Origin of the sequence: Streptomyces sp. NPDC086777 (genome assembly GCF_040702065.1) — a bacterium.
Taxonomy (GTDB): domain Bacteria; phylum Actinomycetota; class Actinomycetes; order Streptomycetales; family Streptomycetaceae; genus Streptomyces.
This window is the reverse complement of record NZ_JBFBJI010000025.1, coordinates 1-115,343: the sequence shown is the minus strand read 5'-3', so window position 1 is coordinate 115,343 and position 115,343 is coordinate 1. Positions and strand designations below refer to the sequence as shown.

The 115,343-nt window shown below is 71.5% G+C and carries 92 protein-coding genes, 1 pseudogene and 1 riboswitch (1 of these 94 running past the window's edge); of the genes and pseudogenes, 67 read left to right on the top strand and 26 right to left on the bottom strand.

Going from position 1 to position 115,343, the window contains the following annotated elements:
- Both AB0472_RS30740 and AB0472_RS30735 read left to right on the top strand, forming a co-directional pair.
- Positions 1-1,999, top strand: partial view of an AAA family ATPase gene (locus AB0472_RS30740; RefSeq protein WP_366361152.1) — the 3' portion only. The gene continues 1,715 nt to the left of window position 1, outside the view; 1,999 of the gene's 3,714 nt are visible here — the last part of the coding sequence; its start codon lies beyond the left edge, outside the window; its stop codon occupies positions 1,997-1,999.
- A gap of 296 nt (positions 2,000-2,295) precedes the next feature.
- Positions 2,296-3,714: a sugar porter family MFS transporter gene (locus AB0472_RS30735; protein ID WP_366361150.1), complete on the top strand. Its 1,419-nt coding sequence runs from the start codon at positions 2,296-2,298 to the stop codon at positions 3,712-3,714.
- 436 nt (positions 3,715-4,150) lie between these two features.
- Here the strand turns inward: AB0472_RS30735 and AB0472_RS30730 are convergent, their stop codons facing one another.
- Positions 4,151-5,122 (bottom strand): LLM class flavin-dependent oxidoreductase, encoded by a 972-nt coding sequence (locus AB0472_RS30730; protein WP_366361148.1) that lies wholly within the window; start codon positions 5,120-5,122, stop codon positions 4,151-4,153.
- 61 nt (positions 5,123-5,183) lie between these two features.
- On the bottom strand, positions 5,184-6,656 hold the full coding sequence (locus tag AB0472_RS30725) for a cytosine permease (RefSeq protein ID WP_366361146.1): 1,473 nt from the start codon (positions 6,654-6,656) through the stop codon (positions 5,184-5,186).
- 128 nt (positions 6,657-6,784) lie between these two features.
- Here AB0472_RS30725 and ftsY point away from each other — a divergent pair, with 128 nt between their 5' ends.
- Complete coding sequence (gene ftsY / locus AB0472_RS30720; RefSeq protein ID WP_366361144.1) at positions 6,785-7,987, top strand: signal recognition particle-docking protein FtsY; 1,203 nt, start codon at positions 6,785-6,787, stop codon at positions 7,985-7,987.
- 97 nt (positions 7,988-8,084) lie between these two features.
- Here the strand turns inward: ftsY and AB0472_RS30715 are convergent, their stop codons facing one another.
- On the bottom strand, positions 8,085-8,741 hold the full coding sequence (locus tag AB0472_RS30715; RefSeq protein WP_366361142.1) for a bifunctional DNA primase/polymerase: 657 nt from the start codon (positions 8,739-8,741) through the stop codon (positions 8,085-8,087).
- A gap of 457 nt (positions 8,742-9,198) precedes the next feature.
- Here AB0472_RS30715 and AB0472_RS30710 point away from each other — a divergent pair, with 457 nt between their 5' ends.
- From AB0472_RS30710 to ftsH, 6 genes are all read left to right on the top strand, one after another.
- A complete protein-coding gene (locus AB0472_RS30710; RefSeq protein ID WP_366361140.1) occupies positions 9,199-10,683 on the top strand; it encodes a hypothetical protein in 1,485 nt (494 codons plus the stop codon).
- Positions 10,684-11,013: 330 nt separating this feature from the next.
- Positions 11,014-12,354, top strand: a complete 1,341-nt coding sequence (locus AB0472_RS30705; RefSeq protein WP_366361138.1) for an ammonium transporter — start codon at positions 11,014-11,016, stop codon at positions 12,352-12,354.
- Positions 12,351-12,689: a P-II family nitrogen regulator gene (locus tag AB0472_RS30700; RefSeq protein ID WP_031181810.1), complete on the top strand. Its 339-nt coding sequence runs from the start codon at positions 12,351-12,353 to the stop codon at positions 12,687-12,689. The genes AB0472_RS30705 and AB0472_RS30700 overlap by 4 nt, the downstream gene beginning before the upstream one ends.
- Positions 12,690-12,724: 35 nt before the next feature.
- Positions 12,725-15,181, top strand: a complete 2,457-nt coding sequence (locus tag AB0472_RS30695; protein ID WP_366361136.1) for a [protein-PII] uridylyltransferase — start codon at positions 12,725-12,727, stop codon at positions 15,179-15,181.
- Between the two features lie 93 nt (positions 15,182-15,274).
- Positions 15,275-16,822, top strand: a complete 1,548-nt coding sequence (gene ffh, locus AB0472_RS30690) for a signal recognition particle protein (RefSeq protein WP_366361134.1) — start codon at positions 15,275-15,277, stop codon at positions 16,820-16,822.
- 49 nt (positions 16,823-16,871) lie between these two features.
- The gene (ftsH, locus tag AB0472_RS30685) at positions 16,872-18,815 is read left to right on the top strand and encodes an ATP-dependent zinc metalloprotease FtsH (protein WP_366361132.1); all 1,944 of its coding nucleotides are present in this window, start codon (positions 16,872-16,874) and stop codon (positions 18,813-18,815) included.
- A gap of 148 nt (positions 18,816-18,963) precedes the next feature.
- Here ftsH and AB0472_RS30680 read toward each other — a convergent pair whose 3' ends face one another.
- Positions 18,964-19,824: a class I SAM-dependent methyltransferase gene (locus AB0472_RS30680; RefSeq protein ID WP_366361130.1), complete on the bottom strand. Its 861-nt coding sequence runs from the start codon at positions 19,822-19,824 to the stop codon at positions 18,964-18,966.
- A 584-nt stretch (positions 19,825-20,408) separates the two neighbouring features.
- Between AB0472_RS30680 and AB0472_RS30675 the strand changes: the two genes are divergently transcribed.
- The 17 genes from AB0472_RS30675 to AB0472_RS30595 all read left to right on the top strand — a co-directional run bounded on the left by AB0472_RS30675 (position 20,409) and on the right by AB0472_RS30595 (position 33,757).
- Positions 20,409-21,005, top strand: a complete 597-nt coding sequence (locus AB0472_RS30675) for a hypothetical protein (RefSeq protein WP_093498845.1) — start codon at positions 20,409-20,411, stop codon at positions 21,003-21,005.
- Positions 21,006-21,385: 380 nt separating this feature from the next.
- Positions 21,386-21,805, top strand: coding sequence for a 30S ribosomal protein S16 (gene rpsP / locus AB0472_RS30670; RefSeq protein ID WP_093498844.1), 420 nt, complete (start codon positions 21,386-21,388; stop codon positions 21,803-21,805).
- A 5-nt stretch (positions 21,806-21,810) separates the two neighbouring features.
- Positions 21,811-22,050, top strand: coding sequence for an RNA-binding protein (locus AB0472_RS30665; protein WP_005479813.1), 240 nt, complete (start codon positions 21,811-21,813; stop codon positions 22,048-22,050).
- Between the two features lie 136 nt (positions 22,051-22,186).
- Positions 22,187-22,732 carry a ribosome maturation factor RimM gene (gene rimM / locus AB0472_RS30660; protein ID WP_366361127.1) on the top strand — a complete coding sequence of 182 codons (546 nt, stop codon included), beginning with the start codon at positions 22,187-22,189 and terminating at the stop codon, positions 22,730-22,732.
- On the top strand, positions 22,729-23,562 hold the full coding sequence (gene trmD, locus AB0472_RS30655; RefSeq protein WP_366361125.1) for a tRNA (guanosine(37)-N1)-methyltransferase TrmD: 834 nt from the start codon (positions 22,729-22,731) through the stop codon (positions 23,560-23,562). Before rimM ends, trmD begins: the two co-directional genes overlap by 4 nt.
- A 136-nt stretch (positions 23,563-23,698) precedes the next feature.
- Positions 23,699-24,049 carry a 50S ribosomal protein L19 gene (gene rplS, locus AB0472_RS30650; RefSeq protein ID WP_093498841.1) on the top strand — a complete coding sequence of 117 codons (351 nt, stop codon included), beginning with the start codon at positions 23,699-23,701 and terminating at the stop codon, positions 24,047-24,049.
- An 83-nt stretch (positions 24,050-24,132) separates the two neighbouring features.
- Positions 24,133-24,840, top strand: a complete 708-nt coding sequence (gene lepB, locus AB0472_RS30645; RefSeq protein WP_366361122.1) for a signal peptidase I — start codon at positions 24,133-24,135, stop codon at positions 24,838-24,840.
- Positions 24,833-25,975 carry a signal peptidase I gene (gene lepB, locus AB0472_RS30640; protein ID WP_366361120.1) on the top strand — a complete coding sequence of 381 codons (1,143 nt, stop codon included), beginning with the start codon at positions 24,833-24,835 and terminating at the stop codon, positions 25,973-25,975. The genes lepB (AB0472_RS30645) and lepB (AB0472_RS30640) overlap by 8 nt, the downstream gene beginning before the upstream one ends.
- Positions 25,905-26,837, top strand: a complete 933-nt coding sequence (lepB, locus tag AB0472_RS30635) for a signal peptidase I (protein WP_366361118.1) — start codon at positions 25,905-25,907, stop codon at positions 26,835-26,837. Before lepB (AB0472_RS30640) ends, lepB (AB0472_RS30635) begins: the two co-directional genes overlap by 71 nt.
- 115 nt (positions 26,838-26,952) lie before the next feature.
- Positions 26,953-27,738, top strand: a complete 786-nt coding sequence (gene lepB, locus AB0472_RS30630; RefSeq protein WP_366361116.1) for a signal peptidase I — start codon at positions 26,953-26,955, stop codon at positions 27,736-27,738.
- Complete coding sequence (locus tag AB0472_RS30625; protein ID WP_366361114.1) at positions 27,728-28,243, top strand: NUDIX hydrolase; 516 nt, start codon at positions 27,728-27,730, stop codon at positions 28,241-28,243. The genes lepB (AB0472_RS30630) and AB0472_RS30625 overlap by 11 nt, the downstream gene beginning before the upstream one ends.
- A gap of 56 nt (positions 28,244-28,299) precedes the next feature.
- On the top strand, positions 28,300-28,608 hold the full coding sequence (locus AB0472_RS30620; RefSeq protein ID WP_008745401.1) for a DUF2469 domain-containing protein: 309 nt from the start codon (positions 28,300-28,302) through the stop codon (positions 28,606-28,608).
- 106 nt (positions 28,609-28,714) lie between these two features.
- Complete coding sequence (locus AB0472_RS30615; RefSeq protein ID WP_366361112.1) at positions 28,715-29,161, top strand: YraN family protein; 447 nt, start codon at positions 28,715-28,717, stop codon at positions 29,159-29,161.
- Position 29,162: 1 nt separating this feature from the next.
- The gene (locus AB0472_RS30610; RefSeq protein WP_366361110.1) at positions 29,163-30,773 is read left to right on the top strand and encodes a YifB family Mg chelatase-like AAA ATPase; all 1,611 of its coding nucleotides are present in this window, start codon (positions 29,163-29,165) and stop codon (positions 30,771-30,773) included.
- On the top strand, positions 30,770-31,915 hold the full coding sequence (gene dprA / locus AB0472_RS30605; RefSeq protein WP_366361108.1) for a DNA-processing protein DprA: 1,146 nt from the start codon (positions 30,770-30,772) through the stop codon (positions 31,913-31,915). Before AB0472_RS30610 ends, dprA begins: the two co-directional genes overlap by 4 nt.
- A gap of 323 nt (positions 31,916-32,238) precedes the next feature.
- Positions 32,239-33,081 carry an RNA polymerase sigma factor WhiG gene (gene whiG, locus AB0472_RS30600; protein WP_366361106.1) on the top strand — a complete coding sequence of 281 codons (843 nt, stop codon included), beginning with the start codon at positions 32,239-32,241 and terminating at the stop codon, positions 33,079-33,081.
- 118 nt (positions 33,082-33,199) lie between these two features.
- Positions 33,200-33,757, top strand: a complete 558-nt coding sequence (locus AB0472_RS30595) for a helix-turn-helix domain-containing protein (protein ID WP_366361189.1) — start codon at positions 33,200-33,202, stop codon at positions 33,755-33,757.
- A gap of 229 nt (positions 33,758-33,986) precedes the next feature.
- Here the strand turns inward: AB0472_RS30595 and AB0472_RS30590 are convergent, their stop codons facing one another.
- Entirely contained in the window at positions 33,987-34,571 is a 585-nt protein-coding gene (locus AB0472_RS30590) for a M23 family metallopeptidase (RefSeq protein WP_366361104.1), read from the bottom strand.
- Positions 34,572-34,842: 271 nt separating this feature from the next.
- Between AB0472_RS30590 and rpsB the strand changes: the two genes are divergently transcribed.
- The 11 genes from rpsB (at position 34,843) to AB0472_RS30535 (ending at position 47,221) form a co-directional block, all read left to right on the top strand.
- Positions 34,843-35,769 (top strand): 30S ribosomal protein S2, encoded by a 927-nt coding sequence (rpsB, locus tag AB0472_RS30585; protein WP_366361102.1) that lies wholly within the window; start codon positions 34,843-34,845, stop codon positions 35,767-35,769.
- Positions 35,770-35,902: 133 nt separating this feature from the next.
- On the top strand, positions 35,903-36,739 hold the full coding sequence (gene tsf, locus AB0472_RS30580; RefSeq protein ID WP_366361100.1) for a translation elongation factor Ts: 837 nt from the start codon (positions 35,903-35,905) through the stop codon (positions 36,737-36,739).
- 208 nt (positions 36,740-36,947) lie between these two features.
- On the top strand, positions 36,948-37,706 hold the full coding sequence (gene pyrH, locus AB0472_RS30575) for a UMP kinase (protein WP_093498830.1): 759 nt from the start codon (positions 36,948-36,950) through the stop codon (positions 37,704-37,706).
- Positions 37,707-37,853: 147 nt separating this feature from the next.
- Positions 37,854-38,411 carry a ribosome recycling factor gene (frr, locus tag AB0472_RS30570; RefSeq protein ID WP_089098486.1) on the top strand — a complete coding sequence of 186 codons (558 nt, stop codon included), beginning with the start codon at positions 37,854-37,856 and terminating at the stop codon, positions 38,409-38,411.
- A complete protein-coding gene (locus AB0472_RS30565; RefSeq protein ID WP_366361097.1) occupies positions 38,411-39,802 on the top strand; it encodes a phosphatidate cytidylyltransferase in 1,392 nt (463 codons plus the stop codon). Before frr ends, AB0472_RS30565 begins: the two co-directional genes overlap by 1 nt.
- Before the next feature lie 202 nt (positions 39,803-40,004).
- Positions 40,005-41,249 carry a cytochrome P450 gene (locus tag AB0472_RS30560; protein WP_366361095.1) on the top strand — a complete coding sequence of 415 codons (1,245 nt, stop codon included), beginning with the start codon at positions 40,005-40,007 and terminating at the stop codon, positions 41,247-41,249.
- A gap of 47 nt (positions 41,250-41,296) precedes the next feature.
- Complete coding sequence (locus AB0472_RS30555; RefSeq protein WP_366361093.1) at positions 41,297-42,085, top strand: VOC family protein; 789 nt, start codon at positions 41,297-41,299, stop codon at positions 42,083-42,085.
- Between the two features lie 86 nt (positions 42,086-42,171).
- The gene (gene rlmN, locus AB0472_RS30550) at positions 42,172-43,278 is read left to right on the top strand and encodes a 23S rRNA (adenine(2503)-C(2))-methyltransferase RlmN (RefSeq protein ID WP_366361091.1); all 1,107 of its coding nucleotides are present in this window, start codon (positions 42,172-42,174) and stop codon (positions 43,276-43,278) included.
- Positions 43,279-43,302: 24 nt separating this feature from the next.
- Positions 43,303-43,410, top strand: a riboswitch (TPP riboswitch).
- A gap of 72 nt (positions 43,411-43,482) precedes the next feature.
- Complete coding sequence (locus AB0472_RS30545; protein ID WP_366361090.1) at positions 43,483-44,553, top strand: thiamine ABC transporter substrate-binding protein; 1,071 nt, start codon at positions 43,483-43,485, stop codon at positions 44,551-44,553.
- A gap of 44 nt (positions 44,554-44,597) precedes the next feature.
- Positions 44,598-46,196: an iron ABC transporter permease gene (locus AB0472_RS30540; protein WP_366361187.1), complete on the top strand. Its 1,599-nt coding sequence runs from the start codon at positions 44,598-44,600 to the stop codon at positions 46,194-46,196.
- Positions 46,196-47,221, top strand: coding sequence for an ABC transporter ATP-binding protein (locus tag AB0472_RS30535; protein WP_366361088.1), 1,026 nt, complete (start codon positions 46,196-46,198; stop codon positions 47,219-47,221). Before AB0472_RS30540 ends, AB0472_RS30535 begins: the two co-directional genes overlap by 1 nt.
- 83 nt (positions 47,222-47,304) lie before the next feature.
- Here the strand turns inward: AB0472_RS30535 and AB0472_RS30530 are convergent, their stop codons facing one another.
- The 7 genes from AB0472_RS30530 to AB0472_RS30500 all read right to left on the bottom strand — a co-directional run bounded on the left by AB0472_RS30530 (position 47,305) and on the right by AB0472_RS30500 (position 54,120).
- Positions 47,305-48,036, bottom strand: coding sequence for an LAETG motif-containing sortase-dependent surface protein (locus AB0472_RS30530; RefSeq protein WP_366361086.1), 732 nt, complete (start codon positions 48,034-48,036; stop codon positions 47,305-47,307).
- Positions 48,037-48,174: 138 nt separating this feature from the next.
- Positions 48,175-49,311, bottom strand: a complete 1,137-nt coding sequence (locus AB0472_RS30525; RefSeq protein ID WP_366361084.1) for a Rossmann fold nucleotide-binding protein — start codon at positions 49,309-49,311, stop codon at positions 48,175-48,177.
- Positions 49,312-49,327: 16 nt separating this feature from the next.
- Positions 49,328-49,735, bottom strand: coding sequence for a VOC family protein (locus tag AB0472_RS30520; protein WP_366361082.1), 408 nt, complete (start codon positions 49,733-49,735; stop codon positions 49,328-49,330).
- Between the two features lie 95 nt (positions 49,736-49,830).
- Positions 49,831-51,321 (bottom strand): hypothetical protein, encoded by a 1,491-nt coding sequence (locus AB0472_RS30515; RefSeq protein ID WP_366361080.1) that lies wholly within the window; start codon positions 51,319-51,321, stop codon positions 49,831-49,833.
- On the bottom strand, positions 51,303-52,043 hold the full coding sequence (locus AB0472_RS30510; protein WP_366361078.1) for an ATP-binding cassette domain-containing protein: 741 nt from the start codon (positions 52,041-52,043) through the stop codon (positions 51,303-51,305). Before AB0472_RS30510 ends, AB0472_RS30515 begins: the two co-directional genes overlap by 19 nt.
- A 191-nt stretch (positions 52,044-52,234) precedes the next feature.
- A complete protein-coding gene (locus AB0472_RS30505) occupies positions 52,235-53,617 on the bottom strand; it encodes an aspartate aminotransferase family protein (RefSeq protein WP_294008897.1) in 1,383 nt (460 codons plus the stop codon).
- Positions 53,602-54,120 (bottom strand): Lrp/AsnC family transcriptional regulator, encoded by a 519-nt coding sequence (locus AB0472_RS30500; protein ID WP_093498818.1) that lies wholly within the window; start codon positions 54,118-54,120, stop codon positions 53,602-53,604. Before AB0472_RS30500 ends, AB0472_RS30505 begins: the two co-directional genes overlap by 16 nt.
- Positions 54,121-54,284: 164 nt before the next feature.
- Here AB0472_RS30500 and AB0472_RS30495 point away from each other — a divergent pair, with 164 nt between their 5' ends.
- Together AB0472_RS30495 and AB0472_RS30490 are read left to right on the top strand one after the other, a co-directional pair.
- Complete coding sequence (locus AB0472_RS30495) at positions 54,285-55,724, top strand: gamma-aminobutyraldehyde dehydrogenase (protein ID WP_366361076.1); 1,440 nt, start codon at positions 54,285-54,287, stop codon at positions 55,722-55,724.
- Positions 55,725-56,006: 282 nt separating this feature from the next.
- Positions 56,007-57,200 (top strand): extracellular solute-binding protein, encoded by a 1,194-nt coding sequence (locus AB0472_RS30490; protein ID WP_366361074.1) that lies wholly within the window; start codon positions 56,007-56,009, stop codon positions 57,198-57,200.
- 74 nt (positions 57,201-57,274) lie between these two features.
- Here the strand turns inward: AB0472_RS30490 and AB0472_RS30485 are convergent, their stop codons facing one another.
- Entirely contained in the window at positions 57,275-58,162 is an 888-nt protein-coding gene (locus AB0472_RS30485; RefSeq protein WP_366361073.1) for a sugar phosphate isomerase/epimerase, read from the bottom strand.
- A 514-nt stretch (positions 58,163-58,676) separates the two neighbouring features.
- On the opposite strand from AB0472_RS30485, the gene AB0472_RS30480 reads away from it, so the two are divergent.
- Complete coding sequence (locus AB0472_RS30480; protein WP_366361071.1) at positions 58,677-59,375, top strand: transcriptional regulator; 699 nt, start codon at positions 58,677-58,679, stop codon at positions 59,373-59,375.
- A gap of 47 nt (positions 59,376-59,422) precedes the next feature.
- Positions 59,423-59,941, top strand: coding sequence for a DUF3291 domain-containing protein (locus tag AB0472_RS30475; protein ID WP_366361069.1), 519 nt, complete (start codon positions 59,423-59,425; stop codon positions 59,939-59,941).
- Between the two features lie 40 nt (positions 59,942-59,981).
- Here the strand turns inward: AB0472_RS30475 and AB0472_RS30470 are convergent, their stop codons facing one another.
- From AB0472_RS30470 to AB0472_RS30455, 4 genes and pseudogenes are all read right to left on the bottom strand, one after another.
- Positions 59,982-61,685 carry an NAD-dependent malic enzyme gene (locus AB0472_RS30470; RefSeq protein ID WP_366361067.1) on the bottom strand — a complete coding sequence of 568 codons (1,704 nt, stop codon included), beginning with the start codon at positions 61,683-61,685 and terminating at the stop codon, positions 59,982-59,984.
- A 290-nt stretch (positions 61,686-61,975) separates the two neighbouring features.
- Positions 61,976-62,704: a response regulator transcription factor gene (locus AB0472_RS30465; protein WP_366361065.1), complete on the bottom strand. Its 729-nt coding sequence runs from the start codon at positions 62,702-62,704 to the stop codon at positions 61,976-61,978.
- A 233-nt stretch (positions 62,705-62,937) separates the two neighbouring features.
- A complete protein-coding gene (locus AB0472_RS30460; RefSeq protein ID WP_366361063.1) occupies positions 62,938-63,615 on the bottom strand; it encodes a glycerophosphodiester phosphodiesterase in 678 nt (225 codons plus the stop codon).
- 22 nt (positions 63,616-63,637) lie between these two features.
- A pseudogene (locus tag AB0472_RS30455) lies at positions 63,638-64,880 on the bottom strand (adenosine deaminase).
- A 19-nt stretch (positions 64,881-64,899) separates the two neighbouring features.
- Between AB0472_RS30455 and AB0472_RS30450 the strand changes: the two are divergent.
- Positions 64,900-65,637, top strand: coding sequence for a DUF4190 domain-containing protein (locus tag AB0472_RS30450; protein ID WP_366361061.1), 738 nt, complete (start codon positions 64,900-64,902; stop codon positions 65,635-65,637).
- Positions 65,638-65,892: 255 nt separating this feature from the next.
- On the opposite strand, the gene AB0472_RS30445 is transcribed toward AB0472_RS30450, so the two are convergent.
- Positions 65,893-66,465, bottom strand: a complete 573-nt coding sequence (locus AB0472_RS30445; protein WP_366361059.1) for an NADAR family protein — start codon at positions 66,463-66,465, stop codon at positions 65,893-65,895.
- A 209-nt stretch (positions 66,466-66,674) separates the two neighbouring features.
- Between AB0472_RS30445 and AB0472_RS30440 the strand changes: the two genes are divergently transcribed.
- From AB0472_RS30440 to AB0472_RS30405, 8 genes are all read left to right on the top strand, one after another.
- Complete coding sequence (locus AB0472_RS30440) at positions 66,675-68,210, top strand: gamma-aminobutyraldehyde dehydrogenase (RefSeq protein WP_366361057.1); 1,536 nt, start codon at positions 66,675-66,677, stop codon at positions 68,208-68,210.
- Between the two features lie 52 nt (positions 68,211-68,262).
- Positions 68,263-69,498, top strand: coding sequence for a spermidine/putrescine ABC transporter substrate-binding protein (locus tag AB0472_RS30435; protein WP_366361056.1), 1,236 nt, complete (start codon positions 68,263-68,265; stop codon positions 69,496-69,498).
- 7 nt (positions 69,499-69,505) lie between these two features.
- Entirely contained in the window at positions 69,506-70,651 is a 1,146-nt protein-coding gene (locus tag AB0472_RS30430) for an ABC transporter ATP-binding protein (protein ID WP_093498800.1), read from the top strand.
- Entirely contained in the window at positions 70,651-71,583 is a 933-nt protein-coding gene (locus AB0472_RS30425; RefSeq protein WP_366361053.1) for an ABC transporter permease, read from the top strand. Before AB0472_RS30430 ends, AB0472_RS30425 begins: the two co-directional genes overlap by 1 nt.
- Complete coding sequence (locus AB0472_RS30420; RefSeq protein WP_366361052.1) at positions 71,584-72,384, top strand: ABC transporter permease; 801 nt, start codon at positions 71,584-71,586, stop codon at positions 72,382-72,384.
- Positions 72,385-72,416: 32 nt separating this feature from the next.
- Entirely contained in the window at positions 72,417-73,844 is a 1,428-nt protein-coding gene (locus tag AB0472_RS30415) for an FAD-dependent oxidoreductase (protein ID WP_366361050.1), read from the top strand.
- Between the two features lie 127 nt (positions 73,845-73,971).
- The gene (locus tag AB0472_RS30410; protein ID WP_366361048.1) at positions 73,972-74,418 is read left to right on the top strand and encodes a hypothetical protein; all 447 of its coding nucleotides are present in this window, start codon (positions 73,972-73,974) and stop codon (positions 74,416-74,418) included.
- A gap of 217 nt (positions 74,419-74,635) precedes the next feature.
- Entirely contained in the window at positions 74,636-76,411 is a 1,776-nt protein-coding gene (locus AB0472_RS30405; RefSeq protein ID WP_366361046.1) for a glycoside hydrolase family 18 protein, read from the top strand.
- Here AB0472_RS30405 and AB0472_RS30400 read toward each other — a convergent pair.
- Entirely contained in the window at positions 76,350-77,237 is an 888-nt protein-coding gene (locus tag AB0472_RS30400) for a phosphatase PAP2 family protein (protein ID WP_366361044.1), read from the bottom strand. The genes AB0472_RS30405 and AB0472_RS30400 overlap by 62 nt on opposite strands.
- 192 nt (positions 77,238-77,429) lie before the next feature.
- Entirely contained in the window at positions 77,430-78,764 is a 1,335-nt protein-coding gene (gene gabT / locus AB0472_RS30395) for a 4-aminobutyrate--2-oxoglutarate transaminase (protein WP_366361042.1), read from the bottom strand.
- Between the two features lie 305 nt (positions 78,765-79,069).
- On the opposite strand from gabT, the gene AB0472_RS30390 reads away from it, so the two are divergent.
- From AB0472_RS30390 to AB0472_RS30380, 3 genes are all read left to right on the top strand, one after another.
- Entirely contained in the window at positions 79,070-81,247 is a 2,178-nt protein-coding gene (locus AB0472_RS30390) for an ATP-binding protein (RefSeq protein WP_366361040.1), read from the top strand.
- Positions 81,248-81,387: 140 nt separating this feature from the next.
- A complete protein-coding gene (locus AB0472_RS30385) occupies positions 81,388-82,959 on the top strand; it encodes a PucR family transcriptional regulator (protein WP_366361038.1) in 1,572 nt (523 codons plus the stop codon).
- A gap of 589 nt (positions 82,960-83,548) precedes the next feature.
- Positions 83,549-84,997 carry an aldehyde dehydrogenase family protein gene (locus AB0472_RS30380; RefSeq protein ID WP_366361037.1) on the top strand — a complete coding sequence of 483 codons (1,449 nt, stop codon included), beginning with the start codon at positions 83,549-83,551 and terminating at the stop codon, positions 84,995-84,997.
- Between the two features lie 286 nt (positions 84,998-85,283).
- On the opposite strand, the gene AB0472_RS30375 is transcribed toward AB0472_RS30380, so the two are convergent.
- Positions 85,284-88,127 carry a glycoside hydrolase family 3 C-terminal domain-containing protein gene (locus tag AB0472_RS30375; RefSeq protein WP_366361036.1) on the bottom strand — a complete coding sequence of 948 codons (2,844 nt, stop codon included), beginning with the start codon at positions 88,125-88,127 and terminating at the stop codon, positions 85,284-85,286.
- Between the two features lie 407 nt (positions 88,128-88,534).
- On the opposite strand from AB0472_RS30375, the gene AB0472_RS30370 reads away from it, so the two are divergent.
- The 6 genes from AB0472_RS30370 to AB0472_RS30345 all read left to right on the top strand — a co-directional run bounded on the left by AB0472_RS30370 (position 88,535) and on the right by AB0472_RS30345 (position 97,542).
- On the top strand, positions 88,535-90,226 hold the full coding sequence (locus tag AB0472_RS30370; protein WP_366361034.1) for an extracellular solute-binding protein: 1,692 nt from the start codon (positions 88,535-88,537) through the stop codon (positions 90,224-90,226).
- Between the two features lie 27 nt (positions 90,227-90,253).
- The gene (locus AB0472_RS30365; protein WP_366361032.1) at positions 90,254-91,294 is read left to right on the top strand and encodes an ABC transporter permease subunit; all 1,041 of its coding nucleotides are present in this window, start codon (positions 90,254-90,256) and stop codon (positions 91,292-91,294) included.
- Positions 91,291-92,235, top strand: coding sequence for a carbohydrate ABC transporter permease (locus AB0472_RS30360; RefSeq protein WP_366361030.1), 945 nt, complete (start codon positions 91,291-91,293; stop codon positions 92,233-92,235). Before AB0472_RS30365 ends, AB0472_RS30360 begins: the two co-directional genes overlap by 4 nt.
- 353 nt (positions 92,236-92,588) lie before the next feature.
- Positions 92,589-94,574 carry a beta-galactosidase gene (locus AB0472_RS30355; protein ID WP_366361028.1) on the top strand — a complete coding sequence of 662 codons (1,986 nt, stop codon included), beginning with the start codon at positions 92,589-92,591 and terminating at the stop codon, positions 94,572-94,574.
- Positions 94,571-96,793: a glycoside hydrolase N-terminal domain-containing protein gene (locus AB0472_RS30350; protein ID WP_366361026.1), complete on the top strand. Its 2,223-nt coding sequence runs from the start codon at positions 94,571-94,573 to the stop codon at positions 96,791-96,793. Before AB0472_RS30355 ends, AB0472_RS30350 begins: the two co-directional genes overlap by 4 nt.
- Before the next feature lie 35 nt (positions 96,794-96,828).
- Entirely contained in the window at positions 96,829-97,542 is a 714-nt protein-coding gene (locus AB0472_RS30345) for a hypothetical protein (RefSeq protein ID WP_366361024.1), read from the top strand.
- Positions 97,543-97,588: 46 nt separating this feature from the next.
- Here the strand turns inward: AB0472_RS30345 and AB0472_RS30340 are convergent, their stop codons facing one another.
- The 3 genes from AB0472_RS30340 to AB0472_RS30330 form a co-directional block, all read right to left on the bottom strand.
- Positions 97,589-98,776: a sulfotransferase gene (locus AB0472_RS30340; protein ID WP_366361022.1), complete on the bottom strand. Its 1,188-nt coding sequence runs from the start codon at positions 98,774-98,776 to the stop codon at positions 97,589-97,591.
- 126 nt (positions 98,777-98,902) lie between these two features.
- A complete protein-coding gene (locus AB0472_RS30335; RefSeq protein WP_366361020.1) occupies positions 98,903-100,957 on the bottom strand; it encodes a TIM-barrel domain-containing protein in 2,055 nt (684 codons plus the stop codon).
- Positions 100,958-101,026: 69 nt separating this feature from the next.
- Entirely contained in the window at positions 101,027-102,040 is a 1,014-nt protein-coding gene (locus AB0472_RS30330; protein ID WP_366361018.1) for a LacI family DNA-binding transcriptional regulator, read from the bottom strand.
- Between the two features lie 417 nt (positions 102,041-102,457).
- On the opposite strand from AB0472_RS30330, the gene AB0472_RS30325 reads away from it, so the two are divergent.
- Entirely contained in the window at positions 102,458-104,392 is a 1,935-nt protein-coding gene (locus AB0472_RS30325) for an acyl-CoA dehydrogenase family protein (protein WP_366361016.1), read from the top strand.
- 47 nt (positions 104,393-104,439) lie between these two features.
- Here the strand turns inward: AB0472_RS30325 and AB0472_RS30320 are convergent, their stop codons facing one another.
- Positions 104,440-104,898 carry a lamin tail domain-containing protein gene (locus tag AB0472_RS30320; RefSeq protein ID WP_366361014.1) on the bottom strand — a complete coding sequence of 153 codons (459 nt, stop codon included), beginning with the start codon at positions 104,896-104,898 and terminating at the stop codon, positions 104,440-104,442.
- Positions 104,899-105,088: 190 nt separating this feature from the next.
- Here AB0472_RS30320 and dxr point away from each other — a divergent pair, with 190 nt between their 5' ends.
- A complete protein-coding gene (gene dxr / locus AB0472_RS30315; RefSeq protein WP_366361012.1) occupies positions 105,089-106,360 on the top strand; it encodes a 1-deoxy-D-xylulose-5-phosphate reductoisomerase in 1,272 nt (423 codons plus the stop codon).
- An 8-nt stretch (positions 106,361-106,368) separates the two neighbouring features.
- On the top strand, positions 106,369-107,661 hold the full coding sequence (locus AB0472_RS30310) for a site-2 protease family protein (protein WP_366361186.1): 1,293 nt from the start codon (positions 106,369-106,371) through the stop codon (positions 107,659-107,661).
- A 256-nt stretch (positions 107,662-107,917) separates the two neighbouring features.
- On the opposite strand, the gene AB0472_RS30305 is transcribed toward AB0472_RS30310, so the two are convergent.
- A complete protein-coding gene (locus AB0472_RS30305; RefSeq protein WP_366361011.1) occupies positions 107,918-108,874 on the bottom strand; it encodes a DUF2690 domain-containing protein in 957 nt (318 codons plus the stop codon).
- A gap of 421 nt (positions 108,875-109,295) precedes the next feature.
- Between AB0472_RS30305 and AB0472_RS30300 the strand changes: the two genes are divergently transcribed.
- The 5 genes from AB0472_RS30300 (at position 109,296) to AB0472_RS30280 (ending at position 115,275) form a co-directional block, all read left to right on the top strand.
- Positions 109,296-109,838 (top strand): DUF2690 domain-containing protein, encoded by a 543-nt coding sequence (locus AB0472_RS30300; protein WP_366361009.1) that lies wholly within the window; start codon positions 109,296-109,298, stop codon positions 109,836-109,838.
- A 381-nt stretch (positions 109,839-110,219) separates the two neighbouring features.
- Complete coding sequence (gene ispG, locus AB0472_RS30295) at positions 110,220-111,377, top strand: flavodoxin-dependent (E)-4-hydroxy-3-methylbut-2-enyl-diphosphate synthase (RefSeq protein WP_351492431.1); 1,158 nt, start codon at positions 110,220-110,222, stop codon at positions 111,375-111,377.
- 628 nt (positions 111,378-112,005) lie between these two features.
- Positions 112,006-112,854, top strand: a complete 849-nt coding sequence (locus AB0472_RS30290) for a GNAT family N-acetyltransferase (protein ID WP_366361007.1) — start codon at positions 112,006-112,008, stop codon at positions 112,852-112,854.
- A gap of 86 nt (positions 112,855-112,940) precedes the next feature.
- The gene (locus AB0472_RS30285; RefSeq protein ID WP_366361005.1) at positions 112,941-113,471 is read left to right on the top strand and encodes a GNAT family N-acetyltransferase; all 531 of its coding nucleotides are present in this window, start codon (positions 112,941-112,943) and stop codon (positions 113,469-113,471) included.
- A 97-nt stretch (positions 113,472-113,568) separates the two neighbouring features.
- A complete protein-coding gene (locus tag AB0472_RS30280) occupies positions 113,569-115,275 on the top strand; it encodes a proline--tRNA ligase (RefSeq protein ID WP_366361003.1) in 1,707 nt (568 codons plus the stop codon).
- Positions 115,276-115,343 lie beyond the last annotated feature (68 nt).

Below are 115,343 nucleotides of genomic sequence, written 5' to 3'. Positions count from 1 at the left end.
AACTCCCGAGACCCCCCCGTCTGCATCGCCCCACACGGCAGCGCCCCAAAGGGGCGCGGGGAACGGCGCGAGCAGCCACGACGCACCCGCAGCCGAGGACGCTGCTGCTGGGGCGCCGCCCTATGGGGGCGCGGGGAACGGCGCGAGCACCCCCGACGGCGCCGCACCCGACCACCGACCCCCCACGGCACCCCCGTCAGGGCATGTCGCGGCCGACCTGGTGCGGGGTCCGTCCGACCTGATGCCCGCCGTACGACGCCTTCTCAAGGACATCGTCGTCGTCGAGGACCTCGAAACCGCCGAGGACCTGGTCTACCGCCACCCGCACCTCACCGCCGTCACCACCGAAGGCGACCTCCTCGGCGCCCACTTCGCCCACGGCGGCTCCGCCGGCGCCCCCAGCCTGCTGGAGGTACAGGCCTCCGTGGACGAGGCCGCCGCCGAGCTGGAAGAACTCGCCGTCCGCTGCGAGGAGCTGTCCGACGCCCAGCAGTCGGCCCAGGCGCACCGCAAGGAGTGCGCGGCACTCGTCGACGAGCTGGGCGAGCGGCGCCGCGCCGCCGACCGCGAGAAGTCGGCCGTGGCCCAGCAGCTCGGCCGCCTCGCCGGACAGGCGCGCGGCGCGGCGGGCGAGGCGGAACGGTCCACGGCCGCCGCCGCCCGCGCCCAGGACTCCCTCGACAGGGCACTCGAGGAGGTCGAGATCCTCGCCGAGCGGCTCGCCGTGGCCGAGGAGATGCCCGTCGAGGAGGAGCCCGACACCTCGGCCCGCGACCGCCTCGCCGCCGACGGCGCCAACGCCCGCCAGACCGAGATGGAGGCCCGCCTCCAGGTCCGCACCCACGAGGAGCGGGTCAAGGGGCTCGCCGGCCGCGCCGACTCCCTCGACCGCGCCGCCCGCGCCGAACGCGAGGCACGCGCGCGTGCCGAACAGCGCCGGGCCCGGCTGCGCCACGAGGCCGCGGTCGCCGAGGCCGTCGCCGCCGGTGCGCGGCAGCTGCTCGCGCACGTCGAGGTCTCCGTCGGCCGGGCGGAGCGGGAACGTGCCGCGGCCGAGGCCGCGAAGGCCCGCCGCGAGCAGGAGCTGGCCGCCGCCCGCACCGCCGGCCGCGACCTCAAGGCGGAGCTCGACAAACTCACGGATTCAGTTCACCGGGGCGAGGTACTCGGCGCCGAGAAGCGGCTGCGGATCGAGCAGCTGGAGACCAAGGCGCTGGAGGAGCTCGGTGTCGAACCGGCGGGGCTCGTCGACGAGTACGGTCCGCATCAGCTCGTGCCCCCCTCGCCCCCCGCCGAGGGCGAGGTGCTGCCGGACGACCCCGAGCACCCGCGCAACCAGCCGAAGTCCTTCCACCGGGCCGAGCAGGAGCGCCGCCTCAAGGCGGCCGAGCGGGCCTACCAGCAGCTCGGCAAGGTCAACCCGCTGGCCCTGGAGGAGTTCGCGGCACTCGAGGAACGGCACAAGTTCCTCAGCGAGCAGCTGGAGGACCTGAAGAAGACCCGCGCCGACCTGCTCCAGGTCGTCAAGGAGGTCGACGAGCGCGTCGAGCAGGTCTTCACCGAGGCGTACCGGGACACGGCGAGGGAGTTCGAGGGCGTCTTCAGCCGGCTGTTCCCTGGCGGCGAGGGGCGGCTGATCCTCACCGACCCCGACAACATGCTCACCACGGGCGTGGACGTCGAGGCCCGGCCGCCGGGCAAGAAGGTCAAGCGGCTCTCCCTGCTGTCCGGTGGCGAACGCTCGCTGACCGCGGTCGCGATGCTGGTGTCGATCTTCAAGGCGCGCCCCAGCCCGTTCTACGTCATGGACGAGGTCGAGGCGGCCCTGGACGACACCAACCTGCAGCGGCTGATCCGCATCATGCAGGAGCTCCAGGAGTCGTCCCAGCTCATCGTGATCACGCACCAGAAGCGGACGATGGAGGTCGCCGACGCGCTGTACGGCGTCTCCATGCAGGGTGACGGTGTGTCGAAGGTCATCAGCCAGCGGCTGCGCTGAGGCCGGGGCCTCGCCGCCGGATCCGGGTGCGGCGCCGTTGTGGCTGGTCGCGCACTTCCCCGCGCCTCTTGGGGCGCTATACCTTCGTCTCTTCTTCAAGAGGTGAACACAACTTCGTTGCGTGGTATCTGCAACTTCACACGTCACCCGGTATTGACTTCGAAACTTGAAGGCATAGTCTCTGCAACGTTGCTTTTACCTTCAGGTGTGAGCGGTGTGGAGATGTGTGCCACTTAGACCTGAGAGGGCTCACCCCCACCCCCGGCGGCGTTGCCGGGTGGCCCGAGGAGTTTCTTGTGACCAGCACTGCGCAGGCACCCCAGTCAGGAGCCGGGACGGCTCACCCCGATCACCTCGGGCATGTCATCTTCATCGCGGCGGCGGCCGCGATGGGTGGTTTCCTCTTCGGCTACGACAGTTCCGTCATCAACGGCGCCGTCGAGGCCATCCGCAGCCGTTACGACGTCGGGTCCGCGGCCCTCGCCCAGGTCATCGCCATCGCCCTGATCGGCTGCGCCATCGGTGCCGCGACCGCCGGCCGCATAGCCGACCGGATCGGCCGCATCCGGTGCATGCAGATCGCGGCCGTGCTGTTCACCATCAGCGCCGTCGGTTCCGCGCTGCCGTTCGCGCTGTGGGACCTCGCCTTCTGGCGGATCATCGGCGGCTTCGCCATCGGCATGGCCTCCGTCATCGGCCCCGCCTACATCGCCGAGGTCGCCCCGCCCGCCTACCGCGGCCGTCTCGGCTCCTTCCAGCAGGCCGCGATCGTCGTCGGCATCGCCATCTCGCAGCTGGTCAACTGGGGTCTGCTGAACGCCGCCGGCGGCAACCAGCGCGGCAAGCTGATGGGCCTGGAGGCCTGGCAGGTCATGCTCGGCGTCATGGTGATCCCGGCCGTCCTGTACGGCCTGCTCTCCTTCGCGATCCCCGAGTCCCCGCGCTTCCTGCTCTCCGTCGGCAAGCGTGAGCGTGCCCGCGCGATCCTCGAAGAGGTCGAGGGCGAGAGCGTCGACCTGGACGCCCGGGTCGCCGAGATCGAGCACGCGATGAAGAGCGAGCACAGGTCCACGTTCAAGGACCTGCTCGGCGGCTCCTTCTACTTCAAGCCGATCGTCTGGGTCGGTATCGGCCTGTCGGTCTTCCAGCAGTTCGTCGGCATCAACGTGGCGTTCTACTACTCCTCCACGCTGTGGCAGTCGGTCGGCGTGGACCCGACGGACTCGTTCTTCTACTCCTTCACGACGTCGATCATCAACATCATCGGCACCGTGATCGCGATGATCTTCGTCGACCGCATCGGCCGCAAGCCGCTGGCCCTCATCGGCTCGGTCGGCATGGTCGTCGGTCTGGCGCTGGAGGCCTGGGCGTTCTCGTACCACCTCGTGGACGGCAAGCTGCCGTCCACGCAGGGCTGGACCGCCCTGGTCGCCGCCCACATCTTCGTCCTCTTCTTCGCCCTGTCCTGGGGTGTCGTCGTCTGGGTCTTCCTCGGCGAGATGTTCCCGAACCGGATCCGCGCCGCCGCCCTGGGCGTGGCCGCCGCCGCGCAGTGGATCGCCAACTGGGCCATCACCGCGAGCTTCCCGTCGCTGGCCGACTGGAACCTCTCCGGCACCTACGTGATCTACACGGTCTTCGCGGCCCTCTCCATCCCGTTCGTCCTCAAGTTCGTCAAGGAGACGAAGGGCAAGTCCCTGGAGGAGATGGGCTGAGCCAGCCCCCCGGCTCGGGGAGAAGGGCCAAGTCCCCGCTGCCCCTCTCCTCGTATCCTCCGCCGCCCCGCCCGGTCACTGCCCGGGCGGGGCGGCGGTCCGTCGCGCCGACCGGGAGTTCCGCGGCCGGCCGAGAAGCATCGAGAAACACGGAGCCGCACGGGGCTCCCCGTTTCCAGACCGGCCGCACCGCTTCTCTCCGCCGCGCCGCTTCTCTCCGCCGCGACGGCGGCCAGCCCCGGCGGTGCTGGCCGGCGGTGCCGTTCACGGTGGCAGCGGCGTGTCGTGCGGACAGCTCCGCCGCACCACCTCTCTCGGCCGCACCGCTTCTCTCGGCCGCACCGCTTCTCTCCGCCGCGACGGCGGCCAGCCCCGGCGGTGCTGGCCGGCGGTGTCGGACCCTTCCGCACCCACCCGTCGGCGCGCCTGGCCCCCGCTACGCCGGCAGCGCCGGAAGCACGGCCTCCGCGAACAACCGCAGGCTCCGCCATCCCTCCGCCACCGGCATCCCGCCCGCAAGCGGATGCAGCACCAGGTTGTCCAGTCCCGCCTTCACGCACTCCTGCGGGGTGAGGATCCGGTAGACGCCCTCCGCGCGGAGCTCCGCCACCGTCGTGGCCGCCGACCGCACCGCCGAGTGGATGTCGCCGGACTGCCAGGACGCGTACGTCCTCGCCTCGTGCAGGAAGTGCTCGCCGTAGTCCGCCCACGCCCGGTCCGGGTCCTCGGCGATGTGCAGCAGCGGGGTCTCGGCCGTGGGCATCATCGTCCAGCCCTCCGTGCCGTACTCGGTGAGCCGCTCCTTGTAGTAGGCCTCCAGCTCCGGCAGGTGCGCGCTGGGGAAGAACGGCAGGCCGAGCCGGGCGGCCCTGCGGGCGGCGGCCTTGGAGGAGCCGCCGACCAGGAGCAGGGGGTGGGGGTCGGTGAGCGGGCGGGGCGTGACCCGTACCGTGCGGCCCCGGTACTCGAACTCCTCCCCGGTCCACGCCTTCAGCAGGGTCTCCAGCAGCTCGTCCTGCAGCCGCCCCCGTCGCTTCCAGTCCACGTCGAACAGCGCGTACTCCTCGGGCCGGTAGCCGATCCCGGCCACCGTCACCAGCCGGCCCCCGCTGAGCAGGTCGAGGACCGCGATGTCCTCCGCCAGCCGCAGCGGGTCGTGCAGCGGGCCGATCACCGCCGACACGGTCACCGCGATGGTCCGGGTCGCCCCGAACACCGCGCCCGCGAAGACGAACGGCGACGGCAGCCAGTTGTTGTCGACGCCGTGGTGCTCCTCGGTCTGCACGGTGGTGACCCCGTGCTCGTCGGCGTACGCGGCCATGTCGAGGGCCGCTCGGTACCGGGCGCCCAGCGCGGCCGGGGAGGCGCCGGGCTCGACGAGGTTGAAGCGGACGACCGAGACGGGCATGGGAGTTCCCCTTCACCTTGGCTGGCCGGGCGGGTGTGCGGGGACAGTAGCTGACGGTGCGTCAGACAGCCAGAGGTGTGGGCTCACCGGCCGCCGCCGGTACCACCGCCGGCTTCGGCAGCACCGCGTACAGCAGCCCTGAGACGGCGATCGTCGCGATCCAGCCGAGGCCGTAGCGGCCGACGGGGTTGTTCGCGGCGAGCGGGCCGGTGAACCAGTCGCACGCGGTGAGGAGCAGGCCGGTCGCCAGGCCGAGCGCCCAGGCCGTGACGGCGGCGGGGGAGAAGCCCGCCCGGTACCAGTAGGCGCTGGTGCGCGTGGTGTCGAGGAGGGCCGTGGCGTCGTACTCCCGGCGGCGGAGCATGTCGGCCCCGAAGACCCCCACCCACGCCGCGAACGCCACCGCCAGCAGTGACAGGAAGGCGATGAAGGAGGCCGTGAACGAGGTCGCCGCCAGCATCAGGACGGCCCCGAGGGCCAGCGAGATGACCGCGTTGACGGAGACCGCCCAGTGCCGGGGGATCCGGAGACCCAGCGTCTGCGCGGTGAAGCCCGCCGAGTACATCGACATCGCGTTGATCAGCAGCATCCCGGCCAGCGCGACCAGGAGATAGGGCACCGCCAGCCAGCGGGGCAGGATCTCGCCGAGGAAGGAGACCGGGTCGGCCGTCGTGGCGAGGCCCGGGGAGGCGGAGGCCGTCACCGCGCCCATCAGGACCAGGGGGAGTACGACGATCCCGGCACCGCCGACGGTGTTGCGCACGATCGCCGCCGAGGACGCCGTACCCGGCAGGTACCGCGTGAAGTCCGGCGCGGTCGGCGCCCAGCTCATCCCGCCCGCCGCGATCAGCCCGGCCCCGGTGACCATCGCGGCCGCGGAGCCGGCCGGCTGCCCAAACACCCTGCCCCAGTCCGTCGTCGCGATCAGCCGTCCGAGGACCAGCAGCGAGAAGGCGCCGAACAGCCAGGTCGCCCACCGGTTGCAGTACCGCACCGCCCTGATGCCCATGCCCGAGATCGCGAACGTGGCGATCACGAAGAGGACCAGCGTGACGACGACCAGGACGGTGTTCCGCCTGATCCCGAACAGCACGTCGAGGACGGTCAGCAGGGCGTAGGCGCCGGTCACCGCGTTGATCGTCTCCCAGCCCCAGCGCGCCACCCAGATCACCGCGCCCGGGAGCAGGTTGCCGCGCTGCCCGAAGACCGCCCGGGAGAGCGCCATCCCCGGTGCCCCGCCGCGCCTGCCCGCGATGCCGACGACCCCGACGAGGCCGTACGACACGACCGGCGCCACGATGCCGACCACCAGGGACTGCCAGAAGTTCAGCCCGAACGACACCGCCAGGCTCGCGCCCACGGTCACCAGCAGGACGGTGATGTTGGCGGCGATCCAGGTGGGGAGCAGACCACGGGGTGTGCCGGTGCGCTCGGAGTCCGGCACCGGCTCGATGCCCCGGGTTTCGAGGCCGTGGTGCTCCAGCGACTCTTCGAGATGTTCGAGCGCGCCAGCGTGGTGGGCGGTGGTGCTCATAGGCAGTCATCGTACGTTAGACCGACTAATACCCTCAAAAGGGATATCCGGCTTCGGAGGATCGTCCGGAAACTCCCGCGCGAGGGAGCAAAGTCGGCCGCGGGGGAGGGATGGATACTGGTCGGGTTATGGAAACCGTCATCCTTGCTGTAGTCATCGCCGTAGTCGTGCTCGGCGCGCTCGGCGGGCTCGTCGTCGGCAGCCGGCGCAAGAAGTCGCTGCCCCCGCCGCCCCCCGCCGCGCCCGACATCACCGCACCCCCGGCCGAGCCGCACGTCGGCGACGAGGCCGAGACGCCGCGCGACGAACCGCGCCGGACGATAGAGGAGGTCGACCTCCCCGACGGCTCGGCTCCCGTCGCCGTCGAAGAGCCCCCCGCGGTCGAAGCGCCCGAGATCGAGATCCCCGAGCCCACCGCCGGCCGGCTGGTCCGGCTGCGCGCCAGGCTCTCCCGGTCGCAGACCGCGCTCGGCAAGGGGCTGCTCGCGCTGCTCTCGCGCGAGCACCTCGACGACGAGACGTGGGAGGAGATCGAGGACACCCTGCTCACCGCCGACGTCGGCGTGCAGCCCACCACCGAGCTGGTCGACCGGCTGCGCGAGCGCGTGAAGGTGCTCGGCACCCGCACCCCCCAGGAGCTTCGCGGCCTGCTTCGCGAGGAGCTGCTCAGGCTGGTCGGCACCGACCTCGACCGTGAGGTGAAGACCGAGCCCGCCGACCGCAAGCCGGGCATCGTGATGGTCGTCGGCGTCAATGGCACCGGCAAGACCACCACCACCGGCAAGCTCGCCCGCGTCCTCGTCGCCGACGGCCGTACGGTCGTGCTCGGTGCCGCCGACACCTTCCGGGCCGCCGCCGCGGACCAGCTCCAGACCTGGGGCGAGCGCGTCGGTGCCCACACCGTACGCGGCCCCGAGGCCGGTGACCCCGCCTCCGTCGCCTTCGACGCGGTGAAGGAGGGCAAGGAGATGGGGGTGGACGTCGTGCTGATCGACACCGCCGGGCGCCTCCACACCAAGACCGGCCTCATGGACGAGCTGGGCAAGGTCAAGCGGGTCGTGGAGAAGCACGCGCCGCTGGACGAGGTGCTGCTCGTCCTCGACGCCACCACCGGGCAGAACGGCCTCGTCCAGGCCCGGGTCTTCGCCGAGGTCGTCGACATCACCGGCATCGTCCTCACCAAGCTGGACGGCACCGCCAAGGGCGGCATCGTGATCGCGGTCCAGCGCGAGCTGGGCGTCCCCGTGAAGCTCATCGGCCTGGGCGAGGGCGCGGACGACCTGGCGCCGTTCGAGCCGGAGGCGTTCGTTGACGCCCTTATCGGGGAGTGACCCGGGTCAATTCACCCACCCGAGAGCGCGGAGAAGCGCCCGATCCCCGAGACACGGCCGGGGGCGGGCGCTTCGGCGTACCGGCTGACCTCCGCGGTTATGCCCGCGACCGGTGCGCCACGTAGGCCAGGGTGCCCAGCAGCAGCCGCGCCGCCGGGAGCCTGGTCGCCGAGTCCAGCGCCGGCGGGCACAGCCAGCGCACCGGGCCCAGGCCGCCCCGGTCGGAGGGCGGGGCGGTGACGTACGTGCCCGTGCCGAGGCCGCGCAGGTCCAGGGATGTCGGGTCGTCCCAGCCCATGCGGTACAGCAGCGCGGGGAGTTCGGCGGCGGCGCCGGGGGCGACCAGGAAGTGGGCGCGGCCGTCCGGGGTGGCGGTGACCGGGCCGAGCGGCAGGCCCATGCGCTCCAGGCGGACCAGGGCGCGGCGTCCGGCCGGTTCGGCCACCTCGATCACGTCGAACGCGCGGCCGACCGGGAGCATCACCGCGGCGCCCGGGAACTCGCCCCAGGCCTTGGTGACCTCGTCGAGCGTGGCGCCCGCGGGCACCTGGGGTGCGAAGTCCAGTGGATGCGCTCCCGGCGCGGGACAGCCGGCCCGGCCGCAGGAGCATGCCCCGGCCGCGGCCCGGGCGCCGGGCACCACGTCCCAGCCCCACAGTCCGGTGAACTCGGCGACGGCGGTGCAGTCCGATGAACGACCTCGCCGGCGTGTGCCGGAGCGGATCTCGCGAATGCCGCCGATCGTGAAGCCCATGCCCCCTCCAACGGGTCCGGCGCGCCGGTGGTTACGACACGGAACGGGACGGAAACGGAACGTGACGCTACGGCTCCGCTTTCCCTGCGGCTCGCAAGGTCATGGCAGCGCTTTGAAGCTCCCCGGGTGGTGCACCTGGGGACATGCGCCCCCGCGTGCACCGCTCCGCCTACTCCCGGCCGTCCTATGTCAAGTGAATCGCGCCAAGGGCATCGTGAGTTCATTCGAAGGGGTGGCGAATGGTGGCGTTTCCGGGATCGCCGTGGCTGGAGCAGTGATCGTAGGATTACTTTGAGTGCACGAGGCCTGGGGGCACTTGCACTCGTGGGTATGCCGGAGGCAACTCGGGATCCCGTTCGAAGGGTGAGAACTACCGGACGGGCAGCCGTATTTACCGGCATTCTGATAGGGCTTGGCGCATCCGGCATCAAGTGGTCTCAGGGATGGGGGCGTTCCAGTGGGCGGCAACGGCGGAAGCGGGGCGACCGCGACCAGCACCGACAAGCGCCCCAACGAGCTGCTCAACTCGTGGTTCGTGCGCAGCGGCTGGTCGAAGGGCGAGCTGGCGCGGCAGGTGAACCGCAGAGCACGTCAGTTGGGCGCCAACCACATCTCCACGGACACGTCCAGGGTGCGCCGCTGGCTGGACGGGGAGAACCCGCGCGAGCCGATCCCCCGGATCCTCTCCGAGCTGTTCTCCGAGCGGTTCGGCTGCGTCGTCTCGGTCGAGGACCTCGGGCTGCGGGCCGCCCGTCAGTCACCCTCCGCGACCGGCGTCGACCTGCCCTGGACGGGCCCGCAGACGGTGGCCCTGCTCAGCGAGTTCTCGCGCAGCGACCTGATGCTGGCGCGGCGCGGCTTCCTCGGAACCTCGCTGGTGCTGTCTGCGGGCCCGTCCCTCATCGAGCCCATGCAGCGCTGGCTGGTCCCCTCGCCGGGCGGCCCGCAGCAGACCTCCGAGCCGTCCGCCGACCCCCGACGCCCCGGCCGCATCTCCCGGCCCGAGCTGGCCCTCCTGGAGTCCACCACGGAGATGTTCCGTCAGTGGGACGCCCAGTGCGGCGGCGGCCTGCGCCGCAAGGCGGTCGTCGGCCAGCTGCACGAGGTCACCGACCTCCTCCAGGAGCCCCAGCCCGAGGCCACCGCCCGCAAGCTCTTCAAGGTCGCGGCCGAACTCGCCGAGCTGGCCGGCTGGATGTCGTACGACGTGGGTCTCCAGCCCACCGCCCAGAAGTACTTCGTACTCGCCCTGCACGCGGCCAAGGAGGCCGGTGACAAGCCGCTCGGCTCGTACGTCCTGTCCAGCATGAGCCGCCAGATGATCCACCTCGGCCGGCCCGACGACGCCCTGGAGCTGATCCACCTCGCCCAGTACGGCAGCCGCGACTGCGCGAGCCCGCGCACCCAGGCGATGCTGTATGCGATGGAGGCCCGCGCCTACGCCAACATGGGCCAGCCGGGCAAGTGCAAGCGCGCGGTCCGGATGGCCGAGGACACCTTCGCCGAGGCCGGCGAGTGGGACGAGCCGGACCCCGACTGGATCCGCTTCTTCTCCGAGGCCGAGCTCTACGGCGAGAACAGCCACTCCTTCCGCGACCTGGCCTACGTCGCCGGCCGCAGCCCCACCTATGCCTCGCTGGCCGAGCCGCTGATGCGCAAGGCCGTCGAACTGTTCGCCAAGGACGCCGAGCACCAGCGCTCGTACGCGCTCAACCTCATCGGCATGGCCACCGTGCACCTGCTGCGCGGCGAGCCCGAGCAGAGCACGGTTCTGGCCTCCCAGGCGATGGGCATCGCCAAGAAGGTGCGCTCCGAGCGCGTCAACACTCGTATTCGAAAGACGGTCGACACGGCTGTCCGCGACTACGGCGGCCTCGCGGCCGTCGTCGACCTCACCGAACAGCTCGCCGCCAACCTCCCGGAGACCGCCGAGGCGGTCTGAACCCCGGCACTTCCCAGACCCCGGCCGCGGCCGGCCCTCCCGAACTGCCCGACTCGGCTCCCCCATGCCAGGTCATCGGACGGCCGACCGCGGCCGGTTCTTTCCTCTGCGAGAAGGTTGCGCCACGATAACGATCCCGCAGCGGGACATCTTGCAATTCATCCACCCGTAACACGCCAGGCGCCTTCGTCACTCCGGCGAAACAACGAGGGGCAACGACGGAAACCGCGCTGCGTCAATCTCATGGCGCATAACCGGCCCACCCCCCGCTTGACCGGACCGCTCACGCTCCGACCCGCACGGGGCCGTACAACCGACGAGGAGACGCCGATGGCACCAGCCGCCATCACGCTTGCCGCGGAGGCACCCAAGCTGTCCTCCGCGAACACAGGCTTCATGCTCATCTGCTCCGCCCTGGTGCTCCTCATGACGCCGGGTCTCGCCTTCTTCTACGGCGGCATGGTCCGCGTGAAGAGCACCCTGAACATGCTGATGATGAGTTTCGTCAGCATCGGGATCGTCACGATCCTGTGGGTGCTCTACGGCTTCTCCCTGGCCTTCGGCTCCAGCAACGGCTTCATCGGCTTCAACTCCGACTGGCTGGGCATGAGCAACGTCGGCCTGACGGAGCTCTGGGACGGCTACACGATCCCGATCTTCGTCTTCATGGTCTTCCAGATGATGTTCGCGGTCATCACCCCGGCCCTGATAAGCGGTGCCATCGCCGACCGCGTCAAGTTCTCGGCCTGGGCGCTCTTCGTCGCCCTGTGGCTGACGATCGTCTACGTCCCGGTCGCCCACTGGGTCTGGGGCGCCGACGGCTGGGCCTACAAGCTCGGCGTGATCGACTTCGCCGGTGGTACCGCGGTCCACATCAACGCCGGTGCCGGCGCCCTCGGCGTCATCCTGGTCATCGGCAAGCGCGTCGGCTTCAAGAAGGACCCGATGCGCCCGCACAGCCTCCCGCTGGTCATGCTCGGCGCCGGTCTGCTGTGGTTCGGCTGGTTCGGCTTCAACGCCGGCTCCTGGCTCGGCAACGACGACGGCGTCGGCGCGCTGATGTTCGTCAACACGCAGGTCGCCACCGCCGCCGCCATGCTCGCCTGGCTCGCCTACGAGAAGATCCGGCACGGCGCGTTCACCACCCTGGGCGCCGCCTCCGGTGCGGTCGCCGGTCTGGTCGCGATCACCCCGTCCGGCGGTGCGGTCTCCCCGCTCGGCGCGATCGCCGTCGGCGCCATCGCCGGTGTCGCCTGCGCCGCGGCCGTCGGCCTGAAGTTCAAGTTCGGCTACGACGACTCCCTCGACGTGGTCGGCGTCCACATGGTCGGCGGCATCATCGGCTCCCTGCTCATCGGCTTCTTCGCCACCGGCAAGGGCCAGTCCACCGCGACCGGCGTCTTCTACGGCGACCACTCCTTCACCCAGCTGTGGAAGCAGTTCGCCGGTGTCGGCGCGGTCCTCGGCTACTCCCTGGTCGCCTCCGCGGTCCTCGCCTTCCTCCTCGACAAGACCCTCGGCATGCGGGTCACCGAGGACGAGGAGGTCTCCGGCATCGACCAGGCCGAACACGCCGAGACTGCATACGACTTCAGCGGCACGGGCGGCGGTGTCATCGGCTCCGTCTCCGCCGCGGCCCTGGCCGGGACGAGCAAGAAGGTGGACGCATGAGGCTCATCACCGCCGTCGTGAAGCCGCACCGGCTCGACGAGATCAAGGAGGCCCTGCAGGCCTTCGGCGTCCACGGCCTCACGGTCACCGAGGCCAGCGGCTACGGTCGGCAGCGCGGCCACACCGAGGTCTACCGTGGTGCCGAGTACACGGTCGACCTGGTGCCCAAGATCCGCATCGAGGTGCTGGCCGAGGACGAGGACGCCGAGCAGCTGATCGACGTCATCGTCAAGGCCGCCCGCACCGGCAAGATCGGTGACGGCAAGGTCTGGTCGCTCCCGGTCGAGACCGCCGTACGGGTCCGCACCGGCGAGCGCGGACCGGACGCACTGTAGAACAGGACCATCTGAATACAGGCAGGAGTCGCTGGGTGACGGGTACGGAAGTTCGGAACGACGCGGAGAACACGGGACCCAGCGGCTACGCGGCGGCCCGGCTGCGCCTCCTCACCGAGGGGGCGCGGTCCGGGCCGCCGCGCCGTACCGCCCTCGCCGAGCTGACCGACGAATGGCTGACCGGGCTGTTCGCGGCGGCGGCCGAGGGCATCAGGGGCGGCGTCTCGCTGGTCGCCGTCGGCGGCTACGGCCGCGCCGAACTCTCCCCGCGCAGCGACCTCGACCTCCTGCTGCTGCACGACGGCACCGACACCGGAGCGGTGGCCGCCGTCGCCGACCGGCTCTGGTACCCGGTCTGGGACCTCGGCCTGGCCCTCGACCACTCCGTACGCACCCCCGCCGAGGCCCGCAGGACCGCCGGCGAGGACCTCAAGGTCCAGCTCGGCCTCCTCGACGCCCGCCACATCGCCGGCGACCTCGGCCTGACCTCCGCCCTGCGCACCGCGATCCTCGCGGACTGGCGCAACCAGGCGCCCAAGCGACTCCCCGAGCTCCAGGAACTCTGCATCGAGCGCGCCGAACGCCAGGGCGAACTCCAGTACCTCCTGGAACCCGACCTGAAGGAGGCCCGCGGCGGCCTCCGGGACGCCACCGCCCTGCGCGCCGTCGCCGCCTCATGGCTGGCCGACGCCCCCCGCGAGGGCCTCGCCGACGCCCGCAGGCGCCTCCTGGACGTCCGCGACGCCCTGCATCTGACCACGGGCCGCGCCACCGACCGCCTCGCGCTCCAGGAGCAGGACCAGGTCGCCGCCGAACTGGACCTCCTCGACGCCGACACCCTGCTGCGCCAGGTCTACGAGTCCGCGCGCGTCATTTCGTACGCCAGTGACGTCACCTGGCGCGAGGTGGGGCGGGTGCTGCGCTCACGTGCCGTCCGGCCCCGGCTGCGCGCCATGCTGGGCGGCGGCAAGCCCGTCGCCGAACGCTCCCCGCTCGCCGAGGGCGTGGTGGAGCAGGACGGCGAGGTGGTGCTCGCCCGCGCCGCCCGCCCCGAACGCGACCCCGTGCTCCCGCTGCGCGCCGCGGCCGCCGCCGCCCAGGCCGGCCTCCCGCTCTCCCTGCACGCCGTACGGCGCATGGCCGCCACCGCCCGCCCCCTGCCCACGCCCTGGCCCGCCGAGGCCCGCGAGCAGTTGGTCACCCTGCTCGGCTCCGGCCGCCCCACCGTCGAGGTCTGGGAGGCGCTGGAGGCCGAGGGCCTGATCACCCGCCTGCTGCCCGACTGGGAGCGGGTCCGGTGCCGCCCGCAGCGCAACGCCGTGCACGTCTGGACCGTCGACCGGCACCTCATCGAGACCGCCGTCCGCGCCTCCGAGTTCACCCGCCGCGTCCACCGCCCCGACCTCCTGCTGGTCGCTGCCCTGCTGCACGACATCGGCAAGGGCTGGCCCGGCGACCACTCGGTGGCCGGTGAGATCATCGTCAAGGACGTGGCGGCCAGGATCGGCTTCGACCGCGCCGACGTGGCGGTCCTGTCCACGCTCGTCCGCCACCACCTGCTGCTCATCGAGACCGCCACCCGGCGCGACCTGGACGACCCGGCCACGGTCCGCCTGGTCGCCGACGCGGTCGGCACCCAGGGCACCCTGGAGCTGCTGCACGCCCTCACCGAGGCCGATGCGCTCGCCACCGGCCCGGCGGCCTGGTCCTCCTGGCGCGGCTCCCTCGTCGCCGACCTGGTGAAGCGGGTCTCGGCGGTCCTCGCCGGGGACCTCGCCGACGAGCCCGAGCCCGGCGCGCCCACCGCCGAACAGGAGCGGCTGGCCATCGAGGCCTTCCGCACCGGGGCCCCGGTCCTCGCCCTGCGCGCCCAGACCGAGCCGGCCGCCACCGACGAGGAGCCCGCCGGCGACCCCGAACCGCTCGGCGTCGAGCTGCTCATCGCCGTACCCGACCAGCCGGGCGTGCTCCCGGCCGTCTCCGGCGTGCTGGCCGTGCACCGCCTCACGGTCCGCACCGCCGAGCTGCGCGCCGTCCGGCTCCCCGACGACGTCGACGACGGCACGGTCCTGCTGCTCGACTGGCGGGTCGCGGCCGAGTACGGCTCCCTGCCGCAGGCCGCCCGCCTGCGGGCCGACCTCGTCCGGGCGCTGGACGGCTCCCTGGACATCGCGGGCCGCCTCGCGGAGCGGGACGCCGCCTACCCGAGGCGCCGGGGCTGGGTGGCCCCGCCGCCGCGCGTGACGGTGGCCTCGGCGGCCTCCCGGCACGCCACCGTGTTCGAGGTGCGTGCCCAGGACGCCCCAGGCCTGCTGTTCCGGATCGGGCGGGCCCTGGAGGACGCCGAGGTGCGGGTGCGCAGCGCACACGTCAGCACGCTCGGCTCGAACGCCGTCGACGCCTTCTACGTCACCGGCACCGACCACGCGCCGCTGCCGGCGGAGGAGGCGGCCTCCGTGGCGCGCAAACTGGAGGAGACCCTGAGGGGCTGATCGCACGGGCGTGCACGGCGGGGACCACTTCCTTGCGCGGCCGGATACCCTGGAAGACGCTCACCGACCCCGACTCCGAGGACCGACGCCGCCGTGTTCGACACTCTCTCCGACCGCCTTTCAGCGACCTTCAAGAACCTGCGCGGCAAAGGGCGTCTGAGCGAAGCCGACATCGACGCCGTGGCGCGGGAGATCCGCATCGCGCTGCTCGAAGCCGATGTGGCCCTCCCGGTCGTCCGTGCCTTCATCAAGAACGTCAAGGAGCGGGCGCTCGGCGCCGAGGTCTCGCGTTCGATGAACCCGGCCCAGCAGGTCCTGCTGATCGTGAAGGACGAGCTGGTCACGATCCTCGGCGGCGAGACCCGTCGCCTGCGGTTCGCCAAGCAGCCGCCCACCGTGATCATGCTCGCGGGTCTCCAGGGTGCCGGTAAGACCACCCTGGCGGGCAAGCTCGGCCGCTGGCTGAAGGAACAGGGCCATTCGCCCGTCCTCGTCGCCGCCGACCTCCAGCGCCCCAACGCCGTCAACCAGCTGAGCGTGGTCGCCGAGCGCGCCGGTGTCGCCGTCTACGCGCCCGAGCCGGGCAACGGCGTCGGCGACCCGGTCAAGGTCGCCAAGGACTCCGTCGAGTTCGCGAAGTCCAAGGTCCACGACATCGTGATCGTGGACACCGCCGGCCGGCTCGGCATCGACCAGGAGCTGATGCAGCAGGCGGCCGACATCCGGGACGCCGTCTCGCCCGACGAGATCCTCTTCGTCGTCGACGCCATGATCGGCCAGGACGCCGTCACCACCGCCGAGGCCTTCCGCGACGGCGTCGGCTTCGACGGTGTCGTCCTGTCCAAGCTCGACGGTGACGCCCGTGGCGGTGCCGCGCTGTCGATCCGCCAGGTCACCGGCAAGCCGATCATGTTCGCGTCGAGCGGTGAGAAGCTCGACGACTTCGACGCCTTCCACCCGGACCGGATGGCCTCCCGCATCCTCGACCAGGGTGACCTGCTCACCCTGCTCGAGCAGGCCGGGAAGGTGTTCGACCAGGAAGAGGCCGAGAAGATGGCCTCCAAGCTGGCGTCCAAGAAGGGCCAGGACTTCACCCTGGACGACTTCCTGGCCCAGATGGAACAGGTCAGGAAGATGGGCAGCATCAGCAAGCTGCTCGGGATGCTGCCCGGCATGGGCCAGATCAAGGACCAGATCAGCAACCTCGACGAGCGGGACGTCGACCGCACCGCCGCGATCATCAAGTCGATGACCCCGGCCGAGCGCCAGGAACCGACGATCATCAACGGCTCGCGCCGCGCCCGTATCGCCAAGGGTTCCGGTGTCGAGGTCAGCGCCGTGAAGAACCTGGTCGAGCGGTTCTTCGAGGCCCGCAAGATGATGTCCCGCATGGCCCAGGGCGGCGGCATGCCGGGCATGCCGGGGATCCCGGGCATGGGCGGCGGCCCCGGCCGGCAGAAGAAGCAGCCGAAGCAGGCCAAGGGCAAGCAGCGTTCCGGCAACCCGATGAAGCGCAAGCAGCAGGAGCTCGAGGAGGCCGCGCGCCGCGAGGCCGCCGCACAGGGCGGCGCCCTCGGACTCCCGCAGCAGGGCGCCCAGGACTTCGAGCTGCCGGACGAGTTCAAGAAGTTCATGGGCTGAGTTCACCTGTGCGGGTGCCAGGGGTTGGTCCGTGTCGTACGGTCCGCATATGACCAACCCCGCGCCGCCGCGCAAGTCACCCGACCAGCCCTGGCGTACGGAGGGCGCTCCCGAGGAGCCGCCCAAGCCGCCGAACGGCGGGCGGAAGATGCACGGCGGCTGGTGGCGGCTGATCGTCACCGCCCTGGTGGTGTACCTGCTGGCCAACCTGGTGCTGTCCTACTTCGACCAGGAGAACGAGCCGACGATTTCGTACACCGAGTTCAGCAAGCAGGTCAACGACGGCAACGTCGAGAAGATCTACGCCAAGGGCGACTCGATCCAGGGGCAGCTCAAGAAGGAGCAGAAGAACCCCGAGGCCGGCGGGAACTACACCAAGTTCAACACCGAGCGGCCCTCCTTCGCCGGTGACGACCTCTGGACCAGCCTGACCAAGCACAACGTGACGGTCACCGCGGAACCGGTCGTCCAGCACCGCAGCTTTCTCGCCAATCTGCTGATCTCGCTGGCACCGATCATCATCCTCGTCGCGGTGTGGGTCTTCATCGCCCGCCGGATGAGCGCGGGCCTCGGCGGCGCGGGCGGCATGCTGGGCCGCAAGGCGCCGCCCAAGCCGGTCGAACTGGAGCCCGGACAGCAGCGCACCACCTTCGAGGACGTGGCCGGCATCGACGAGGTCGAGGGCGAGCTCAACGACGTCGTCGACTTCCTGAAGAACCCCGACGCCTACCGCAGGATGGGCGCCAAGATGCCGCGGGGCGTGCTCCTCGCCGGCCCGCCCGGCACCGGCAAGACCCTGCTCGCGCGGGCCGTCGCCGGCGAGGCGGGGGTGCCGTTCTTCTCGGCGTCCGCCTCCGAGTTCATCGAGATGATCGTCGGCGTCGGCGCCTCCCGCGTGCGCGAACTGTTCGCCGAGGCCCGCAAGGTCGCCCCGTCCATCATCTTCATCGACGAGATCGACACCATCGGCCGGGCCCGCGGCGGCGGCGCCTCCATGGGCGGCCACGACGAGCGCGAGCAGACCCTCAACCAGATCCTCACCGAGATGGACGGCTTCTCCGGCTCCGAGGGCGTCATCGTCATCGCCGCCACCAACCGCGCCGACATCCTCGACCCCGCCCTCACCCGGCCCGGCCGCTTCGACCGGGTCGTCCAGGTCTCGCCCCCCGACCGCACCGGCCGCGAGGCCATCCTGCAGATCCACACCCGCCGGATCCCGCTCGCCGAGGGCGTCGACCTCGCCCAGGTCGCCCGTACGACCCCGGGCATGACCGGCGCCGAACTGGCCAACCTCGCCAACGAGGCCGCCCTCCTCGCCGTCAAGCGCAAACAGGACAAGGTCACCCAGTCCGACCTCTCCGAGGCCCTGGAGAAGGTCCAGCTCGGCGCCGAACGCCCGCTGGTGATGCCCGAGGAGGAGCGGCGCAGGACCGCCTACCACGAGAGCGGCCACGCCCTGCTCGGCATGCTCCAGCCCGGCGCCGACCCGGTCCGCAAGATCACCATCGTGCCGCGCGGCCGCGCCCTCGGCGTCACGCTCTCCACGCCGGACGCCGACAAGTACGCGTACACCGAGGAGTACCTGCGCGGCCGCATCATCGGCGCCCTCGGCGGCATGGCGGCCGAGCAGGTCGTCTACGGCGTGATCACCACCGGCTCGGAGAGCGACCTGGAACAGGTCACGAGCATCGCGCGCGGGATGGTCTCCCGCTGGGGCATGAGCGAGGAGGTCGGGCGCCTCTCCGCCCTCCCCGGCGACGCCCAGCAGGCCTACGGCCTCGCCGCGGCGCCCCAGACCCTCGACGTGATCGACACCGAGATGCGCCGCATCGTCGACGAGTGCTACGACGAGGCCCGCCGCAAGCTCCGGGACCACCGGGGTCAGCTCGACGCCCTGGCCCAGGCCCTCCTGGAGAACGAGACCCTGGAGGAGGCAGACGCGTACCGCATCGCGGGGATCACCAGACTGACCAAGGACGCGGACGAGGCCTGATCGCCCCAGCGACCGTCTCGCATGTGAGTGCCCCAGCGCCGAGCGCCCCGAAGGGGAGCTGGGGGTACCCCCGGCCGAAGGCTGGGGGAGGAACCGCGCGACCAGCCCCCACGGCGCTGCAGCCGAAGACGGCGGCCGAGACCCAGCGTCAGCGAACCCGCGCGATCAGGTACCGGAACACATTAGGCATCCACACCGTGCCGTCCGCACGCTGGTGCGGATGAAGCGCCTCGGCCAGCTCCTTGCCGACCCGCTCCTCGTCGGCCGCCGCGATCCCCGCGTCGAACAGCCCGGTCGACAACAGCCCCCGCACCGCGCTGTCCGCGTCGGCGTACCCGAACGGGCAGGAGACCCGCCCGGACCCGTCGATGCGCAGGCCCGCCCGCTGGGCGACCTCCTCCAGATCGTCCCGGCTCGCCGGCCGCCAGCTTCCCGCGCGCCGCAAAGGATCGGCCAACTTCGCCGCCACCCGCAGCACGGACGAGGTCGCGCAGCGCTCCGGCGGACCCCAGCCGCTCAGCACCACGGCCGCGCCGTGCTCCGCCAGGGGGGTCGCCTCGGCCAGCAGCTCACCGAGCCGTTCGGCGTCGCCGGCCAGGCAGCCGATCGGGTCGAACGCGGTGATCAGGTTGTACCCCGGTGCCTGCGCGGCCGCCGCCCTCCGGGGCGTGCCCTCGACGATCCGGGCGGCACGGCCACGCGCGCGTGCGCCCGGGACCGGGTCGGGCAGCAGACGTTCACGGGCGAGGGCGAGCCGCTCGGGGGAGGAGTCGACTCCGGTGACCGCGGCCCCTCTGCTCGCCGCCATCAGCAGGGCGAGACCGGAACCGCAGCGCAGGCCGAGCAGCCGGGTGGCCGGGCCCACTTCGAGTCGCTCGTGGACGGTCTCGTAGAGCGGCACCAGCATCCGCTCCTGGATCTCGGACCAGTCACGCGCGCGTGCGCCCAGGTCCACACGGGGTGGTGAGTCCACGTGGGACAGGTGGTGCCGCACGAGCGTAGGTGTCATAGGTAAGCGCCCCAATCCGCCGAGAGTTACGCACTGACCGATTCCGTGGCCCCCGTGCCGTGCGCTCGCACTTCCCACCTATGCCACATAACTCCGGGCTCGCGATGGCGTCCAGAGGTCGCGGGTCCCCGCTTGTACGTGGGCTGTGACTGTGGCGAGATTTCACATCCCGGCAACGTGGGGCTCTACCATCGGACCCACGACACGGCGGTTCCGGCCATGGTCGGCGGGCACGGCGGCGGTACGTGTCAGGGCGCCGGAGCCGGGGCGGTGCCGGATGACGACGGGCTGTGAGTAACGTCAGGGCCGCCGCGGACGCTGACCTGGATGAGACCAGGCCACGAGAGCGACCGAAACGCCTCTTGCGCATCCACCGGACTTCGCCGTGCGGGTGTCCGGACCAGGGGTACGTGGCGGGTCGTACGTCAGACTACGCACCGGCTTGGTATGAGCTGTGAGGCTTCTCCGCAGATCAGCGCACCCGTGCTCGTCTCCACGCATCAGCGGCAACTGACGGGTACGTGCAAATTATTTGGGATGCCCCGGAATAGGAACACAGGGGCCCTCCCGCTCGTTCTCATTACGTGAGCACGACACAGACACCACCTGTTCTCGCCGCAGAGCTGGCAGAGGCGTGGGCCGACATTCAGCGGTACCACCCCGAGCTGCCGGACCTTGCCGCGCCAGAGTCCCTGATCGGGGAGTCGTCGTCCGCGTGCGGTCACGAGCTCTCCTTCGAACGGCTGCTCCATGAGGCAGTCCACGGCATCGCCGCCTCCAGGGGAGTCCGCGACACCTCCCGGGCCGGCCGCTACCACAACCGCCGATTCCTCGCGATCGCCGAGGAGCTGGGCCTGGACCACCCCGACGAGCCGCATCCCAGCAGCGGCTTCTCGCTGGTCACGCTCAACCCCGAGGCGAAGCGACGCTACCGTCCCACCATCGAGAGACTGCAGCGCGCTCTGAAGGCGCACACGGTGGCCACGTCCGCCGACACCTCCCGTACCTTCCGCGGCCCGGCCGCCCGCCACGGCTCGTCCGGCGGCGGCGTCCGTGTCAAGGCGGTGTGCGACTGCGGCCGCAACGTCCGGGTGGTTCCGTCGGTCCTGGCGCAGGCGCCCATCGTCTGCGGCGGCTGCGGCAAGCCGTTCCGCATCCCGGAGGTCGTCGGCGCGGCATAAGGGACGGCTGCTCGTGGCAGCCGTAGCCATTGCTCCGCCACCGGCCCACGGACCGCAGGCATCCCGTCCCCCCGCGGGCAGTCGTGCTGCTGGGGCGGCACGGATGGGCGCGGACGGCAACAACCTCACAGCGCCGGTCATCGCACCCGACGTGACCTCACCTCCACGCCGGGTGCGCCTCCGGCATGCCCAGGAGCCCCTGCCACGACCGTCGGCCCAAAGCGACCCGCGGGGTATGGCACAATGGCTAGCTGTACTCGACAGCCGCACAGGACCCCTCTCTCCTCCGGCTGACGCGTCCATCGGGCACTCGGGTACCGCAACCCCACGCGGCAGTCTCGCCGTGCCCAACCACGTCAAATCCAGGAGAACCCACTCCCGTGGCAGTCAAGATCAAGCTGAAGCGTCTGGGCAAGATCCGTTCGCCTCACTACCGCATCGTCGTCGCCGACTCCCGCACCCGCCGTGACGGCCGTGCGATCGAGGAGATCGGCAAGTACCACCCGACCTACAACCCGTCGGTCATCGAGGTGGACGCCGACCGCGTGGCGTACTGGCTCGGCGTCGGCGCCCAGCCGACCGAGCCCGTGCTCGCCATCCTGAAGAAGACCGGCGACTGGCAGAAGTTCAAGGGCGAGCCCGCCCCGGCGCCGCTGCTCGTGGCCGCTCCGAAGGCCACGCGTCCGTCGTTCGAGGCGCTCGGCGGTGACGACGAGGGCAAGGGTGAGGCGATCACCCAGAAGAAGAAGGCTGAGAAGAAGGACGAGGCCGCGGCTGAGTCCGAGTCGACCGAGGCCTGAGCAGCATGCTCGAAGAGGCGCTTGAGCACCTCGTGAAGGGCATCGTCGACAACCCTGACGATGTGCAGGTCGCCTCGCGCGACCTGCGCCGCGGGCGCGTGCTGGAGGTCCGGGTGCACCCCGACGACCTCGGCAAGGTGATCGGCCGCAACGGCCGCACCGCGCGTGCCCTGCGTACCGTCGTGGGCGCCATCGGCGGTCGCGGAGTCCGCGTCGACCTCGTCGACGTGGACCACGTCCGCTGACGCTTCATCGCAACCGGCTCGGGCCGGGGAGGGCCACTGGCCGTCCCCGGCCCGAGCCGTATGAGCGCTTCGGGCAGATCGAGCAGATCAAGCAGATCGAGCAGATCGAGCAGGAGATGACAGGAGAACAGGCACAGTGCAGCTCGTAGTCGCACGGATCGGCCGCGCCCACGGCATCAAGGGCGAGGTCACCGTCGAGGTACGCACCGACGAGCCGGAGCTCAGGCTCGGGCCGGGCGCCGTACTCGCCACCGATCCCGCCGGCGTGGGACCCCTCACCATCGAGACGGGCCGCGTGCACAGCGGCCGCCTGCTCCTGCGCTTCGCGGGCGTCAGCGACCGCACCGGCGCCGAGGCCCTGCGCAACACCCTCCTGATCGCCGAGATCGACCCGGAGGAACTGCCCGAGGACGAGGACGAGTACTACGACCACCAGCTCCTCGACCTGGACGTGGTCACCGAGGACGGCGTCGAGGTCGGCCGGATCACCGAGATCTCGCACCTGCCCTCCCAGGACCTGTTCATCGTCGAGCGGCCCGACGGCAGCGAGGTGATGATCCCGTTCGTGTCGGAGATCGTCACCGAGATCGACCTGGAGGAGCAGCGGGCCGTCATCGCGCCGCCGCCCGGCCTGATCGACGACCGCGCGGAGACCGCCTCGTCCCGGGACGACGACGCATGAGGCTCGACGTCGTCACGATCTTTCCCGAGTACCTGGAACCCCTGAACGTCTCGCTGGTCGGCAAGGCACGCGCGCGTGGACAGCTCGGCGTCCACGTGCACGACCTGCGCGCCTGGACGTACGACCGGCACAACACGGTCGACGACACGCCCTACGGCGGCGGGCCCGGCATGGTCATGAAGACCGAGCCCTGGGGCGACGCCCTCGACAGCGCCCTCGCCGACGGCTACGAGACCGGGGCGCACGCCCCCGCCCTGATCGTCCCCACCCCCAGCGGCCGGCCCTTCACCCAGGACCTCGCCGTCGAGCTCTCCGAGCGCCCCTGGCTGATCTTCACGCCGGCCCGCTACGAGGGCATCGACCGGCGGGTCGTGGAGGAGTACGCCACCCGGATGCCGGTCTACGAGGTGTCCATCGGCGACTACGTCCTCGCCGGCGGCGAAGCGGCCGTGCTGGTGATCACGGAGGCCGTGGCCCGGCTGCTGCCCGGTGTCCTCGGGAACGCCGAGTCGCACCGCGACGACTCCTTCGCGCCCGGCGCCATGGCGAACCTCCTGGAGGGCCCCGTCTACACCAAGCCGCCCGTCTGGCGCGGCCGGGACATCCCCGACGTGCTGCTCAGCGGCCACCACGGCAAGATCGCGCGCTGGCGCCGGGACGAGGCCCTGAAGCGGACCACCGCCCACCGGCCCGACCTGATCGAGCGCTGCGACCCCAAGGCCTTCGACAAGAAGGACCGGGAGATGCTCTCCATCCTGGGCTGGGCCCCGGACCCGGAGGGCGGACCCCACGGCCGATTTTGGCGCAGGCCACAGGGCGTGGAAGAATAGGCCGCTGTTGTGCGTCCGTCCGGCGTGCGCCCCTGCCACAGGGGGACACGACGCCCGCCCCGATCCGCACGGCAAACCCCATGGAACACCTAGTTTCCGTTGATGACCTGTGGCATCAGCGAGGAAAGCAGACGAAATGTCTCACCTGCTCGACACCGTCGACTCCGCGTCGCTGCGCAGCGACGTCCCGGCCTTCCGCCCGGGTGACACCGTCAACGTCCACGTCCGCGTCATCGAGGGCAACCGCTCCCGTGTGCAGCAGTTCAAGGGCGTTGTGATCCGCCGTCAGGGCAGCGGTGTCCGCGAGACCTTCACGGTCCGCAAGGTCTCCTTCTCCGTCGGCGTCGAGCGCACCTTCCCGGTGCACACCCCGATCGTCGAGAAGATCGAGCTCGTCACCCGCGGTGACGTGCGTCGCGCCAAGCTGTACTACCTGCGCGACCTGCGCGGCAAGGCCGCGAAGATCAAGGAGAAGCGCGAGAACTGATCTCGCGTGCCGGCCCCCGGAAGCCGCAGGCGGACGAGCCGGTAAGAAGGAGTCTCATCGACGCCGGATAACATCTGGCCCCGATGGACACCGAAGCACAGCACACGGAGCGCGACCGCTCCTCCAGCCCCGAACCAGAGGCCGCGGAGGACCGGTCGCGTTTCGCGTTGGTGGCACGCGCCGCCGAGCGGGTCAGCGACTGGCTGCCGGGCGGCTGGATCACCCTCACCCTCTTCACCTGCCTGGCGTTTTTGCTCGTCCTCAACACTTTCGTGGCGCAACCATTCCAGATTCCCAGCGGATCCATGGAACAGGGATTGAGGATCGGGGACCGCGTTCTCGTAAATAAGTTGGCGTACCGTTTCGGTGCCGGGCCGCGCCGGGGAGATGTCGTTGTGTTCGACGGTTCCGGGTACTTCGGGGACGCCGACTACATCAAACGCGTCGTCGGCGTGGGAGGAGACCAGGTGGTCTGCTGCGACAAGAAGGGGAGGATCGAAGTGAACGGCCGGCCGGTCGACGAGACCTCGTTCCTCTATCCGGGGGACACCCCCTCCACCGTGCCCTTCGACGTCGAGGTCCCCGACGGCACGCTCTTCGTCCTCGGGGACCACCGCAGCGACTCCAGCGACTCCCGCGACCACCTCGGCTCGCCCGGTGGCGGCATGATCCCCGTCGCGGACGTCATCGGCCGGGCCGACTGGATCGTCTGGCCGTACGCCCACTGGACCCGACTCACCCGTCCCGCCGCCTACGCGCGCGTTCCGGCCGCCGGAGCCTCCCATGGGTAACCGGGGCAGACCGCGCGGCATGCCGACCGACGCGGCCGCCAACCTGCTGCCCACCGGCGCCCGGCGCACCTCCGGCCCGTCCGGCGGCCGGTCCCGCGCGGAGCGGCGCAAGCTGCAGCGCAAGGTCAAGCGCAAGCGACGGCGCAGTGCGGTGCGGGAGATACCGCTGCTGGTCGGCGTCGCCGTCCTGATAGCCCTCGTCCTGAAGACGTTCCTCGTCCAGGCCTTCGTGATCCCGTCCGGCTCCATGGAACAGACGATCCGGATCGGCGACCGCGTCCTGGTGGACAAGTTCACCCCCTGGTTCGGGTGGCAGCCGCACCGCGGCGACGTCGTCGTCTTCCACGACCCGGGCGGCTGGCTGAAGGACGAGCAGACCACCAAGGCGAACGACCCGGTCGGGGTCAAGCAGGTCAAGGAGGGGCTCACCTTCATCGGCCTGCTGCCCTCCGCCAACGAGAAGGACCTCATCAAGCGGGTCATCGGCGTCGGCGGCGATCACGTCAAGTGCTGTGACGCGCAGGGCCGGGTGACCGTCAACGGCGTACCGCTGACCGAGGGTGACTACCTGTATCCGGGAAACGTCCCCTCCGCCCAGGCGTTCGACATCACCGTGCCGAAGGGGCGGTTGTGGGTGATGGGCGACCACCGCGGCAACTCCGCCGACTCGCGCGCCCACCAGGACACCGACTACGGCGGCACGGTGGCCGTGACCTCGGTGGTGGGCCGCGCCATGATGATCGGCTGGCCCGTCGGCCACTGGACCAAGCTCGACGAACCTAAAACCTTCGCAAGCGTTTCTGACTCCGGGTCGGGGTCGACCGCGGCCCCCCGGCTGTCGCATAGGGTTGCCTCCGACGATCCGAACGGATACATCCAACTCCCGACCCCTGCGGAACTCCCGCTCGTTATGGGAGTGGTGGGCCTGCGCCGGGGATGGCGCAGGCGGCGGCACGGAGTAAGGAGTTGGCGTGGGGGATGTGGCGGTTGGCGCACGGTCGGGACACGACGGCGAGGAGCACAGCGGGCGCCCCGTGGAGAATGTCCCCCCCGCAGACGGCGCCTTGACCTCCGGGAACGGCACCGGGCCCGGCGGAGACGGCACCCCGGCAGAGGGTCCGTACTCCGGCGGTGACGGCTCGGGCACGGACGGGGACCCGGGCGGTTCGGCGGCGCCCGCACCGAAGAGACCACGCTCCTTCTGGAAGGAGCTGCCGATCCTGGTCGTCATCGCGCTGGTGCTGGCGCTGCTGATCAAGACGTTCCTGGTGCAGGCGTTCTCGATCCCGTCGGACTCGATGCAGAACACCCTCCAGCAGGGTGACCGGGTCCTGGTCGACAAGCTCACCCCGTGGTTCGGCTCCAAGCCGGATCGCGGCGAGGTCGTCGTCTTCCACGACCCGGACGACTGGCTGGCGGGCGAGCCCACCGCCCAGCCGAACGCGATCCAGACCTTCCTCAGCTGGATCGGCCTGATGCCGTCCGCCGAGGAGCGGGACCTGATCAAGCGTGTCATCGGCGTCGGCGGCGACACGGTCTCCTGCAAGGGCAGCGGCCCGCTCATGGTCAACGGCCATGCGCTGAACGAGCCTTACGTGTACCCGGGCAACACCCCGTGCAGCGTCGACGACCAGGGCGGCCAGTTCACGGTGCACGTGCCCAAGGGCTACATCTGGGTGATGGGCGACCACCGCCAGAACTCCCGGGACTCGCGCTACAACCAGTCCGACAAGCACCACGGCATGGTCCCGGTGAAGGACGTCGTCGGCCGTGCCATCGTCAAGGCCTGGCCGATCAACCGGTGGGGCACGCTGCCGATCCCGGACACCTTCGACCAGAGCGGAATCAACACGCAGTCGTCCGCCGCGGCCTCCCTCACGGTGGCGCCGCAGGGCGCGGCCGTCGCCGCCGTCCTCCCGGTCGCGGTGTGGCGCCGCCGCCGGGGCGACCGCATCGAGCGGAAGTTCGACCAGCGGGTCGCCGCGGGCAAGCGCTGACCGGCTGCCGCATGCCGGTGCCGACCGTCCCATGTGAAGCCCTTGGGGAGCTTGTGGCCAGGGGCGCCGAAGAAGGGCTGCCCCTGCCCGGTACCGCCGGGTAGGGTGCGGCCTCATGGGCGACAGCACGATACGTACGGCTCCGCGCGACGGCGCAGGCACCAGCACGAGCGCGGCACAGGCCGGCAGCAGGCTCGGACAGCGGCTGTCCGGGATCGCCGTCGCCCTGGGCATCGTGCTGTTCCTCGGAGGATTCGGCTGGGCGGCGGTCGTCTACCGGCCGTACACCGTGCCCACCACGTCGATGACGCCGACGATCGACGCCGGGGACCGGGTCCTCGGCCAGCGCATCGACGGCACCGAGGTGCGCCGCGGCGACGTCGTCGTCTTCAAGGACAAGAGCTGGGTCACCAACGCGGACGTCGTCAAGCGGGTGGTCGCGGTCGGCGGGGACACCGTGGCCTGCTGCACGAACGGCAGGCTGACGGTCAACGGCAAGCAGATCCAGGAGCCGTACCTGCCGGCGGGCAGCCAGGCCGAGCTCCAGGGCTTCCCCACCGTGACCGTCCCGAAGGGCCGTCTCTTCCTCCTCGGTGACGAGCGCCAGGGCTCGCTGGACTCCACCGCCCACCTCACCGACGCCGCGAAGGGCACGGTCGCCCGCGGCGCCGTGACCGCCCGGGTGGACGCCGTGATCTGGCCGATGAAGGGCCTGCTCAAGCGCCCGACCGGCTTCGAGACCCTGGGCGCGCTCTCCGAGCCTGGCCCGCTGCGCGTCATCGAGTTCATGATCGTCGCCGGTGGTGTGCTGGTCCTCGCGGGCGGCGCCTACGGCCCGGTCGCGAACCTGCTGGGCCGCTCCCGCGCCCGGACCCGGACGGAGCCCGCCGGTGCCCGCTGAGGCGCTGCCGGAGGCGCCCGAGGGCGGCCTGCGGCAGGTGGCCCGGGTGGTCCTGCTCGACCCCGAGGACCGCATCCTGCTTCTGCACGGCCACGAGCCCGACGACCCGGCCGACGACTGGTGGTTCACGCCCGGTGGCGGTCTGGAGGGCGACGAGACCCGTGAGCAGGCGGCTTTGCGGGAACTCGCAGAGGAGACCGGCATCACCGACGTGGACCTCGGTCCGGTGCTGTGGCGCCGGACGTGCTCCTTCCCGTTCGCGGGCCGCCGCTGGGACCAGGACGAGTGGTATTTCCTGGCCCGTACGACGCAGACGGTCACCGAGCCCACGGCCCTCACCGAACTGGAGCGGCGCAGTGTGGCCGGAGCACGTTGGTGGACGTGCCAGGAACTGACCCGGGCACATGAGACGGTGTATCCGACCAGACTCGCCGAGTTGTTCCGTAGGCTGCTCGACGAAGGTCCCCCCGCCGGGCCCGTCACCCTCGACACGGAAATCGTCTAGGGGCGTGCGGGACTGGCGCACAATGGTGGGATCGCACGGCTGAAGGGGAACATGCCATGAGCGCCGAGGACCTCGAAAAGTACGAGACCGAGATGGAGCTGAAGCTCTACCGGGAGTACCGCGATGTCGTCGGTCTGTTCAAATACGTGATCGAGACCGAGCGGCGCTTCTACCTCACCAACGACTACGAGATGCAGGTGCACTCGGTCCAGGGCGAGGTGTTCTTCGAGGTGTCCATGGCGGACGCCTGGGTCTGGGACATGTACCGGCCGGCTCGTTTCGTGAAACAGGTCCGCGTCCTCACGTTCAAGGACGTGAACATCGAGGAGCTGAACAAGACCGACCTGGAGCTTCCGGGCGGCTGAGGTGGCCCGTACGGGTGACGGAGTTGTCCACAATCGCTGAGTCACCCACCAAGATCAACTTCTTGGCGGGGGATGCCTGACCGTTGGCGCCGGAGGTGGTGCCGGCATGGAAACGAATCAGGCACGCACGACTCAGGCACGCACGACTCAGGCACGCACGACTCAGGCACGCACGAACCGGGCACGCACGAACCGGGCACGCAGCGCGCTCGGGAAGTACGGCGAGACACTGGCCGCACGGCGGCTCGCCGAGGCCGGCCTGACGGTCCTGGAGCGCAACTGGCGCTGCGGCAGGACGGGCGAGATCGACATCGTGGCACGGGACGGCGACGTCCTGGTCATCTGCGAGGTCAAGACCCGGCGGGCGGGCGTCTTCGAGCACCCCATGGCCGCGGTCTCCCCGGAGAAGGCGCAGCGCCTGCGCGGCCTCGCCGAGCACTGGATCCACGCGCACGGCGGGGCACCACCGGGCGGCGTCCGCATCGACGTGGTCGGCGTGCTGCTGCCGCGGCGCGGGGCGCCCGTGGTCGAGCACGTCCGGGGGGTGCGGTGAGATGGGGTTCGCGCGGACCTGCTCGGTGGCGCTGGTGGGCGTCGAGGGCGTGGTGGTGGAGGTCCAGGCCGACCTGGAACCCGGGGTGGCGGCGTTCACCCTGGTGGGGCTGCCGGACAAGAGCCTGACGGAGAGCCGGGACCGGGTCCGGGCGGCGGTGGTGAACTCGGGCGCCGCCTGGCCGTCGAAGAAGCTCACCGTCGGGCTGAGCCCGGCATCCGTGCCGAAGAGCGGCAGCGGCTTCGACCTCGCGGTGGCCGCGGCCGTGCTCGGGGCGGCCGAGCGGATCGATCCCCGGGTGCTCGCCGAGATCGTGATGATCGGGGAGCTGGGCCTGGACGGCCGGGTCCGGCCGGTGCGGGGCATCCTGCCCGCCGTGCTGGCCGCGGCCGACGCCGGGTACGAGCAGGTGGTCGTCCCGGAGAACGCGGTGCCGGAGGCCTCGCTGGTGCCCGGGGTGTCCGTGCTGGGCGTCCGCAGCCTGCGCCAGCTGATCGCGGTCCTCACCGACGAACCGGTGCCCGACGAGGAGCCCGCCCCCGGCGAGATCCGCCCCGACCCGTTCCTCGCCGGGCTCGCCCTGCCCGGCATGGGACTCGGCACCGGCATGGCCGCCGGCGACCACACACCCGACCTCGCGGACGTCGCCGGCCAGCACGTGGCCCGGGCCGCCCTGGAGGTGGCGGCGGCCGGGCGCCACCACGTCTTCTTCAAGGGCCCGCCCGGTGCCGGCAAGACCATGCTGGCCGAGCGGCTGCCGGGGCTGCTGCCCGAGCTGGGCCGCCAGGAGTCCCTGGAGGTCACCGCCGTCCACTCGGTGGCCGGCATGCTGCCGCCGGGCCACCCCCTGGTCGACAGGCCGCCCTACTGTGCCCCGCACCACTCGGCCACCATGGCCTCCCTGGTCGGCGGCGGAACGGGCCTGCCACGCCCCGGAGCGGTCTCCCTGGCCCACCACGGCGTGCTGTTCCTGGACGAGGCCGCCGAGTTCCACAGCAGCGTCCTGGACGCCCTGCGCCAGCCCCTGGAGTCCGGCCACGTCGTCATCGCCAGGGCCGCCGGGATACTGCGGATGCCCGCGAGGTTCCTCATGGTCCTGGCCGCCAACCCCTGCCCCTGCGGCCGCCACGGCACCCCCGGCGACGTCTGCGAGTGCCGGCCGTCCTCGATCAAGCGGTACCGGGCCCGGCTCTCCGGCCCCCTGATGGACCGCGTCGACCTCAGGGTGAGCGTCGAGCCGGTCGCCCGGGAGGAGCTGCTGCGGCTCCACACCGGCGCCGAGCCCTCCGCCGCCGTGGCCGACCGGGTGCGCACGGCACGCGAGCGGGCCGTCCGCCGCTACGAAGGGCTGCCCTGGCGCACCAACAGCGAGGTCCCCGGCCACGAACTCCGTACCCGCTGGCACGTCCAGCCGGGCGCGCTGCTCAAGGCCGAGCTGGACCTCGACCGGGGCCTGCTCACCGCCCGCGGCCTGGACCGGGTGCTCCGGGTCGCCTGGACCCTCGCCGACCTGGCGGGCCGCGACCGCCCCTCGGCCAACGACGTCAACCTGGCCCTGGAGCTGCGCACCGGCGTCCGGCGCGGGGCGCTCCTGGAAGGGATCGCCCCATGAGCGACACCGGACCGCTCGACCGGGTCTTCCTGGCCCGGGTCGTCGAGCCCGGCGACGAGACCGCCGGGCGGTGGGTGCGGGAACGGGGCGTGCACGCGGTGGCGGCGCGGCTGCGCGAGAACGGGCAGCCGCTGCCCGGTGTCGGCGCCAGGCGGTGGGCGGGGCTGCTGGCCCGCGCGGCGCGCGCCGACCCCCGCGCGGACCTCGCCGCCGCGCGGGAGGCGGGCGCGCGGTTCGTGTGTCCCGGCGACGCCGAGTGGCCCAGCCAGCTCGACGACCTGGGTGACGCCCGCCCCCTCGGCCTGTGGGTGCGCGGCCTGCCCAGCCTGCGGATGTGGGCGCTGCGGGCCGTCGCCGTCGTCGGGGCGCGGGCCTGCACCGAGTACGGCGCCCACATGGCGGCCGTCCTCGCCGCGGGACTCGCCGAGCGCGGCTGGGTGGTGGTGTCCGGCGGCGCCTACGGGGTCGACGGCGCCGCCCACCGCGGAGCCCTCGGCGCCGGCGGGGCCACCGTCGCGGTGCTGGCCTGCGGGGTCGACCGGCCCTACCCCAGCGGCCACGCCGAGCTGATCCACAGGATCGCCGAACAGGGTCTGGTGGTGGGGGAGTTGCCGCCCGGGGAGCACCCGACGCCGAGCCGGTTCGTGCTCCGCAACCGGGTCATCGCGGCGCTCACCAGAGGCACCGTCGTCGTGGAGGCGGCCCACCGCAGCGGCTCGCTGGTCACCGCGCGGGCGGCGCAGCGGCTCGGCCGGTTCACCATGGGCGTCCCCGGTCCGGCCACCAGCGGCCTCTCGGCCGGGGTGCACGAACTGCTCCGGGGGGAGGCCGACCTGGTCACCGACGCCGCGGAGGTCGTCGAGCTCGTGGGCGACATGGGCGAGCTGGCCCCGGTCAGACGCGGCCCCGTCCTCCCGCGTGACCTGCTGGAACCCGCGGCCCGGCAGGTCCTGGCCGCCCTGCCCGGCAACCGGCCCGCCTCACCCGAAGAGGTGGCACGTGGCGCGCAGACGTCCGAGGACGAGGCCGTCGCGAGACTGTACGAACTCCGAGCACTTGGTTACGTCGAACGACACGGCGACGGCTGGAAGTTGACACGCCAGGCGATGATCTCGGTCCGGGCCGGTCGGAGCCGGTGCTGACCGAGCGTGTTCGGCCGTCCGGGGGAACCCCCGACGCCCTTGGGAATTCCCGGAGTTGACACTTCAAGCCAATCACGCAGAGCGACACGCCGAGCGTGGCGGAGCGCGCCGCACGGAGGGTTCGCGCAGGGGTGGAGCCGCACTGTTCGCGCACCGCGACTCCTCAGTCACGCTACGCTCACGAAAGGCCTGACGCAGACCGCGCCGACCGACACGAGAACGACACCTCGCCCGACCATCGCTCTTCACTTCCCGCTCACTTCGCGCCACGGCACGACACGGCACTTCCTGGCACTTCACGGCAGAACGGCACAAGGCGACGAATGCCCCAGCACACCTCCGGGTCCGACCGGGCGGCGATCCCCCCAGCCGCCCGCGACGGTGGCAGCGTGCGGCCGCCCGCTCCCTCGACGCTCGACGAGCTGTGGCGGTCGTACAAGGCGACGGGGGACGACCGGCTGCGGGAACAGCTGATCCTGCACTACTCGCCGCTGGTCAAGTACGTGGCCGGGCGGGTGAGCGTGGGCCTGCCGCCCAACGTGGAGCAGGCCGACTTCGTCTCCTCCGGGGTGTTCGGGCTGATCGACGCGATCGAGAAGTTCGACGTCGACCGGGAGATCAAGTTCGAGACGTACGCGATCACCCGGATCCGGGGCGCGATGATCGACGAGCTCCGGGCGCTGGACTGGATCCCGCGCTCGGTCCGGCAGAAGGCGCGGAACGTGGAGCGGGCCTACGCCACCCTGGAGGCACGGCTGCGGCGCACGCCCTCGGAGGGCGAGGTGGCCGCCGAGCTGGGCATCGAGGTCGACGAGCTGCACGCCGTCTTCAGCCAGCTGTCGCTGGCCAACGTGGTGGCGCTGGAGGAGCTGCTGCACGTCGGCGGCGAGGGCGGCGACGGCCTGAGCGTCATGGACACGCTGGAGGACACCGCGGCGGACAACCCCGTCGAGGTGGCCGAGGACCGCGAGCTGCGGCGGTTCCTGGCGCGGGCGATCAACACGCTGCCCGAGCGGGAGAAGACCGTCGTGACCCTCTACTACTACGAGGGGCTGACCCTCGCCGAGATCGGGAACGTGCTCGGGGTCACCGAGAGCCGGGTGAGTCAGATCCACACCAAGTCGGTGCTGCAGCTGCGGGCGAAGCTGGCGGCTTTCGGCCGCTGAGCGGCGGTTTTCGGCACCCCGTGGCGGCCGGGCGCCCGGACTTGCCGTACGTGCCGCCTCCCGTCCGGCCCGGCGCGTCCGTAGAGTGGTCGACGTGCCAAGGATTCGAGCGGCCTCCGTGGCCGAGCACCGGTCGATGCAGCGAGCCGCCCTGCTGGACGCGGCGCGGTCCCTCCTGTCCGAGGGCGGGACGGAGGCGCTGACCTTCCCCGCGCTCGCCGAGCGCACGGGGCTGGCCCGGTCGTCCGTCTACGAGTACTTCCGTTCCCGGGCCGCCGTGGTCGAGGAGCTGTGCGAGGCCGACTTCCCCGTGTGGGCGGCGGAGGTCGAGGCGGCGATGGAGCGGGCGGGTTCCGCCGAGGGCAAGGTCGAGGCCTATGTGCGGCAGCAGCTCGCCCTGGTCGGGGACCGGCGGCACCGGGCGGTGGTCGCGATCTCGGCGAGCGAGCTGGACGCGGGGGCACGCGAGAAGATCCGGGCCGCGCACGGCGGGTTGGTCGCGATGATCGTGGAGGCGCTCGGGGAGCTCGGGCATGAGCAGCCACGGCTCGCGGCCATGCTGGTACAGGGTGTCGTGGACGCCGCGGTACGGCGGATCGAGCTGGGGGCGGCGGAGGACCCGGTAGTGATCACCGAGGCGGCCGTCGCCATGGCTTTGCGGGGTGTGCAGGGCTGAGGTCGGGGGTGGGGACGCTCACCGGCGCTTGCAGAGTGCCTCCCCCAGCCTTCGGCGGGAGGGACCCCCGGCCGCCCACCCGAGCGGCCCTGCGGCACGCCTGCCCGCAGCTCTGGAGCCGACGTGACTGCGGCGCCCCGTAAGGGGCGCGGGGAACTGCGCGAGCAACCCCCACGCATCCGCAGTCGTGCGACCGACCCCGCCACCCCTCCGGCGGCGAACCCCCGGCTCATCCTTCCGGCAGCGGAACCCCCAACACCGGCAGCAACCTCGACGGCCCCGCGTTCAACAACCACGGCGGCAACAGCAGCAACGGATCCAGATACGCGTCCCCCCTGAGCAGCCCCCAGTGCAGACACGAGCGAGTACCACAGTGCGCGCCCCCCGGCTCCGCCGTCCCCACCACTTCCCCCGCCGCCACCTCCTGCCCCTTCTCCACCGACGCCGACACCGGCTCGTAGGTCGTGCGCAGGTCGGTCCCCGTCAGGGCCACCGACACCACGCCCCGCCCCGCCACCCGCCCCGCGTAGGAGACCCGTCCCGCCGCCACCGCCCGTACCGGCGCGCCCGCGGCCGCGCCCAGATCGACCCCCCGGTGCCCGGGGCCGTACACCGTCGCCGGAGGTTCCCAGCCGCGCAGGACCGGTGGCCGTACCCCCACCGGCCAGGCGCGGGCGACCGCCGGCACGGGCGGCCCGGCCGGGGGCGGCGGACCGTCCGCCCCGACCCGGGCCCGGGCCGCGGTCGCTCCCAGGGCCAGCGGCAACGCCGTCGCCGCCCACATCCATCGCATCGCGCGTCGCATGACCACCATGGCCACACGGTCCCCCGCCCACGCCGATCATGGCCGGTACCTGTGGATTACTCCCGAGTTGTGGACAGCGGCGTCACCCGGCGCCCTCCCGGTCCCGTACACTTCCCTTGGCGATCCGGGTCACCGGGTCGACTTCGCACGCCCCGACATCCGGCCTTCACCAGCCGGTGTCAGCGCTTCTCGGTCCTTCGTGGCACAGCGCGCACGGGCGTCAGGCGCGGGAGCCGTCCGGCACCCGCGGCACAACCGAGAAATTCAAGGAGATACGGCCATGGCCGTCGTCACGATGCGGGAGCTGCTGGAGAGCGGCGTCCACTTCGGTCACCAGACCCGTCGCTGGAACCCGAAGATGAAGCGCTTCATCTTCACCGAGCGCAACGGCATCTACATCATCGACCTGCTCCAGTCGCTGTCGTACATCGACCGCGCCTACGAGTTCGTCAAGGAGACCGTCGCCCACGGCGGCACGGTCATGTTCGTCGGCACGAAGAAGCAGGCGCAGGAGGCCATCGCCGAGCAGGCCACCCGCGTCGGCATGCCCTACGTCAACCAGCGCTGGCTGGGCGGCATGCTCACCAACTTCTCGACCGTCTACAAGCGTCTGCAGCGCCTCAAGGAGCTCGAGCAGATCGACTTCGAGGACGTCGCCGCGTCCGGTCTGACCAAGAAGGAGCTTCTCGTGCTCTCGCGCGAGAAGGCCAAGCTGGAGAAGACCCTCGGTGGTATCCGCGAGATGCAGAAGGTGCCCAGCGCCGTCTGGATCGTGGACACCAAGAAGGAGCACATCGCGGTCGGTGAGGCCCGGAAGCTCAACATCCCGGTCGTCGCGATCCTCGACACCAACTGCGACCCCGACGAGGTCGACTACAAGATCCCGGGCAACGACGACGCGATCCGCTCCGTCACCCTGCTCACCCGCGTGATCGCCGACGCCGTCGCCGAGGGCCTCATCAGCCGCTCGCGCGTCGCCACCGGCGACAAGGGCGAGAAGGCCGCCGGCGAGCCGCTCGCCGAGTGGGAGCGCGACCTGCTCGAGGGCGAGAAGAAGGCGGACGACGCCGAGGTCCAGACCTCCGCCGAGACCGAGAAGGTCGCCGACGCCGAGCAGGCCGAGGCCCCCGCCGCCGAGGCCGCTGCCGAGGCCCCCGCCGCCGAGGCCGCTGCCGAGGCGCCGGCCGCGGACGCCGAGCAGGCCTGACCCGTCAGCGTTGACGGCGGGGGCGGCGACACCCCGTACGCCCCCGCCGTTCACCCATAGATTCGCGCTCCACATCTACGTGTGGTTCGTGGATCGGGCAGATCTCCCGACTTCGAGAAAGACTTAACGACTCATGGCGAACTACACCGCCGCTGACGTCAAGAAGCTCCGCGAGCTCACCGGCGCCGGCATGATGGACTGCAAGAAGGCCCTGGACGAGGCCGCGGGCGACGTCGACAAGGCTGTCGAGGCGCTCCGGATCAAGGGCCAGAAGGGCGTCGCCAAGCGTGAGGGCCGCTCTGCCGAGAACGGCGCCGTGGTCTCGATCATCGCCGACGACAACTCCTCCGGCGTCCTCGTCGAGCTGAAGTGCGAGACGGACTTCGTCGCCAAGGGTGACAGGTTCCAGGCCGTCGCCAACACCATCGCCGAGCACGTCGCCAAGACCGCCCCGGCGGACCTGGAGGCCCTGCTCGCCTCCGAGATCGAGCCCGGCAAGACCGTCCAGGCGTACGTCGACGAGGCCAACGCGAACCTCGGCGAGAAGATCGTCCTGGACCGCTTCGCGCAGTACGCCGACGGCTACGTGACCGCGTACATGCACCGCACGATGCCCGACCTGCCCCCGCAGATCGGTGTCCTCGTCGAGCTCGACAAGCCGAACGCCGAGATCGCCAAGGGCGTCGCCCAGCACATCGCCGCCTTCGCGCCGAAGTACCTCGCCAAGGAGGACGTGCCGGCCGAGGTCGTCGAGACCGAGCGCCGCGTCGCCGAGGAGACCACCCGCGCCGAGGGCAAGCCGGAGGCCGCCCTGCCGAAGATCGTCGAGGGTCGCCTCAACGGCTTCTTCAAGGACGCCACGCTGCTCGGCCAGCCGTACGCGCTGGACAACAAGAAGTCGGTCCAGAAGGTCCTGGACGAGGCCGGTGTCACCCTGAAGCGCTTCACGCGCATCAAGGTCGGCATCTGAGTCCGTACCGCGATCGACGCGCGACCCGCGGGGAAATCCCGATAGGGTCGGTCGACAGCAGTCGTCCGTACACACCGCCACACCCAGGGACGTGACGGACGGCGGCAGATCTGACGAGGAGGCCATTGCCGCGCATGGGCAGCGAAAAGCGACCCCACCGGCAATGGTCTTCTTTGTATGTGCACCACGTGAAAGAGGCGGGATCTCCATGACCACCAAGGCCCAGAAGAGCGACGACGGCAAAGTGCGCGGCCGGTTTCTGCTGAAGCTGTCCGGAGAGGCCTTCTCCGGTGGCGGCGGCCTGGGCGTGGACCCCGACGTGGTGCACAAGATCGCCCGTGAGATCGCGGCCGTCGTCCGCGACGGCGCCGAGGTCGCCGTCGTCATCGGCGGCGGCAACTTCTTCCGCGGCGCCGAGCTCCAGCAGCGCGGCATGGACCGGGCCCGCTCCGACTACATGGGCATGCTCGGCACCGTCATGAACTGCCTCGCCCTCCAGGACTTCCTGGAGAAGGAGGGCATCGACAGCCGGGTGCAGACCGCGATCACCATGGGGCAGGTCGCCGAGCCGTACATCCCGCTGCGCGCCGTGCGCCACCTGGAGAAGGGCCGCGTGGTCATCTTCGGCGCCGGTATGGGCATGCCGTACTTCTCCACCGACACCACCGCCGCCCAGCGCGCCCTGGAGATCGACGCCGAGGCGCTGCTCATGGGCAAGAACGGCGTGGACGGGGTCTACGACTCCGACCCCAAGACCAACCCCGACGCCGTCAAGTTCGACTCCCTCGGCTACGGCGAGGTCATCACCCGCGAGCTCAAGGTCGCCGACGCCACCGCGATCACGCTCTGCCGCGACAACAAGCTGCCGATCCTGGTGTTCGAGCTGCTGGCGGAGGGCAATATCGCGCGCGCCGTCAAGGGTGAGAAGATCGGCACGCTGGTGGGTGACCAGGGCAGCCGGGACTGACCGGCACCGCCTGACGGACCCTGACCGGGGGATGGACAATGTCCTGCCGGTCGGGAACCGTCGGGGAATGAAGACGCGACGCAGCCGGCCGCCGCCCCGCAGACGGAACCGCAGCCGGGCCTTACTCAAGACACGCAGGAGCAAGTGGTGATCGAAGAGACCCTCCTCGAAGCCGAGGAGAAGATGGAGAAGGCCGTCGTGGTCGCCAAGGAGGACTTCGCCGCGATCCGCACCGGCCGTGCGCACCCGGCGATGTTCAACAAGATCGTGGCCGACTACTACGGCGCGCCGACGCCGATCAACCAGCTGGCCTCGTTCTCCGTGCCGGAACCGCGCATGGCGGTCGTGACCCCGTTCGACAAGACGGCCCTGCGCAACATCGAGCAGGCCATCCGCGACTCGGACCTGGGCGTCAACCCGAGCAACGACGGCAACATCATCCGGGTGGTGTTCCCCGAGCTCACCGAGGAGCGCCGCCGCGACTACATCAAGGTCGCCAAGGGCAAGGCGGAGGACTCCAAGGTCTCCATCCGCTCCGTCCGCCGCAAGGCCAAGGACGCCATCGACAAGCTGATCAAGGACGGCGAGGTCGGCGAGGACGAGGGCCGCCGCGCCGAGAAGGAGCTCGACGACACCACCGCGAAGTACGTCGCACAGGTGGACGAGCTCCTCAAGCACAAGGAAGCGGAGCTTCTCGAAGTCTGATGAACGACTCATCCTGGGGAGCCCCGCCGCACGCCGGGCCGCAGCCCGGGCAGGCCGGACCACCGGCCGGGTACTGGGAACCGGCCGATCAGGGCACCGGCCAGGGGTACGACCACGGCTCCGGCCAGGGGTACGACCACGGCTCCGGTCAGGGATACGGCCCCGGCCCGGCCCACGGCTCCGGCCCGGGGTACGGCCCCGGCCCGGCCCACGGCTCCGGCCCGGGGTACGGCACGGGCGCCGGCCCTGCGCAGGGTCCCGGCCAGGGGTACGGCACGGGCCACGTCCACGGCTATGACCAGGGGCATGTCCAGGGAGTCGCCCCGGCGGGTCCCGCGTACGATGCGCAGAACGCGCAGCAGACTCGCCCCATGCCCATCGTGCCCGACGACGTACCCGCGTACGGCTCGGACCAGGACGGTGACAGGGGGGCCGCCCGGCCGGGCGGCCCCTTGTTCCGAGACGAGACGTTCCGCCACGACACACCGTCGGCGCAGCCCCTGCCTCACGCGGCGGCGCCGCAGAATCCGGAGCCCATGCCCGACGCCCCACAGCCGGCCCCCGCGCCGCAGAAGAAGAGCGCGGGACGCGACCTGGGCGCGGCCATAGGAGTCGGCGTCGGACTGGGCGTCGTGATCGTGGCGTCCCTGTTCGTCGTCAAGGCCGTCTTCGTCGGTGTCGTGGCGGTCGCCGTCGTGGTGGGCCTGTGGGAACTGACCAGTCGGCTCCAGGAGCGCAAGGGCATCAAGGCACCCCTGGTCCCGCTGGCGCTGGGCGGCGCCGCGATGGTGGTCGCCGGCTACGCCCGGGGCGCGGAGGGCGCGTGGGTCGCTCTCGCACTCACCGGTCTCGCGGTCCTGGTCTGGCGGATGACGGAACCGCCGGAGGGCTATCTCAGGGACGTCACGGCGGGACTCTTCGCGGCCTTCTACGTCCCGTTCCTGGCGACCTTCGTCGCGATGATGCTCACCGCGAAGGACGGCCCCTTCCGGGTGCTGACCTTCCTGCTCCTCACGGTGGTCAGCGACACCGGCGCCTACGCGGTCGGCTGGCGCTTCGGCACCCACAAGCTCGCGCCGCGCATCAGCCCCGGCAAGACCCGCGAGGGCCTGGTCGGCGCGGTGCTGTTCGCGATGGTCGCGGGCGCGCTGTGCATGCAGTTCCTGATCGACGACGGCACCTGGTGGCAGGGCCTGCTGCTGGGCCTCGCGGTCGCGGCCAGCGCCACGCTCGGCGACCTCGGCGAGTCCATGATCAAGCGGGACCTGGGCATCAAGGACATGGGCACGCTGCTGCCGGGCCACGGCGGCATCATGGACCGGCTGGACTCCCTGCTGCCCACGGCTCCGGTGGTGTGGCTGCTGATGGTGCTGTTCGTCGGCAGCGGCTGACCGGGCCCGACGCCCGCCGATCCACAGAACCGTCGGCAGCGTGCGGCGTACCACTGTCGTAGCCGGGCCCCCGTCCTTCGCAGGGCGGGGGCCCGGTGGCATGTCGGCCCCGGATGACGCAGCAGAAATCGCAGGGCCGTTCCGGCGGGAGGCAGACTTCCCGTGAGGACGCCGACTCCTCCGACGCGCAGGGAGTGTGCCCATGCCCCTCGACCCGGCCCCGCCCGCCGCCCCGTCGCCAATCCCGCCTCCGCCGCCGGTGCGGTTCTGGCCGGTCGGCGATCTGCCCGCGCTCGACCCGGACCCGTTCCTGGACGAGGTGATGCGCGAGGAGCCGGTCACCCGGATCAGACTCGCGTACGGCGAGGGCGAGGCCTGGCTGGTCACCCGGTACGAGGACGTCCGCTTCGTCACCTCCGACCCGCGCTTCTCGCGGGAGGCGGTCGTCGGCCGTGACATCACCAGCATGCGCCCGGCGCCCGTGGCCTCCCAGACGTCCGGCCTGCAGTACATCGACCCGCCCGGGCACAACCGGCTGCGCCGGGTCGTCGCCCGTGCCTTCACCGGGCGGGCCATGCAGCGGCTGCGGCCGATGGCGGAGCGCAGGGCCGCCGAACTCCTCGACACCATGGCGGCCGCGGGCCCGCCCGCCGACCTCATGGAGCATCTGCACGGCCCCTTCCCGATCGCGGTGATCCGTGACTTCCTCGGCGTCGACGAGAAGGACTGGCACCGCTGGGCGGCGACCGGCGAGGCGCTGCTCTCCGCCGGGGCCGACGCCGAGGAGCGCGCCCGGGAGGCCGCCCGGACCACCCGGGCCCGGATCGCCGAACTGCTGCGGAGCCGGCGCGGGGAGCCCCGCGAGGACCTCGCCGGGGTGCTGGCCCGGGCGACCGCGGACGGCGAGATCAGCGACGACGAGGCGATCTCCCTGGCCACCGCCATCCAGGTCAGCGGCGGCCACGCGGTCCGCAACAACAGCGGCTCGATGATGTACGCGCTGCTCACCCACCCCGAGCAGCTGGCCCGGCTGCGCCGCGAGCCGGAGCTGCTCCCCAGGGCGGTGGACGAGCTGTTCCGCTACGTCCCGCACCGCAACGGCGTCGGCATCCCGCGGGTCGCCGTCGAGGACGTCGAGGTCGGCGGCCGGCTGATCCGGGCCGGTGACGTCGTCTACAACGCCTACGTCGCCGCCAACCGCGACCCCGCGGTCTTCGACGACCCCGACGCCCTGGACTTCGACCGCGCGGGCGGCCCCCACCTGGCCTTCGGTCACGGACCCCACCACTGCATGGCCGCGATCATGGCCCGTATGGAGGCCGAGACCATGATCGGATCGGTCCTCGCCCGTTTTCCCGGCATCCGGCTGGCCGTTCCGCCGGAGGAGGTCGAGTTCCAGCGCCAGGGCCTGATCCGCGGACCGCGTACGCTGCCTGTGACCTGGTGACCGGCGCGGGCCGGCAAGGACGGTCGAGGCCCGAGGAGGACCCCGCCATGCTGACGACCACCTACGCCCCCGGCGCCCCGAACTGGCTGGACCTGGGCACCCCGGACACCGACGCGAGCGCCGCCTTCTACTCGGCCGTCCTCGGCTGGCAGCACCGGTCCGCCGGCCCCGAGGCGGGCGGCTACGGCTTCTTCGAGCAGGACGGCGGGACGGTGGCCGGGCTCGCCCCGCTCACCGGGGAGGGCGCCGGCGCGTCCTGGCGGGTGTACTTCCACACCCCGGACGCCGAGGCCACCGCCAAGGCCGTGGAGCAGGCGGGCGGCAGCGTCCGGATCGCCCCGGCGGACGTCTTCGCCTTCGGGCGGGCGGCCGCCTTCGTCGATCCCGCCGGCGCGGACTTCGCCGTCTGGCAGCCGGGCGGGACCCAGGGCCTGGACCGCGTCGCGGTGCCCGGCAGCCTGGCGAGGACGGAGCTCTACACCACCGACGCGAACGCGGCGAAGGCGTTCTACGGGTCGGTCTTCTCCTGGCAGACCCGGGACGTGCCGATGGGCCCGGGACTCACCTACACGATCCTCACCCCGGCCGGCGGCGGCCCGGCGGCGGCCCACGGCGGCCTGATGCAGCTGCCCCAGGCCAACCTCGACGCCGGATCGACCCCGGAATGGCATCCGTACTTCGAGGTGACCGACTGCGACGCCACGTTCGCCGGCGCCACCGAGTCCGGCGCCACCGTCCTCATCCCGGTCACCGAGGCCCCCGGCATCGGCCGCTTCGCCATGTTCCTCGACCCCCTGGGCGCCCTCTTCGCCATCATCACGACGGCAGGACGCTGAGCCCCCGGGCCCCTCGCCCCCTCCTGACCCCCGCCGGATTCCTCGGTCGCAGGCCACCTCAGTTGATCTGCGACACTGATAGGGCCATGCCTAAACCCGGAGAACTCACTTTCGTCGCGCCGCGCGGTGCCAAGAAGCCGCCGCGGCATCTCGCCGATCTCTCGCCCGCCGAGCGCAAGGACGCGGTGGCCGAGGTCGGGGAGAAGCCGTTCCGTGCCAAGCAGCTCTCGCAGCACTACTTCGCGCGGTACGCGCACGACCCCGAGCAGTGGACCGACATCCCGGCGGGGTCGCGGGACAAGCTGCGGGAGGCGCTGTTCCCCGAGCTGATGACGGTCGTACGGCATCTGTCGACCGACGAGGGGACCACGCGCAAGACGCTGTGGCGGCTGTTCGACGGCACGCTCGTCGAGTCGGTGCTGATGCGGTACCCGGACCGCGTGACCATGTGTATCAGCTCGCAGGCGGGGTGCGGGATGAACTGCCCGTTCTGCGCGACCGGGCAGGCGGGTCTGGACCGGAACCTGTCGACCGCCGAGATCGTCCACCAGATCGTGGACGGGATGCGGGCGCTCCGCGACGGGGAGGTCCCCGGCGGACCCGCGCGGCTGTCCAACATCGTCTTCATGGGGATGGGCGAGCCGCTCGCCAACTACAAGCGGGTGGTCGGCGCGATCAGGGCGCTCACCGACCCCGCCCCGGACGGGCTCGGCCTCTCGCAGCGCGGGATCACCGTCTCGACCGTCGGACTGGTCCCGGCCATCCACCGGTTCGCCGACGAGGGCTTCAAGTGCCGGCTGGCGATCTCGCTGCACGCCCCCGACGACGAACTGCGCGACACCCTCGTCCCCGTGAACACGCGGTGGAAGGTACGCGAGGTCCTCGACGCCGGGTTCGAGTACGTCGAGAAGAGCGGCCGGCGCCTCAGCATCGAGTACGCCCTCATCCGTGACATCAACGACCAGGCCTGGCGGGGGGACCGGCTGGGCCGCCTGCTCAAGGGCAAGCCCGTGCACGTCAACCTCATCCCGCTGAACCCGACGCCGGGTTCGAAGTGGACCGCGTCGCGGCCGGAGGACGAGAAGGCGTTCGTCGAGGCGATCGAGGCGCACGGTGTGCCGGTGACCGTCCGGGACACCCGTGGGCAGGAGATCGACGGAGCCTGTGGTCAGCTCGCGGCCACCGAGCGGTAATCTGAGGTCCGTAGGTACATCTTCATATTCCGACAGGGGAGCGCCACAGCGCTGAGAGTGCGGCAACCGGGCCGCAGACCCTCTGAACCTCGCCCAGGTCATTCTGGGTAGGAAGTTCGGTCATCACTCAAGCTGTTGCGCCCTGCCCGCACACCGCGGGCAGGGCCGCGTCTCTTCCTGGTCCACCCCAGGAGGAAAGAACCAGTGCACACCAGGACCTTCTTGGCCGCGGCCGTCGGGCTCGGCCTCGTCACGCTGTCCGCGTGTTCGTCGTCGTCGGGTTCCGAGGCCGACTCCAGGACCGTCACCCTCGTCAGCCACGACTCGTGGGCCGTCTCCAAGAACGTGCTCCAGGACTTCGAGAAGGAGTCCGGCTACCAGGTCAGGGTCCTCAAGGACGGAGACGCCGGGCAGGCCGTCAACAAGGCGATCCTGACCAAGGACAACCCGCAGGGCGACGTCTTCTTCGGCGTCGACAACACCCTGCTCTCCCGGGCCCTCGACAACGGCCTCTTCCAGCCGTACGCGGCGAAGGGCCTCGGCACGGTCGGCACGGCCTACCAGCTCGACGCGGACAAGCACCGGGTCACGCCCATTGACTACGGCGACATCTGCGTCAACTACGACAAGGCGTACTTCAGCAGGCACAAGCTGACCCCGCCGTCGTCCTACGCCGACCTCGTCAAGCCGCAGTACAAGAACCTCCTCGTCACCGAGAACGCGGCCACCTCCTCGCCGGGGCTCGGGTTCCTGCTCGGGTCCGCCGCCCGGTACGGGGACAGCGGGTGGCAGGACTACTGGAAGAAGCTGAAGGCCAACGGCGTCAAGGTCGTCGACGGCTGGGAGCAGGCCTACAACGAGGAGTTCTCCGGCTCGGCCGGCGGGAAGAAGGCGAAGGGCGACCGGCCGCTCGTGGTGTCGTACGCCTCCTCGCCGCCCGCCGAGGTCATCTACGCCGACCCGAAGCCGAGCACCGCGCCCACCGGGGTGGCGACCGGCACCTGCTTCCGGCAGATCGAGTTCGCCGGTCTGCTGAGCAACGCGGGGAACACCAAGGGCGGCAAGGCGCTCATCGACTTCCTGGTCTCCAGGAAGTTCCAGGAGGACATGCCGCTGAACATGTTCGTGTACCCGGTGGTCAAGGGCGCGAGCGTGCCCGCCGAGTTCACGAAGTACGGGCCCGCCGCCCAGAACCCCGAGACCATGGCGCCCGACAAGATCGCCGCCAACCGTGACCAGTGGGTCAAGACGTGGACGTCACTCGTACTGAAGTAGCCCCGCACAAGGGCCGTTCGGGGAGCGCGGCGCGGCTCGGGCTGATGCTCGTGCCGGTCGCGTTCTTCGCCGTCTTCTTCGCCTGGCCGGTCGCGGCGATCGTCACGCGCGGGCTGAGGGTCGACGGGGTGTGGCGGTTCGGGCGGATCGCTGACGTCGTCGGCCAGTCCGACATCCGGCACGTGCTCTGGTTCACCACCTGGCAGGCGCTCGCCTCCACCGCGCTCACCCTGCTGGCCGCACTGCCCGCCGCCTACGTCTTCGCCCGCCTCGACTTCCCGGGCAGGCACGTGCTGCGGGCCGTGGTGACGGTCCCCTTCGTGCTGCCGACGGTGGTGGTGGGGACCGCGTTCCTCGCGCTCGTCGGGCGGGGCGGCCTGCTGGACGAGCTGTGGGGCGTACGGCTCGACACCACCGTCTGGGCCATCCTGCTGGCGCACGTCTTCTTCAACTACGCGGTCGTCGTACGGACCGTGGGCGGGCTGTGGGCCCAGCTGGACCCGCGGCAGGAGGAAGCCGCCCGGATGCTCGGCGGCTCACCGTCGGCCGCCTGGCGGAGGGTCACGCTGCCCGCGCTCGCGCCCGCCGTGGCCGCCGCCGCGCTGATGGTCTTCCTGTTCACCTTCACCTCCTTCGGTGTGGTGCAGATCCTCGGCGGGCCGACGTTCTCCACCCTCGAGGTGGAGATCTACCGGCAGACCTCCGAGATCTTCGACCTCTCCACGGCCGCCGTCCTCACCCTCGTGCAGTTCGCCGCGGTCGGCGCGATCCTCGCGGTGCACGCGTGGACGGTACGGCGGCGGGAGAGCGCGCTGCGGCTGGTGGACCCGGCGGTGACGGCACGCCGGCCGCGCGGGGCCGGGCAGTGGGCGCTGCTCGGCGGGGTGCTCGCCACCATCGCCGTGCTCCTCGTGCTGCCGCTGGCCGTGCTGGTACAGCGGTCACTGGACGGCGGGTTCGGGTACTACCGGGCGCTGGGCGACGCCGACGGCGGGACCTTCCTGGTCGCGCCGATCGAGTCGGTCGTCAACTCGCTGCAGTACGCGGTCGCAGCCACCGCGATCGCCCTGGTGATCGGCGCTCTCGCCGCCGCCGCGCTGGCCCGGCGGGACGCGGGGCGCCTGGTACGGGGGTTCGACGCGCTGCTGATGCTGCCGCTCGGGGTGTCCGCGGTGACCGTCGGCTTCGGGTTCCTGATCGCGCTCGACAAGCCGCCGCTGGACCTGCGCCAGTCCTGGATCCTCGTCCCGCTCGCGCAGGCGCTGGTGGGCGTGCCCTTCGTCGTCCGGACCATGCTGCCCGTGCTGCGGGCGGTGGACGAGCGGCTGCGGGAGGCGGCGGCCGTGCTCGGGGCCTCGCCCTGGCGGGTGTGGCGGGAGGTCGACCTGCCCCTGGTGCGGCGGGCGCTGGCGATCGCGGCGGGCTTCGCGTTCGCGGTGTCGCTGGGGGAGTTCGGGGCGACGGTGTTCATCGCGCGGCCGGACAACCCGACCCTGCCGGTCGCCGTGGCCCGGCTGCTTTCCCGCCCCGGTGATCTCAACTACGGCCAGGCGATGGCCCTTTCCACGATTCTGATGGTGGTGTGCGCGGTGGCCCTGCTGGTCCTGGAGCGGCTGCGGACCGACCGGACGGGGGAGTTCTGATGCCGCTTCTCGAACTGGAGCAGGCCACCGTGCGGTTCGGCGGGCGGGCCGTGCTCGACGCCGTCGGCCTGGAGGTCGCCGAGCACGAGGTGGTGTGCGTGCTGGGGCCGAGCGGGAGCGGCAAGTCCACGCTGCTGCGGGCGGTGGCGGGGCTGCAGCCGCTCGGCTCGGGGCGGGTGCTGCTCGACGGCCACGACCAGGCGCGGGTGCCGGCGCACCGGCGGGGCGTCGGGCTGATGTTCCAGGACCACCAGCTGTTCCCGCAGCGGGACGTGGGCGGGAACGTGGCCTTCGGGCTGCGGATGCGCGGCGCCGGCCGAGCGCAACAGGCCGAGCGGGTCACCGAGTTGCTGGAACTGGTGGGGCTGCCGGGGGCGGCCGGGCGGGCCGTCGCCGGGCTCTCCGGCGGTGAGCAGCAGCGGGTGGCGCTGGCGCGGGCTCTTGCGCCCCGGCCCCGGCTGCTGATGCTGGACGAACCGCTGGGCCAGCTCGACCGCTCGCTGCGGGAGCGGCTGGTCGTCGAACTGCGGGAGCTGTTCGGCCGGTTGGGGACGACCGTGCTCGCGGTGACGCACGACCAGGGCGAGGCGTTCGCGCTGGCCGACCGGGTGGTGGTGATGCGGGACGGGCGGATCGCCCAGTCCGGCACGCCTCTCGACGTCTGGCAGCGGCCCGCGGACGAGTTCGTGGCCCGCTTCCTCGGCTTCGGCAACGTGGTCCCGGCGACCGTCGAGGCAACGGTCGCGGTGACACCGTGGGGAAAGGTGCCGGTGCCCGAGGGCTCGGCGCAGGGCCCGCGGACGCTGCTGGTGCGGCCGGCGGGGGTACGGCTCGTCGCCGCCGACGCGGGCCTGCCCTGCACGGTGGCCGCCCGCACCTTCCAGGGCACCCATGTCACCGTCCACCTTCAGCCCCAGGACGGCGGCCCCCGGCTGGAGGCGGCCTGCGCGCTGCGGGAGGCGCCGGCGGCCGGGGACGCGGTGGGCGTCGAGTTCGACGCGGCGGAGACCGTCGTACTGGACTGAGGGCTGCGCCGGTACGGCCGAGGCCCGTCCCCCGGGGATACGGGGACGGGCCTCGACGGTGTACGGGTGTGGAGAGGGGAGCGTCAGCTGCCGCTGTGCGCCCCACGGCGGCGCATGCCGAACCAGACGGCCCCACCGCCGACCACCACGAGCGCGGCGGCGATACCGGCGATCAGGCCGGTGTTGGAGTTGGCACCGGTCTCGGCGAGGTTCGACTCACCGACGGCCGGGGAGGGGGCGTTGTCCGACGTGGTCGCCGGGGCGGTGCTGCTGCTCTCCGTGGCCGACGGGGTCGGGGAGTCCGACTCGGCCGGGGTGGTCTCGGACGCCGAGGGCGACGGGGTGGCCGAGTCCGACGGGGAGGGGCTGGCGCTCTCCTCGGACTTGCACGCCGTCGACGGGGTCGTCAGGTTCGGCGTGATGTCCCTGTCGATCTTGATGCCCTTGGTGTCGACCACGACGTGGACCCGGTACTCCGCGTTCGGCTTCCAGTCCTCCGAGAAGGAGACCGTGGTGCCGCCCTTGGAGCCCTTGACGGTCTTGGCCTCGCCGACCTGCTTCGCGTCGGCGCCGTTGTTCTCGAGGAAGACGGTGATGGTGGCCGAAGTACCGGAGGCGTCGATGTCCTTGACGTTGATGACACCGTTGCTGCCGTCGCAAGTGGCTTCGGCGGAGAAGTCGGAGATGTTGCACGCGAGGGCGGAGCCGGAAGCGCTGAGCGCCAGCGCGGCCGACGCGGCGGCAACTCCCAGGACGCGCACGGAACGACGTGCACTGCGGCGGGATATGGACACGTTTGTCCTTACTGAGTGCATAACTGAGGGGGGCTTAGGGGGCGTTGATGCGGCAATACGGTGAGGCATCAGGATCCCCAAGAGTCCCTCAGGTCTATAAGTGCGCCGTAAGTAGTGTCAACGCATATGCGGTCCACAGATGTTGACTTTACCTTCTGTTTAATTGGTGAGACGTTTCAGCGCTTGTGAAGCTTGCTCGATCCGGTCAACGAGGGCGATACGGGACGCCATCGGCCGGTCCCCCGCGAGGGAGGTCAGCAACTGCCAGGCCGGCAGCCGCTCGCTCCAGTGCGCCTCGTTCACGAGCACCATCGGGGTGGGCTCACCGCGCGACTCGTAGTAGTTGGGCGTCGCGTTGTCGAAGATCTCCTGTACGGTGCCGGCCGCGCCCGGCAGGAACACCACACCGGCGTTGGAGCGGGCCAGCAGGCCGTCCTCGCGGGTGGCGTTGGCGAAGTACTTGGCGATGTGCGCGGCGAAGGCGTTCGGCGGCTCGTGGCCGTAGAACCAGGTGGGGATGCCGACCGAGGGGCCGCCGTCCGGCCAGCGCTCGCGGACCTCGAAGGCGGCGCGGGCCCAGTCGGTGACGGACGGCCGGAACGACGGTGCCTTGGCGAGCAGTTCCAGTGCCTCGTCGAGCATCCCGTCGCCGAAGGGCGCCGCGTACGCGCCGAGGTTCGCCGCCTCCATCGCGCCGGGGCCGCCGCCGGTCGCCACCGTGAAGCCGGCCCGCGCCAGTTCCCGGCCGAGCCGGGCGGCACCGGCGTACTCCGCCGTGCCGCGGGCCATCGCGTGGCCGCCCATCACGCCCACCACCCGGGCGCCGACGAGGAGTTCGTCCAGCGCGTCGGAGACCGCGTCGTCGTGGATCGAGCGCAGCATCGACCCGAATATGTCGCCGTCCGCCTTGGTCTGCTGGAACCAGGCGTACGAACGGGCGTCCGTCGTCGCCTCGTAGCCCGCGTCGAGCGAGTCGAACAGCTCGCCGGGCGTGTAGACGAAGGCGCGGTAGGGGTCGAAGGGGAGGTCCGGGACGGGCGGGAACACCAGGGCGCCGGACGCGCCGGCCCGGGCGGCCGCCTCGGCGGACATCGGGCAGCCGAGGAAGACGGCGCCGGTGGTGTCGGTGGTCAGCAGGACGTCCGTACGGTCCGTCAGGTCGACGGCCTGGATCCGGTACTGGGCGAGCGTGCCGTGCGCGGCGACGACCTCGTCGAACTCGGCGAGGGACTCGATCTCACGGTCGCGGGCGGCCCGGTGCTGCGGCGGGTTCGGCTGGGCGGGTGTCGGATGCACCCGCCCACTCTAGGTGTCAGCCCTGCACCGCCGCCGGGTCCATCCACACGACCTCCCAGCTGTGGCCGTCGAGGTCCTCGAAGGAACGGCCGTACATGAAGCCCTGGTCCTGGACGTCGTCGTTGGCCGTGCCGCCGGCCGCGACCGCCTTCTCGACCAGCTCGTCGACCTTCTCGCGGCTCTCCGCGCTCAGGCAGATCAGCACCTCGCTGGTCTTCGTCGAGTCGGCGATCTCCTTCTTCGTGAAGTCGGCGTAGCGCTGCTTGCTCAGCAGCATCGCGATGATCGTGTCGCTGATCACGACACAGGAGCAGTCGTCGTTGCTGAACTGCGGGTTGATCGTGTAGCCGAGCTCCGTGAAGAACTTCCGCGACGCGGCGACGTCGGCGGTGGCCAGGTTCACGAAGATCATCTGCTGGTACATGGGGTCTCTCCCTCGGGTGTCGTGCCGTTCGGGGGGTCAGACCGGGGGCCGCGCCGAAAGTCATCGCCGGATCCGGATTTTCTCCGTACGGCTGTTCAGCGGGCGAGCGGGAGTGCCGCGAGCTCCGCGATCAGCAGGGTGAGGGGGCCGAAGAGGGCCAGCAGGGCGGCGGTCCGCAGGACCGCGGCGCTGCGCAGCACGGCCGCCGGGGCGCCGAGGCGGAGCAGGGCCGCGGTGGTGTCGGCGCGGGACCGGCGGGCCTCGACGGCGGCGGTGAGGAGGGTGGCGACCGTGCAGCCGGCCACCACGAGGCCGCCGAGCGCGGTGAGGGGGCCGAAGGCGGGGGCGCTGCCGTCGTCGCCGTGGAGGGCGGAGGTCGCGAAGGCGGCCGACGCCACCGCGCAGACGACGCCGAGGGGGCGGCCGATGCGGGTGGCCTCCGCCATCAGGACGCGGCCGGCGAGGAGGCGGCGGGCGCCGGGGCGGACGGACTGGAGGAGGCGTCCGCAGAGGTGGGTGAGGCCGGGGGCGGCGAGGATCAGGCCGAGCGCGGTGAGGGCCCAGCCGGCGAGCACACCGGCGGGGCCGCCGGCCAGTCCGCCGGGGAGGGTGGTGTGCGGGGTGGTCTCGGTGGCGCCCGCGTAGGACTCCACGGCGAGGCCGGCGGCGAGGACGGCGACGCCCCAGGGGAGGCCGGCGGGTGGGGCGGTGGGGAGGTCCGTGACGCCGGGGAGGTCGGGGAGGGGGGCCGGGGGTGCGTCGTTGCGGTCGGCAGGGGCCGGGGGGTGGGTTTCGCTCACCGGCGCCTGCAGGGTGCCTCCCCCGGAGGGGGGACCCCCAGCGCCCACCCGTGCCGCCACAGCGGTACGACTGCCCGCGGGGTGCGAGGGCGGTGGGGTGTCGTGCGCGGGGTCGAGCTGGGGGTGCGGGGTGTCTGTGGGCTGGGTGCCGGGGGTCGGGCCGCGGAGGAAGCGGGCGCCGAAGCGGCCGTAGGTGCCGAAGGACTCGGGTTCGGCCGTTCGGCCGTAGGCGCCGAAGCGGCCGTGGACGCGGGTGCGGGTGCCGGGGCGGGGCAGGTCGCGGGGGCGCAGGGTCAGGGCGACCGTTGCGGAGGCGAGGACCGGGAGGGTGGCCAGGAGGGTCAGGGCCGCGGGGACGGGCAGGGACCGGCCGGCTGCCAGGAAGTCCTTCGCCGCGCCGTCGAAGGGCATGCCCGTGAGGTCGCCGCGCAGGTGCAGGAAGACCAGGAGGGCCAGCAGGGCGCCGAGGGTGCAGGCGAGGGCCGTGTTGAGGGCGGCGATCGCCATCAGACGGGCCGGGCCCAGGCCGAAGGCGGAGAGACCGGAGCGCGGCCTGGTGCCGGGGTCGGTGCGGGCCACCGCGACCGCGAGGTACACCGTGCTGGCGGCGGGGATCGCGCACCAGGACAGGCGCAGCAGGGCGGCCGTCGAGTGGTTCGGGTGGGCCAGCGCGTAGCCGAGGGCGGACAGCAGCAGGAAGCTCGTGCCGGCGGCCGCCGCGGCCACCAGGAGGCGGCGCAGCTGGACGGTCGGCCGGGCGGCGCGGGTCAGACGGAGACTGAGCACTCGGCCCGGCCTTCCGCTTCGGGGACCGGCGGCAGGTGGACGGTGTTCACCCGGCGACCGTCCAGCAGGTCGACCTTGCGGTCGGCGAGGGCCGCCGTCTCCGCGTCGTGCGTCGCGAGGACGACCGTGATGCCGTGCGAGCGGGCCGCCGTGGTGAGGGTACGCAGCACGTGGGCGCGGTCGGCGCGGTGCAGCGGGGCCGTCGGCTCGTCGGCGAAGAGGACCGTGGGCGCGGGGGCGAGGGCGCGGGCGATGGCGACGCGCTGGCGTTCGGACTGCTGGAGCTCGGCCGGGTGCTTGCGGGCCTTGTCGCCGACGTCGAGGCGCTCCAGCCACTCCAGCGCGGCCACCTTGGCCCGGCGGCGGCCGGTGCCGCGCAGCATCAGGGGCAGGGCGGTGTTCTCCCAGACGTTCAGTTCGGGGACGAGGGTGGGGACCGGGTCGATCCAGCCGAAGCGGTCACGGCGCAGCCGCTCGCGGGCGAACGGGCCCATCCGGTGCACCGCCTTGCTGTTGAACCAGACCTCGCCGTCCTGCGCCGGGACCAGACCGGCCAGGCACCTCAGGAGCGTCGTCTTGCCGCTGCCGCGCGGGCCGCTGACGGCGAGGATCTCGCCCTCCCGCACGCCCAGCGAGATGCCGGCGACACCCGGTGAGCCGTCCTGGTGGCTGAAGTGCAGGGCGCGTGCCCAGAGCACGTCGTTGTCCGGCGGGGCCTCCATGGGCGTACACCTCGGTTCTGATCCGTTTTGCCGTGCCTTCCCACGTCCGGGGGAACGAAGGCTGGGCCGATCGGTCACGTGCACGCTAGGCACGCCGGGCGGCGGAGCCCGGACAGCACACGGCCCCGGGCCGCCGTTCTCACTCGAACGGACGGCGCCGGGGCCGGATGATCAGACCGCTGATCCGACGATCAGAGCTTGGTCCACGCCTCCGTGAGGGTGGCGCGCAGGATCTGCTCGATCTCGTCGAAGGTCTCCTGGTTGGAGATCAGCGGCGGGGCGAGCTGGACGACCGGGTCGCCGCGGTCGTCGGCACGGCAGTACAGGCCGTTCTCGAACAGGGCCTTCGAGAGGAAGCCGTACAGGACGCGCTCGGTCTCCTCGTCGTTGAAGGACTCCTTGGTGGCCTTGTCCTTGACGAGCTCGATGCCGTAGAAGAAGCCGTTGCCGCGGACGTCGCCGACGATCGGCAGGTCGTGCAGCTTCTGCAGGGTGGAGAGGAAGGCGCCCTCGTTGTCCAGGACGTGCTGGTTGAGGTTCTCGCGCTCGAACAGGTCGAGGTTGGCGAGGCCGACCGCCGCGGAGACCGGGTGGCCGCCGAAGGTGTAGCCGTGCAGGAAGGTGTTGTCGCCCTTGTAGAAGGGCTCGGCGACGCGGTCGGAGACGATGCACGCGCCGATCGGGGAGTAGCCCGAGGTCATGCCCTTGGCGCAGGTGATCATGTCCGGGACGTAGCCGAACTTGTCGCAGGCGAACATCGTGCCCAGCCGGCCGAAGGCGCAGATGACCTCGTCGGAGACGAGCAGCACGTCGTACTGGTCGCAGATCTCGCGCACGCGCTGGAAGTAGCCGGGCGGGGGCGGGAAGCAGCCGCCCGCGTTCTGGACCGGCTCCAGGAAGACCGCGGCGACGGTGTCGGGGCCCTCGAAGAGGATCTGCTGCTCGATCTGGTCGGCGGCCCAGCGGCCGAAGGCCTCCGGGTCGTCGCCGTGGATCGGGGCGCGGTAGATGTTGGTGTTCGGGACCTTGTGGGCACCGGGGACGAGGGGCTCGAAGGGGGCCTTCAGCGCCGGCAGGCCGGTGATGGACAGGGCGCCCTGCGGGGTGCCGTGGTAGGCGACCGCACGCGAGATGACCTTGTACTTGGTCGGCTTGCCCTGCAGTTTGAAGTACTGCTTGGCGAGCTTCCAGGCGGTCTCGACGGCCTCGCCGCCGCCGGTGGTGAAGAAGACCTTGTTCAGGTCGCCCGGGGCGTGGTCGGCCAGCCGCTCCGCCAGCTCGACGGCCTTCGGATGGGCGTACGACCACACCGGGAAGAACGCCAGCTCCTGGGCCTGCTTGAAGGCGGTCTCGGCGAGTTCGGTGCGGCCGTGACCGGCCTGGACCACGAACAGACCGGCGAGACCGTCGAGGTAGCGCTTGCCCTTGTCGTCGTAGATGTAGGTGCCCTCGCCCCGGACGATGGTCGGGACGGGCGAGTTCTCGTACGAGGACATGCGGGTGAAGTGCATCCACAGGTGGTCGTACGCGGTGCGGCTGAGGTCCTTCTGGGTCACGGTTATCGGGTTCCCCACATGTAGGTCTGCTTCTTCAGCTTCAGGTAGACGAAGCTTTCGGTGGAGCGCACGCCGGGCAGGGCCCGGATGCGTTTGTTGATGACGTCCAGCAGGTGGTCGTCGTCCTCGCAGACGATCTCCGCGAGGATGTCGAACGAGCCCGCGGTCATCACCACGTACTCGACTTCCGACATGGCCGTCAGCGCGTCCGCGATCGACTCGACGTCGCCCTCGACGTTGATGCCGACCATCGCCTGCCGGCGGAAGCCCACGGTGAGCGGGTCCGTGACGGCGACGATCTGCATGACGCCCTGGTCCAGCAGCTTCTGGACGCGCTGGCGCACGGCCGCCTCGGACAGGCCGACGGCCTTGCCGATCGCGGCGTACGGACGGCGGCCGTCCTCCTGGAGCTGCTGGATGATGGCGAGGGAAACGGCGTCCAACTGCGGGGTGCCGTTCCTGGACTCGCGGGACGAGTCCCTCTGGTCTGCGCTTCGACTGGCCACGACCTCACTGTGCACGACGTCTCGACGGTTCCGCAAGGCCGTATCGATGAAATTCGTTGTTTGAGGTGTCTCTGATTGCGGATTTCGCAGACGCGGCGGCTTTGGGGGTGTTGAAAACGTGGGATCTCGGATTACTGTGGGTGTCTCAGTGAATGGACACCGAACTTGGAGGGCCGGCAGTGAGCACCGAGCTGCGTCGTCTGCGCAATTACATCGACGGTGAGTTCCGGGACGCCGCCGACGGACGGACCACCGAGGTGGTCAACCCGGCGACCGGCGAGGCGTACGCCACGGCCCCGCTGTCCGGCGAGGCCGACGTCGACGCGGCGATGGCAGCCGCGGCCGCGGCCTTCCCGGGCTGGCGCGACACCACCCCCGCCGAGCGGCAGAAGGCCCTGCTGAAGATCGCGGACGCCTTCGAGGAGCGCGCCGAGGAACTCATCGCGGCCGAGGTGGAGAACACGGGCAAGCCGACCGGGCTCACCCGCTCCGAGGAGATCCCGCCGATGGTCGACCAGATCCGGTTCTTCGCGGGCGCGGCCCGGATGCTGGAGGGCCGGTCGGCCGGTGAGTACATGGAGGGGATGACCTCGATCGTCCGCCGCGAGCCGGTCGGCGTCTGCGCGCAGGTCGCGCCGTGGAACTACCCGATGATGATGGCCGTGTGGAAGTTCGCCCCGGCGATCGCCGCGGGCAACACCGTGGTCCTGAAGCCGTCGGACACCACCCCGGCGTCGACCGTCCTGATGGCCGAGATCATCGGCGGGATCCTGCCGAAGGGCGTCTTCAACGTCGTCACCGGCGACCGTGACACCGGCCGCGCGATGGTGGAGCACCCGGTCCCGGCGATGGCCTCCATCACCGGCTCCGTGCGGGCCGGTATGCAGGTCGCCGAGTCGGCGTCCAAGGACCTCAAGCGGGTCCACCTGGAGCTGGGCGGCAAGGCCCCGGTCGTCGTCTTCGAGGACACCGACATCGCCAAGGCCGTCGAGGACATCTCGGTGGCGGGCTTCTTCAACGCCGGCCAGGACTGCACGGCGGCGACCCGGGTCCTCGTCCAGGAGTCCATCCACGACGAGTTCGTCGCGGCGCTCGCGAAGGCCGCCGCCGAGACCAGGACGGGCCAGCCGGACGACGAGGACGTGCTCTTCGGACCGCTGAACAACCCGAACCAGCTCAAGCAGGTCTCCGGCTTCATCGAGCGGCTCCCGGCGCACGCGAAGGTCGAGGCCGGCGGCCAGCGGGTCGGCGACAAGGGCTACTTCTTCGCGCCGACCGTGGTCTCCGGGCTCAAGCAGGACGACGAGATCATCCAGAACGAGGTCTTCGGGCCGGTCATCACCGTCCAGTCCTTCACCGACGAGGACCAGGCCCTGGAGTGGGCCAACGGCGTCGAGTACGCGCTCGCGTCGTCCGTGTGGACGAAGGACCACGGGCGGGCGATGCGGATGTCCAAGAAGCTGGACTTCGGCTGCGTGTGGATCAACACGCACATCCCGCTGGTCGCGGAGATGCCGCACGGCGGCTTCAAGAAGTCGGGCTACGGCAAGGACCTGTCGGGGTACGGGTTCGAGGACTACACGCGGATCAAGCACGTGATGACGTCGCTGGACGCGTAGGTCGTAGGTCGTAGGTCGCAGGCCGTGGGCCGTACGTCGTAGGTGCGGGTGCGGGTGCGGATGCGTGGGGCTGGTCGCGCCCACGCGGCGGTAGCCGCATTCGGACAGGTGCCCCGCGCCCCTGCAGGCGGGTTGCGCTGCCCAGGGGCCGGGAGGCCCCTGGGCAGCGCTTTCCCGTAACGCCGTGTTGATCCGCGGCATCGACAAGGTGTCCGGTACCCGTCAGGTGGCTCGACGCAGCGTCGATTGCCCGGCGACGGGCGGGCGGGACATGCTTCAGGTGTGCCCCAGACCTCTTCCCGGACGCCCGCGCTCTCCCGTCGCTCCCTGCTGCGCGCGCTCGGCGGCACCGCCGCGCTCGGCGCGCTCGCGGGCTGCGGGGTGCCCGCCGCCTACGTCAAGGCAGGCGACCGCGCCGTGACCGACGTGTCCGCCGCGGACCACAGGCTGGTCTTCGCGAACTGGCCGCTGTACATCGACGTCGACGACGACAACCCGAACAAGCGGCCGACGCTCGACGCCTTCGAGAAGAGCACCGGGATCTCCGTCGACTACATCGAGGAGATCAACGACAACGACGAGTTCTTCGGCAAGATCAGCCCCGCGCTGATGAACCACCAGTCCACCGGCCGCGACCTGATCGTCATCAGCGACTGGATGTGCGCGCGGTTCGTCCGCCTGGGCTGGGTCCAGAGGATGGACCGCGCCCAGCAGCCGAACGTGGCGAAGTACCTGGACCCGCTGCTCCGCTCGCCCGCCTTCGACCCGGGCCGCCTCCACACCGTGCCGTGGCAGTCCGGCATCACCGGCATCGCGTACAACCGCGGGAAGCTGGGCCGCGAGATCCGGCACGTCAAGGACCTGTGGGCGAGCGACCTCAAGGGCCGGGTGACCCTGCTCTCCGGCCTCGACGAGGCGTTCGCGCTGCTCATGCAGGGCAACGGCGTGGACATCACCCAGTGGACGGCCGACGACTTCTACGCCGTCTGCGACGAGGTGCAGCGGCAGGTGGACCGCGGCCAGATCCGCCGCTTCACCGGCAACGACTACACCAAGGACCTGGTCAGCGGGGACGTCCTGGCCTGTCAGGCGTACTCGGGCGACGTCATCCAGCTCCAGGCCGACAACCCCGACATCCGGTTCGTCGTCCCCGAGGAGGGGGCGGAGCTCTGGTCCGACTCCCTGATGATCCCGGACCGCGCCGACCACAAGGCCAACGCGGAGCGTCTCGTCGACTACTACTACCGGCCGGAGGTCGCCGCCGAGCTGGCCGCCTGGGTCAACTACGTCTGCCCGGTCCCGGCGGCCCAGCAGGTCCTCGCCGACTCCAAGGACAAGGACACCGCGGCCCTCGCCGACAACGCCCTGATCTTCCCCAACACGGCGATGCGCGAGCGGCTCGCGATCGCCCGCGACATCACGTCGACGGAACGCGTGGAGTTCGCCAGGCGGTGGAACAAGATCGTGGGGTTGTAGGCGCCTGCCGGACACCGCCGGACACCGCCGGACACCGCCGGCCACCGGCGCCCGCCGCGCGGCCGGGTTGTGCGCTACGCGACGGTCCGCAGCACCGAGCGCAGGTGTTCGGCGCTGGCCCACACGTCCTCGACCGGGCCCTTCTCCCTGGGTTCCGCGGTGAGGATGGTGTCCTGTTCGAGGACGTACCAGCCGTCGTAGCCGCGGCCCGTGAGGTGGCCGACGATGGCCTCGACGTCGACGTCGCCGGAGCCCAGCGGGCGGTACATGCCCTCGCGCACGGCGTCGGTGTAGCTGAGGCGGCCGGACTGCACCTTGGCAGCGAGGGCGGCGTCCACGTCCTTCATGTGGGTGTGGGCGATGCGCTCGGGGGCCTGCCGGGTGAGCTCGGCGGGGTCGGTGCCGCCGATGAGGAGGTGGCCGGTGTCCAGGCAGAGGGAGATCGAGGAGTCCTCCAGGACGCGACGGACCTCGTCGCCGTTCTCGATCATCGTGCCGACGTGCGGGTGCAGGACCGCGCGCACCCCGCGCTCGGCGGCCAGGGCGGTGAGCCGGTCGAGGTTGGAGAGGAGCAGCTTCCAGCCGTCGGCGTCGAGTTCGGGGCGGGAGTCGTAGCCGTCCTGGCCGGTGATCGCGGACAGGACGAGGACCTCGGCGTCGGAGGCGGCGTAGTTCGCGAGGAGCTGCTCCGCCTCGGGCACCGGGTCGTGGCCCGGTACGTGCAGCAGCAGCGGGGTGAAGCCGCCGACGGCGTGCAGGTCGTGGTCGGCCAGGACGCGGGCCATCGCCTCCGGGGCGGCGGGCAGGAAGCCGTCCGGGCCGAACTCGGTGGCGGCCAGGCCGACCTCGCGCATCTCCTGCAGCACCCGCTCGGGTGTCAGCTGGTAGCCCCAGCCGGGCACTTCGCACACGCCCCAGGAGATGGGCGCACCGGCGATCCGGTTCAGCTGTGGGGTGGTCATGCCGTGGCCTTTCGGTGGTTCCGGTGGGGACAGCCGACGACGCCGCGGTTACCGGACGGATCGGCGCGTCGGGCACGGCCGTGCCCGAGGCCAGACCGTTCTGGTGGTCGCAACGCTAGGGTCGCGAAGGGGATTGGTGAAGCCCTCGAATCCCTCAATTGGCCATCATCGGGACCGTCAATTGCCCGTCATTGCGTGCGTCGTCCGTGCGTGGGCCGTCCGTGTGTGAGCCGTCGTTCTCGTGGGCCGTCCGTGCGTGGGTCGTCCGTGCGTGAGCTGTCGTCTCGTGGGTCGTCCGTGCGTGAGCTGTCGTCTCGTGGGTCGTCCGTGCGTGAGCCGTCGTCGCGTGGGTCGTCCGTGCGTGAGCCGTCGTCGCGTGGGGCGGCATCGCCCGGCCTCGTCCTCGCCCGGGCTTTCCCCGCGCCGCCGTTCCTCGCCCCGCCCGTTCTCCCTCGGCGGCACCGCCGCTCCCGCCCGCTCTATCTCCAATCCCCGTTGTTCCTAGAATGGGGGAGTGAACGACATCGACGCGATCGCGGCGTTGCAGGATCCGGTGCGGCGCCGACTGTACGAGTACGTGGCCGCGCAGGGCCGCGAGGTCGGCCGCAACGAGGCCGCCGAGGCGACCGGGGTGGCGCGCACGCTCGCCGCGCACCACCTGGACAGGCTGGCCGAGGCAGGCCTGCTCGACACCGGCAGCCGGCGGCTGACCGGCCGCTCGGGACCGGGCGCGGGCCGGCCGGCCAAGGTGTACACGCGGGCCCGGGAGGAGCGGGCGGTGTCGCTGCCCGCCCGCGACTACCGCACCGCCGCCGAACTGCTCGCCGAAGCCGCCGAGGAGGCCGGGCTGGACGCCGGGCTCTGTGCGGCCGCACGCCGCCGCGGCGAGGCCCTGCGCGGCTCGGCGGCCCCCTGTGCCGGCCTCGAAGAAGCCGTCGAGACGCTCGCGGCCCGAGGTTACGAACCGCACCTGGAGGCCGCCGAAGGTGCGGGCGGCACGGCGGACGCGGGAGAAGCGGCCGTGGTCCGGATGCGCAACTGCCCCTTCCACGCCGTCGCCGAACGCTTCCCGCCGCTCGTCTGCGGGATGAACCTCGCGCTGCTGGAGGGGCTGCTCGGCACCGACGGCCCCGTCCGGGCCCGCATGGCCGCGCGCCCGGGCGAGTGCTGCGTGGTGGTGGAGCTTGCCGGGTCCGCCGACGGGGATTTCTAAAAACAACGACGATTGACATAGAAGTGGGTGCGTGCTGGTATGAGGCCATGACCGCATCCGCGCACGCAGCCCACCTCGCCCAGCTGAATGTCGCCACGCTCCGATACCCCCTGGACGACCCGCGCATGGCGCCGTTCGTCGACCTGCTCGACACGGTCAACGCCGCTGCCGACGACGCGCCCGGCTTCGTGTGGCGGCTCGTGGAGGACGGGGCGGCCGACGCCACCGCGCTGCGCCCGGCGGGTGAGGACGTCATCGTCAACCTGACGGTGTGGGAGACCCAGGAGGCGCTGTGGGCCTTCACCTACCGCAGTGAGCACCTGGACGTCATGCGGCGCCGGCGCGAGTGGTTCCAGCGGCACGCCGAGGCGCATCTGGTGCTCTGGTGGGTCCCCGCAGGTCACCTCCCGACAACCGGCGAGGCCCTGGAACGGCTCGCCGACCTGCGCGCGCACGGACCCTCGGCGCGCGCCTTCACCTTCGCCTCCGCCCACTCCGCGGCGGAGGCCGCCCTCGCACCGCGCCCGGCCACGGACGTCCGTACCGCCCCTGCCGGACTCGGCTGAGGGGCGGGGCCGGTCGGACGGCCTTGACGGGCGGGGTCGGTCAGACGGCCTTGACGGGCGGGTACGTCGGCTGCCACACGGCCGCCCTGACCCGCTGTTCGACGGAGTCGTCGACGGTCGCGCCGGCCACCCCGTCGGCGGCCGCGGCGCGGGCCACCGCCACGGCGACCGCCACCGAGGTCTCGCGCAGCCGGTCGGTGAGGGGCAGGATCGGCGCGCCGGGGCCGTCCACGTCCGTCTGCCCGGCCACGGCGTGCGCGGCGGCGACCAGCATGCCGTCGGTGACCCGGGTGGCCCGGGCGATGATCGCGCCGAGCCCGAGGCCCGGGAAGACCAGCGCGTTGTTGGCCTGCCCGATCAGGTAGCGGACCCCGTCCCGCTCGACCGGGCGGAACGGGCTGCCGGTGGCGATCAGGGCGCGGCCGTCGGTCCAGGCCAGCAGGTCCGCGGGGACCGCCTCGGCGAGGTCGGTCGGGTTCGACATCGGCAGGATGATCGGCCGCTCGGCGTGGGCGGCCATCGCGCGGACGATCTCCTCGGTGAAGGAGCCGCCCTGCCCGGAGGTGCCGATCAGGACCGTCGGCCGGACCCGCGCCACGACCTCGGCCAGCGCGATGCCGCCCACCTTCTCGTCCCGCCGCCACTCCGCGACCTCGGCGGCCGGACGGGCGTAGCCGACCTGGAAGTCGCGCAGGTCCTGCTGGTCCTCGGTGAGCAGGCCGTACCGGTCGACGCCGAAGATGCGGGCCGTGGCCTCCTCGGCGGTCAGGCCGTCGGCGACCATGGCGTCCCGCAGCTGGTCGGCGATGCCGATGCCGGCGGTGCCCGCGCCGAAGACCACGACCCGGTGGTCGCGCAGCGGGATGCCGCTGGCCTTCACACCGGAGAGCACGGCGGCGAGGTTGACGGCACCGGTGCCCTGCATGTCGTCGTTGAAGGTGAACTGGGTCGGGCGGTACCGCTCCAGGATGCGGCGGGCGTTGGCGGGGCCGAAGTCCTCCCAGTGCAGCAGGGCGTGCGGGAAGAGCCGGCGGGCGGTGGTGACGTAGGCGTCGATGAAGGCGTCGTACGTCTCGCGGTCCACGCGCGGGTGCCGGTTGCCGAGGTAGAGCGGGTTGTCGAGGAGCTCCTGGCGGTTGGTGCCGACGTCCAGCATGACCGCGAGGGTGCGGTTCGGGTCGATGCCGGCGGCGGCGGTGTAGACGGCGAGCTTGCCCACCGAGATGTCGATGCCGCCCACCCCCCAGTCGCCGATGCCGAGGATCGCCTCGCCGTCCGTGGCGACGATCAGGTCCACGTCGTCCGGGCCCGCGCCGGCGGCCGTGAGCGCGCTCTCGATCTCCTCCGGCGCGTGCACCGACAGGTACACGCCGGCCGGGCGCCGGTACTCGTTGCTGTAGCGCTGGATCGCCTTACCGACGGTCGGGGTGTAGACGATGGGCAGCATCTCGTCGAGGTGGTCGCCGAGCAGGCGGTAGAAGAGCACCTGGTTGCGGTCGTGCAGGGCGGTGAGGTTGACGTTCTTGGCCAGGTCGGTCGGCTGTGCCGCGTACTGCTGGTAGGCCCGCTCGGCCTGCTGCTCCAGGGTCAGCACCGCCGGGGGAACCAGGCCCACCAGGCCCAGCATCCGCCGCTCCTCGGGAGTGAAGGCGGTGCCCCGGTTGAGGCGGGGCTGGGAGAGCACGGCACGGCCGCGGGCGGTGGTCTCGATCTGGCCCTCGGAGGCGTTCCACTGGGTCGTCATGATCGGCTCCTTGCCGTTTCTGTATGGCTTCCAGGATCGCGTGCGGGACGCTCCGAGTCGCTCCGAGTCGCTCCGAGTCGCTTCCGGGAAACCGGTCAGCCGTGTGGGGCCCCGGCGCGGGCGCGTTCCGGTTCCGCGTCGGCGGTCCTCGAGACGCTGGGCGGCGAGCGCTTCCGGCTGCCTCCCGGCAGCGCCCGGAAGAGCGGCCGGGGGTACCCCCGGCCGAAGGCTGGGGGGAACGACGCGACCGGCCACGACGGCGCCGCCGTGGATCGTGGTCGGGGGAGCGCTCACGCCGCCGGCCGGATCAGCCCCGACTCGTAGGCGAAGGCCACCGCCTGCACCCGGGCGCGGGCGCCGATCTTCCCGAGGACGTTGCTGACGTGGGTCTTCACGGTGGTCGGGGCGATGGACAGCCACTGCGCGATCTCGGCGTTGGTCCAGCCGGAGGCGACCGCGATCAGGACGTCGCGCTCGCGCCCGGTGAGGGCGCCGAGCCCCGACGTGCGGGGGAGGGGTCGGACGGTGTGCTGCCGGCGTACGGCGTCGATGAGCGCGCCGGTCAGACCGGGGGTGATGACGGCGTCGCCGGCGGCCACCACCCGGATGGCCGCGGTCAGTTCGGCCGGGTCGGCGTCGTCGAGCAGGAAGCCGCCGGCGCCCGCGCGCAGGGCCGCCCAGGCGTCCACCTCCTGCTCGGCCGCGGTGAGCATCAGGACCCGCGGGACGGGGGAGGTGGCCGCGGCCCCGCCGGTGAAGCCGGCGGCGGGGGTGGGGGTCCGGGCGGCGGGGCGGGCGATGCGCCGGACGGTGTCGATGGCGTCCGCCCGGGACGGCCGGCTGTCCATGAGGACGACGTCGGGGCGGAGCGCGGCGCTCGCACGGATCGCCTCGTCCCCGTCCGCCGCCTCCCCGACGACCGTCAGTCCCGGCTCGGCGGCGAGGAGCATGCGCAGGGCGAGGCGCTGGAGGGATTGGTCGTTGACGACGAGTACGGAGACCGTGCCTGTCTTCTCCATGCGAGGTCCGTTCCATGAACGAAACTGTTTCGTTCACATGCTACGCCTGCAGCCGCCGCACGGGGAGAGGGGGTCCGACTGCTTGGCGCGGACCGGTCCGGCGTCGTACGCCGTGACCACGGCCTGGATCCGGTCGCGCGTCCCGATCTTGGCGAGAGGACCCGGCCGACGTGCTTCGTCACGGTCGAGTAGGTGAGGACGAGGCGCTCGGCGACCCGTGCCCCTGGGGACGCTCAGCGAAGGCCGTCGAGGACGTCCACCCTGTTCGTCGTGATCGAGTCGACGCCGATGTCCAGCAGGCGGCGCAGCGAGCGGCAGGTGTCCGGGGTCCAGCAGGAGACCAGGTAGCCGGTGCGGTGGACGTGTTCGACCAGGGCGTGGTCGAGCAGGGTGAAGCGGTAGTTCAGGTGACGGGGGCGGATCACGTCCAGGAGCGCGGGGCGGACCGGTGCCAGGGTCTTGCGGGTCAGGGCGATCTCGGCGGACGGGTCGGCCGCCCGCACCGCCAGCATCGCGGCCGCGTCGCCCGTGTAGTACACGCGGTCGGTCGCGTCGCACTCCCTGGCCACGGCCACGATCCTCGCCACCGCCCGCTCGCCCGGGTCGCCGGGCAGGTCGAGCATCACCCGGCCGCCCTCCGTCGCCGCCAGCGCCTCGGCCAGGGTCGGGACTCCGCCCGCGGTGAGGCCGCGCACCTCGTCCGCCGACAGGGTGTGCAGGGGGCGGTCGTGCCCCCACAGCCGCTTGAGCGTGGCGTCGTGCAGGAGGACGGGAACGCCGTCACGGGTGAGCCGCACGTCGGTCTCCACCGCGTCCGCGCCCCGGTGGAGCGCGGAACGCAGGGAGTCGAGCGTGTTCTCGCGGATGCGGTAGGGGTCGCCGCGGTGGGCCACGGCGGTCACGGTCTGCATGCGCCCATGCTCTCAGGCCTCGTCAGGGGGCGAGCCACGCCTTCGTGTACGCGTCGATCTCGGCCGCGATCCTCGCCCTGCCCGCGAGGTCCAGGAAGGACGCCTCCACCGCGTTCTTCGCGAGGTCCGCGAGGCCGCGCTCGTCGAGGCCGAGGAGACGGGCGGCGACCGCGTACTCGTTGTTCAGGTCGGTGCCGAACATCGGCGGGTCGTCGGAGTTGACCGTGACCAGGACACCGGCGGCCACGAAGTCCCTGATCGGGTGCTCTTCGAGGGTGCGGACCGCGCGGGTGGCGATGTTGGAGGTCGGGCACACCTCCAGGGCGATGCGGTGCTCGGCGAGGTGGGCGAGGAGCTTCGGGTCCTGCGCGGAGCTGGTGCCGTGGCCGATGCGCTCGGCGCGCAGATGGGTCAGCGCGTCCCAGACCGTACCGGGGCCGGTGGTTTCGCCCGCGTGCGGGACGGAACGCAGGCCGGCCGCGATCGCCCGGTCGAAGTAAGGCTTGAACTGCGGCCGCGGTACGCCGATCTCGGGGCCGCCGAGACCGAACGAGACCAGGCCCTCCGGGCGCAGCCGGTCGTCGGTCGCCAGCCGAGCCGTCTCCTCGGCGGCCTCCAGGCCCGCCTCGCCGGGGATGTCGAAGCACCAGCGCAGCACCGTGCCGAACTCGGCCTCCGCCGCCTTCCGCGCGTCCTCGATCGCGTCCATGAAGGCCCGGGCGTCGATCCCGCGCCGGGTGGACGAGAACGGGGTGATCGTCAGCTCGGCGTAGCGCACCTGCTGGCGGGCCAGGTCGCGGGCCACCTCGTAGGTGAGCAGCCGTACGTCCTCGGGCGTGCGGATCAGGTCGACCACCGACAGGTAGACCTCGATGAAATGGGCGAATTCGGTGAAGGTGAAGTAGTCGGCCAGGGCCTCGGGATCGGTCGGGACCCTGGAGTCGGGGTGCCGGGCGGCCAGTTCCGACACGATGCGGGGGGAGGCGGAGCCGACGTGGTGGACGTGCAGTTCGGCCTTGGGCAGTCCGGCGATGAAGGCGTGCAGGTCGTGCACGTCGTGCGGGTCGCGCGGGGCTGCGGGGTCGGTGTGGCGGTCGGACAAGGGTTCCTCCCCGGAACGGCGCGGGCCGCCTGCGGCGGGGTGCGGCCGTGGGGCCCTGCGCGGTGATCGGCTGATCGGTGACTCCGGGGTCATGGTAGGCCGGACGGCCCGAGCAGCGGTTCGGCGGGGCCCGGGCCGTAGCATGACGGCGGCATGCGCGCACGAGGAGGGGACGTCGCACGATGGCTGACGAGGTGCCGGAGACTTCGAAGATACGGCTGGACAAGGGGGAGGCCGCCGGGGAGGGGGCCGGGGCCGGGGCGCCCGCGGCGCCGGTGGCACCGCCGTCGGTCCACGACCAGCGGACGGTCGCGGCCGTGCCGGGGCCGGACGCCCCCGCCGACGCGCCGCCGCAGGGCTGGGCCAACCCCTTCGCCGCGCCGTCCGGCACGGTTCCGGCTGCGCCGGTGAACCCGTTCGCGGCGCCGGGCCCGAACGCGCCGCCGAACCCCTACGCGCCGCCCGCGGCCCGGCAGCCGCAGGGTGCGGCGGTGCCGCCACCGCCGATCGCCCCCAACGGGCCGGGGCCGGTTCCGTACGGCTATCCCGGCCAGTACCCCGGCCAGTACCCGGGCCAGTACCCGGGCCAGGCGTTGCCGTCGTACCCGGTGGGACCCGGGGGGTACGGCGGGTACAGCGGCTGGCCCGGGATGCAGCCGATGCCGAACAACGGGCTGGGGACCGCCGCCATGGTGACGGGGATCATCAGCGCGATCGGGTTCTGCCTGGCGCCGGTCTCGTTCGTGATGGGGGTGCTGGCGATCGTCTTCGGGGTGATCGGGCGGAAGCGGGTGCGGAGGGGGGAGGCGACGAACGGTGGGCAGGCGCTCGCCGGGATCATCTGCGGCTCGGCGGGGCTGGTGCTGGTCGCCGCGTTCATCACGCTGATCGCGGTGGCGGGGAGCCAGGGAAGCCAGTAGGGGGTCGTTCGCCGGGTGCGGCGCGGTGGGGCTGGTCGCGCAGTTCCCCGCGGCCCTTCGGGGTGGGCCGGTCCTGTGGGGCCGAGGGCCGGCGCTTCTTCGGGTGGGGTAGGTTCCGTGGTTTGTCGGGTGCGGCGCGGTGGGGCTGGTCGCGCAGTTCCCCGCGGCCCTTCGGGGTGGGCCGGTCCTGTCGGGCGGAGGGCCGGCGCCCCTTCGGGGTGGGCCGGTCCTGTCGGGTGGAAGGCCGGGGTGTCTTTATGCAGGCGTGGTGTCGGCGGGCAGAAGGTGTTCTCTTGCCGCCATCAGTGCGAACCCCAGCAGGTTCAGCCCTCGCCACTGCTCCGGGTCCTCCGCTGCCGCATCCGTCGCTGTCAGGCCGATGCCCCACACCCGGTCCACCGGGCTCGCCTCGACCAGGACCCGGTCGCCGGTCGCCAGCAGGAAGTCGCGCAGCTCGGGTGCGGCGCCGAACTTGTGGACGCTGCCCTCGGTGACGATTCCGAGGCGCTCCCGCTGCCATGTCGCCTCGTCGAAGCCCCGGACGAGCCGGCCCGCCTTCTTCGCCTCGGCGGGGTGGCCCGCGGCCAGGACCATGCGCTCCGCCTCCGCGTCCCCGAAGAGCCGCGCCTTCGCCGCCATCATCCAGTGCTCGGCGGTCGCGTAGACGACACCGTCGACCACGAAGGGTGACGGCCACCACTGGCTCAGGCAGCTCGCCGAGACCCGCCCGTCCGGCCTCGGCCGGTGTCCCCAGAAGTGCAGGTACCTGATCCTGGCCCCCGCCCGGACCGCCCTGATCAGGGCCTCCACAGAATCGATCTCCGCCATGCACGCCAGTCTGGCAGCCACCACTGACACTCCGTCCCGCCTTTTCACCGCCGACTCGACACCTGGTCGACAGATTCCGTCGCGTAACCAAAAGGCAACAACGGAATCACTTGTTGGTCGCCCCCTGCTCTGTCAGGATCGGCAGTCAAATCGAGCCGGAGCTACGCCACCCGCCCCTCGGTGCGGGGTGACGGCGGAGGAGAAGCGACATGGACAACCCGGGCACCGCCACCCCGGAGACCTTCCCCGCGCAGGAGCGGCTCGCGGGCGGCGCGCAGTACATCGCGGGACGGTTCGCCGAGGGCACGTCGGGACGTACGCACGCCGTCGTCGACCCGGCCACCGGCACGGACGTGTACACGTACGAGCTGGCCGGTACGGATGACGTGGACCGGGCCGTGGCAGCCGCGCGGGCGGCCTTCCCGGGCTGGGCCGGGACGACCCCCGGCGAGCGCTCCGACGCGCTGCACCGCTTCGCCGCCGTGCTCGCCGACCGGGCGGAGGAGTTCGCCCGCGCCGAGTCCCTCCAGTGCGGCAAGCCGCTGAAGCTCACGCGCGAGTTCGACGTGCCGGGGACCATCGACAACACCGCCTTCTTCGCGGGTGCCGCCCGGCACCTGCAGGGGCAGGCCGCCGCCGAGTACTCCGGTGACCACACGTCGTACATCCGCCGCGAGCCCATCGGTGTCGTCGGCTCCATCGCACCCTGGAACTATCCGCTCCAGATGGCCGCCTGGAAGATCCTCCCGGCGATCGCCGCAGGCAACACCATCGTGCTCAAGCCGGCCGAGCTGACCCCGCTCACCTCGCTGCTCTTCGCCGAGGCCGCCACGCTCGCCGGCATCCCGGACGGTGTCGTCAACATCGTCACCGGGACGGGGAAGGAAGCCGGCGAGCACCTCGTCGGGCACCCCGATGTCGCCATGACCTCCTTCACCGGGTCCACCGGTGTCGGCAAGCGGGTCGCCGAGGTCGCCACCGCGACCGTGAAGCGGCTCCACCTGGAGCTCGGCGGCAAGGCGCCGTTCGTCGTCTTCGACGACGCGGATCTGGAGGCTGCCGCCAACGGAGCCGTCGCGGGCGCGCTCATCAACACCGGGCAGGACTGCACCGCCGCCACCCGCGCGTACGTGCAGCGGCCGCTCTACGACGCCTTCGTGGAACGGACGGCCGCCCTCATGGAGACCGTGCGGCTGGGGGACCCGTTCGCGCCCGGCACCGACCTCGGGCCGCTGATCTCGCACGCCCAGCGGGACCGGGTCGCCGCCTTCGTGGAGCGGGCGCGCGGCTATGCGCGCGTGGTGACCGGCGGCGAGCCGCCGCAGGACGAGCTGAAGAGCGGCGCCTACTACCGGCCCACCCTGATCGCCGACGCGCCGCAGGACAGCGAGATCGTCCAGTCCGAGATCTTCGGACCGGTGCTGGTCGTTCTGCCGTTCGACAGTGATGATGAGGGCATTCGGCTGGCCAACGACACCCCGTACGGTCTGGCAGCCTCCGCGTGGACCAGCGGCGTCTACCGGGCGAACCGCGCGACCCGCGAGATCAAGGCGGGGTGCGTGTGGGTCAACGACCACATCCCGATCATCAGCGAGATGCCGCACGGCGGCTACAAGGCGTCCGGCTTCGGCAAGGACATGTCGGCGTACTCGTTCGAGGAGTACACGCAGGTCAAGCACGTTATGTTCGATAATACGGCGGTGCCGCGGAAGGACTGGCACCGCACGATCTTCGGGGACCGATAGTCAGATCTCCGGCCGTTCGTCACGGCCCCCTTCCCGAAAGGGCATCAAGCGTATGAGGCAGTACGAGCCCGACCGCCCGACCCCGGTCGAAGTGGCCGCCATGCGGCGCAGTCTCCGCACCGGCCGGGCCGCCCTGGCCCGCCGGTCGTTCCTGGGCGGCGCGCTCGCGGTGGGCGGTGCGGGGGCACTGAGCGCCTGCGGCATCCCCGCGGCCGGCAAGTCCCAGGGCGGGGTCTCCGCCGACGACCACTCGGCCACGGAGAAGATCGTCAACTTCTCCAACTGGCCCGAGTACATCGACGTGGACGACAGCGGGAAGACGCACCCCACGCTCAACGCGTTCCGCAAGCGGACCGGCATCACGGTGAAGTACACCGAGGACATCAACGACAACGACGAGTTCTTCGGCAAGATCCAGCCGCAGCTCGCCGCCGGCCAGGACACCGGCCGGGACCTGATCGTCCTCACCGACTGGCTGGCCGCCCGCATGATCCGGCTCGGCTACGTCCAGAAGCTGGACGCGTCCAACCTGCCGCACGCCTTCGCCAACCTGTCGGACCAGTTCCGCAGCCCCGACTGGGACCCGGGCCGCGCTTACTCCTACCCCTGGCAGGGCATCTCGACGGTCGTCGCCTTCAACAAGAAGGCCCTGAACGGCGTCGAGGTGAAGTCGGTCTCCGACCTGCTCGACAACCCCGCGCTCAAGGGCCGGGTCGGCCTGCTGACGGAGATGCGCGACACCGTCGGCATGACCATGCTCGACATGGGCATCGACCCGGCGAAGTTCACCGACGACAACTACGACGCGGTGATCGCCCGGCTGCAGAAGGCCGTCGACAAGGGCCAGATCCGCCGGTTCACCGGCAACGACTACACCTCGGACCTCAGCAAGGGCGACCTGGCCGCCTGTGTCGCCTGGGGCGGCGACATCGTGCAGCTCCAGGCCGACAACCCGGACGTCGCGTACGTCATCCCGGACAGCGGGTACATGACGTCGACCGACAACCTGATGGTCCCCAACAAGGCGCGCCACAAGACGAACGCCGAGCGGCTCATCGACTACTACTACGAGCCCGAACCGGCCGCCGAACTCTCCGCCTACGTCAACTACGTCAGTCCGGTGTCGGACGTGCAGCCGTACCTTGCCAAGATCGACAAGTCGGCGGCCAGTAACCCGCTGATCGTTCCCGACAAGGCCATGCAGGCCAAGTCCCATGCCTTCCGGGCCCTGAGCTCGAAGGAAGAGACGGCCTACCAGCAGAAGTTCGCGAAGCTCACAGGGGCGTGACGACACCATGACGACAGACAGCAGCGGCGACGTCCGCCTCACCGGCATCGGCAAGACCTACGACAACGGCTTCACCGCCGTACAGCCCATGGACCTGACCGTGCCGCAGGGCTCCTTCTTCGCGCTCCTCGGTGCCTCCGGCTGCGGCAAGACCACCACCCTGCGCATGATCGCCGGCCTCGAGGAGCCGACCACCGGCACCGTGCACCTCGGCGACCAGGACGTGACCCATCTGCCGCCGTACAAGCGGCCGGTGAACACGGTCTTCCAGTCGTACGCCCTCTTCCCGCACCTGGACATCTTCGAGAACGTCGCCTTCGGCCTGCGCCGGCGTGGCATCAAGAGCGTGAAGAAGCAGGTCGAGGACATGCTGGAGCTGGTCCAGCTCGGCGAGCAGGCGCGCAAGAAGCCGCACCAGCTCTCCGGCGGCCAGCAGCAGCGGGTCGCGGTGGCCCGTGCGCTGATCAACCACCCCAAGGTGCTCCTGCTCGACGAGCCGCTCGGCGCCCTCGACCTCAAGCTGCGCCGCCAGATGCAGCTGGAGCTCAAGCGGATCCAGACCGAGGTCGGCATCACCTTCGTGCACGTCACGCACGACCAGGAGGAGGCCATGACCATGGCCGACACGGTCGCCGTGATGAACGCGGGACGCGTCGAGCAGCTCGGCTCGCCGGCCGACCTCTACGAGAACCCGAACACCACGTTCGTCGCGAACTTCCTCGGCACCTCGAACCTGATCGAGGCCGAGGTCGACTCGAAGAGCGGGGACGACATCGTCCTCAAGGCGGGCGGCGGGAAGCTGGTGCTGCCTGAGGCACGATGTTCGGCGCCGACCACGACCGGCGGGAAGGTGCTGGTCGGGGTCCGGCCCGAGAAGATCTCCCTCACCCACGCGGACGACGCGGGCTCCATCCCCGAGGGCCGCAACCGGATCACCGGCAAGGTCGCCGACGCCAGTTTCATCGGCGTCTCCACGCAGTACGTCATCGACAGCGCGGTCTGCCCCGAGTTCGCGGTGTACGTGCAGAACGTCGAGCGCGACGGCCGGCTGGTCCCGGGCGCCGACGTGGTCCTGCACTGGAGCCCGGCGCACACCTTCGGCCTCGACGCCGCCCAGGACATCGACGCCGGCACCGAGGAGGAGGCCGCCTGATGGCCACGCTCTCCGAGGCGCCGCCGCCGCTGGCGCCCGCCGAACCCGAGACGAAGAAGCCCGCGCGCAGGCGCGGCAGGTGGACCCCCTACTGGCTGCTGTTGCCCGGCATCCTCTGGCTGGTCGTCTTCTTCGCGCTGCCGATGATCTACCAGGGGTCCACGTCGATCCAGACGGGCTCCCTGGAAGAGGGCTACAAGGTCACCTGGCACTTCGTGACCTACTGGGACGCGCTGAGCGAGTACTGGCCGCAGTTCCTCAGGTCCGTCTTCTACGCGGCCGCGGCCACGGTCCTGTGCCTGCTGCTCGGCTACCCGCTGGCCTACCTGATCGCCTTCCGCGCGGGGCGCTGGCGGAACCTGATCATGATCCTGGTGATCGCGCCGTTCTTCACCAGCTTCCTGATCCGCACCCTGGCCTGGAAGACGATCCTGGCCGACAACGGCCCGGTCGTGCACGTCCTGAACTCGCTGCACGTGCTGAGCGTCACCGACTTCCTCGGCTGGACGGCCGGCGACCGTGTGCTGGCCACGCCGCTCGCCGTGGTCTGCGGTCTGACGTACAACTTCCTGCCGTTCATGATCCTGCCGCTCTACACCTCGCTGGAGCGGATCGACGGACGGCTGCACGAGGCCGCCGGCGACCTGTACGCCAAGCCGTGGACGACGTTCCGGAAGGTCACCTTCCCGCTCTCGATGCCGGGCGTGGTCTCCGGCACGCTGCTGACCTTCATCCCGGCGGCCGGTGACTACGTCAACGCCGAACTCCTCGGCTCGACCGACACCCGCATGATCGGAAACGTGATCCAGACGCAGTTCCTGCGGATTCTCGACTATCCGACGGCGGCCGCGCTCTCCTTCATCCTCATGGCCGCGATCCTCGCCATGGTCACCCTCTACATCCGCCGGTCCGGGACGGAGGATCTGGTCTAAATGCCCTTCGTCACATGGTTCAAGAAGAATCTCGTCGTCATCGCGGGACTCCTCACGCTCGGATATCTCCTCCTGCCGAACGTCATCGTCACGGTGTTCTCCTTCAACAAACCGAAGGGGCGCTTCAACTACGAATGGCAGCAGTTCTCGCTGGACGCCTGGAAACAGCCGTGCGGGGTCGCCGACATGTGCGGCTCGCTCTCCATCAGCCTCCGGATCGCCGCCCTGGCGACGATCGGTGCCACCGTGCTCGGCACGATGATCGCCTTCGCGCTGGTCCGCTACCGGTTCCGCGCCCGCGGCGCCGTCAACTCGCTGATCTTCCTGCCGATGGCGATGCCCGAGGTCGTGATGGCGGCCTCGCTGCTCACCCTGTTCCTCAACATGGGCGCCCAGCTTGGCTTCTACACCATCCTGATCGCCCACATCATGTTCTGCCTCAGCTTCGTCGTCACCGCGGTCAAGGCGCGCGTGATGTCGATGGACCCGCGCCTGGAGGAGGCCGCCCGGGACCTCTACGCCGGACCGGTGCAGACGTTCGTCAGGGTCACCCTCCCCATCGCGGCCCCCGGAATCGCGGCGGGCGCGCTGCTGTCCTTCGCGCTCTCCTTCGACGATTTCATCATCACCAATTTCAACGCGGGCTCCACCGTCACCTTCCCCATGTTCGTCTGGGGTTCGGCACAGCGCGGCACACCCGTCCAGATCAATGTCATCGGTACGGCCATGTTCCTGGTCGCCGTACTGTTCGTCCTGGCATCGATGGTCATCAACAACCGCCGCAACAGGCAAAAGGCATAACCCCGAAGTGACTCTGTAGGGAGTTGAAAATCATGGCCCCAAGCGCCATGAGCCGTCAGGCAGATTGGACCAGGTCTCTCTCCGAAGCACAGCCGGTGCCGTACTGGCTGGAAGACCCCGGCAAGCCCCACCCCGAGCCCGCGCTGACCGGCGCCGACACCTGCGACCTGCTGGTGGTCGGCGGCGGCTACGGCGGACTGTGGACCGCGCTCAACGCCAAGGAGCGCGACCCCGGGCGCGAGGTGGTCCTGCTGGAAGGCCACGAGGTGGGCTGGGCCGCCTCGGGCCGCAACGGCGGCTTCTGCGCCGCCTCCCTCACCCACGGGCTGCCCAACGGCCTCGCCCGCTGGCCCGGGGAGATCCACCGGCTGCAGGAGCTGGGCCGGCGCAACCTCGACGAGATCGAGGCCGCCGTCGCCCGGCACGGCATCGACTGCGAGTTCGAACGAACCGGTGAGATCGACGTCGCCACCGAGACCTACCAGGCGTGGGAACTGCACGACTGGCACAAGGACCTGGAGCGCCAGGGCCTCGCGGACGACATCGAGTTCCTCGACGCGGACGCGGTACGGGCGCAGGTGGACTCGCCGACCTTCGAGGCGGGCCTGTGGGACCGCCGGGGCGTGGCCATGCTGCATCCCGCCAAGCTCGCCTGGGGCCTGAAGCAGGCCTGCCTCGCACTCGGCGTCCGCGTGTACGAGCACACGCCCGCCCTCGCCCTGAAGGCCTACGGCGCCGGCATGGCCGTACGCACCCCGTACGGTGCGGTCCGCGCCCGCCAGGTCGCGCTCGCCACCAACATCTTCCCGAACCTGATCAAGCGGGTCCGCGCCTACACCGTCCCGGTCTACGACTACGCGCTGATGACCGAGCCGCTCACCGCCGAGCAACTCGGCGCGATCGGCTGGAAGAACCGGCAGGGCCTCGGGGACTCCGCCAACCAGTTCCACTACTTCCGGCTGTCCACCGACAACCGCATCCTGTGGGGCGGCTACGACGCCATCCACCACTACGGCGGCCGGGTGCGCCGCGAGTACGACGACCGTCCGGAGACCTACGCCAAGCTCGCCGGGCACTTCTTCACCTGCTTCCCGCAGCTGGAGGGCGTCCGCTTCACGCACGCGTGGGGCGGCGCGATCGACACCTGCTCCCGCTTCTCGGCGTTCTTCGGCACCGCGCACCAGGGGAAGGTGGCGTACGCGGCGGGCTACACCGGGCTCGGCGTCGGCGCCACCCGGTTCGGCGCCGACGTGATGCTGGACCTGCTGGCCGGTGCGGAGACCGAGCGCACCCGCCTGGAGATGGTCCGCAGGAAGCCGCTGCCGTTCCCGCCCGAGCCGTTCGCCTGGACCGGCATCGCCCTCACCAAGTGGTCGCTGGCCCGCGCCGACGCGCACGGCGGCCACCGCAACCTGTGGCTGCGGACGATGGACCGGCTGGGGCTGGGCTTCGACAGCTGAGCCGGTCCGGTGTGTGACCCAGCTCACTTCGATATGGTGCCGAAACCCGCGTAATGCCCCCGGAGGACCTCCCTCTCTCCCCGTGACGCGACGCCCGCGTCCACGAGCGAGACGGGGAGGTCTTCTGATGACTGGGGCGAAGACGGCGGTCGAATGGCTGGTATCGGTCGCACCGGATCCCGAGGCCTGCCGCTGGGAATGGGAGCGCAACCCGCTGGGGGTCGCGCTGCTGCCCGCCGGCAGGGCCTGGGACGTGCTGATCCTGCCGGGCGAGCTCGGCTATCCGACCCTCGACGTGCTCACCCGTGTCCTCGACCAACCGGGGCCCGTCCTGGTCGACTTCGGGGACAGCCGGGTGGGCTTCTTCGTGCCGCCCGGCACGGCGGCCCGGTGGCTCGGCACCGGGATCCGCACGGCGGGTGCCGGCACCTGGATCGTCGTGCCGTATCCCGGGCGGTCGACCCAGGGGGTGCGGTGGCTGGTGGTGCCGGACGGGTCGGGGACGCTGACGGATCCGGCCCTGCTGGAGCTGGCCATGCACGAGGCCGCCGCCGGCCTGGCCGACGGTGACTAGGCGCCGTTCGCGGGCGGGTTGCCGGCCGGGCGCGGCGCCGTTGTGGCTGGTCGCGCAGTTCCCCGCGTCCCTGAAGGGGTGCGTTGTCGAACCGTCGGCGGATCGGTGCCGCAGCTCTTGACAGGTGGATTGGTCTGGACCAAATTGAGCGCGCACCCCACCTCCAAATCCCCCACCCCCGGAGGCTCTTGTGGTTCGCGCGAGACCTGTCCTGACCATGCTCACGGCCGCCCTGCTGGCCGTGCCCGGAATCACCGCTCTCTCGTCGGCCGCCCGTGCGGCCGACGCGGATCTCGCCGTCAACGGCGGGTTCGAATCGGGTCTCTCCGGCTGGACCTGCACGGCGGGCAGCGGCACGACGGTCGGCTCGCCCGTGCACGGCGGCAGTTCCGCGCTGCAGGCGACCCCGGCCGGCAGTGACAACGCCCAGTGCGCGCAGACCGTGACCGTCAAGCCGAGTTCGCAGTACACCCTGTCCGGCTACGTCCGCGGCTCCTACGTCTACCTCGGCGCGAGCGGCACCGGCACCACCGACGTCTCCACCTGGACCCAGTCCGCCCCCGACTGGCAGAAACTCACCACCACCTTCACCACGGGCGCCTCGACGACGAAGGTCACCATCTACACCCACGGCTGGTACGGCACCGGCGCCTACTACGCCGACGACGTGTCGCTGGTCGGACCGGGTGCCTCCGCCGGTCAGCCGCCGGCCGCCCCCACCGGGCTCACCGCCGGCCCGGTCACCTCCTCCAGCGTGGCCCTGTCCTGGACCGCGGTCTCCGGCGCGACGAGCTACGCGGTCTACCGGGACGGGACCAGGGTCCAGACGGCGAGCGGGACGTCGGCCACCGTGACCGGGCTGAACCCGTCGACGGCGTACAGCTTCCAGGTGGCCGCCGTGAACGACGCCGGCGAGTCCGCGAAGTCCGCGGCGGTGACGGCCACCACGGCCACCGGTTCCTCCGGCGGCTCCACCGGCCTGCCCACGCACGCCCTGGTCGGCTACCTCCACTCCTCCTTCGCCAACGGCTCCGGCTACACCCCGCTCGCCGACGTCCCCGACAGCTGGGACGTCATCGACCTGGCGTTCGGTGAGCCGACCTCGGCCACCTCCGGCGACATCCGCTTCAACCGCTGCCCGGTCACCGAGTGCCCGAACGTGGAGAGCGACGCCGACTTCAAGGCGGCGGTCAAGGCCAAGCAGGCGGCCGGCAAGAAGGTGCTGATATCCATCGGCGGCGCCAACGGCCAGGTGCAACTCACCACGACCGCCGCCCGGGACACCTTCGTCTCCTCCGTCTCGAACATCATCGACACCTACGGCCTCGACGGCCTGGACGTCGACTTCGAGGGTCACTCGCTCTCCCTGGACGCGAGCGACACGGACTTCAGGAACCCGACGACCCCGGTGATCGTCAACCTGATCTCCGCGCTGAAGACCCTGAAGGCCAGGTACGGCTCGAAGTTCGTGCTGTCCATGGCGCCGGAGACGTTCTTCGTGCAGATGGGCTACCAGTACTACGGCACCGGCAAGTGGGGCGGCCAGGACCCGCGCTGCGGGGCGTACCTCCCGGTGATCTACGCCCTGCGCGACGACCTGACCCTGCTGCACGTCCAGGACTACAACTCGGGCCCGATCATGGGCCTCGACAACCAGTACCACTCCATGGGCGGCGCCGACTTCCACATCGCCATGACCGACATGCTGCTCACCGGCTTCCCGGTGGCGGGCGACGCCGGCAACGTCTTCCCGCCGCTGCGCCCCGACCAGATCGCGATCGGCATGCCGGCCTCGACCAACGCGGGCAACGGTTACGTGGCGCCGTCGGAGGTCACCAAGACCCTGGACTGCCTGACGAAGAGGACCAACTGCGGCTCGTACGCCACCCACGGCACCTGGCCGGCCCTGCGCGGCCTGATGACCTGGTCGATCAACTGGGACCGGTTCTCGAACTGGGAGTTCCAGAAGAACTTCGACGCGTACTTCGGCTGAGCAGCAGGCGCAGGAACGTCAGCAGGACGGTGGCCAGGCACCAGCTGGCCACCACGTCCAGCGGCCAGTGGTAGCCGCGGCGGACCAGCCCGTAGGAGACCCCGAGGACCAGGGCCGCGCAGACGGCGACGGCGGTCCGGCGGGCCGCGGCGGACGTGAGCCAGGGGAGGAGGACCTGGGCGGCGGAGCCGTACGCGATCGCCGCCGTCGCCGTGTGGCCGGAGGGGAAGTAGCCGACCGCCGGGGGCACCGCCGGGGTCCCCGGACGGGCGGTCCAGTCCTTGAGCGGCACGACGACCGCCGGGACCAGGGCCATCAGCACGGCGGCGGCCGTGGGCGGCAGCCACCACCGGTCTGTACCGGTGGCACGGCCGCGCCGGGCGGCGTAGGCCAGGACGAGTACCAGGACCGGGACCGCGACCTGCACGTTCCCGAGGTCGGAGAGGAGCTCGGAGAACCGGTCCGGGTGGACGAGTGCGCTGCTCAGGCGGCTGTCCGCACGGAGCAGCGGGCCACGGGCCACGACCTGCCAGGTGATCAGCGCGAAGAGGAGGGCCGGTAGGCCCAGAAGCCCCACGAGTCCCGCGGGGCGAAAGTGAAGGAAGGAGGTCGGCCGCCCCGGAACAGGGGGGGTGGTTCCGGGGCGGCCGTCCGGATCGGAACGCCGCGCGCCCCGGGGGGTTTGGGGCGGGCGACCGTCCGATCGGTGAGGAGATCCGGAGCCGGAGGCACCGGTTGTGTGCGCGAGGGCACGACCAGGTCGAAGCTGGGGAGGCCCCGGCCTGAAATCGCCCACAGTCCCCTGTGGGCGGGGTGTATCTCTCATCTGGGTAGAACCTACGGCAGGGTCCGGCGCTGCGACAGGCGGAATCGCGTCCCGTCATCCACCTCGCACACCTTCTTCACACGGCCTGACGGGGGCCGCCCCAGCCCCCCACATCACGCCAGGTGGGAGGGGCGGGGCGGCGGTGGCACACGGGTTCGAGACCCTGTGCGCGGGCTTGGCGAAGCCTGTGTCTCAGATCCGGGCGAAGGCCTGCTCGATGATGTCGAGGCCCTCGTTGAGGAGGTCCTCGCCGATGACCAGCGGGGGCAGGAAACGGAGCACGTTGCCGTAGGTGCCACAGGTCAGGACCAGCAGTCCCTCCTGGTGGCAGGCCTTGGCGAGGGCCGCGGTGGCCTCCGGGTTCGGCTCCTTGGTGGCACGGTCCTTGACCAGCTCGATGGCGATCATCGCGCCGCGGCCGCGGACGTCGCCGATGACGTCGAACTTCTCGGCCATGGCGGTGAGGCGGGGCTTCATGATCGACTCGATGTTCTTCGCCTTGGCGTTGAGGTCGAGCTCCTTCATGGTCTCGATGGCCCCGAGCGCACCGGCGCAGGCGACCGGGTTGCCGCCGTAGGTGCCGCCGAGCCCGCCCGCGTGCGCGGCGTCCATGATCTCGGCGCGGCCCGTCACGGCGGCCAGCGGCAGACCGCCGGCGATGCCCTTGGCCGTGGTGATCAGGTCCGGGACGATGCCCTCGTCCTCGCACGCGAACCACTGGCCGGTACGGCAGAACCCGGACTGGATCTCGTCCGCGACGAACACGATCCCGTTGTCCGCGGCGAACTGGCTGATCGCCGGCAGGAAGCCCTTCGCCGGCTCGATGAAGCCACCCTCGCCGAGCACCGGTTCGATGATGATCGCGGCGACGTTGTCGGCGCCGATCTGCTTGCTGATCTGGTCGATGGCCTGCTTGGCGGCCTCGGGACCGGCGTTCTGCGGCCCGGTCGGCCAGCGGTACGCGTAGGCGACCGGAACCCGGTACACCTCGGGCGCGAACGGGCCGAAGCCGTTCTTGTACGGCATGTTCTTCGAGGTCAGCGCCATCGTGAGGTTGGTCCGGCCGTGGTAGCCGTGGTCGAACACCACGACGGCCTGGCGCTTGGTGTACGCACGCGCGATCTTCACGGCGTTCTCGACGGCCTCGGCGCCGGAGTTGAACAGCGCCGACTTCTTCGCGTGGTCACCCGGGGTGAGCTCCGCGAGGGCCTCGGCGACCTCCACGTAGCCCTCGTACGGGGTGACCATGAAACAGGTGTGGGTGAAGTCGGCCAGCTGGGCGCTCGCGCGGCGTACGACGGCCTCGGCGGAGGCGCCGACCGAGGTCACGGCGATGCCGGAACCGAAGTCGATGAGGCGGTTGCCGTCGACGTCCTCGATGATCCCGCCGCCCGCGCGCGCGGTGAAGACGGGCAGCACCGAACCCACACCCTGCGCCACCGCGGCGAGACGGCGGGACTGCAGCTCCTGCGACTTCGGGCCGGGTATGGCGGTGACGACGCGACGCTCCTGCGGAAGTGCGGTCATGGGGGCTCCCTGATGAGTGGTGCGAACCGATGCGTGCCGGGCGCGTCCCGTCCGGTTGCTCCGGTGGTGCGTTTTCGGACGCTTTCCTTCTTTCTTCGCAGGCTAGGGCCGGGTGTGGGAGGTGGGCATGCTCCATGTGGGCGTTGTCGGAGAGTGACGTTGTCCGCGATGGACATAGTGCGGCCGGGGAACCGGGGTCCGGCCGGACGGCTCCTCGGCCGCGTAAGCGGTGAACTCCCCTTGCGAGGGCGTTAGATTGGCCGCTGACGGTGGACGGCAGAACGGCTGGTCAGGGAGCGAGAGCGATGGACAGCGACGGGACGCGGGACACGCGGCGTACGCATGCGAATCCTGTACCGCGTCCGGCGGGGCCGCACGACGTGGACGCGGTGCCGACCGAGGCGCCGACGGTACCGCCACGGCCCACGGCACCGCCGACCGCGGTGCCGCCGCTGCCGGACGGCTCGGCCTTCCTGACCTGGCTGCGCGCACCCCGGCCGGAGGCGGCGCCGGGGGTGTGGCGGTTCGGCTACCGGCCCCGGGCCGAGCAGGAACCCGAGGAACTGCCGACCCGGCAACTGCTCAGCGGCGCCCTGATCGCCTTCCTGGTGGGGTGGCTGGTCTGGTCCCTGCTGACGCACGGCTACCTGGGAGCGTGGTGGGGGCTGCCGCTCCAGCTGCTCCTCCCCGCCTCGTGGCAGGGCGCGAACGCGACGATCTCGCCGACCGCGACCCGCTTCATCTACGAGGGGTACACCTACCTGGTCGCCCTCACCATCATGCTCGTGGTCGGCAAGCTCGGCCGGTGGGGCGAGGTGTGGCGGCGGTTCGTGGCGCCCCGGTTCCGGGCCGCGGCGTCCGCGGGATCCCGTCAGGAGCCTCCGGCGCCGTCGGAGGACCCCGCCCAGTGGCCCCACCTGCGTGCCGCCGGTGCCGACGCCGCCGCCGACCGGCTCGCCGCCGAGGCACGCAGCGGGCTCATGCGGGACGTGGACCACGCCCGGATCGCCCGCGCCTGGCAGGGCGTACGCAGCGGCCGGCACACCATGGCCACCTTCACCGCGGCCGTGGTCAAGGACGGCGCCGCCGCCTGCCTGCACCCCTCCGGCGAACGTGACCTGCCCGCCCGGCAGGCCCGCCACGACCTGGTCACCGGCCAGGTCCGGCTCGGCACCACGGCCGACGACCCGCGCAACCCCTACCGGTACCGGGGCACCGGCCTCGCCCTCGGCCCCGAACTGCTCGGCACCTCGCTGCTCGCCGTCGGACCGGCCGGCTCCGGCAAGACCGGCAGCCTGGTCCGCCCGCTCGCCGAGTCGCTCTGCCTGCACGCGCTCGCCGGCCGCGCCTCCGTGGTCGTCGTCGGCGCGGCCGGCGCCGGCCTCGGACCCGCCGACGCCTACGACGTCGTCGTCCGCATCGCCCACCCCGAGTCCGTCTACGACCTCGACCTGTACGGCGGCACCACCGACCCCGACGAGGCCGCCGCCATACTCGCCGAGGCGCTCGCCGGTGACCTCGCCGACCCGCACCCCGGCAGCGACAGCCGCCGCTCCACCACCGTCCTCGCCCAGCTGCTCGGCCCGTTCCGGGCGGTCCACGGCCGCTTCCCGTCCGTCCCCGAACTCCGCCAGCTCCTCGACGGCGCACCGGGCCCGCTCGCCGCGCTCCGCACGGCACTGACGACGACCGGGCACGAGTCGCTGCTGCGCGAGCTGGACGCGCGGGAACGTCAGATGGGACACCCGGGGGACGTCGGCGCGGTCCTCGCCGACCGCATCGCCCTGCTCGACCGCCCGGCCTTCGCCGGCTTCTTCGACACCTCCGGCCAGTCCCGCCCCTTCTCCCTCAAGGCCCTCGACCACCCGGTCCGGGTCCGCATCGACCTGCCCGAGCGCGGCCACGCGGACGCCTCCCGCATCCTGGCCCGCCTGGTGCTCGCCCAGTTCACGGCGAGCGTCACGGTACGGGACGACCGCTCGCTCTTCTCCTGCCTGCTCCTGGACGACGCGACGGGCGTGGTGACACCGGAGGCGGTCCGCGCCGTCCAGCGGCTGCGCTCCGCCAACGCGGGCGTGGTGCTGACCCTGCGCACCCTGGACGACGTACCCCGCCCGCTGCGCGGCCCGCTGCTCGGCGCCACCGGCTGCAGGATGGCCTTCGCCGGGCTCACCCCCTGGGACGGGCAGGACTTCGCCGAGGTCTGGGGCAAGGAGTGGACCGAGGCCCGGGACGTCACCGACCGCCAGATCATCGCGGAGACCCCGGCGGGCAAGGCGCTGCACGTCGTACGCCGGGTGATCACCGGCAAGGCGGCCACGGCCCGGGCCGTCACCGTCCGGCAGGTGGAGCGCGAGCGCTGGTCGGCCTCGGAACTGGCCCACGGACTGCCACCGGGCCACGCGGTCCTGTCCCTCACCACGGTCAAGGGCGAGCACGCGCCCCCGCTGCTGGTGGACCTGGGAGCAGGCGGCCGGCTCTGAACACCGGGGCACACGGGACCGTACAGTGAGGCAGAATCGATAGAGGCCGTTCATACGGCATGGCCAAACACCACTGGCCTCACTCACGACCCTCACGGCGCTCACGACGCCTTCGACCCCAGAGAAGGTCTGACGGCCTGATGCCACCGACGCTCGCCTCGCTCGTCCACCACTCCGCGCTCAAACTGACCGTGCGCGCGGGCGAGGACCGCCTCGACGTGCCCGTGCGCTGGGCCCACGTCAGCGAACTCGCCGACCCGGTGCCGTACATGGAGGGCGGGGAACTGCTCCTGATCACCGCGCTGAAGCTGGACGCGGAGGATCCGGAGGCGATGCGGAAGTACGTGAAGCGGCTGGTCGGAGCCGGTGTGGTGGGCCTCGGTTTCGCCGTCGGGGTCAATTACGACGAGATCCCCAAGGCCCTGGTCGACGCGGCGGAGCGGGAGGGCCTGCCGCTGCTTGAGGTGCCGCGCCGCACCCCCTTCCTCGCGATCAGCAAGGCGGTCTCGGCGGCGATAGCGGCCGACCAGTACCGCGCGGTGACGGCGGGCTTCGCCGCCCAGCGCGAACTGACCAGGCAGGCGCTGAACGCCGGCCCGGAGGGCCTGCTCACGGCGCTCGCCGCGCAGGTGGACGGCTGGGCGGCACTGTACGACGCGTCCGGCGCGGTCGTCGCGACGGCACCGGAGTGGGCGGGGCGCCGGGCGGCGCGCCTGACGGCGGAGGTGGAGCGCCTGCGGGAACGCCCGGCACCGGCGTCCTCGGTGGTCGGCGGCCCGGACAACGAGGACCGGGTGGAACTGCACTCCCTCGGCACCGGCCGCCGCCCGCGGGCGGCCCTGGCGGTCGGCACGGCCTCGGCGCTCGGCACGGCGGAGCGCTACGCCGTGCACTCCGCGATCGCCCTCCTCACCCTCACGACGGAACGCTCCCGCTCGCTGCACGCGGCCGAGCAGCGGATCGGGGCGGCGGTGCTGCGCATGCTGCTCGCCGGGCAGCCGGACCATGCCCGGGGGGTCGCCGGGGACCTGTACGGCGGGCTGCTCGACGCCCCTTTCCGGATGATCGTCGCGGACGCGGGCGGCGGCGAGGTGCTGGCCGGTCTCACCGAGGCGGTGGAGTCGGCCGCGGCCCGCGCCGGGGAGGCGGTGCTGCTGGTGCCCGAGGGAGAGCGGCTGGTGGTGCTGGCCGCGGACGGGGGTGCGGCGGTGGCGGCGTGCGTCGAGTACGCGGCGACGCGGGAGGCGGCGCGGACGGTGCCGGCCGAGCACGGCGGCGGCGAGGCCGAGGAACTGGTCGTCGGCCTCTCCGCGCCGTCCGGCCCGATCGCGGCGGCGGCCGCCTACAAGCAGGCCGAACAGGCGCTGTCCGTGGCCCGGCGCCGGGGCCGGGTCCTGGTCGAGCACGACCAGCTGGCATCGGGTTCGGTCCTTCCGCTCCTCGCCGACGACGCGGTGAAGGCGTTCGCCGACGGGCTGCTCAGGGCGCTGCACGAGCACGACGCGACCGGCCGGGGTGACCTGGTCGCCTCCCTCCGGGCGTGGCTCTCCCGGCACGGCCAGTGGGACGCGGCGGCGGCGGACCTGGGCGTCCACCGGCACACGCTCCGCTACCGGATGCGCCGGGTCGAGGAGATCCTCGGCCGCTCCCTGGACGACCCGGACGTCCGGATGGAACTGTGGCTGGCCCTGAAGGCGACGTCGGCGGAGTAGCGGGGTGCCCTTGCCGGCCGCGGACTTTCCCACCCACCCGTCTCGCTCTGTCGAAACCTTGCCGTTCCGACACCCGTCGAGGACCCGCGGGCCGGCTGCCGTCCGCGCCCCGACGGGGGCTGGTCGCGCAGTTCCCCGCGCCCCTGGGTTTCTCAGCCCACCCGGCATCGAGAGCGGGACCCTGCCCTGCGACAACCGGCGCACCGCCGACCCTCCAGCCTGTCCGGCGTCTGAAGACAACCGGCGCACCGTCGACCCTCCAGCCCGCCCGGCGTCTGAGGACAACCGGCGCACCGCCGACCCTCCAGCCCGTCCGGCGTTTGAGGACGAGGCCGGAGGCCGATGCGGGGGTCCGGGGGCGGGAGCCCCTGGAACGGGCGGTCGAAGGGGGCCACCCCCTGGAGGATGGGACGGGTAGGGGCGGCGGGGGCGAGGAAAAGGCGGCCGGCCCCCGCACCGTGCCAATCCGGCGTACCCCCCACCCCCACCACTACACCCCGGATAAACGCACCCTCGGCCCCGCCGACCTACCGTGGAGCCGAACACCCTGCACACACCCACCCCCAACGCGGAAGGGCCGGGACTCGCAATGACCGCCACCCACGCCTTCTGGCTCGCCGGCCGCCAGGCCACCGGCGAGGACACCTTCGACGTCACCAACCCGTGGGACGCCCGTCTCGTCGGCAAGGTCAGCGTGCCCACCGACGCCCAGGTCGAGGAAGCCGTCGCCGCCGCGTACGCCGTACGGGACGAGTTCGCCGCCACCCCCGCCCACGTACGCGCCGCCGCCCTCGACCACGTCAGCCGCCGCCTGGCCGAGCGCACCGAGGAGATAGCCCGGCTGATCTCCGCCGAGAACGGCAAGCCGATCAAGTGGGCGCGCGGCGAGGTCGGCCGCGCCGTGTCCGTGTTCCGGTTCGCCGCCGAGGAATCCCGCCGCTTCAACAGCGGCGAGGCGCAGCGCCTCGACACCGACCTCGGCGGCCAGGGCCGCCTCGCGCTGACCCGCCGCTTCCCGAAGGGCGTCGTCCTCGGCATCGCGCCCTTCAACTTCCCCCTCAACCTGTGCGCCCACAAGATCGCCCCGGCGATCGCGGCCGGCGTGCCGATCATCCTGAAGCCGGCCCCGGCCACCCCTCTCTCCGGCCTGATCATCGGCGACCTGCTCGCCGAGACGACGGGTCTCCCGGCCGGTTCCTGGTCGATCCTCCCGGTCGCCAACGACAAGATGGCCGCCCTCGTCCAGGACGAGCGCCTCCCGGTCATCTCGTTCACCGGCTCCGAGAAGGTCGGCTACTCGATCATGGACTCGGTGCCCCGCAAGCACTGCACCCTCGAGCTCGGCGGCAACGGCGCGGCCGTCGTCCTCGGCGACTACGCGAGCGACGCCGACCTCGACTGGGCCGCCACCCGCATCGCGACCTTCTCCAACTACCAGGGCGGCCAGTCCTGCATCTCGGTGCAGCGGGTCATCGCCGACGCCGCCGTCTACGACCGGCTCCTGCCGCGGATCGTCGCCGCCGTCGAGGCCCAGGTCACCGGCGACCCGACCGACGACAGCACCGACGTCGGCCCGCTGGTCAGCGAGGCCGCGGCCGAGCGCGTCGAGGCATGGGTGAAGGAGGCCGTCGAGGCCGGCGCCACCCTGGTCACCGGCGGCGACCGGGACGGCGCCAGCTTCGCGCCGACCGTCCTCACCGACGTCCCGGAGGACACCACGCTCTCCTGCGAGGAGATCTTCGGCCCCGTCCTCACGGTGCAGAAGGTGCACGGCGAGGCCGAGGCGTTCGCCGCCGTCAACGCCTCCAAGTACGGCCTGCAGGCGGGCGTGTTCACCCACGACCTGCAGGGCGCCTTCCGCGCTCACCGGGCGCTGGAGGTCGGCGGTGTCGTCATCGGCGACGTCCCCTCCTACCGCGCCGACCAGATGCCGTACGGCGGCGTGAAGCAGTCCGGTGTCGGCCGCGAGGGCGTCAAGTTCGCCATGGACGACTACACCTACGAGCGCGTCCTGGTCCTCACGGGCCTCGCCCTCTGACCCACCCCGGAACACCCACCACGGCCGGAGCCCGCTGTGCGGGGGCTCCGGCCGTGGTGGGTCCGCGGCGTGCTCCAAGAACGCCGGGCAACCGGCGGCCGCCGGGGACCGGTGGCCGCCGGCGCGCCACGAGTTCTCGGTCGAACGTGCGTAGCTCTCCTCGGGCACGGGCGGCTCCTTCTCACCGCCGCGGCCGGACACACCGACGACGAGGACGGCGGAGACGGCGGCGGCGAAGCAAGGAGATTCCGTTCTCGTCCGCTGTCCCACTCGCCGTTCCGGACCCTCAACCGGAGAAGCCGACGTGCGCGAGCCGTAGGGGGCCGCGCAGTCCGAGGTGGAGGTCGTGCACGCCGTTCGCGGCGAGGGGTGCGGTGAGCGAGGTGTAGGCGTACACGTCGGCGGTCGGCTCGTCGAGGGTGAGCACGGCCAGCGGTGGGCCGCCGTCCAGGGACAGTTCCAGGGTGCCCCGGCCGGCCACCCGCGCCGTGACCTCCGTCGTGCCGGTGCCGAAGTCGCAGCTCCGGTAGACGAGTTGGCCCGTGCGGCCGTCCGCCGGGGTGACCGCGTCGCGCGCCGTCCGGGTGCGGTCCACGAGCGCGACGCCCGACTGGTCGTCGAAGTCCGCCGCTTCCAGACCCGACGCGGAGGTGACGGGCCGCGGTGCCGTGGGCTCGCCGTCGAGGACCACCGTCGTACGGAGGCGGATGTCCGCGCTGGACGCGCCGGCGAGGAGGTCGTACGGGCCCGGTTCGAGGCGCCGGCCGCCTCGTGCCACGTCCCAGAACCCGAAGGCGGAGAGCGGGACTTCGAAGGTCAGCAGGGTGCGTTCGCCGGGCGCGAGCGTGAGCCGGCGGTGGGCCAGGAGTTCGCGGCGCGGGCGGGCCGCCGACGGCTCGGCGGCCCGGGTGTAGAGCTGGGCCACCTCGTCCGCCGCCACGTCGCCGGTGTTGGCGACCGTGAACGAGACCCGGAGCGTCCCCTGTGCGACCTCGGTCGCCAGGTCCGCGTAGGAGAAGGACGCGTAGGACAGGCCGTGGCCGAAGGGGAACAGCGGGATGCCCTCGAAGTAGAGGTAGGTCTGGCGGGCGCCGAGCACGTCGTAGTCGAGCAGGTCGGGAAGGTCGGCGTCGGAGGCGTACCAGGTCTGCGGGAGGCGGCCCGCGGGGGAGACGTCGCCGGCCAGGACGCGGGCGAGCGCGGTGCCGGCCGCCTGGCCGCCGTGGGCGGTCCAGAGCACGGCGGCCAGCCGGGCCACGTCGACCGCGTACGGGTACGAGGACACCAGCACCAGCACCGTGTGCGGGTTCGCCGCGCGGGCGGCCCGCAGCAGGCGCTCCTGCTGCGGGGGCAGGGCCAGGGTCGTACGGTCCTCGGTCTCGCGGCCGTTGATGTGCGGGTCGTTGCCCGCGACCACCAGGACCGCGTCCGCCGCCGCGGCCACCCTGGCGACGGCGTCCGCACCGCGTTCGACGATGATCAACTCGAAGATCGAAGCGTTCTCGACGGCAACCTTCACCCCGTCGGCGGCGACAGAGACGTGGCGACCCGTGCCGAGGTGCCGGAGGAGGTGACCGTTCTCGTGGGGTTCCAGGCGGAACGTCTCCTGGACGACCCAGCCGCCGGGCTGGTCCGCGGCGGCGCGGACGCACCCGTCCCCGGCGACGGAGAGGTAGCGGCCGTCGGGGGCGCGGAGGGTGAGGACGCCCTCGCCCCAGTCGGCCAGGGCGAACTCGGTGCCGGTGGCGTCGGTGGTCAGCGGCGGGAGGTCGGTGCGCCCCGAGAGCAGCGCCGGGTCCAGGGCGCCGGCCGCGCCGCGCACCTCGTCGGCGGCCTCGGGGGCGGGCGGCACGTGCAGGTAGGTGCCGTCCGCGAGCCGCAGCCGGACCCGGTCCACCCCCTCCGCGAACTCCACGCGCTCCGCACCGAACCGCTCGTACAGGCCCTCCAGGGGGGTCGAGCGGTGGATCAGGGTGCCGCTGTACCAGTCGAGTTTGCACTCGTCGGCGAGCAGGCCCACCACGGCGATCCGGGCGTCGGGCGCGAGCGGCAGCAGGTCGCCGTCGTTCTTCAGCAGGACCACCGCCTGCTCGGCCGCCTCCCGGGCGAGGGCGCGGTGGGCCGGAGTGTCGAACTCGGCGGTCCCCGGGTGCGGATCGTCGTGCGGGTCGAACTCGCCGAGGCGGAAGCGGACCGAGAGGTGGCGGCGGACCGCCCTGTCGACGTCCTTCTCCGTCAGCAGCCCCTGGGCCAGGGCCCCGTCGACCCGGGCGATGATCTGCGAGCCGTCCGTGCCGTGGTCGGTGAAGCTGTCGACGCCGGCGAGCAGGGCGGCCGCGGTCGCCTCCTCGTGCGTGGCGAAGTAGTGCTCGTGGTCGACCAGGTTGCTGGGCGCGCCGGCGTCCGAGCAGACCAGCAGCTCCTCGTCCGTCCAGGTGCGCAACTGCTCGCGCAGGTACGGGGAGACGTGGTTGGGGCGGCCGTTGACCAGGTTGTACGCGGGCATCACGCCGGCCACCGCGCCGGCCTCCACGGTCTCCCTGAAGGCCCGCAGGTCGTACTCGTGCAGCACCCGCGGGCGGACCGAGGAGGACGAGGTGGCGCGGTCCGTCTCGTTGTTGTGGGCCAGCCAGTGCTTGAGGACGGGCGCGGTGCGCCAGTACACCGGGTGGTCGCCGCGCAGGCCGCGGGTGTAGGCGGTGGCGATGGCGGAGGTCAGCTTCGGGTCCTCGGAGTAGCCCTCCTCGTTGCGGCCCCAGAGCGGGTGGCGCAGCAGGTTCACCGTCGGGGCCCAGACGTTGAGGCCGACGCGGTCGTCGCGGGCGCGCATCGCCCGGACCTCCTTGGACACCGCCTCGCCGACCCGTCGTACGAGATCGCCGTTCCAGGTCGCCCCCAGGCCCACCGCCTGCGGGAACACCGTCGCCGGGCCCATCCAGGCCACCCCGTGCAGGGCCTCCTGACCGGTGCGGAAGGCGGCGATGCCGAGGCGCTCCACGGCGGGTGCGAACTGGTGCAGGAAGGAGACCTTCTCGTCCAGGGTGAGCCGGGCCAGCAGATCGTCGATGCGCTTCGCGAACGGTAGCCGAGGATCACGGAAAGGCGGCGTGGGCGACGGGTGAGCGGTCACGTGCGGTTCCCCTTGCGATGGAGCGGCGCGGAGCTTTCGAAGCGCTTCGATGCTCATTCGACACACCGTCGGGTGTCAAGACACGCTCACCGAAAATTCAAGTGGCGCATAAGGAGAGGTCATCCCTTCGACCTCCGAGGAATCTTGGGAGCGACCCTTGTGCACCCCCGAGTGTTCACTTAACCTCGCAGCAACATCGAAGCGCTTCGACTAGTCGACCGCCCCGCCCGTCGACCAGCCGACGGGCGACCACCGGCCGACGGGTGACCACCGGCCGGCCGTCCCCGTCCGCCCCAGGGACGCACGACCGTGGTCGCAGGATCGCTTCGGCTCAGCCAGTTCCACTCGAGACACCGCAGCCGACGGCCACCGCCGGGTGTCCTGGTGCGCCACGAAGGGTTGACGCAATGACGCCGAACGCCGCTTCCGCCCCCTCCGGGCCGAGCCGGAGAACTTTCCTCGCCTCCACGGCAGTCGCAACCGTTGCGGTGGCGGGCGGGATGCCGCTGCTCGCCGCCTGCGGGGCGTCGGACAGCGGGTCGGGAGGAGGCTCCTCGGCGGGCAAGGGCGCGCAGAAGCTGCTGCCGGCCTACGTCGCGGGCAGCGTGGTGACCCCGGACATCCCGTCGAAGAACGGCTCGGCGATCGGCTTCACCGGCAAGCTCGACCTCTCGGCCCTGAAGACCTCGGTCCCGAAGAAGCTCGGCAAGGGCGGCAAGGTCACCGTCATGTCGCCGTTCTGGGGCTCCCCGCCCAAGCAGGACAACCCCTACTACGACGCGATGAACGACATGATCGGCGTCGACGTCCAGTGGCAGAACCAGGACGGCAACACCTACGACCAGAAACTGGGCGCGGTCCTCGCCTCCAGCGACGTACCGGACGTCGTCGTCATCCCGAACTGGAACATGGGCGGCAAGATACCCACCGCCATCATCAGCAAGTTCGCCGACCTCGGCCCGTACCTGTCCGGCGACAAGGTCAAGGACTACCCGAACCTCGCCGCCATCCCCACCGACGCCTGGCGGCGCTGCATCTTCGGCGGCAGGCTGCGCGGACTGCCCATGCCGTCCTCGTACGTCACCAACATCGTGCCCCTCTACCGCAAGGACATCTTCGACAAGGAGGGCTACCAGGTCCCGCGCTCGGCGGACGAGTTCCTGGCCCTCGCCAAGGAGATCACCGACGCCAAGGCCAAGCGCTGGGCCTGCATGGACATGAAGTGGACCGCCTGGCAGATGTTCGGCGTCCTGTCCGGCAGCGAGAAGCCGCTCGGCTGGAACCTCGTCGACGGCAGGCTGATCAACCGCATCGAGACCGACGAGTACCTCGAAGCGCTGGAGTGGACCCGCAAGCTCTTCGCCGCCGGCGTCGTGCACCCCGACGCCATGCTCGGCAAGAACGCCCCCGACCCGGGCCCCAAGTTCGCGGCCGGCGAGTTCCTGATCTACCCCAACGACATCAGCCAGTGGTGGAGTCGCACCGCCGAACAGGCCACCCAGAACCCGGACTTCAAGATCTGGGGCATGGACGTCTACGCCCACGACGGCGGAAACCCGCACGTCTGGGCCGAGCAGCCGGCCGGCATCTTCGCCTTCGTCAACAAGAAGGCCTCCGAGTCCGTGATCCACGACGTGCTGGCCGTCGCCAACACCACCGCCGCGCCGTACGGCACCAAGGAGTACATGGCCACCAACTACGGCGTCGAGGGCACCCACTACACCGTCAGGAACGGCGTGCCCACGAAGACCACCCGGGGCAACAACGAGGTCATCAACGCCTACGTCATGATCGCGAGCCCCGCCGCCACGATCGCCCACCCCGACTTCCCCGACGTCGCCAAGGCGCAGGTGGAGTGGCAGCAGCGGATGGGCTCCTTCACCAGGAAGTCCAGCTTCTTCGGCCAGATGATCACCGAACCGTCCCGCTACACCAACCTCATGGACGACTTCGAGACGCTGGAGGACGACATCACCCGCGGCCGCAAGAAGATCAGCGACATGCAGCAGGCCGTCGCCGAATGGAAGAGCAAGGGTGGCGACAAGCTGCGCGACTGGTACCGCAAGCTGCTCGACGACAACGGTCCGTCGGCGAGCTGACCCCGCACCGAGGCAAGGAGAACCGCCGTGTCCCACAGCACGGTGCCTCGCAGCAGGGCCGAGGCAGACGACCACGGAACACAGGGGACCCCGGTGACATCCGGCGGCGCCACCGCAACCGAGGGGAAGCGAAGCACCGGGAAGCTCGGCCTGCGCGTCAGATTCAGACGCGACCGCGCCCTGATCCTGATGACCCTGCCGGCGATCCTGCTGCTCCTGGTCTTCAACTACCTGCCGATCCTGGGCAACATCGTCGCCTTCCAGGACTACGACCCGTACGTCAGCGACAACGGCGTCGTCTCCATGCTGCACAGCGCATGGGTGGGCCTGGAGAACTTCCAGCAGATCTTCGCCGACTCCGCCTTCTGGAACGCGGTGAAGAACACCCTGGTGCTGTTCTTCCTGCAGCTCGTGCTGTTCTTCCCGATCCCGATCGCCCTCGCGCTGCTCATCAACAGCGTGGTCCGGCCCCGGGTACGGGCGATCGCCCAGGCCGTGCTGTACCTCCCGCACTTCTTCTCCTGGGTGCTGGTCATCTCCGTCTTCCAGCAGATCTTCGGCGGCGCGGGCGTCCTGTCCCAGCTGCTGCGCCGGCACGGCTACGACGGTCTCGACCTCATGACCGACCCGTCGACCTTCAAGTTCCTGGTCACCGCGGAGAGCGTCTGGAAGGACGCGGGCTGGGGGATCATCGTCTTCCTGGCGGCGCTGGCGTCCGTGAGCCCGGACCTCTACGAGGCCGCCGCGATGGACGGCGCGGGCCGTTGGCGCCGCATCTGGCACGTCACGCTCCCCGCCCTGCGCCCGGTCATCGCACTCCTGCTGGTCCTGCGGGTCGGCGACGCACTGACCGTCGGTTTCGAGCAGATCCTCCTCCAGCGCGACGCCGTGGGACCGGGGGCCTCGGAGGTCCTCGACACCTTCGTCTGGTGGAACGGCGTCCGCAACCAGGACTTCGGCTACGCGGCCGCCGCGGGCCTCATCAAGGGCGTGGTCAGCCTCGGACTGGTCCTCGCCGCCAACAAGGTGGCCCATCTCATGGGCGAGCAGGGGGTGTACAAGAAATGACCGCCGTCGCCGACAGGCCTCCCGTACGGGAGCGGCCGCCGTCCCGGTGGGCCGCGCCACCCCGCCCGGTCTGGGAGGAGGAGCCGAGCACGGCAGGCAGCGCCGGCAAGGGCCTGGTCCTGACCCTGGCCTGCCTGGCCGTCCTCTTCCCGCTCTGGATCGTGGTCGTCACCAGCCTGTCCTCCCGGAGGACCATCGACGAGGCGGGCGGCCTCGTGATGATCCCCAAGGGCGTCACCTTCGTCGCCTACCGGGAACTGCTCAGCGGCGGCCAGGTCACCCGGGCCACGGTCATCTCCGTTCTGATCACCCTCGTCGGCACGCTGTTCTCCATGACGGTGTCGGTCCTGTGCGCCTACGGCCTGTCGCGCATCGGCTCGCTCGGCCACCGCTGGTTCCTGATGCTGCTGCTGGCGACGATGTTCTTCAGCGCCGGTCTGATCCCGACCTACCTGCTGGTGCAGTCCCTGGGACTCACCGACAGCTACCTCGCGCTGATCCTGCCGAGCGCGGTGAGCGTGTTCAACATCCTCGTCCTGCGCGGGTTCTTCATGGGCATCTCGCAGGAACTGACCGACAGCGCGCGCATCGACGGCGCCGGCGACTTCCGGATCCTGTGGCAGATCGTGATGCCGCTGTCCCGGGCGGTGCTGGCCGTGATCACCCTGTTCTACGCGGTCGGGTACTGGAGCGCCTGGTTCAACGCGTCCCTGTACCTCAACGACCAGGACAAGATGCCGCTGCAGAACGTCATGATCCAGCTGGTGCAGAAGCAGCAGGCCCCGGTGGGGCTGGCCCAGTCCATCAAGACGGGCGAACTGTCCGGGCTCGCCGTGCAGATGGCGGTGATGGTGATGGCGTTGCTGCCGGTGGCGGTGCTGTCGCCGTTCGTCCAGAAGCACTTCAAGAAGGGGATGCTGACGGGGGCGGTGAAGGGGTAGCCGACTTCGCCTTCCCGAGGGGGTGGCGGGGGAGCGCCGGTGACTGCGGGTGATGCGTGGCCGATCGGGCAGTTCCTCCCCCGGCCTTCGGCCGGGGGATCCCCAGCGCCTCTGACGGGCGCTGCGGTCGCGCCGGCCTCCCGGCCGCGGGCAGTCGTGCCACCGGTACCGCACGGGTGGGCGCGGCGGCACCCCGCAGGCGCGGGCGGGGCGACCCGCCCGGCCCCGGCTCCCACCCCGGACCATCCACCCGACCACGCTCACCGAAGGTTGCCCATGCCCACCCCGAGCCGCAGAACCGCCCTCCCCGCCGCCCACGCGATCGGCGTCCCGTCCGGCAAGGACCCCGTCCGATGACCGCCCGACGGAGGCCGCCGGGCCTCTCCGACGCCACCCGCGGCCGCATCCTGTTCGGCGGCGACTACAACCCCGAGCAGTGGCCGGAGGAGACCTGGCAGGAGGACGTCCGGCTGATGACGGCCGCCGGCGTCACCTCCGTGACCATGGGCGTCTTCTCCTGGGCGCGACTCGAACCGCGGCCGGGAGAGCGGGACTTCGGCTGGCTGGACCGGCTCATGGACCTGATGCACGACCACGGCATCGGCGTCGTCCTCGCCACCCCCACCGCGTCACCGCCGCCGTGGCTCGGGCGGCTGCACCCGGAGACCCTGCCCCGGGACGCCGACGGCCGCACCGAGTGGTGGGGCGGTCGCCAGCACTTCTCGCACTCCAGCGCCGCCTACCGCCGGTACGCCGCCGCCATCACCGAGGACCTCGCCGCCCGCTACGCCGGCCACCCCGCCCTCACGATGTGGCACATCAACAACGAGTACTGCACCTTCGACCACGGCGACGAGGCCGCCGCCGCCTTCCGCCGGTGGCTGCGCGAGCGCTACGGCACCCTCGACGCCCTGAACACCGCGTGGGGCACGGCGTTCTGGAGCCAGGGCTACGACACCTGGGACGGCGTCCTGCCGCCGCGCCACGCCCACTACCTGAAGAACCCCACCCAGGTGCTGGACTTCCGCCGCTTCACCTCCGACATGCTCCTGGAGTGCTACCGCGCCGAACGGGACATCGTCGCCCGGCACACCCCGCACATCCCGGTGACCACCAACTTCATGCCGCTCTGGACCGGCCAGGACGCCTGGCGCTGGGCGGACGAGGAGGACGTCGTCTCCGTCGACCTGTACCCCGACCCGCGCGACCCCCTCGGCGCGCAGCACGGTGCGCTCGTCCACGACCTCACCCGCTCCCAGGCGCGCGGCCCCTGGATGCTCATGGAGCAGGCCGCCGGACCGGTCAACTGGCGCGGGGTGAACCACCCCAAGCCCCGCGGCCTCAACCGCCAGTGGTCCCTGCAGGCCGTGGCCCGCGGCGCGGACGCCGTCTGCTACTTCCAGTGGCGGCAGTCCAGACAGGGCGCGGAGAAGTTCCACTCCGGGATGGTTGGTCACGCCGGGGAGGCAGGCCGTACGTACCAGGAGGTCAAGCAGCTCGGCGCCGAACTGGCCCGCATCGCGGGCGAGGTGAGCGGACGTCACCTGAGCGCCGACATCGCGATCCTCCACGACTGGCACTCCTGGTGGGCCGGTGCCCACGAAGGGCGGCTCTCCACCGAGGTGGACCTCCCCGACGTCCTGCACGCCTGGCACCGGGCCCTGTGGGAGGCGAACCTCACCACCGACTTCGCCCACCCCGAACACGACCTGTCCTCCTACCGGCTGGTCGTCGTCCCGCAGCTCTACCTCCTCACCGACACCGCGATCGGCAACCTCCTCGGCTATGTCCGCGACGGCGGCACCCTGGTCAGCGGCTTCCTGACCGGCATCGCCGACGAGGACGACCGGATCCGCCCCGGCGGCATGGACGCCCGGCTGCGCGAGCTCTTCGGCATCCGCACCCTGCACGAGTGGTGGCCCCTGGACGCGGGGGAGACCGTCGCGTGCGAGGGCTTTCGGGGGACCCTGTGGTCGGAGGAGATCGAGGCCGCGCCCGGGGTCTGCGCGACCGTGCCGTACCGGGGCGGTGAACTCGACGGGCTGCCGGCCGTGCTGCGCAACGGGCGCGCCTGGTACCTCTCCACGCTCCCGGAACCGGACGCGCTGCGCGGGCTGCTCGGCCGGATCGCCGCGGACGCCGGGGTGCGGCCGGTCCTCGACGGCCTGCCCGCGGGCGTCGAGGCGGTCCGCCGCGGCGAGCTGCTGTTCCTTTTCAACCACGGGCGTGACCAGGCGAAGATCTCCCTCATGGGAACACATCGAGATCTGCTGACCGGGACGACCGTCACCGGCGAGACCGTCCTCGGCCGTCACGGAGTGGCGGTGCTCAAGCCATGACGACCACCGGCACCGGCACGGACACCACCAGCGGCCCCGTCCACGGCACCTGGGAGCCGGCCCCCGCCGCCCGCTGGGAGGACGCCTTCCTGAGCGGCAACGGCCACCACGGCACCCTCGTGTTCGGCGATCCGGACGACGACCGTGTCATCGTCACCCACCACACCCTCGTCCGCCCGAACGGCGGCGAGCACGCCCGGCCGCCCCGCCTCGCGGCCGCACTCGGCGCCGTGCAGGACAGGTTGCTGGCCGGAGAGTGGGACGCCGCCGAGCACCTCACCGACGGCCGCCCGCTCCAGTGGGTGCAGCCCTTCCACCCCGCCTTCCAGATCCGGCTGCGCCGGCCGCTCGGCCTGCCCGACGGCTACCGCCGCTCCGTCGACTTCACCACCGGCGAGGTCACCGCCACCGCCGCCGGCTGGACCAGCAGGGTCTTCGTCTCCCGCGCGGACGACGTGATCGTGCAGCAGGTCACCGGCGCCGCCGCCCTCGACATCGCCCTCGACCACCGGCTCCCCGGCGCCCCGTCCGGCCTGGGCGTCGGCCACGGCGTGCTGCGTACCCCCGAGGGCGCCCTGCTCAGCCTCCGCGCCCGCTACCCCGGCGGCGACCGCGCGTACACGGGCGTCACCCTGGTCGCCGTCACCGGCGGCGGCACGGAACTCGTCGCGCCGGGCGTCCGCGTCACCGGCGCCGCGTCCGTCCTCCTCCTCACCCGGGTCCGCCGCCACACCGGCGAACTCGACGTGACCGCCGAGGCCCGCGCACTGAGCGACCTGCTCGCCGACCAGGAGTCGTACGACGCGCTGCTCGCCCGCCACCTCGACCGGCACCGCACCGCCTACACCCGCGTCGCCCTCGACCTCGCCGCCGACCCGGCCGAACGCGCGCTGCCAGGGTCCGAGCTGCTCGCGACACCGGCCGGCGCGGCCCTCCTGGAGCGGCTCTTCGCCGCCGGCCGCTACCACCTGCTCTCCGCCTCCGGTCTCAACCCGCCCCGCCTGACCGGCCTGTGGACCGGCGACTGGGACACCGCCTGGTCGGGGGCGTTCACCAACGACGCCAACGTCAACCTCCAGACGGCCTCCGCGGCGGCGGCCGCCCTTCCCGAAGTCACCCAGGCCTGCGCCGCGCTGGTCGAGCGCCAGCTCGGCGACTGGCGGGAGAACGCCCGCGAGGTCTTCGGCGCCCGCGGCGTGGTGGCGCCCGCGCACAGCGACGGCGAGTCCGGGCTGGCCTACCACTTCAGCCGCGAATACCCCCTGCACCTGTGGACCGCGGGCGCCGACTGGCTGCTCAAGCCGCTCGTCGACCACGACGAGATCCGCGGCGAGCGCGATCCCCGCACGGCGGCCGCGCTGGCCGAGGTCGCCCGGTTCTACGAGGACTTCCTCACCCGGACCGACGCCGACGGCCACCTGGTGATCGTCCCCTCCTACTCGCCCGAGAACCGGCCGGCGAACGCGAGCTGGGGCGCGGTCAACGCGGCGATGGACCTGTCCGCCGCCCGGCACGCCCTGCGCACCGCGGCCGACTACCACCCGGGCCCGGACGCCGACCGCTGGCGTGCCCTCGCCGACCGGCTGCCCCCGCACCGGACCAACGCCGACGGCGCGCTCGCCGAATGGGCCTGGCCCGGCCTCGACGACACCTACGACCACCGCCACCTCAGCCACCTCTACGGCGTCTGGCCGCTCGACGAGATCACCCCCTACGACACCCCGGAGCTCGCGGCGGCCGCCCACCGCGCGCTCGAACTGCGCGGTGCCGAGAACGACTCGGCCCACGGCCACCTCCACCACGCGCTCGTCGCGGCCCGGCTGCGCGACGGCGAGCGGGTCGGCGCCGCCCTCGACCGGGTGCTGGCCGGTGACTTCTTCCACGCCTCCCTGATGAGCGCCCACTACCCGCACCGCGACGTCTACAACGCCGACGCCGCGCACACCCTGCCCGCCGTGCTCGTCGAGGCCCTCGTCCAGTCGGCCCCGGACCGCCTGGTCCTGCTCCCGGCACCGCCGGCCGCCCTCGCCAGGGGCCGGCTGCACGGCATCCGGACCCGCTTCGGAGCCGAACTCGACCTCGACTGGACCCCCGACGGCGCGCGGGCCGTCCTCAAGCCGCACCGGACGCTCCGCGTCGACCTGTGGACCTCCTCCGGCCGTCGGCCGCTCGACCTCGTCGCCGGAGAAGACCACGTCCTCACCCTGGGGACGTGGTAGCCACCGCACCTCCCCCCACCCATGGAAGGGACACCATGGCACCACGCACGCTCGGCAGGGCCGTCACCGCCCTGCTCGCCCCCGCGCTCGCCCTCGGCGCCACCGTCGGCCTCGCCGCGGCCCCCGCCTCGGCCGCCGTCTGGAGCTCCTGCGACCAGTGGGGCAACACCACGCTGAACGGCTACACCCTCTACAACAACATCTGGGGCTCGGGCGCCGGCGCCCAGTGCATCTGGGCCAACTCCGGCACCAACTGGGGCGTCAACGCCAACCACCCCGACACCGGCGGCATCAAGTCGTACCCCAACGCCAAGAAGGTGATCAACAAGACGATCACCTCCCTCGGGTCGCTCACCAGCAGCTACAACGTGACCGTCCCGTCGTCCGGCGCGTACAACACGTCGTACGACATCTGGGACACCGGCTACGCCGACGAGATCATGCTCTGGGTCAACAAGACCGGCGCCGTCGGCCCGCTCGGCACCTCGCAGGGCACGCTCACGCTGGGCGGCAACACCTGGACCGTCTACAAGGGCAACAACGGCTCGAACAACGTCTATTCGTTCGTCCGCAGCTCCAACTCGACCTCCGGCACGGTCGACATCCTGCCGATCCTGAAGTGGATCAAGGACACCAAGGGCTGGTTCGGCAACGTCACCATCGGCGACGTGCAGTTCGGCTTCGAGATCACGTCCTCGTCCGGCGGTCTGGACTTCACCGTCAACAGCGAGAGCGTCAGCAGCAGTTGAGTCGGCGGGGCGGCCCCGCGACCCGGCGGGGCCGCCCCGCGCGCCGTCACGCCCGGTCGACCTCGGCGCGCAGCGCGTTGTAGTCCGCGAAGGCGGTGTCGACGTCCGCGCGGGTCAGGCCGTAGCGGGCCAGGTCGTAGCTGTGCACGCGGGTCCCCCTGGGGCGGGCGGCGACGGCCGGGAGGCGGGCCGCGTCGGCCTCGGTCCAGCGGGCGCCCACGGCCGCGTAGAGCTTCGGGGCGCCCGCGGCCGGGTCGGCGCCCAGCCAGGAGTAGGGCACGTCGACGAGGGACTCGCGGGGGATGCCGGCGCGGGCGGCGAGACCGCGGCGGGCCGAGCGGGCCAGCAGCTCCAGCCAGGTGGCGCCGATCCCGTGCAGGTCGAGGGGGCGGGTGTTCACCGCCATGCCGTGCTCGACCAGGCTGCAGAACGAGGCCACGGCGGTGGCCGGATCGCGGTGCGTCCACACGATCGTGGCGTCCGGGAAGACCGCCCGCAGCGCGTCCAGGTTCTCCAGGTGCAGCGGCGACTTCAGCACCCAGCGGCGGCGTGGGCGGCCGTACTGGAGGACCTGGTAGACCTGCTTGAGGTAGCGGTAGTCGGCGCCGAAGTCATGGGTCTCGTGCCAGGGCAGGTACTCGGGGATCACCGCCTGGGAGAGCGGCATCACCGTGTGCGGCAGCGCGAAGGTGCACTCCTCCGGCCCCTCGGGGCGCAGGTTGTGGATGTGCCGGAAGCCCGGGGCGAGGAGGTTGATGGCACCGACCAGGCGACGGGCGGCCGTGACCGCCTTCTCGCGTTCCGCGCGGCCTTCGTCCAGGCCGGGGGTCAGCAGCTCCCAGAGCAGCGGGCAGCGGTGGTCCGCCGAGAGGGAGAGGATGCCGTGGGTGAGCGTGGTGGCGGTCCGGGGCAGGCCCACCACGAACACCGGGCGCTCGACGGGCTCCCGCTCGATCCCGGGGTGCGCGGCGAGCAGACGGCGGATCCGGGCGCGGTTGGCCAGGTGCCGGCCGACGTGCCCGCGTGCGGACAGCCAGCCGACCGGGGTCAGGCGCTCGGCCTGCGCCCACCATCGCAGCAGGTGGCGGAAGTCCTCGGTGAAGCGTTCGTCGTCGTCCTCCGGACCGGCCGCGTCGAGCAGCCGGCCGAAGGCCCGGTCCGGCGTGCGACGGGCCCGGAAACCGGGTGCGAGGAGCAGGTTGGCGAGCGTGAGGGGGAGCGGGTCCAAGGCCACGGCAGCGCAACCCTTCGTGGGGGGACAGTCGGCGGGGATACTGACTACCCCCTCCGACTGCCCGCCCGCACCGCCGAGTTGAGACATTAACCGGCCGGTAACGAGGGGCGTCGGGATCCGGCCGGACTACTCCGTGACCGGTAGTTCCGCCCCGTCGCGCAGGAACAGCGGGATACGGTCCAGCGGCGCGTCGACCGTCACCGCCGTGCCGCCCCCGTACGACTGGCCCGTCCACGCGTTTGTCCAGCGGGCGCCCGCGGGCAGATAGGCCGTGCGGACCGTGGCGCCCGCCGTCAGCACCGGCGCCACCAGCAGGTCCCGGCCGAAGAGGTACGCGTCGTCCACCGCCCAGGCCGCCTGGTCCTCGGGGAACTCCAGGAACAGCGGCCGCAGCACCGGCAGCCCCTCCTCGTGGGCCTCCCGCATGACCCGCAGGACGTACGGCTTCAGGCGCTCGCGCAGCCGCAGGTACTTCTCCAGGATCGCGCCCGCCTCCGGGCCGTACGACCAGACCTCGTTCGGGCCGCCCGTCATGTCCGGGCCCAGCGGCATGCCCGGGTCGCGGAAGCCGTGCAGGCGCATCAGCGGGGAGAGCGCCCCGAACTGGAACCAGCGGACCATCACCTCGCGGTACGCCGGGTCGTCCGGGTCGCCGCCGTGGAAGCCGCCGATGTCGGTGTTCCACCACGGGATGCCGGAGAGCGCGGTGTTGAGGCCGGCCGCGATCTGTTTGCGCAGGGTCGTGAAGTCGGTGCCGATGTCGCCGGACCACAGCGCGGCCCCGTAGCGCTGACTGCCCGCCCACGCCGAACGGTTGAGGGTGACGACCTCCTCGCCCTCGGCCCGCAGACCCTCGTGGAAGGTCCGGGAGTTCTCGGCGGGGTAGCTGTTGCCGACCTCCAGGCCCGGGCCCGTCCAGTAGCGCAGGTTCTCCTGGAAGCCCGGTTTCAGCTCGGGCTCGCAGGCGTCCAGCCAGAACGCCGTGATGCCGTACGGGTCCAGGTAGTTCTCCTTGACCCTCGACCACACGAACTGCCGGGCGTCCGGGTTGGTGGCGTCGTAGAAGGCCACCTGGACGGTCGACGCCACCTCCTTGTCCGGCCAGTCGGCGTGCGCCGTCGGGCCGTACTGGGTGCCGATGAAGTAGCCGCGCTGCTCCATCACCGGGTGGTTCTCCGACAGCGGGGACACCGACGGCCAGACGCTCACCACCAGCTTGATGCCGAGCCCGTCCAGTTCGCGGACCATCGCCGCCGGGTCCGGCCACTCCTCGGGGTCGAACTTCCACTCGCCGAGGTGGGTCCAGTGGAAGAAGTCGCAGACGATCGCCGCGATGGGCAGGCCACGCCGCTTGTACTCGCGGGCCACGGCGAGGAGTTCGTCCTGGGTGCGGTAGCGCAGCTTGCACTGCCAGAAGCCGGCCGCCCACTCCGGCAGCATCGGTGAACGGCCGCTCACCGCACTGTAGTTGCGCTGCCCGTCGGCCGGGGTGCCGACGGTGATCCAGTAGTCGAGCTGGCGGGCCGAGTCGGCCACCCAGCGGGTGCCGTTGCCGGCCAGCTCCACGCGGCCGATCGCCGGGTTGTTCCAGAGCAGGGTGTAGCCGCGGCTGGAGACCAGCACCGGGATCGAGACCTCGGCGTTGCGCTGGACCAGGTCCAGGACCATGCCCTTCTGGTCCAGGCGCCCATGCTGGTGCTGGCCCAGGCCGAACAGCTTCTCGCCCTCGTAGGCGGCGAACCGCTGCTCCAGCCGGTGGTAGCCGTTGCCGACCGCGGTGTACAGGCGGGAGCCGGGCCACCAGAAGTGGGCGCGCTCCTCGGCCAGCGCCTCCGAGCGGTCGTCGGTGCGCAGGAAGCGGACCAGGCCCTCGGCGGACACCTCGACGGTCAGCGCGCCGACCGTCAGCTGCCCCTGTCCGTCACCGGTCCGGACGGTCGAACCGGTGGCGGGGGGCGCGTCGAGCAGGGCGCCGGGCAGTCCGTCGAGGACCGGCCCGCCGAGCCGGGCGCGCACCCGGACCGCGTCCGGCCCCCACGGCTCGATGCGCAGCGTCTCCTGACGGCCGCTCCACTCCAGGGCGCCGTCCCGCTCCCGGAACGTGCCGGCGGTGGGGGAGGACTGCGCGAGGCTGACCTTGGGCTGGTCGTCCGCGGACTGGATTCGGGCAGACTGGTTCATGTCACGTGCTCCTGAAGGAGTGCAGACAGAGGGGTGCCCCTGGGAAGGCGCGGGGCACTGCAAAGGGGGTCAGGACCCGGTCGGCGCCGGTCCCGTGCTCGCCCGTACCGTCAACTCGGGTGCGATCAGCACGACTTCTTCGCTGCCCCGGCCGTCCAGCTTGGCGACCAGGTGCTCCACGGCGTACCGGCCCATCTCCTGGGCGGGGATGGCGACCGAGGTCAGCCGCACCGACGCCTGGACGGCGACCTGGTCCGGGCAGATCGCGACCACGGAGACGTCCTCCGGCACGGCCCGGCCCTGCTGGCGCAGCAGCGCGAGCAGCGGCTCCACCGCGGATTCGTTCTGGACGACGAAGCCCGTGGTGCCGGGGCGCTCGTCGAAGATCCGGGCCAGCGTGGCGGCCATCGCGTCGTACCCGCCCTCGCACGGCCGGTGCAGCACCCTCAGGCCCAGCTCCCGGGCCCGGGAGCGCAGTCCGTCCAGGGTGCGCTCGGCGAAGCCGGTGTGCCGCTCGTAGACGGCCGGGGCCTCGCCGATGACAGCGATGTCACGGTGACCGAGCTTCGCGAGGTGCTCCACGCACAGTGCGCCGGTCGCCCCGAAGTCGAGATCGACGCAGGTCAGCCCGGAGGTGGAGGCAGGCAGGCCGATGAGCACGGAGGGCTGGTCGGTCTGCCGCAGCAGCGGCAGCCGCTCGTCCTCCAGCTCCACGTCCATCAGGATCATGGCGTCGGCGAGCCCGCTGCCGGTGACCCGGCGCACCGCGTCCGGACCCTCCTCGCCGGTGAGCAGCAGGACGTCGTAGCCGTGCGCACGGGCCGTGGTGGCCACCGCGATCGCGATCTCCATCATCACCGGCACGTACATGTCCGTACGCAGCGGGATCATCAGCGCGATGATGTTCGACCGGCTGCTGGCCAGGGCGCGGGCGCCCGCGTTCGGGTGGTAGCCCAGCTCCCGGATGCTCTGCTCGACCCGCTGCCGGGTGATGGCGGAGATGGACCGCTTGCCGCTGAGGACATAGCTCACCGTGCTCGCCGAGACTCCGGCGTGCTGGGCGACCTCGGCGAGGGTGACCATCCAGCTCTCCCAGATGTGTGAAGCGCTTCGACAGTGCGCATTGCTGACGGGTGGCGAGTGAGGGTGGTTCGACAGTAGCTTCAGTGCGGGTGGGTGTCCATAGGTTGTCGAAGCGCTTCGACAACGAATTGCGGAGTGGTTCGGCAACGCGCCGCCCCGGCCGCGCTCACCGCGGCGCGCTGTCACCCCGGCGCGGGCCGCCGAGCCGAGCAGGAGGCGCGCCGCCTTCGGCGCCGTCGCGCCCGGCAAGTATGACCTGGGCGGCAGCGGCCGAGAAATGTGCCGGTGCGGTCGGTGCGTCAGCCGATCGGACCGCGAGGGCTGGTAGGTGCGGCCCGATTCGGGTACCAACGATCCAGTAGCACTGGTCGGTAACGAACGGTCCCAACAACCCCTTTCGTGGCGAGGTGAGCCTCAATGTCCGCCCCCACCACCAAGAAACCCACCGTCACCGAACGGGAGGCCCGCCAGGTGGCGGAGGCCGCCCGGGAACAGGACTGGCGCAAGCCCAGTTTCGCCAAGGAGCTGTTCCTCGGGCGCTTCCGGCTCGACCTCATCCACCCGCATCCGCTCCCGGCGGACGAGGACGTACAGCGCGGCGAGGAGTTCCTGGCCCGGCTGCGCGAGTTCTGCGAGACGAAGATCGACTCGGCGCTCATCGAGCGCGAGGCACGCATCCCCGACGAGGTGATCGCCGGCCTCAAGGAGCTCGGCGCCCTCGGCATGAAGATCGACACCAAGTACGGCGGCCTCGGCCTCACCCAGGTCTACTACAACCGGGCCCTCTCCCTGGTCGGCTCCGCGAACCCCGCGGTCGGCGCGCTGCTCTCCGCCCACCAGTCCATCGGCGTCCCGCAGCCGCTGAAGATCTTCGGCACCCAGGAGCAGAAGGACGCCTTCCTGCCCCGCTGCGCCCGCACCGACATCTCCGCGTTCCTGCTCACCGAGCCGGACGTCGGCTCGGACCCGGCCCGCCTGGCCACCACCGCCGTACCGGACGGGGACGACTACGTCCTCGACGGGGTGAAGCTCTGGACCACCAACGGCGTGGTCGCCGACCTCCTGGTCGTCATGGCCCGCGTCCCGAGGTCCGAGACGGGCAAGGGCGGCATCACGGCCTTCGTCGTCGAGGCCGACGCGCCGGGCATCACCGTCGAGAACCGCAACGCCTTCATGGGCCTGCGCGGCATCGAGAACGGCGTCACCCGCTTCCACCAGGTCAGGGTCCCCGCCGCCAACCGCATCGGCCCCGAGGGCGCGGGCCTCAAGATCGCCCTCACCACCCTCAACACGGGCCGCCTCTCCCTGCCCGCGATGTGCGTGGGCGCCGGCAAGTGGTGCCTGAAGATCGCCCGCGAGTGGTCGGCGGCCCGCGAGCAGTGGGGCAAGCCGGTCGCGCTGCACGAAGCCGTCGGCTCCAAGATCAGCTTCATCGCGGCGACCACCTTCGCCCTGGAGGCGGTCGTGGACCTGTCCTCCCAGATGGCCGACGAGAACCGCAACGACATCCGCATCGAGGCCGCCCTCGCCAAGCTCTACGGCTCCGAGATGGCCTGCCTGATGGCCGACGAGCTGGTCCAGATCCGCGGCGGCCGCGGCTTCGAGACGGCCGAGTCGCTGGCGGCCCGCGGCGAACGCGCCGTCCCCGCCGAGCAGCTCCTGCGCGACCTGCGCATCAACCGCATCTTCGAGGGCTCCACGGAGATCATGCACCTGCTGATCGCCCGCGAGGCCGTCGACGCCCACCTGTCGGTCGCCGGCGATCTCATCGACCCCGACAAGTCCCTCCAGGACAAGGCGAGGGCGGGCGCCAACGCTGGCGTCTTCTACGCCAAGTGGCTCCCGAAGCTGGTCGCGGGACCCGGTCAGCTCCCTACGTCGTACGGCGATTTCAAGCACGGCGTGGACCTCGCCCCGCACCTGCGCTACGTCGAACGGCACGCCCGCAAGCTGGCCCGCTCCACCTTCTACGCCATGTCCCGCTGGCAGGGCCGGATGGAGACCAAGCAGGGCTTCCTGGGCCGGGTCGTGGACATCGGCGCCGAACTGTTCGCCATGAGCGCGGCCTGCGTGCGCGCCGACCTGCTGCGCCGCCAGGGCGACCACGGCCGCGAGGCCTACCTGCTCGCCGACGCGTTCTGCCGGCAGGCCCGCATCCGCGTCGACGAGCTGTTCACCCGCCTCTGGTCGAACACCGACGACCTGGACCGCAAGGTCGTCAAGGCCGTGCTCGGCGGCTCCTTCGAATGGCTGGAGCAGGGGATCGTCGACCCGTCGGGCGAGGGTCCGTGGATCGCGGACGCGACCCCCGGACCCTCGCAGCGCGACAACGTCCGCCGCCCCTTCGAGTGAGGCCCTTTCGCCGGGGCCCCCTTCGGCGAGGTTGCTGAAGGAGCGATTCAGCAGTACTTGTCGCTCGGATCCCGCGTCGTCCAGGAGCAGGAGTCGACCTTGGCGCCACTCGCCCTGGTCAGCGTCGCCGTGTCGCTGGTGTTGTTCCACACGTAGGCGCGGCGGTTCTGGTACTTGTCCGACGCGGTGTCCGTGCCCCGGCCGGTGTGCACCTTCATCGTCTTGTGGGCGCCGATCTTGACGCTCTTGAAGACGTAGCGATGGTTCGACTTGTCCTTCAGGACCCAGCCCCCCAGTGAGACGGCCGAGCCGCCGGTGTTCTTGATCTGCACCCACTCGGCGTTGAGGCTGGCGTTGGAGCGGTTGTCGCTGCCCGGGCTGTCGAACCAGACGTGGTAAATGGTCACGCCCCCGGCCGCCTGGGCCGGGGTGCTGAACACGGTGCCGGTGAGCAGCGCGGCGCCCGCGAGTGCGGGCAGGGCGGCGCGTATGGACTTGGTGCGCATGAAGAGATCCCCCCAGGACGTCTTCCGGTCGGGCCGGTCATCCCCGCCGGCCCGACAGAAGTGTTATCACATGATCTTCACGTGAACCTCACAAAGGGAATTCCGCTCCATACGACGACAGGAACTGATAAGGCACCCGCCTGAGGGACGCGCTGTCCTCCCGGCCGCCGGATGCGGCCACAATGGGGGGATGACCGACAGTCCCGCCAGTCCGGCACCCCTCGCCGACCCGCACCTCGTGTACGACCCGCTCGTGGGCGACGGCCCGAAGGACGTGGTGATCCTCGGCTCCACCGGATCGATCGGCATCCAGGCCATCGACCTCGTCCTGCGCAACCCCGACCGCTTCCGGGTCACCGCGCTGTCCGCCCAGGGCGGCCGGATCGCCCTCCTCGCCGAGCAGGCCCACCGGCTGCGGGTGCGCACCGTCGCGGTCGCCCGCGAGGACGTCGTACCGGCGCTGCGCGAGGCGCTGACGGCGCTGTACGGCCCCGGCGAGCCGCTCCCCGAGATTCTCGCCGGACCCGACGCGGCCACCCACGTCGCCGCCTCCGACTGCCACACCGTCCTCAACGGCATCACCGGCTCCATCGGCCTCGCACCCACCCTCGCCGCCCTGGAGGCGGGCCGCACCCTCGCCCTCGCCAACAAGGAGTCGCTGATCGTCGGCGGCCCCCTGGTCAAGGCGCTCGCCAAGCCCGGCCAGATCATCCCGGTCGACTCCGAGCACGCGGCACTCTTCCAGTCGCTGGCGGCCGGGACCCGGGCCGACGTCCGCAAGCTGGTCGTCACGGCGTCCGGCGGCCCCTTCCGCGGCCGCACCAAGGCCGACCTGGCGAACGTCACCGTCGAGGACGCGCTCGCCCACCCGACCTGGGCGATGGGACCGGTCATCACGATCAACTCCGCCACCCTGGTCAACAAGGGGCTGGAAGTCATCGAGGCCCACCTCCTCTACGACATTCCCTTCGACCGCATTGAGGTGGTCGTGCACCCGCAGTCGTATGTCCACTCGATGGTCGAGTTCACGGACGGATCCACGATCGCGCAGGCGACGCCCCCCGACATGCGGGGGCCGATCGCCATCGGTCTCGGCTGGCCCGAACGGGTCCCGGACGCGGCGCCCGCCTTCGACTGGAGCAAGGCGTCCACCTGGGAGTTCTTCCCGCTGGACAACCAGGCCTTCCCGTCCGTGAACCTGGCCCGGCACGTCGGTGAGCTCGCGGGCACCGCGCCGGCGGTGTTCAATGCGGCCAACGAGGAGTGCGTCGAGGCCTTCCGGACCGGTCTGCTGCCCTTCAACGGCATCATGGAGACCGTGACCCGGGTGGTCGAGGAACACGGCACCCCCCGTACGGGAACTTCGCTCACCGTGCCGGACGTACTCGAAGCGGAGACCTGGGCGCGGATCCGGGCCCGGGAACTGACAGCGCAGAAGGCGACCGCGGAGGCGCGTGCATGACAGCCCTGATGATGATCCTCGGCATAGTCGTCTTCGTGATCGGCCTGCTGGTCTCGATCGCCTGGCACGAGCTGGGGCATCTCTCCACCGCCAAGCTCTTCGGCATCCGCGTCCCGCAGTACATGGTCGGCTTCGGCCCGACCATCTGGTCGCGGCGCAAGGGCGACACGGAGTACGGCATCAAGGCCGTACCGCTCGGCGGCTACATCCGCATGATCGGCATGTTCCCGCCGGGTGCCGACGGCCGGGTCACCGCCCGCTCCACCTCACCCTGGCGCAGCATGATCGAGGACGCCCGCTCGGCCGCCTTCGAGGAACTCCAGCCGGGCGACGACACCCGCCTCTTCTACACGCGCGCCCCCTGGAAGCGCGTGATCGTGATGTTCGCGGGCCCCTTCATGAACCTGGTCCTCGCGGTCGCGCTCTTCCTCACCGTCCTGATGGGCTTCGGCATCAGCCAGCAGACCACCACGGTCAGCTCGGTCTCCCAGTGCGTGATCGCCCAGAGCGAGAACCGCGACACCTGCAAGACGACCGACGCCGCCTCCCCGGCCGCCGCCGCGGGCCTGAAGGCCGGCGACAAGATCCTCTCCTTCAACGGCGTGCGGACGGACAGCTGGAACCAGCTCTCCGACCTGATCCGCTCCACCCCCGGCAAGGACGTCGCGATCGTCGTCGACCGCAAGGGCCAGGACGTCACCCTGCACGCGAAGATCGCCACCAACCAGGTCGCCAAGAAGGACTCCAGCGGCCAGATCGTCGAGGGTCAGTACGTCACCGCGGGCTTCCTCGGCTTCAGCGCCGCCACCGGCATCGTCCGCCAGGACTTCGGTGAATCGCTGACCTGGATGGGCGACCGGCTCGGCGAGGCCGTCGACTCCATCGCGAGCCTGCCCGGCAAGATCCCGGCCCTGTGGGACGCGGCCTTCGACGGCGCCCCCCGCCAGCCGGACTCCCCGATGGGCGTGGTCGGCGCGGCCCGCGTCGGCGGCGAGATCTTCACCCTGGACATCCCGCCCACCGAGCAACTGGCCATGGCCCTGATGCTGGTGGCCGGCTTCAACCTCTCCCTGTTCCTCTTCAACATGCTCCCGCTCCTCCCGCTGGACGGCGGCCACATCGCGGGCGCCCTGTGGGAGTCGCTGCGCCGCAGCCTGGCCAAGGTGCTGCGCCACCCCGACCCCGGTCCGTTCGACGTGGCGAAGCTGATGCCGGTGGCCTATGTGGTGGCCGGGGTGTTCGTCTGCTTCACGGTCCTCGTCCTCATCGCCGATGTGGTCAACCCCGTGCGCATCGGCTAACCAATCGATCCTCTTTCATCAGGCTTGCTGCGGTATCGCGCCTTTCACTCGTGCAGCTCACGCGAGTGAAAGGCGCGGCTTTCTCGTACGGCGGGTGCACGCACTCCGCACGCCTTCGCTGTTCACGGGTGACGTCGGCGGTGCGCCCACCCCCTGGGGCCGGCAGCGGCACCGCCTCCCCCCACGACCTGCCCCCGGCCGGCGCGGTCAAGTACCACCCGGGCAGGTGACGCGGCCGGGGGCGCGCGCAACCAGATCACTGTCCCGCTGTGGGTGCGGACGCCCTGCGGTCCGCCGAGAGGACGGGCAGACAGGGGGTTTGCCCGTCGGCAACCATGTTCTCGTTGGTCGCGTCGAATCGCGCACCGGCAATGGCGCAGCCGAGACCGGTCAGCAGGAGCCCGGAGTACGACTCGTCGACGTGTCCCATGCTCCAGGTCTCCTGGGTGGCGTCGGCCGGGCGCTGGGCCCACACGGTGGTGGAGCCGCCGGTGCTGTCTTTGAGATCCGTGTCGATCACGGGGGCGGGGTCGAAGCGGGCCCAAGCTCCCGCGCAGTGAAACGAGTAGCGCAGGGTCACCGTCCCGACCCGGGTTCCCTTGGCGAGCCTGTGGCCACCAAGGGTGAGCGGGCCCCGGAGCCGCACGGGGGCGACGGCCAGGTCCTCCGCGTCCTTTCCGCATCCGGCCAGCTGCGGATCGGTGCCGTCGGCCGGCGCCAGGGCCGTCTGCGGAGACGCACCGGTGTGGTGGAGGAACGAGATGGTTTGCGACAGGCCCATGCCGGTGGCGACCGCCGCGAGCACCAGCGCGATGACGGCTACCCGCCGGAGTCGCCCTCGCGGCGGAGCGTGCGCGAGGAGCGTGGAGTCCGTGTCGCTTCGCGTGGCGTTGAGTTCGGCGAAGTACATCGGAAGGCGGCTGCGCGGGACAACCACCAGGCCTGGATGACGACGGGCCAATTCCCTGCCCGGTGTATCGGTGCTCCGTTCGGCCTCTGCTCTCGCCAGCGCCCATCTCTTCTGCCAGTAGATCCAGTCCCCGCCGCATGCCCGCACGAACTCCCTGGTCACCGCTTCTGAAGGCAGCTTGCGGCCGGCCGCAGCCGCTGCCAGCGCGCTCTTGGCCACAGCACAGCGGCGCGCCATCTTCCAGAAAGGCAGGTCGCCGGCGAGGGACCGTAATGCGCGCAGTTCGCACGCAAAACTCTCCACCGGACCGCTTTCGGGTGATAAGGGGCGCATCCCTCGACCCATACTCAACCCCCCGCTACGAAAAAGTCTTTCGCCGACGCGGAACGTGTTTCAGTCTCTCGGTCCGCATCGAAACCGGGGGTGCAAGCGGCACCCCGACCCCGTCGTGGACAAACCTGCGAGAGCCATTGTCCACGGCACTTCCCGCTGGACAATCCCACCTCTACACCTGGCAGGGCACCCGCAGCGAGCGGGGCATGCCGCGGAGCGGCTCGGCTGCGGTGACGGGGTGCGACGAGCGGCCATGCGGTCGCTCGTCGCTCGAGTGATTCAGCGCGGCCCGCGCAAGAGAGTCGCCTTCGCGCGTCGCGGCAAGCCCGCACGCGCTGCCGCACCCGCTCCATCGGCCAACCGACATCATCCCCGGACACGGAGACACGCCATGGCCCGAAACCGCCACGCCGCCGCCCTCACAGCGGCCAGTCTCATATTCCTGACCACCGGCTTCGGCCTGTTCGCCGGCGCAAGCCAGGCCTCGGCTGCCGCTGCGAGCTGCGGTGGCAGCAGCTGCGTGGGCCACGACCCGCGTACCTACGGCTGCCCAGTGACGTCCACGACCACCGCCACGTACACCAGCGGCGCCGCGACCGTCACGCTGTACAACCGGTACTCCGGCACCTGCAACAGCAACTGGGCGGAAGCCGTCGAGAATACGGCGGCGCAGCAGGCCGGCTGGGGCGTCGACCTCTCGATCTTCGCCATGACCAGCAACCAGCCGAACGCCTCGGCGCTCCAGAAATCCTGCTTCCCCGGCCCGAGCAACACCGGCAGCAGCTGGGAAGAATGCAACGGGACCGAGTACTACGGCGCAACCGGATGGCCGGCGTGGACGGACATGGTCGACGGCCACTACTACACCTGGGCGCTGCTGAGCGTGTGGGACCGCTCGCACACCTTCCTCAAGCAGATCCAGGCCAACCAGTAGGACTCGGGCCGTCCCGCTCGCGTCAGGTTCGCCGCCAGGCTCCTGGTGCGGGTCGGTCCGGGTCCGTCACCAGCCCGGACCGGGTCCGGGACGTGATCCACGGCTTCGACGCCGATGGCCTCACCTCGCCATCCGCCCGGGACTGGACCCGGCCGCGCGGCCGACCGCGAAGGGCGGTCAGGGCACGGTTAACCCCGTGAAAATCTCGTAGCCACACAGCATTCGAAGCGGCTCGGAACACTGAGTTCCGGGCCGCTTCCATCGAGTGGGTTTACGGGTGGGGGATGTGCTCGGTCCGGTGCCGGTGCCGTAATCTCGAAGCCTGGAACCCGCTTACGACGGGACCTGGACCTAGATCCACGACTTGGGGTTGCACAGCAGATGACTGCGATTTCTCTCGGCATGCCGTCCGTTCCGACCAAGCTCGCCGAGCGCCGGAAGAGCCGGCAGATCCAGGTCGGCTCCGTGGCGGTCGGTGGGGACGCCCCGGTCTCGGTCCAGTCGATGACCACGACCCGTACGTCCGACATCGGCGCGACCCTCCAGCAGATCGCCGAGCTGACGGCGTCCGGCTGCCAGATCGTGCGGGTGGCCTGCCCCACCCAGGACGACGCCGACGCGCTCGCCACGATCGCCAGGAAGTCGCAGATCCCCGTCATCGCGGACATCCACTTCCAGCCGAAGTACGTCTTCGCGGCCATCGAGGCCGGCTGCGCCGCGGTCCGGGTGAACCCGGGCAACATCAAGCAGTTCGACGACAAGGTCAAGGAGATCGCGGCGGCCGCCAAGGACCACGGCACCCCGATCCGGATCGGCGTCAACGCGGGTTCGCTGGACCGCCGGCTGCTCCAGAAGTACGGCAAGGCGACCCCCGAGGCCCTGGTCGAGTCGGCGCTGTGGGAGGCGTCCCTCTTCGAGGAGCACGACTTCCGGGACATCAAGATCTCGGTCAAGCACAACGACCCGGTCGTGATGATCGAGGCGTACCGGCAGCTCGCCGCCCAGTGCGACTACCCGCTGCACCTCGGCGTCACCGAGGCGGGCCCGGCCTTCCAGGGCACGATCAAGTCGGCCGTCGCCTTCGGCGCCCTCCTCTCCCAGGGCATCGGCGACACGATCCGCGTCTCCCTCTCCGCGCCGCCGGTCGAGGAGGTCAAGGTCGGCAACCAGATCCTGGAGTCCCTCAACCTCAAGCAGCGCGGCCTGGAGATCGTCTCCTGCCCCTCCTGCGGGCGGGCCCAGGTCGACGTCTACAAGCTCGCCGAAGAGGTCACCGCCGGCCTCACCGGCATGGAGGTCCCGCTCCGCGTCGCCGTCATGGGCTGCGTCGTGAACGGCCCCGGCGAGGCCCGCGAGGCCGACCTCGGTGTCGCCTCCGGCAACGGCAAGGGGCAGATCTTCGTCAAGGGCGAGGTCATCAAGACGGTCCCGGAGTCGAAGATCGTGGAGACCCTCATCGAGGAGGCCATGAAGCTGGCCGAGCAGATGGAGGCGGACGGCACGGAGTCGGGCGAGCCGTCGGTGTCGGTGGCGGGCTGAGGCCGTCTGCGGGTGGCGGCCGGGTTTCTTCGCCCCCGCCGCCCCTACCCGTCCCGTCCTCAAGAGGCGCAGCCCCTGACACCCCCGCCCAGGGGCTCCGCCCCTGGACCCCGCTCCTCAAACGCCGGAGGGGCTGACTTCGCGGGCCGTTCTCGAACGCCGCGGCGGCGGTGGGGGCTGACGTCGCGGGCTTCCTTCTCGAACGCCGGGAAGGCGGCAGGGGCTGACGTCGTGGGCTTCGTTCTCGAAGGCCGCGGAGGTGGTGGGGGCTGGCGTCGTGGGCTTCATTCTCGAACGCTGCGGAGGTGGTGGGGGCTGACGTCGTGGGCTTCGTTCTCGAACGCCGGGAAGGCGGCAGGGGCTGACGTTGTGGGCTTCGTTCTCGAAGGCCGCGGAGGTGGTGGGGGCTGGCGTCGTGGGCTTTGTCCTTGGAGGCGGGAGGGGCTGGAAATCCAGCCCGTCCGGCGTTTGAGGACGAGGCCGGAGGCCGGAGCGGGGGGCTGGGGGCGGCGCCCCCAGGGACGGAACTCCAGGTGGCGGCCACTTCATGGGACGCGGGGCGGCACGGCCCAGCTTCCGCAGGTACAGTGCGGAGATCAGCAGAACCCATCAGCGTGAGGCCCCGCACGTGTTGACGCAGACCACCTCACGGGTGCTCGAACCGAGTGACCTGGACGCCGCGCTCGCCGTACTGGACCGCGAGCCGGTCGCGAACGCCTTCGTGACCTCGCGTGTCCAGGTGGCCGGCCTCGACCCCTGGCGCCTCGGCGGCGAGATGTGGGGCTGGTACGAGGACGGCATGCTCACGTCCCTCTGCTACGCCGGCGCCAACCTGGTCCCGATCTGTGCCACCCCCCGCGCCGTCCGCGCCTTCGCCGACCGGGCCCGCCGGGCCGGCCGCCGCTGCTCCTCGATCGTCGGCCCCGCCGAGGCCACCGCCCAGCTGTGGCGCCTCCTGGAACCGCACTGGGGCCCCGCCCGCGAGGTGCGCGGCCACCAGCCCCTGATGGTCACCGACCGCATGCCGGCCGACATCGCCCCGGATCCGTACGTCCGTCGCATCCGCAAGGACGAGATGGAGATGATCATGCCGGCCTGCGTGGCGATGTTCACGGAGGAGGTGGGCGTTTCCCCGCTGGCCGGCGACGGCGGCCTCCTCTACCAGGCGAGGGTCGCCGAACTCGTCGGCTCCGGACGTTCGTTCGCCCGGATCGACGACGAGGGCAAGGTCGTCTTCAAGGCGGAGATCGGCGCGGCCACGGCCGAGGCCTGCCAGATCCAGGGCGTGTGGGTCGCCCCGGAGTACCGGGGCATGGGCCTGGCGGCCCCCGGCATGGCGGCGGTCCTGCGCTACGCCCTGGCCGATGTCGCCCCCGTGGTGAGCCTCTACGTCAACGACTTCAACACGGCGGCCAGACGGACCTATCTGCGGGTGGGTTTCCAAGAGGTCGGCGCGTTCATGAGCGTTCTTTTTTAGGCCTACGTCCGGGTGGGGAACCGCGCGACCAGCCACACACAACCCGCACCCGGACGGCAGACCGGAACCCCCTGTACCCTCCCCACATGACCCTCGTGATCGGCCCCCTGGACCTCCCCTCCCACGTGGACGAGGCCCTGGCAGTCCAAGCGATCGCCTTCGGCCTGGGTCCCGACGAGGTAGCGGTCCGCCGCCAGATCGTCCTCCGCCACATGCAGTACCCGGGGGCAAGGGCCCTCGGGGCCACGGCCGAAGGCCGTCTCGTGGGGTTCGTCTACGGCATGCCGAACAGCCGGACCCACTGGTGGTCCACCGTCGTGGAGCCCTACCTCCGCGCCGAGGGCAACGCCGACTGGCTCGACGACTCCTTCGTGATCACCGAGCTGCACGTGCACCCCCGCCACCAGAACCACGGCGTCGGCCGCCGCCTGATCACGCTCATCACCGACGGCGCCGCCGAGCCCCGCTCGATCCTCTCCGCGATCGACACCGACAGCCCGGCCCGGGGCCTCTACCACTCCCTCGGCTACGTCGACCTCGCCCGCCAGGTGCATTTCCCCAGCGCCCCGAAGCCGTACGCCGTGATGGGCGCGCCCCTGCCGCTCCGCCGCAAGTAGCCCGTTGCAGCCTGTCGTCGCGAATCGATTTCCACCGGCACAGCGTGCCCGGCTAACCTCCTAGCCATCACCCTTTTCCGGCAGGAGTACGAGAACCATGGCGAACGCACCGGTCCAACGCATGTCCCAGTTGATGGCGAAGACGCTGCGTGACGACCCGGCGGACGCCGAGGTCCTCAGCCACAAGCTTCTCGTCCGCGCAGGCTACGTCCGCCGCACCGCCGCCGGGATCTGGTCCTGGCTGCCGCTCGGCCTGAAGGTGCTGTCGAACATCGAGCGGATCGTCCGCGAGGAGATGGACGCGATCGGCGCCCAGGAGGTGCTGCTGCCGGCCCTCCTGCCCCGGGAGCCGTACGAGGCGACCGGCCGCTGGGACGAGTACGGCCAGGAGCTGTTCCGTCTCCAGGACCGCAAGGGCGGCGACTACCTCCTCGGCCCCACCCACGAGGAGATCTTCACCCTGCTGGTGAAGGACCAGGCGTCCTCCTACAAGGACCTGCCGGTCATCCTCTACCAGATCCAGAACAAGTACCGGGACGAGGCCCGTCCGCGCGCGGGCATCCTGCGCGGCCGCGAGTTCCTGATGAAGGACTCCTACTCCTTCGACCTGGACGAGGACGGCCTCGCCAGGTCGTACGCCCTGCACCGCGAGGCCTACCGGCGGATCTTCGAGCGCCTCGGCCTGGACTACCGCATCGTCGCCGCCACGGCCGGCGCGATGGGCGGTTCGAAGTCGGAGGAGTTCCTGGCCCCGGCCGAGGCCGGCGAGGACACCTTCGCCGACTGCCCGAACTGCGACTTCGCGGCGAACACCGAGGCGATCTCGTACACGCTGAAGCCGGTCGACGCCTCCGGCGTGCCCGCGCTGGAGGAGATCCCGACCCCGGACACCCCGACCATCGAGACCCTCGCCGCCCACCTCGGTGTCCCGGCCTCCGCCACCCTGAAGAACCTGCTGGTGAAGGTCGACGGCGAGATCGTGGCGGTGGGCGTGCCGGGCGACCGCGAGGTCGACCTGGGCAAGGTCGAGGAGCACTTCGCCCCGGCCGCCGTCGAGCTGGTCACCGAGTCCGACTTCGCCGGCCGGCCCGACCTGGTCCGCGGCTATGTCGGCCCGCAGGGCCTCGGCGAGAAGGTCAGGTACATCGCCGACCCCCGGGTGGCCCCCGGCACCGCCTGGATCACCGGCGCCAACAAGGTGGGCACGCACGCCAGGAACGTCGTGGCGGACCGTGACTTCACCGTCGACGCGTACGTGGACGTCGTCGTCGTGCTGGAGGGCGACCCCTGCCCGAAGTGCGGCACCGGCCTCAAGCTGGACCGTGCCATCGAGATCGGCCACATCTTCCAGCTGGGCCAGAAGTACACCAACGCCCTGAAGCTCGACGTCCTCGGCCAGAACGGCAAGCCGGTCCGCGTGACCATGGGCTCCTACGGCATCGGCGTCTCCCGCGCCGTCGCGGCCCTCGCCGAGCAGACCGCCGACGAGCACGGCCTGGTCTGGTCGCGTGAGGTCGCCCCCGCCGACGTGCACGTCGTCGCGGCCGGCAAGGCCCTGCAGACCGAACTCGCCCTGGAGGTCTCGGAGAAGCTGCGGGCGGCCGGGCTGCGGGTCCTGGTCGACGACCGGGCCGGGGTCTCCCCGGGCGTGAAGTTCACCGACGCCGAACTCATCGGCGTACCGCAGATCCTGGTCGCCGGCCGCCGTTCCGGCGAGGGCGTCCTGGAGCTGAAGGACCGCAGGACGGGTGAGCGCGAGGAGCTCACGGTGGACGAGGCGATCACCCGCCTGACCGCCGGCTGATCCCCAACTCCCGCCGCGGGGGGGGGGGGGGGGGGGCGGCGGGGGGGCCGCGCCGGGGGGGTGGGTGA

Coding starts and splice junctions, on each gene's coding strand:
- AB0472_RS30560 (WP_366361095.1), top strand. CDS start 40,005: ATGCCCCTCGACCCGGCCCCGCCCGCCGCCCCGTCGCCAATCCCGCCT.
- AB0472_RS30320 (WP_366361014.1), bottom strand. CDS start 104,898: ATGCGCACCAAGTCCATACGCGCCGCCCTGCCCGCACTCGCGGGCGCC.
- whiG (WP_366361106.1), top strand. CDS start 32,239: ATGCCCCAGCACACCTCCGGGTCCGACCGGGCGGCGATCCCCCCAGCC.
- dprA (WP_366361108.1), top strand. CDS start 30,770: ATGAGCGACACCGGACCGCTCGACCGGGTCTTCCTGGCCCGGGTCGTC.
- pyrH (WP_093498830.1), top strand. CDS start 36,948: ATGACCACCAAGGCCCAGAAGAGCGACGACGGCAAAGTGCGCGGCCGG.
- trmD (WP_366361125.1), top strand. CDS start 22,729: ATGAGGCTCGACGTCGTCACGATCTTTCCCGAGTACCTGGAACCCCTG.
- AB0472_RS30450 (WP_366361061.1), top strand. CDS start 64,900: ATGGCTGACGAGGTGCCGGAGACTTCGAAGATACGGCTGGACAAGGGG.
- AB0472_RS30565 (WP_366361097.1), top strand. CDS start 38,411: ATGAACGACTCATCCTGGGGAGCCCCGCCGCACGCCGGGCCGCAGCCC.
- AB0472_RS30350 (WP_366361026.1), top strand. CDS start 94,571: ATGACGACCACCGGCACCGGCACGGACACCACCAGCGGCCCCGTCCAC.
- AB0472_RS30335 (WP_366361020.1), bottom strand. CDS start 100,957: ATGAACCAGTCTGCCCGAATCCAGTCCGCGGACGACCAGCCCAAGGTC.
- lepB (WP_366361122.1), top strand. CDS start 24,133: ATGGACACCGAAGCACAGCACACGGAGCGCGACCGCTCCTCCAGCCCC.
- ftsH (WP_366361132.1), top strand. CDS start 16,872: ATGACCAACCCCGCGCCGCCGCGCAAGTCACCCGACCAGCCCTGGCGT.
- rlmN (WP_366361091.1), top strand. CDS start 42,172: ATGCCTAAACCCGGAGAACTCACTTTCGTCGCGCCGCGCGGTGCCAAG.
- AB0472_RS30425 (WP_366361053.1), top strand. CDS start 70,651: ATGGCCACGCTCTCCGAGGCGCCGCCGCCGCTGGCGCCCGCCGAACCC.
- AB0472_RS30590 (WP_366361104.1), bottom strand. CDS start 34,571: ATGGTGGTCATGCGACGCGCGATGCGATGGATGTGGGCGGCGACGGCG.
- AB0472_RS30700 (WP_031181810.1), top strand. CDS start 12,351: ATGAGGCTCATCACCGCCGTCGTGAAGCCGCACCGGCTCGACGAGATC.
- AB0472_RS30615 (WP_366361112.1), top strand. CDS start 28,715: ATGGAAACGAATCAGGCACGCACGACTCAGGCACGCACGACTCAGGCA.
- AB0472_RS30415 (WP_366361050.1), top strand. CDS start 72,417: ATGGCCCCAAGCGCCATGAGCCGTCAGGCAGATTGGACCAGGTCTCTC.
- AB0472_RS30510 (WP_366361078.1), bottom strand. CDS start 52,043: ATGGAGGCCCCGCCGGACAACGACGTGCTCTGGGCACGCGCCCTGCAC.
- rplS (WP_093498841.1), top strand. CDS start 23,699: ATGTCTCACCTGCTCGACACCGTCGACTCCGCGTCGCTGCGCAGCGAC.
- AB0472_RS30475 (WP_366361069.1), top strand. CDS start 59,423: ATGACCGCATCCGCGCACGCAGCCCACCTCGCCCAGCTGAATGTCGCC.
- AB0472_RS30485 (WP_366361073.1), bottom strand. CDS start 58,162: ATGACCACCCCACAGCTGAACCGGATCGCCGGTGCGCCCATCTCCTGG.
- AB0472_RS30355 (WP_366361028.1), top strand. CDS start 92,589: ATGACCGCCCGACGGAGGCCGCCGGGCCTCTCCGACGCCACCCGCGGC.
- AB0472_RS30440 (WP_366361057.1), top strand. CDS start 66,675: ATGGACAACCCGGGCACCGCCACCCCGGAGACCTTCCCCGCGCAGGAG.
- AB0472_RS30715 (WP_366361142.1), bottom strand. CDS start 8,741: ATGGGCTTCACGATCGGCGGCATTCGCGAGATCCGCTCCGGCACACGC.
- rpsB (WP_366361102.1), top strand. CDS start 34,843: ATGGCCGTCGTCACGATGCGGGAGCTGCTGGAGAGCGGCGTCCACTTC.
- AB0472_RS30460 (WP_366361063.1), bottom strand. CDS start 63,615: ATGCAGACCGTGACCGCCGTGGCCCACCGCGGCGACCCCTACCGCATC.
- AB0472_RS30680 (WP_366361130.1), bottom strand. CDS start 19,824: ATGACACCTACGCTCGTGCGGCACCACCTGTCCCACGTGGACTCACCA.
- AB0472_RS30555 (WP_366361093.1), top strand. CDS start 41,297: ATGCTGACGACCACCTACGCCCCCGGCGCCCCGAACTGGCTGGACCTG.
- lepB (WP_366361116.1), top strand. CDS start 26,953: ATGGGCGACAGCACGATACGTACGGCTCCGCGCGACGGCGCAGGCACC.
- AB0472_RS30300 (WP_366361009.1), top strand. CDS start 109,296: ATGGCCCGAAACCGCCACGCCGCCGCCCTCACAGCGGCCAGTCTCATA.
- gabT (WP_366361042.1), bottom strand. CDS start 78,764: ATGACCGCACTTCCGCAGGAGCGTCGCGTCGTCACCGCCATACCCGGC.
- tsf (WP_366361100.1), top strand. CDS start 35,903: ATGGCGAACTACACCGCCGCTGACGTCAAGAAGCTCCGCGAGCTCACC.
- dxr (WP_366361012.1), top strand. CDS start 105,089: ATGACCGACAGTCCCGCCAGTCCGGCACCCCTCGCCGACCCGCACCTC.
- AB0472_RS30405 (WP_366361046.1), top strand. CDS start 74,636: ATGCTCACGGCCGCCCTGCTGGCCGTGCCCGGAATCACCGCTCTCTCG.
- AB0472_RS30310 (WP_366361186.1), top strand. CDS start 106,369: ATGATGATCCTCGGCATAGTCGTCTTCGTGATCGGCCTGCTGGTCTCG.
- AB0472_RS30410 (WP_366361048.1), top strand. CDS start 73,972: ATGACTGGGGCGAAGACGGCGGTCGAATGGCTGGTATCGGTCGCACCG.
- AB0472_RS30380 (WP_366361037.1), top strand. CDS start 83,549: ATGACCGCCACCCACGCCTTCTGGCTCGCCGGCCGCCAGGCCACCGGC.
- AB0472_RS30325 (WP_366361016.1), top strand. CDS start 102,458: ATGTCCGCCCCCACCACCAAGAAACCCACCGTCACCGAACGGGAGGCC.
- AB0472_RS30520 (WP_366361082.1), bottom strand. CDS start 49,735: ATGTACCAGCAGATGATCTTCGTGAACCTGGCCACCGCCGACGTCGCC.
- AB0472_RS30280 (WP_366361003.1), top strand. CDS start 113,569: ATGGCGAACGCACCGGTCCAACGCATGTCCCAGTTGATGGCGAAGACG.
- AB0472_RS30705 (WP_366361138.1), top strand. CDS start 11,014: ATGGCACCAGCCGCCATCACGCTTGCCGCGGAGGCACCCAAGCTGTCC.
- AB0472_RS30370 (WP_366361034.1), top strand. CDS start 88,535: ATGACGCCGAACGCCGCTTCCGCCCCCTCCGGGCCGAGCCGGAGAACT.
- AB0472_RS30610 (WP_366361110.1), top strand. CDS start 29,163: ATGGGGTTCGCGCGGACCTGCTCGGTGGCGCTGGTGGGCGTCGAGGGC.
- AB0472_RS30345 (WP_366361024.1), top strand. CDS start 96,829: ATGGCACCACGCACGCTCGGCAGGGCCGTCACCGCCCTGCTCGCCCCC.
- AB0472_RS30330 (WP_366361018.1), bottom strand. CDS start 102,040: ATGGTCACCCTCGCCGAGGTCGCCCAGCACGCCGGAGTCTCGGCGAGC.
- AB0472_RS30445 (WP_366361059.1), bottom strand. CDS start 66,465: ATGGCGGAGATCGATTCTGTGGAGGCCCTGATCAGGGCGGTCCGGGCG.
- lepB (WP_366361120.1), top strand. CDS start 24,833: ATGGGTAACCGGGGCAGACCGCGCGGCATGCCGACCGACGCGGCCGCC.
- AB0472_RS30665 (WP_005479813.1), top strand. CDS start 21,811: ATGCTCGAAGAGGCGCTTGAGCACCTCGTGAAGGGCATCGTCGACAAC.
- AB0472_RS30540 (WP_366361187.1), top strand. CDS start 44,598: ATGCTCGTGCCGGTCGCGTTCTTCGCCGTCTTCTTCGCCTGGCCGGTC.
- AB0472_RS30535 (WP_366361088.1), top strand. CDS start 46,196: ATGCCGCTTCTCGAACTGGAGCAGGCCACCGTGCGGTTCGGCGGGCGG.
- AB0472_RS30430 (WP_093498800.1), top strand. CDS start 69,506: ATGACGACAGACAGCAGCGGCGACGTCCGCCTCACCGGCATCGGCAAG.
- AB0472_RS30620 (WP_008745401.1), top strand. CDS start 28,300: ATGAGCGCCGAGGACCTCGAAAAGTACGAGACCGAGATGGAGCTGAAG.
- ispG (WP_351492431.1), top strand. CDS start 110,220: ATGACTGCGATTTCTCTCGGCATGCCGTCCGTTCCGACCAAGCTCGCC.
- AB0472_RS30285 (WP_366361005.1), top strand. CDS start 112,941: ATGACCCTCGTGATCGGCCCCCTGGACCTCCCCTCCCACGTGGACGAG.
- AB0472_RS30400 (WP_366361044.1), bottom strand. CDS start 77,237: ATGAGAGATACACCCCGCCCACAGGGGACTGTGGGCGATTTCAGGCCG.
- AB0472_RS30360 (WP_366361030.1), top strand. CDS start 91,291: ATGACCGCCGTCGCCGACAGGCCTCCCGTACGGGAGCGGCCGCCGTCC.
- AB0472_RS30470 (WP_366361067.1), bottom strand. CDS start 61,685: ATGACGACCCAGTGGAACGCCTCCGAGGGCCAGATCGAGACCACCGCC.
- AB0472_RS30730 (WP_366361148.1), bottom strand. CDS start 5,122: ATGCCCGTCTCGGTCGTCCGCTTCAACCTCGTCGAGCCCGGCGCCTCC.
- AB0472_RS30385 (WP_366361038.1), top strand. CDS start 81,388: ATGCCACCGACGCTCGCCTCGCTCGTCCACCACTCCGCGCTCAAACTG.
- AB0472_RS30390 (WP_366361040.1), top strand. CDS start 79,070: ATGGACAGCGACGGGACGCGGGACACGCGGCGTACGCATGCGAATCCT.
- ftsY (WP_366361144.1), top strand. CDS start 6,785: ATGGAAACCGTCATCCTTGCTGTAGTCATCGCCGTAGTCGTGCTCGGC.
- AB0472_RS30465 (WP_366361065.1), bottom strand. CDS start 62,704: ATGGAGAAGACAGGCACGGTCTCCGTACTCGTCGTCAACGACCAATCC.
- AB0472_RS30530 (WP_366361086.1), bottom strand. CDS start 48,036: ATGCACTCAGTAAGGACAAACGTGTCCATATCCCGCCGCAGTGCACGT.
- AB0472_RS30435 (WP_366361056.1), top strand. CDS start 68,263: ATGAGGCAGTACGAGCCCGACCGCCCGACCCCGGTCGAAGTGGCCGCC.
- AB0472_RS30420 (WP_366361052.1), top strand. CDS start 71,584: ATGCCCTTCGTCACATGGTTCAAGAAGAATCTCGTCGTCATCGCGGGA.
- AB0472_RS30725 (WP_366361146.1), bottom strand. CDS start 6,656: ATGAGCACCACCGCCCACCACGCTGGCGCGCTCGAACATCTCGAAGAG.